This is a genomic window from Pseudomonas sp. SMV71, assembly GCF_052042015.1.
GTDB lineage: Bacteria > Pseudomonadota > Gammaproteobacteria > Pseudomonadales > Pseudomonadaceae > Aquipseudomonas.
The window spans coordinates 1-90,694 of the sequence record NZ_JBKGGU010000023.1 but is presented as its reverse complement, the minus strand read 5'-3'; the positions used below and the strand labels follow the sequence as shown (position 1 = coordinate 90,694).

86 protein-coding genes, 1 pseudogene and 1 riboswitch are annotated in these 90,694 nt (G+C 62.7%); of the genes and pseudogenes, 41 read left to right on the top strand and 46 right to left on the bottom strand.

Going from position 1 to position 90,694, the window contains the following annotated elements; translation table 11 throughout:
* Positions 1-177 precede the first annotated feature (177 nt).
* The 4 genes from ilvD to ACLEJQ_RS21610 all read right to left on the bottom strand — a co-directional run bounded on the left by ilvD (position 178) and on the right by ACLEJQ_RS21610 (position 5,710).
* Positions 178-2,019 carry a dihydroxy-acid dehydratase gene (ilvD, locus tag ACLEJQ_RS21625; RefSeq protein WP_440798263.1) on the bottom strand — a complete coding sequence of 614 codons (1,842 nt, stop codon included), beginning with the start codon at positions 2,017-2,019 and terminating at the stop codon, positions 178-180.
* Positions 2,020-2,278: 259 nt separating this feature from the next.
* The gene (locus tag ACLEJQ_RS21620; protein ID WP_440798261.1) at positions 2,279-3,484 is read right to left on the bottom strand and encodes an MFS transporter; all 1,206 of its coding nucleotides are present in this window, start codon (positions 3,482-3,484) and stop codon (positions 2,279-2,281) included.
* Between the two features lie 349 nt (positions 3,485-3,833).
* Positions 3,834-5,030: a class I SAM-dependent rRNA methyltransferase gene (locus ACLEJQ_RS21615; protein ID WP_440798259.1), complete on the bottom strand. Its 1,197-nt coding sequence runs from the start codon at positions 5,028-5,030 to the stop codon at positions 3,834-3,836.
* Between the two features lie 140 nt (positions 5,031-5,170).
* Positions 5,171-5,710, bottom strand: coding sequence for a type 1 glutamine amidotransferase domain-containing protein (locus tag ACLEJQ_RS21610; RefSeq protein WP_440798257.1), 540 nt, complete (start codon positions 5,708-5,710; stop codon positions 5,171-5,173).
* Positions 5,711-5,941: 231 nt separating this feature from the next.
* Here ACLEJQ_RS21610 and ACLEJQ_RS21605 point away from each other — a divergent pair, with 231 nt between their 5' ends.
* From ACLEJQ_RS21605 to ACLEJQ_RS21595, 3 genes are read left to right on the top strand one after another with little or no spacing between them, the layout of a single operon-like run.
* Entirely contained in the window at positions 5,942-6,757 is an 816-nt protein-coding gene (locus tag ACLEJQ_RS21605) for an HDOD domain-containing protein (protein ID WP_440798269.1), read from the top strand.
* Between the two features lie 29 nt (positions 6,758-6,786).
* Complete coding sequence (mutM, locus tag ACLEJQ_RS21600; protein ID WP_440798255.1) at positions 6,787-7,599, top strand: bifunctional DNA-formamidopyrimidine glycosylase/DNA-(apurinic or apyrimidinic site) lyase; 813 nt, start codon at positions 6,787-6,789, stop codon at positions 7,597-7,599.
* Between the two features lie 54 nt (positions 7,600-7,653).
* A complete protein-coding gene (locus ACLEJQ_RS21595; protein ID WP_440798253.1) occupies positions 7,654-7,974 on the top strand; it encodes a multidrug transporter in 321 nt (106 codons plus the stop codon).
* A gap of 160 nt (positions 7,975-8,134) precedes the next feature.
* Here ACLEJQ_RS21595 and ACLEJQ_RS21590 read toward each other — a convergent pair whose 3' ends face one another.
* The 5 genes from ACLEJQ_RS21590 to ACLEJQ_RS21570 form a co-directional block, all read right to left on the bottom strand.
* Complete coding sequence (locus tag ACLEJQ_RS21590) at positions 8,135-8,386, bottom strand: YfhL family 4Fe-4S dicluster ferredoxin (RefSeq protein WP_440798251.1); 252 nt, start codon at positions 8,384-8,386, stop codon at positions 8,135-8,137.
* 129 nt (positions 8,387-8,515) lie between these two features.
* Positions 8,516-8,995, bottom strand: coding sequence for a pantetheine-phosphate adenylyltransferase (gene coaD, locus ACLEJQ_RS21585; protein WP_040071510.1), 480 nt, complete (start codon positions 8,993-8,995; stop codon positions 8,516-8,518).
* Between the two features lie 115 nt (positions 8,996-9,110).
* Entirely contained in the window at positions 9,111-10,706 is a 1,596-nt protein-coding gene (locus ACLEJQ_RS21580; protein WP_440798249.1) for a GMC family oxidoreductase N-terminal domain-containing protein, read from the bottom strand.
* Between the two features lie 143 nt (positions 10,707-10,849).
* The gene (locus tag ACLEJQ_RS21575) at positions 10,850-11,395 is read right to left on the bottom strand and encodes a twin-arginine translocation pathway signal protein (protein ID WP_440798247.1); all 546 of its coding nucleotides are present in this window, start codon (positions 11,393-11,395) and stop codon (positions 10,850-10,852) included.
* 40 nt (positions 11,396-11,435) lie between these two features.
* Positions 11,436-12,866, bottom strand: coding sequence for a coniferyl aldehyde dehydrogenase (locus ACLEJQ_RS21570; RefSeq protein ID WP_440798245.1), 1,431 nt, complete (start codon positions 12,864-12,866; stop codon positions 11,436-11,438).
* Between the two features lie 137 nt (positions 12,867-13,003).
* Here ACLEJQ_RS21570 and ACLEJQ_RS21565 point away from each other — a divergent pair, with 137 nt between their 5' ends.
* Both ACLEJQ_RS21565 and ACLEJQ_RS21560 read left to right on the top strand, forming a co-directional pair.
* Complete coding sequence (locus tag ACLEJQ_RS21565) at positions 13,004-13,675, top strand: TetR/AcrR family transcriptional regulator (protein WP_440798267.1); 672 nt, start codon at positions 13,004-13,006, stop codon at positions 13,673-13,675.
* A 35-nt stretch (positions 13,676-13,710) separates the two neighbouring features.
* Positions 13,711-14,565 carry a sulfurtransferase gene (locus tag ACLEJQ_RS21560; protein ID WP_440798244.1) on the top strand — a complete coding sequence of 285 codons (855 nt, stop codon included), beginning with the start codon at positions 13,711-13,713 and terminating at the stop codon, positions 14,563-14,565.
* Between the two features lie 134 nt (positions 14,566-14,699).
* On the opposite strand, the gene ACLEJQ_RS21555 is transcribed toward ACLEJQ_RS21560, so the two are convergent.
* From ACLEJQ_RS21555 to ACLEJQ_RS21540, 4 genes are read right to left on the bottom strand one after another with little or no spacing between them, the layout of a single operon-like run.
* On the bottom strand, positions 14,700-15,701 hold the full coding sequence (locus ACLEJQ_RS21555) for a hydrolase (RefSeq protein WP_440798242.1): 1,002 nt from the start codon (positions 15,699-15,701) through the stop codon (positions 14,700-14,702).
* A gap of 28 nt (positions 15,702-15,729) precedes the next feature.
* Complete coding sequence (rsmD, locus tag ACLEJQ_RS21550; RefSeq protein ID WP_440798240.1) at positions 15,730-16,341, bottom strand: 16S rRNA (guanine(966)-N(2))-methyltransferase RsmD; 612 nt, start codon at positions 16,339-16,341, stop codon at positions 15,730-15,732.
* A complete protein-coding gene (locus ACLEJQ_RS21545) occupies positions 16,341-17,831 on the bottom strand; it encodes a M16 family metallopeptidase (RefSeq protein ID WP_440798238.1) in 1,491 nt (496 codons plus the stop codon). Before ACLEJQ_RS21545 ends, rsmD begins: the two co-directional genes overlap by 1 nt.
* Complete coding sequence (locus tag ACLEJQ_RS21540; RefSeq protein WP_440798236.1) at positions 17,824-19,179, bottom strand: M16 family metallopeptidase; 1,356 nt, start codon at positions 19,177-19,179, stop codon at positions 17,824-17,826. The genes ACLEJQ_RS21545 and ACLEJQ_RS21540 overlap by 8 nt, the downstream gene beginning before the upstream one ends.
* A 332-nt stretch (positions 19,180-19,511) precedes the next feature.
* Here ACLEJQ_RS21540 and ftsY point away from each other — a divergent pair, with 332 nt between their 5' ends.
* The 4 genes from ftsY (at position 19,512) to rpoH (ending at position 23,575) form a co-directional block, all read left to right on the top strand.
* Complete coding sequence (gene ftsY / locus ACLEJQ_RS21535) at positions 19,512-20,921, top strand: signal recognition particle-docking protein FtsY (RefSeq protein WP_440798234.1); 1,410 nt, start codon at positions 19,512-19,514, stop codon at positions 20,919-20,921.
* Positions 20,918-21,589, top strand: coding sequence for a cell division ATP-binding protein FtsE (ftsE, locus tag ACLEJQ_RS21530; RefSeq protein WP_440798232.1), 672 nt, complete (start codon positions 20,918-20,920; stop codon positions 21,587-21,589). The genes ftsY and ftsE overlap by 4 nt, the downstream gene beginning before the upstream one ends.
* A complete protein-coding gene (gene ftsX / locus ACLEJQ_RS21525) occupies positions 21,586-22,608 on the top strand; it encodes a permease-like cell division protein FtsX (protein ID WP_440798230.1) in 1,023 nt (340 codons plus the stop codon). Before ftsE ends, ftsX begins: the two co-directional genes overlap by 4 nt.
* A 112-nt stretch (positions 22,609-22,720) precedes the next feature.
* Complete coding sequence (rpoH, locus tag ACLEJQ_RS21520) at positions 22,721-23,575, top strand: RNA polymerase sigma factor RpoH (protein ID WP_440798228.1); 855 nt, start codon at positions 22,721-22,723, stop codon at positions 23,573-23,575.
* A gap of 200 nt (positions 23,576-23,775) precedes the next feature.
* On the opposite strand, the gene mtgA is transcribed toward rpoH, so the two are convergent.
* A complete protein-coding gene (mtgA, locus tag ACLEJQ_RS21515; RefSeq protein WP_440798226.1) occupies positions 23,776-24,498 on the bottom strand; it encodes a monofunctional biosynthetic peptidoglycan transglycosylase in 723 nt (240 codons plus the stop codon).
* A 73-nt stretch (positions 24,499-24,571) separates the two neighbouring features.
* Here mtgA and ACLEJQ_RS21510 point away from each other — a divergent pair, with 73 nt between their 5' ends.
* The 4 genes from ACLEJQ_RS21510 (at position 24,572) to trmB (ending at position 26,834) form a co-directional block, all read left to right on the top strand.
* On the top strand, positions 24,572-24,952 hold the full coding sequence (locus tag ACLEJQ_RS21510) for a DUF423 domain-containing protein (protein WP_440798224.1): 381 nt from the start codon (positions 24,572-24,574) through the stop codon (positions 24,950-24,952).
* Positions 24,953-25,049: 97 nt separating this feature from the next.
* Complete coding sequence (thiS, locus tag ACLEJQ_RS21505; protein ID WP_440798222.1) at positions 25,050-25,250, top strand: sulfur carrier protein ThiS; 201 nt, start codon at positions 25,050-25,052, stop codon at positions 25,248-25,250.
* Between the two features lie 54 nt (positions 25,251-25,304).
* On the top strand, positions 25,305-26,099 hold the full coding sequence (locus ACLEJQ_RS21500) for a thiazole synthase (protein ID WP_249877051.1): 795 nt from the start codon (positions 25,305-25,307) through the stop codon (positions 26,097-26,099).
* Positions 26,100-26,108: 9 nt separating this feature from the next.
* On the top strand, positions 26,109-26,834 hold the full coding sequence (gene trmB / locus ACLEJQ_RS21495; RefSeq protein WP_440798220.1) for a tRNA (guanosine(46)-N7)-methyltransferase TrmB: 726 nt from the start codon (positions 26,109-26,111) through the stop codon (positions 26,832-26,834).
* 128 nt (positions 26,835-26,962) lie between these two features.
* On the opposite strand, the gene ACLEJQ_RS21490 is transcribed toward trmB, so the two are convergent.
* The 9 genes from ACLEJQ_RS21490 to ACLEJQ_RS21450 form a co-directional block, all read right to left on the bottom strand.
* The gene (locus ACLEJQ_RS21490; protein ID WP_003177482.1) at positions 26,963-27,286 is read right to left on the bottom strand and encodes a DUF3392 domain-containing protein; all 324 of its coding nucleotides are present in this window, start codon (positions 27,284-27,286) and stop codon (positions 26,963-26,965) included.
* A gap of 18 nt (positions 27,287-27,304) precedes the next feature.
* Positions 27,305-28,504: a radical SAM family heme chaperone HemW gene (gene hemW, locus ACLEJQ_RS21485; RefSeq protein WP_440798217.1), complete on the bottom strand. Its 1,200-nt coding sequence runs from the start codon at positions 28,502-28,504 to the stop codon at positions 27,305-27,307.
* Complete coding sequence (rdgB, locus tag ACLEJQ_RS21480; protein WP_440798216.1) at positions 28,501-29,097, bottom strand: RdgB/HAM1 family non-canonical purine NTP pyrophosphatase; 597 nt, start codon at positions 29,095-29,097, stop codon at positions 28,501-28,503. Before rdgB ends, hemW begins: the two co-directional genes overlap by 4 nt.
* On the bottom strand, positions 29,094-29,528 hold the full coding sequence (locus ACLEJQ_RS21475) for a DUF4426 domain-containing protein (protein WP_440798214.1): 435 nt from the start codon (positions 29,526-29,528) through the stop codon (positions 29,094-29,096). The genes rdgB and ACLEJQ_RS21475 overlap by 4 nt, the downstream gene beginning before the upstream one ends.
* Before the next feature lie 25 nt (positions 29,529-29,553).
* Complete coding sequence (gene metW / locus ACLEJQ_RS21470) at positions 29,554-30,174, bottom strand: methionine biosynthesis protein MetW (RefSeq protein WP_440798212.1); 621 nt, start codon at positions 30,172-30,174, stop codon at positions 29,554-29,556.
* 7 nt (positions 30,175-30,181) lie between these two features.
* Positions 30,182-31,321, bottom strand: a complete 1,140-nt coding sequence (gene metX, locus ACLEJQ_RS21465) for a homoserine O-succinyltransferase MetX (RefSeq protein ID WP_440798210.1) — start codon at positions 31,319-31,321, stop codon at positions 30,182-30,184.
* A 136-nt stretch (positions 31,322-31,457) separates the two neighbouring features.
* Positions 31,458-32,048: a YggT family protein gene (locus ACLEJQ_RS21460; protein ID WP_440798208.1), complete on the bottom strand. Its 591-nt coding sequence runs from the start codon at positions 32,046-32,048 to the stop codon at positions 31,458-31,460.
* Between the two features lie 10 nt (positions 32,049-32,058).
* Positions 32,059-32,877: a pyrroline-5-carboxylate reductase gene (gene proC, locus ACLEJQ_RS21455; RefSeq protein ID WP_440798206.1), complete on the bottom strand. Its 819-nt coding sequence runs from the start codon at positions 32,875-32,877 to the stop codon at positions 32,059-32,061.
* A gap of 36 nt (positions 32,878-32,913) precedes the next feature.
* The gene (locus ACLEJQ_RS21450) at positions 32,914-33,603 is read right to left on the bottom strand and encodes a YggS family pyridoxal phosphate-dependent enzyme (RefSeq protein ID WP_440798204.1); all 690 of its coding nucleotides are present in this window, start codon (positions 33,601-33,603) and stop codon (positions 32,914-32,916) included.
* Between the two features lie 56 nt (positions 33,604-33,659).
* Here ACLEJQ_RS21450 and ACLEJQ_RS21445 point away from each other — a divergent pair, with 56 nt between their 5' ends.
* On the top strand, positions 33,660-34,694 hold the full coding sequence (locus ACLEJQ_RS21445) for a type IV pilus twitching motility protein PilT (protein ID WP_440798202.1): 1,035 nt from the start codon (positions 33,660-33,662) through the stop codon (positions 34,692-34,694).
* Between the two features lie 142 nt (positions 34,695-34,836).
* Here ACLEJQ_RS21445 and ACLEJQ_RS21440 read toward each other — a convergent pair whose 3' ends face one another.
* The gene (locus ACLEJQ_RS21440) at positions 34,837-35,448 is read right to left on the bottom strand and encodes a C40 family peptidase (protein WP_440798199.1); all 612 of its coding nucleotides are present in this window, start codon (positions 35,446-35,448) and stop codon (positions 34,837-34,839) included.
* Between the two features lie 249 nt (positions 35,449-35,697).
* Between ACLEJQ_RS21440 and ACLEJQ_RS21435 the strand changes: the two genes are divergently transcribed.
* The gene (locus ACLEJQ_RS21435) at positions 35,698-36,126 is read left to right on the top strand and encodes an NINE protein (protein ID WP_440798197.1); all 429 of its coding nucleotides are present in this window, start codon (positions 35,698-35,700) and stop codon (positions 36,124-36,126) included.
* A 130-nt stretch (positions 36,127-36,256) separates the two neighbouring features.
* Here ACLEJQ_RS21435 and ACLEJQ_RS21430 read toward each other — a convergent pair whose 3' ends face one another.
* From ACLEJQ_RS21430 to gshB, 7 genes are all read right to left on the bottom strand, one after another.
* Positions 36,257-37,528: a dihydroorotase gene (locus tag ACLEJQ_RS21430; RefSeq protein ID WP_440798195.1), complete on the bottom strand. Its 1,272-nt coding sequence runs from the start codon at positions 37,526-37,528 to the stop codon at positions 36,257-36,259.
* Complete coding sequence (locus ACLEJQ_RS21425) at positions 37,525-38,529, bottom strand: aspartate carbamoyltransferase catalytic subunit (protein WP_440798194.1); 1,005 nt, start codon at positions 38,527-38,529, stop codon at positions 37,525-37,527. Before ACLEJQ_RS21425 ends, ACLEJQ_RS21430 begins: the two co-directional genes overlap by 4 nt.
* A 24-nt stretch (positions 38,530-38,553) precedes the next feature.
* Positions 38,554-39,060, bottom strand: coding sequence for a bifunctional pyr operon transcriptional regulator/uracil phosphoribosyltransferase PyrR (pyrR, locus tag ACLEJQ_RS21420; protein WP_440798192.1), 507 nt, complete (start codon positions 39,058-39,060; stop codon positions 38,554-38,556).
* Between the two features lie 84 nt (positions 39,061-39,144).
* A complete protein-coding gene (gene ruvX / locus ACLEJQ_RS21415) occupies positions 39,145-39,582 on the bottom strand; it encodes a Holliday junction resolvase RuvX (protein ID WP_440798190.1) in 438 nt (145 codons plus the stop codon).
* A complete protein-coding gene (locus ACLEJQ_RS21410) occupies positions 39,582-40,151 on the bottom strand; it encodes a YqgE/AlgH family protein (protein WP_440798188.1) in 570 nt (189 codons plus the stop codon). Before ACLEJQ_RS21410 ends, ruvX begins: the two co-directional genes overlap by 1 nt.
* A gap of 226 nt (positions 40,152-40,377) precedes the next feature.
* On the bottom strand, positions 40,378-41,274 hold the full coding sequence (locus tag ACLEJQ_RS21405) for a TonB family protein (protein ID WP_440798186.1): 897 nt from the start codon (positions 41,272-41,274) through the stop codon (positions 40,378-40,380).
* A gap of 76 nt (positions 41,275-41,350) precedes the next feature.
* A complete protein-coding gene (gshB, locus tag ACLEJQ_RS21400; protein WP_440798184.1) occupies positions 41,351-42,304 on the bottom strand; it encodes a glutathione synthase in 954 nt (317 codons plus the stop codon).
* Between the two features lie 222 nt (positions 42,305-42,526).
* On the opposite strand from gshB, the gene ACLEJQ_RS21395 reads away from it, so the two are divergent.
* The 6 genes from ACLEJQ_RS21395 (at position 42,527) to ACLEJQ_RS21370 (ending at position 52,724) form a co-directional block, all read left to right on the top strand.
* The gene (locus tag ACLEJQ_RS21395) at positions 42,527-42,955 is read left to right on the top strand and encodes a response regulator (RefSeq protein WP_440798182.1); all 429 of its coding nucleotides are present in this window, start codon (positions 42,527-42,529) and stop codon (positions 42,953-42,955) included.
* 47 nt (positions 42,956-43,002) lie between these two features.
* On the top strand, positions 43,003-43,368 hold the full coding sequence (gene pilH / locus ACLEJQ_RS21390; protein ID WP_058544375.1) for a twitching motility response regulator PilH: 366 nt from the start codon (positions 43,003-43,005) through the stop codon (positions 43,366-43,368).
* Positions 43,369-43,378: 10 nt separating this feature from the next.
* Positions 43,379-43,918 (top strand): chemotaxis protein CheW, encoded by a 540-nt coding sequence (locus ACLEJQ_RS21385; protein WP_440798179.1) that lies wholly within the window; start codon positions 43,379-43,381, stop codon positions 43,916-43,918.
* Positions 43,919-44,075: 157 nt separating this feature from the next.
* Positions 44,076-46,133: a methyl-accepting chemotaxis protein gene (locus ACLEJQ_RS21380; protein WP_440798177.1), complete on the top strand. Its 2,058-nt coding sequence runs from the start codon at positions 44,076-44,078 to the stop codon at positions 46,131-46,133.
* A 200-nt stretch (positions 46,134-46,333) separates the two neighbouring features.
* The gene (locus ACLEJQ_RS21375) at positions 46,334-52,255 is read left to right on the top strand and encodes an Hpt domain-containing protein (protein WP_440798175.1); all 5,922 of its coding nucleotides are present in this window, start codon (positions 46,334-46,336) and stop codon (positions 52,253-52,255) included.
* Positions 52,248-52,724, top strand: coding sequence for a chemotaxis protein CheW (locus tag ACLEJQ_RS21370; protein ID WP_440798173.1), 477 nt, complete (start codon positions 52,248-52,250; stop codon positions 52,722-52,724). The genes ACLEJQ_RS21375 and ACLEJQ_RS21370 overlap by 8 nt, the downstream gene beginning before the upstream one ends.
* Positions 52,725-52,771: 47 nt before the next feature.
* Here the strand turns inward: ACLEJQ_RS21370 and ACLEJQ_RS21365 are convergent, their stop codons facing one another.
* Positions 52,772-53,248 (bottom strand): hypothetical protein, encoded by a 477-nt coding sequence (locus tag ACLEJQ_RS21365; RefSeq protein WP_440798171.1) that lies wholly within the window; start codon positions 53,246-53,248, stop codon positions 52,772-52,774.
* A gap of 324 nt (positions 53,249-53,572) precedes the next feature.
* Between ACLEJQ_RS21365 and mdcA the strand changes: the two genes are divergently transcribed.
* From mdcA to madM, 9 genes are all read left to right on the top strand, one after another.
* Complete coding sequence (gene mdcA / locus ACLEJQ_RS21360; protein WP_440798169.1) at positions 53,573-55,243, top strand: malonate decarboxylase subunit alpha; 1,671 nt, start codon at positions 53,573-53,575, stop codon at positions 55,241-55,243.
* Positions 55,244-56,119 (top strand): triphosphoribosyl-dephospho-CoA synthase, encoded by an 876-nt coding sequence (locus tag ACLEJQ_RS21355; protein WP_440798167.1) that lies wholly within the window; start codon positions 55,244-55,246, stop codon positions 56,117-56,119.
* On the top strand, positions 56,119-56,418 hold the full coding sequence (locus ACLEJQ_RS21350) for a malonate decarboxylase subunit delta (protein WP_245140353.1): 300 nt from the start codon (positions 56,119-56,121) through the stop codon (positions 56,416-56,418). The genes ACLEJQ_RS21355 and ACLEJQ_RS21350 overlap by 1 nt, the downstream gene beginning before the upstream one ends.
* Positions 56,411-57,262 (top strand): biotin-independent malonate decarboxylase subunit beta, encoded by an 852-nt coding sequence (locus ACLEJQ_RS21345; protein WP_440798165.1) that lies wholly within the window; start codon positions 56,411-56,413, stop codon positions 57,260-57,262. Before ACLEJQ_RS21350 ends, ACLEJQ_RS21345 begins: the two co-directional genes overlap by 8 nt.
* Positions 57,259-58,062, top strand: a complete 804-nt coding sequence (gene mdcE, locus ACLEJQ_RS21340; protein WP_440798163.1) for a biotin-independent malonate decarboxylase subunit gamma — start codon at positions 57,259-57,261, stop codon at positions 58,060-58,062. Before ACLEJQ_RS21345 ends, mdcE begins: the two co-directional genes overlap by 4 nt.
* Positions 58,056-58,679 (top strand): malonate decarboxylase holo-ACP synthase, encoded by a 624-nt coding sequence (locus ACLEJQ_RS21335; RefSeq protein WP_440798161.1) that lies wholly within the window; start codon positions 58,056-58,058, stop codon positions 58,677-58,679. Before mdcE ends, ACLEJQ_RS21335 begins: the two co-directional genes overlap by 7 nt.
* A complete protein-coding gene (gene mdcH, locus ACLEJQ_RS21330) occupies positions 58,676-59,596 on the top strand; it encodes a malonate decarboxylase subunit epsilon (RefSeq protein ID WP_440798159.1) in 921 nt (306 codons plus the stop codon). Before ACLEJQ_RS21335 ends, mdcH begins: the two co-directional genes overlap by 4 nt.
* Positions 59,597-59,662: 66 nt before the next feature.
* Positions 59,663-60,055: a malonate transporter subunit MadL gene (gene madL, locus ACLEJQ_RS21325; protein ID WP_440798157.1), complete on the top strand. Its 393-nt coding sequence runs from the start codon at positions 59,663-59,665 to the stop codon at positions 60,053-60,055.
* A 5-nt stretch (positions 60,056-60,060) separates the two neighbouring features.
* The gene (gene madM, locus ACLEJQ_RS21320) at positions 60,061-60,825 is read left to right on the top strand and encodes a malonate transporter subunit MadM (RefSeq protein WP_440798155.1); all 765 of its coding nucleotides are present in this window, start codon (positions 60,061-60,063) and stop codon (positions 60,823-60,825) included.
* Positions 60,826-60,976: 151 nt separating this feature from the next.
* On the opposite strand, the gene ACLEJQ_RS21315 is transcribed toward madM, so the two are convergent.
* Positions 60,977-61,891 carry a LysR family transcriptional regulator gene (locus ACLEJQ_RS21315; protein WP_440798153.1) on the bottom strand — a complete coding sequence of 305 codons (915 nt, stop codon included), beginning with the start codon at positions 61,889-61,891 and terminating at the stop codon, positions 60,977-60,979.
* A 219-nt stretch (positions 61,892-62,110) separates the two neighbouring features.
* Here ACLEJQ_RS21315 and trhA point away from each other — a divergent pair, with 219 nt between their 5' ends.
* A complete protein-coding gene (trhA, locus tag ACLEJQ_RS21310) occupies positions 62,111-62,728 on the top strand; it encodes a PAQR family membrane homeostasis protein TrhA (protein ID WP_440798151.1) in 618 nt (205 codons plus the stop codon).
* Positions 62,729-62,789: 61 nt separating this feature from the next.
* On the opposite strand, the gene ACLEJQ_RS21305 is transcribed toward trhA, so the two are convergent.
* Together ACLEJQ_RS21305 and ACLEJQ_RS21300 are read right to left on the bottom strand one after the other, a co-directional pair.
* Positions 62,790-63,509, bottom strand: a complete 720-nt coding sequence (locus ACLEJQ_RS21305; protein ID WP_440798149.1) for a 16S rRNA (uracil(1498)-N(3))-methyltransferase — start codon at positions 63,507-63,509, stop codon at positions 62,790-62,792.
* Positions 63,510-63,684: 175 nt separating this feature from the next.
* Positions 63,685-65,091 carry an adenosylmethionine--8-amino-7-oxononanoate transaminase gene (locus ACLEJQ_RS21300; protein WP_440798147.1) on the bottom strand — a complete coding sequence of 469 codons (1,407 nt, stop codon included), beginning with the start codon at positions 65,089-65,091 and terminating at the stop codon, positions 63,685-63,687.
* 246 nt (positions 65,092-65,337) lie between these two features.
* Here ACLEJQ_RS21300 and ACLEJQ_RS21295 point away from each other — a divergent pair, with 246 nt between their 5' ends.
* From ACLEJQ_RS21295 to ACLEJQ_RS21285, 3 genes are all read left to right on the top strand, one after another.
* Entirely contained in the window at positions 65,338-67,116 is a 1,779-nt protein-coding gene (locus tag ACLEJQ_RS21295) for a flavin monoamine oxidase family protein (protein ID WP_440798145.1), read from the top strand.
* Between the two features lie 309 nt (positions 67,117-67,425).
* Positions 67,426-67,977, top strand: a complete 552-nt coding sequence (locus ACLEJQ_RS21290) for a cytochrome b (protein ID WP_440798143.1) — start codon at positions 67,426-67,428, stop codon at positions 67,975-67,977.
* A gap of 32 nt (positions 67,978-68,009) precedes the next feature.
* Positions 68,010-68,606, top strand: coding sequence for a YceI family protein (locus tag ACLEJQ_RS21285; protein WP_440798141.1), 597 nt, complete (start codon positions 68,010-68,012; stop codon positions 68,604-68,606).
* Positions 68,607-68,874: 268 nt separating this feature from the next.
* Here the strand turns inward: ACLEJQ_RS21285 and ACLEJQ_RS21280 are convergent, their stop codons facing one another.
* The 4 genes and pseudogenes from ACLEJQ_RS21280 to ahcY all read right to left on the bottom strand — a co-directional run bounded on the left by ACLEJQ_RS21280 (position 68,875) and on the right by ahcY (position 74,402).
* Entirely contained in the window at positions 68,875-70,719 is a 1,845-nt protein-coding gene (locus tag ACLEJQ_RS21280; RefSeq protein WP_440798139.1) for a DEAD/DEAH box helicase, read from the bottom strand.
* Positions 70,720-70,951: 232 nt separating this feature from the next.
* Positions 70,952-71,762, bottom strand: a pseudogene (locus ACLEJQ_RS21275) (substrate-binding periplasmic protein); the annotation flags it as partial.
* Between the two features lie 190 nt (positions 71,763-71,952).
* The gene (metF, locus tag ACLEJQ_RS21270; protein ID WP_440798137.1) at positions 71,953-72,798 is read right to left on the bottom strand and encodes a methylenetetrahydrofolate reductase [NAD(P)H]; all 846 of its coding nucleotides are present in this window, start codon (positions 72,796-72,798) and stop codon (positions 71,953-71,955) included.
* A gap of 194 nt (positions 72,799-72,992) precedes the next feature.
* Positions 72,993-74,402 (bottom strand): adenosylhomocysteinase, encoded by a 1,410-nt coding sequence (gene ahcY, locus ACLEJQ_RS21265; RefSeq protein ID WP_440798135.1) that lies wholly within the window; start codon positions 74,400-74,402, stop codon positions 72,993-72,995.
* A 23-nt stretch (positions 74,403-74,425) separates the two neighbouring features.
* A riboswitch (S-adenosyl-L-homocysteine riboswitch) is annotated at positions 74,426-74,531 on the bottom strand.
* A 189-nt stretch (positions 74,532-74,720) separates the two neighbouring features.
* Here ahcY and ACLEJQ_RS21260 point away from each other — a divergent pair.
* Both ACLEJQ_RS21260 and ACLEJQ_RS21255 read left to right on the top strand, forming a co-directional pair.
* On the top strand, positions 74,721-75,125 hold the full coding sequence (locus ACLEJQ_RS21260; RefSeq protein ID WP_440798133.1) for an acyl-CoA thioesterase: 405 nt from the start codon (positions 74,721-74,723) through the stop codon (positions 75,123-75,125).
* A 202-nt stretch (positions 75,126-75,327) separates the two neighbouring features.
* Positions 75,328-76,209, top strand: a complete 882-nt coding sequence (locus ACLEJQ_RS21255; RefSeq protein ID WP_440798131.1) for a formate/nitrite transporter family protein — start codon at positions 75,328-75,330, stop codon at positions 76,207-76,209.
* A gap of 24 nt (positions 76,210-76,233) precedes the next feature.
* On the opposite strand, the gene ACLEJQ_RS21250 is transcribed toward ACLEJQ_RS21255, so the two are convergent.
* Positions 76,234-78,198 (bottom strand): patatin-like phospholipase family protein, encoded by a 1,965-nt coding sequence (locus tag ACLEJQ_RS21250; RefSeq protein WP_440798129.1) that lies wholly within the window; start codon positions 78,196-78,198, stop codon positions 76,234-76,236.
* 242 nt (positions 78,199-78,440) lie between these two features.
* Positions 78,441-79,601, bottom strand: coding sequence for an MFS transporter (locus ACLEJQ_RS21245; protein ID WP_440798128.1), 1,161 nt, complete (start codon positions 79,599-79,601; stop codon positions 78,441-78,443).
* A gap of 212 nt (positions 79,602-79,813) precedes the next feature.
* Here ACLEJQ_RS21245 and ACLEJQ_RS21240 point away from each other — a divergent pair, with 212 nt between their 5' ends.
* Both ACLEJQ_RS21240 and ACLEJQ_RS21235 read left to right on the top strand, forming a co-directional pair.
* Positions 79,814-80,647, top strand: a complete 834-nt coding sequence (locus ACLEJQ_RS21240) for an EamA family transporter (RefSeq protein ID WP_440798126.1) — start codon at positions 79,814-79,816, stop codon at positions 80,645-80,647.
* A gap of 51 nt (positions 80,648-80,698) precedes the next feature.
* Positions 80,699-81,082 (top strand): MAPEG family protein, encoded by a 384-nt coding sequence (locus tag ACLEJQ_RS21235; RefSeq protein WP_440798124.1) that lies wholly within the window; start codon positions 80,699-80,701, stop codon positions 81,080-81,082.
* Positions 81,083-81,154: 72 nt separating this feature from the next.
* Here the strand turns inward: ACLEJQ_RS21235 and mltA are convergent, their stop codons facing one another.
* Positions 81,155-82,351, bottom strand: a complete 1,197-nt coding sequence (gene mltA, locus ACLEJQ_RS21230) for a murein transglycosylase A (RefSeq protein WP_440798122.1) — start codon at positions 82,349-82,351, stop codon at positions 81,155-81,157.
* A 127-nt stretch (positions 82,352-82,478) separates the two neighbouring features.
* On the opposite strand from mltA, the gene ACLEJQ_RS21225 reads away from it, so the two are divergent.
* Complete coding sequence (locus ACLEJQ_RS21225) at positions 82,479-82,928, top strand: c-type cytochrome (protein WP_440798120.1); 450 nt, start codon at positions 82,479-82,481, stop codon at positions 82,926-82,928.
* Between the two features lie 66 nt (positions 82,929-82,994).
* On the opposite strand, the gene ACLEJQ_RS21220 is transcribed toward ACLEJQ_RS21225, so the two are convergent.
* On the bottom strand, positions 82,995-83,390 hold the full coding sequence (locus tag ACLEJQ_RS21220; RefSeq protein ID WP_440798118.1) for a DUF1090 domain-containing protein: 396 nt from the start codon (positions 83,388-83,390) through the stop codon (positions 82,995-82,997).
* 88 nt (positions 83,391-83,478) lie between these two features.
* Complete coding sequence (ligB, locus tag ACLEJQ_RS21215; protein WP_440798265.1) at positions 83,479-85,155, bottom strand: NAD-dependent DNA ligase LigB; 1,677 nt, start codon at positions 85,153-85,155, stop codon at positions 83,479-83,481.
* A 203-nt stretch (positions 85,156-85,358) separates the two neighbouring features.
* On the opposite strand from ligB, the gene ACLEJQ_RS21210 reads away from it, so the two are divergent.
* Positions 85,359-85,979 carry a LysE family translocator gene (locus tag ACLEJQ_RS21210; protein ID WP_440798116.1) on the top strand — a complete coding sequence of 207 codons (621 nt, stop codon included), beginning with the start codon at positions 85,359-85,361 and terminating at the stop codon, positions 85,977-85,979.
* A gap of 211 nt (positions 85,980-86,190) precedes the next feature.
* Here the strand turns inward: ACLEJQ_RS21210 and metK are convergent, their stop codons facing one another.
* Positions 86,191-87,381, bottom strand: a complete 1,191-nt coding sequence (gene metK, locus ACLEJQ_RS21205; protein WP_440798114.1) for a methionine adenosyltransferase — start codon at positions 87,379-87,381, stop codon at positions 86,191-86,193.
* Between the two features lie 19 nt (positions 87,382-87,400).
* A complete protein-coding gene (locus ACLEJQ_RS21200) occupies positions 87,401-88,396 on the bottom strand; it encodes an ArsR/SmtB family transcription factor (protein ID WP_440798112.1) in 996 nt (331 codons plus the stop codon).
* A gap of 272 nt (positions 88,397-88,668) precedes the next feature.
* On the opposite strand from ACLEJQ_RS21200, the gene tkt reads away from it, so the two are divergent.
* Positions 88,669-90,666, top strand: a complete 1,998-nt coding sequence (tkt, locus tag ACLEJQ_RS21195) for a transketolase (RefSeq protein WP_440798110.1) — start codon at positions 88,669-88,671, stop codon at positions 90,664-90,666.
* Positions 90,667-90,694: the final 28 nt, after the last annotated feature.

The window sequence follows — 90,694 nt, the reverse complement described above, 5'->3', positions numbered from 1 at the left end:
AACACCGAAAACCTGGCACACACCCGTGGCGAGGGAGCTTGCTCCCGCTGGCCTGCGCAGCCGGCCCAAGACCTTTGTGACTGCTGCGCAGCCGAGCGGGAGCAAGCTCCCTCGCCACGGAACAGACAAAAAAATGCCCCGCACTTGGCGGGGCATTTTTATCGTGGCGATGAACGCTTACAGCCCGTCCAGCAGCGCCTTGTTGCGCACCGCGCCCTTGTCGGCGCTGGTAGCGAGCAGGGCATAGGCCTTGAGCGCGGTAGTCACTTTACGGGGACGTACTTCCGCCGGCTTCCAGCCTTTGCTGTCCTGCACGACCCGACGTGCGGCCAGTTCTTCATCGCTGACCAACAGGTTGATCGAACGGTTCGGAATGTCGATCAGCACCTTGTCGCCGTCCTGCACCAGGCCGATGGCGCCACCGGCAGCCGCTTCGGGGGAAGCGTGGCCGATGGACAGCCCTGAGGTACCGCCGGAGAAACGACCGTCGGTGAGCAGGGCGCAGGCTTTGCCCAGGCCTTTGGATTTCAGGTACGAGGTGGGGTAGAGCATTTCCTGCATGCCCGGACCGCCTTTCGGGCCTTCGTAGCGAATGATCACGATATCGCCGGCCTTCACTTCGTCGGCGAGGATCCCACGCACTGCGCTGTCCTGGCTTTCGAAGATCTTGGCGTTGCCTTCGAATACATGGATCGACTCGTCGACACCTGCGGTTTTCACCACGCAGCCGTCCAGGGCGATGTTGCCGTACAGCACGGCGAGGCCACCTTCCTTGGAATAGGCATGTTCGACGCTGCGGATACAACCGTTTTCACGGTCGTCGTCCAGGGTTTCCCAACGGGTCGACTGGCTGAACGCGGTTTGCGTCGGAATACCCGCCGGGCCTGCCTTGAAGAAATGGTGCACGGCTTCGTCGGTGGTCTGGGTGATGTCCCACTTGGCAATGGCCTCGGCCATGCTTTTGCTGTGCACGGTCGGCAGGTCGGTGTGCAGCAGGCCACCACGGGCCAACGAACCGAGGATGCTGAAGATCCCGCCGGCGCGGTGCACGTCTTCCATGTGGTACTTCTGGATGTTCGGCGCGACCTTGCACAGTTGCGGCACGTTGCGGGACAGGCGGTCGATGTCGCGCAGGTCGAAATCGACCTCGGCTTCCTGGGCGGCGGCCAGCAAATGCAGGATGGTGTTGGTGGAACCGCCCATGGCGATGTCCAGGGTCATGGCGTTTTCGAACGCCTTGAAGTTGGCGATGTTGCGCGGCAACACCGACGCGTCGTTCTCACCGTAGTAGCGCTTGCACAGCTCGACGATGGTCCGGCCGGCCTGCAGGAACAGCTGCTCGCGGTCGCTGTGGGTGGCCAGGGTCGAGCCGTTGCCCGGCAGGGCCAGGCCAAGGGCCTCGGTCAGGCAGTTCATCGAGTTGGCGGTGAACATGCCGGAGCATGAACCGCAGGTCGGGCAGGCGCTGCGCTCGTACTCGGCGACCTTCTCGTCGGAGGCGCTGGAGTCGGCGGCGATCACCATGGCGTCCACCAGGTCGAGGCCGTGGCTGGCGAGCTTGGTCTTGCCAGCTTCCATCGGGCCGCCGGAGACGAAGATCACCGGAATGTTCAGGCGCAGGGCGGCCATGAGCATGCCGGGGGTGATCTTGTCGCAGTTGGAAATGCACACGATGGCGTCAGCGCAGTGGGCGTTGACCATGTATTCGACGGAGTCGGCGATGATCTCGCGGCTCGGCAGCGAATAGAGCATGCCGTCGTGGCCCATGGCGATGCCGTCGTCCACCGCGATGGTGTTGAACTCCTTGGCTACGCCGCCTGCGCGTTCGATTTCCCGGGCAACCAGCTGGCCCAGGTCCTTGAGGTGGACATGGCCCGGTACGAACTGGGTGAAGGAGTTGGCAATGGCGATGATCGGCTTCTTGAAGTCGTCATCCTTCATCCCCGTGGCGCGCCACAGTGCACGGGCGCCGGCCATGTTGCGACCGTGGGTGGATGTTTTCGAGCGGTAATCGGGCATGGAACACTCCGGGCGGCAAATCAGGTACTAGTCAGGGGAAGTGAGCTTCTGTCGACGTCTGGAACACTCTGGATGGGCGGTGTACCGGGAAGTGGCCGTTGACGGTGCAGGATCACTGCGCGCCTGGGCATGAGCTCATAAACCCGCCGGGGATGAATGGCGATGAATCCCGCGATTCTACACCGCTGACGCCAGGATGAAATGCTGCAAAGCGCTGATCGGATGCCGATGGCGCTTACGGGATGACGACTGGCAGGGTTCAGCCGGTCGACAGCGCGCCGTAGCGATGCCGGACCAGAGCATTGAGCATCAGCCCCAGGAAACCGAGCAGTATCAGGCAGAGGGCCAGCGTCATCTGCCTGTCCAGTGAAGTAAGACTGATCGCGGCACTGGTCAGCCCGCCAGCGATGAAGATCAGCACACTGCCGGCCGAAGCAGAGGTTCCGGCTCGTTCGGGGAATCTGTTCATGGCCTGGGTGTGGGCTGCTGCGCGGGCAATGGTGGTTCCGGCGGTGCACACGATCATGGGCAGCAACAGGGTGGTGACTGACAAACCCAGATAGGTGCATAGCCAGAACATCAGCGCACCCGCCGTCAGAATCAGGCTCAGGCCCGTGAAAATTTGTATTTGTGGGTCGATTCGGCTGCTGAGCAACGTCGCGGCCGCTCCACCGCCGATGTAAGCCATGCCATAGCCCAGCAGCGCCAGTGAAAAAGCCTCGGACGACAGGTGCAACTGGTCGATCAGAATCAGCGGCGAAATCACGATGAACGAGAAATGGCAGGAGAACGCCAGCGCGGACGTCAGCCAGTACGCCATGAAGGTGAAATCGCTGCATACCGTTCGGTAGGCCGCGATGAAGTCCGGGCGCCTGCGCTGGCTATCCGCTGGAGAAGGCTTGAGCAGAAAACAGGCGCTCATGAACGCACCGACAGCCAGGGCCATGAACACCAGGAAGCTGCCGCGCCAACCTATCCAGCTTTGCAACCCGGTGCCGGCCAGCGGCGAAACGGAAATGAAGACCCCGCCGCAGGTCACCAGGAAAATTCGCAGTCGCTGTTGTTCCCGGCATGTGAACAGATCCTGGATCAGCGCCTGGGACAGCACGAAGCAACCGCACCCCAGGGCCTGGACGACACGGAACAACAGAAAACCCTCAAAACTCTCGGCCAGTACGCAACCGGTTGCTCCAATGGCAGAAGCGCCAATCCCGACCAACAACAGGCTCTTGCGGCCCATGGCGTCGGAGAGCGGGCCGACCAGCAACTGCGAAAGGGCAATCCCCACCGCGAACAGGCTGACGGACAGGGCGATTTCGGACGATGGACGTCCGAAATGTTCGGACAGCGCAGGAAACGACGGCAGCACCACGTCGATTGGAAACACCCCGAGCAAAGTCAGCATCAGGAGCAGGCCGACCGTTGCGGGTTTTCGGGTGTTTGAGAACGCTCTGGTGTCAGCCATCGGTACCTGCCCTGGAGGAAATTCGGCGCTTGTACAGTCCCGATAAATGGGGCTGTCAGTGTTGAAACTTGAGCACTTACTGGCAAGGGGCGATTGAGTAGGAAGGCTCCGGTAATCACGTGGGAGAGGTCTTACAAGCCATCGACAATGACTTCATGGCTGCAAGACGGCCTGACAGCCGACCCGTTTCTTCAGGGATGCCCCTGTCCGATTGTGGGCGCGAGCCTGCACGCGAACGTCACGCCGCGGTACCGTTCGGCAGGCAAAAAAAATCGCAGCCCGGCTGCGATCAAGGTGTCATCGGTCATTACGCAACACCGGAGCCGCAGCTCCGGTTCCGCGCGGTCACTCAGCTATTAGGCAACAACCGGCAAGTAATGCTCTTGATGTAGCGCGTTTCAGCAATGGCCGGGTGCACCGGGTGGTCCGGGCCCTGGCCGCCGCGCTCGAGCAGTTGGATGTTGCGGTCCAGGTGGCGGGCGCTGGTCAGCAGGATGTTCTGCAGGTCGTCTTCGGGCAGGTGCATGGAGCACGAAGCGCTGACCAGAATGCCGTCCTTGCTGAGCAGGCGCATGGCTTGTTCGTTGAGTCGGCGATAGGCGCCTTCGCCATTCTTCAGGTCTTTCTTGCGCTTGATGAACGCCGGTGGGTCGGCGACGATCACGTCGAAGCGTTCTTCGCTGGCCTTGAGCTCCTTCAGGGCTTCGAACACGTCGCCTTCGACGCAGGTCAGTTTCTCGGCGAAGCCGTTCAGCGCCGCGTTACGCTCGACGCCGTCCAGGGCAAAGCCCGATGCGTCGACGCAGAACACTTCGCTGGCGCCGAAGGCGGCGGCTTGCACGCCCCAGCCACCGATGTAGCTGAACAGGTCCAGCACGCGTTTGCCCTTGGCATAAGGCGCCAGGCGCGCACGGTTCATGCGGTGGTCGTAGAACCAGCCGGTCTTCTGGCCTTCCATGACCGGTGCTTCGAACTTCACGCCGTTCTCTTCCAGGGCGACCCACTCTGGCACAACGCCGAACACGGTCTCGACGTAGCGCTCCAGGCCTTCGGCGTCGCGTGCGGCGGAGTCGTTCTTGAACAGGATGCCGCTGGGCTTGAGCACCTGGGTCAGGGCGGCGATCACGTCGTCCTTGTGGGCTTCCATGGTGGCGGAAGCGAGTTGCACCACCAGGATATCGCCGAAACGATCGACCACCAGGCCCGGCAACAGGTCGGAATCACCGTAGACCAACCGATAGAACGGCTTGTCGAACAACCGCTCGCGCAACGACAGCGCCACGTTCAAGCGATGCACCAGCAGGGATTTGTCCAGTGGCAACTTCACGTCGCGGGACAGCAGGCGTGCGCAGATCAGGTTGTTGGGGCTCATCGCGACGATGCCCAACGGCTTGCCGCCGGCGGCTTCGAGGATCGCCTGGTCGCCGGCCTTGAAGCCGTGCAACGGGGTCGCGGCTACGTCGATCTCGTTACTGTAGACCCACAGGTGACCGGCGCGCAGGCGACGGTCGGCATTGGCTTTGAGGCGCAGGCTGGGCAGGGACATGACGTCGCTCCGGAAAAAAGAGCGGGAGTATAGCGTGTTGAAGCGGGTCCGGGGCTTGCGCTGGACATGTGGCGAGGGAGCTTGCTCCCGCTGGGTGGCGCAGCCGCCCTATTTCGATCAAGCCCCCTTGCTACGATGAGTCAGGCAGACAACGCCCCGATCAACTCTCGATTGAACGCCGGGATGTCATCGGGCTGGCGACTGCTGATCAATGTACCGTCCTTGACCACTTCCTGGTCTACCCAATTGGCGCCCGCGTTGACCAAGTCGTCCTTGAGCGTCTTGTAACTGGTCATGGTCTTGCCCTTGACCAGCCCGGACGACACCAGCAGCCAGCCACCGTGGCAGATCACCGCGATGGGCTTGCTGGCCGCCTCGAAACCTTTGACCAGGCGCTGTGCGTCGGGGTCTATGCGGATGGTGTCGGAGTTCTGCACACCGCCGGGCAGCACCACGGCGTCGTACTGCTCGACATGGGCGGCCTTGAAGGTCAGGTCGATCTTGAAATCGTCGGCGGGTTTGTCATGGTTCCAGCCTTTGACCTGGCCTTCCTTGGCGGAAAGGATGTCCACCTGGGCTCCGGCCTGTTCCAATGCCTGTTTCGGGCCGGTCAGTTCGGCCTGTTCGAAACCGTCGGTCACCAGGATGGCGACACGCTTGTTGTTCAGCGAACCGGGCATGAAATTTCTCCTCAAGCTGATTGGATTGGCGGCCGACCTAAGCCTTACGCAGGTTTGATATCGGCCCTACTGAGTCCGAAGCCTGTGGCCGAACGAAAGTTCCGCCCATCTACCGGGCGGTGTATCGGATGCGTCATTCAGGGTTAGAATCGCCGCCTGTGCCCAGAGTATGTACTCATGTCCCAAGAGCTTTCCGCCGAACAGATCCAACAGTCCCTGCAAGGCATCAGCGTGCCGCCCCAGCCGCAGATCATGGTGGATCTGCAGATGGAGCAGTACATGCCGGATCCGGACCTGGAGACAATCGCCAAGCTGATCTCCCAGGATCCGGGCCTTTCGGGCGCGTTGCTCAAGATTGTCAACTCGCCGTATTACGGCCTGCGCAACAAGATCACCTCGATCCAGCGCGCGGTGAACCTGTTGGGGAGTCGTTCGATCATCAACCTGATCAACGCGCAATCGATCAAAGGCGAGCTGCACGACGATACCATCGTCACCCTCAACCGTTTCTGGGACACCGCCCAGGACGTGGCGATGACCTGCCTGACCCTGGCCAAGCGCGTCGGCCTGGAGAATGGCGACGAAGCCTATGCGCTGGGGCTGTTCCACGATTGCGGCGTGCCGTTGATGCTCAAGCAGTTCCCCGACTACATGAGCGTGCTGGAGGAGGCCTATGCCAGCGCCAGCGCGCAATGTCGGGTGGTGGACACCGAGAACCGGGTGTTCAATACCAATCATGCAGTGGTCGGTTACTACACGTCCAAGTCCTGGCGCCTGCCGGACCATGTCAGCCAGGCTATCGCCAATCACCACAACGCCCTCGCGGTCTTCAGCGACGAGTCTTCGCGTAACAACTGCCAGCTGAAGAACCTGCTGGCGATCCTCAAGATGTCGGAGAACATCTGTGCCTCCCACCGGGTACTGGGCAATCAGGCCGAAGACCACGAGTGGGAGTGTGTCGGACCGCTGGTGCTCGACTACATCGGATTGTCGGAATACGACTTCCAGACCCAGAAACAGGAAATCCGCGATCTCGCCACTCGCTGAGTACGAGCTTCGCCTGACTCGAGAGCCCCATGCCAGAACTGCCGGAAGTCGAAACCACTCGCCGCGGAATCGCGCCACACCTTGAAGGGCAGCGGGTCAGCCGCGTGCTGGTGCGTGATCGTCGGCTGCGCTGGCCGATTCCGGAAGACCTCGATGTGCGCCTCTCGGGCCAGCGCATCGTGCAGGTGGAGCGCCGGGCCAAGTACCTGTTGATCAACGCCGAGGTCGGCACGTTGATCAGTCACTTGGGCATGTCCGGCAACCTGCGGCTGGTGGAGGTCGGCATGCCGGCCGCCCGGCACGAGCATGTGGACATCGAACTGGAGTCCGGCCTGGCGCTGCGCTACACCGACCCGCGACGTTTCGGCGCGATGCTCTGGAGCCTCGATCCGCTCAATCACGAACTGTTGGTTCGCCTCGGGCCGGAGCCGCTGACCGATCTGTTCGACGGCGAGCGCTTGTTCCAGTTGTCCCGCGGCCGCTCCATGGCGGTCAAGCCGTTCATCATGGACAACGCGGTAGTGGTGGGTGTCGGCAACATCTACGCGACCGAAGCGCTGTTTGCCGCCGGCATCGACCCGCGCCGGGCGGCCGGGGGAATTTCCCGGGCGCGTTACCTCAAGCTGGCCATCGAGATCAAACGCATCCTCGCCCATGCCATCGAGCGCGGCGGCACCACCCTGCGCGATTTCATCGGCGGTGACGGCCAGCCTGGGTATTTCCAGCAGGAACTGTTCGTCTATGGCCGCGGTGGCCAGTTGTGCAAGGTCTGTGGCACGGGGCTGCGGGAAATCCGCCTGGGCCAGCGTGCGAGCGTCTGGTGTCCACGCTGCCAGAGCTGATTTGTCCTACGGTCTATAGTCAGTAGTCGTACTGCTTAACCGAAGGATCGCCCGATGAATGTGTTCCGACCTGTCGTTCTCACGCTGCTGCTGAGTGTCGCCGTGCCTGCCCTGGCCAACGGCGGCAGCGGCGACCCGCGCTACACCATCCAGAACCCGCCAGCCTATGCCATGCTCGGTGACCTGCTGATCGCCCGTCCACTGCTGCTCGCTGCCACCGTGATCGGCACCGGGGCGTTCGTGGTGTCGTTGCCTTTTACCGCGTTGGGCGGTGGGGTGGGGGATGCGGGGAAAGCCTTGGTCGTGGACCCGGCCAGGGCTACGTTCGTGCGGTGTCTGGGGTGTATTGGAGAGGGGTTTGAGCGGCGGGAGTGAGGGCAGTTGGTTTTGGGATATGGCTTATGGCCTCATCGCGAGCAGGCTCGCTCCCACAGGGGGTCTGCTGTGTTCACGCTATTTGTGCCACGTGCAGATCCCTTGTGGGAGCGAGCCTGCTCGCGATAGGGCCAGTACAGGCGCTACAGGACCTTCTGGCTCAACCCTTGCCCGTAATCCTGCGATATTTCTCCATCAACTGTTCTTCAGTCTCCGGATGGGCTTCGTCCAGCGGGATGCAATCCACCGGGCATACCTGCTGACACTGGGGTTCGTCGTAGTGGCCGACGCACTGGGTGCACAGGTTCGGGTCGATGACATAGATCTCTTCGCCCTGGGAAATGGCTTCGTTCGGGCACTCGGGTTCGCAGACGTCGCAATTGATGCAGTCGTCGGTGATGATCAGGGACATGCAGGCTCCTGCCGGGGCGTTAGCCCGGGCATCTTAAAAACGTATGCGCGCAATTGTGCCGCATTGGCGAGCGCAGTGCACGCGGGCGCGATGGACTGCCGTGCGGCGAGACGCAGCGCAGTCAGCGGGTCATTTCTTGAAGCGCAGGGTCAGCGCATCAGCCACGGCCGGGTGGACGAACTTGGTGATGTCACCACCCAGCGCCGCGATTTCCCGCACCAGGGTCGAAGAGATGAACGAGTAGCGCTCCGACGGCGTCAGGAACAGGCTTTCGACGTCCGGGGCCAACTGGCGGTTCATGTTGGCCAGCTGGAATTCGTACTCGAAGTCCGAGACCGCACGCAGGCCGCGCAGGAACACGTTGGCATTCTGCTCCTTGGCAAAATGCGCCAGCAGCGTCGAGAAACCGACCACTTCTACGTTCGGCAGGTGCTTGGTGACCTCGCGGGCCAGCTCCACGCGTTGCTCCAGCGGGAACAGCGGGTTTTTCTTCGGGCTGGCGGCGACGGCAATGATTACGTGGTCGAACAGGCGCGCGGCGCGTTCGACCAGATCGCCATGGCCCTTGGTAATCGGGTCGAAGGTACCTGGGTACAACACTCGGTTCATCGCGTCGTCCTGGCGGGAATCCGTTGGGGAGTCGGATGGTATCGCAGCCTGTCCGGTCGGCCAAGTCGGCTTTGGGACAAGAACGCACTATAGGCGCTGCGAATACTGCCGGCTGTCATGGGTTTCTCAGGCGTTCGGCTAGGGAAGTCGCCAGTTTCGCCGTCAAACCGTATACCGACAACTGCGGATTGGCACCAATGCTCGTGGGGAACAGCGAGCCGTCATGGATCGACAGATTGCCCAGTTGATGGTGGCGACCGAGGCTATCGGCGACCGCGGTCTGGCGATTCTCGCCCATGGCGCAACCGCCCATTACGTGGGCGCTGGCCAGGCGCGTGCGGTGCAAGGCCAGGTCCAGGCTGTCTATCAGCGTGCGGGCCTCGGCCAGGGTCTTCACGTAGCGGGCATCGCTGTGCACCGGCATGACCGCCTTCGCGCCGCCAGCGAACTGGATCTCGGCCATGCTGTGAAAGGCCCGGCGCAGGCCGTCCCGGATATAGGGCGAAACCGGATAGTCGAGCACGGGCGTACCGTCGCTGCGCAATTCGACGGTACCGCCGGGGCTGTCCGGATGAAAACCGTCGCGCAACAGTGCCAGCATGGCGTGGGTGTGGGGCAACTGGCCCATGTGCGCGGCGCTTTCGCTGCCGAACCCGCCCAGCAAGGTGGCGGCAAGGGCCGGATGCAGCGGCGGGACTTCGAGCTTGTAGGACATCCGGCCGGTGGGGCCGTCCTGCCACTGGAAATGGTCCGAATAGATCGATTGCGGGGCGCCGTAGAACGGGTTGATGACCTCGTCGAACTGCCCGGCCGAGGTGTTCACCAGGTGCAGAAAGGTGCGCTTGCCCAGGCGGCGGTGCGGGTCCGGCGCATCGGAGCGCAACAACAGGGCCGGGCTGTTGATGCCGCCGCCGGCCAGCACATAGTGCCGCGCCTTGACCGTGATGCGCCGCCCGTTCGGTGCCACGCAACGTTCGTCCATAGCCAGGCATTCCAGGCCGACCACGACGTCATTCTTGAGGATCAGGCGCTCGGCCCGCGCCAGATAAAGCAGCGCGCCGCCTTTATCCAGCGTGGCAGGAATGGTCGTGACCAGCATCGATTGCTTGGCGTTGGACGGGCAGCCGAGACCGCAATAACCCAGGTTCCAGCAACCGCGCACATTGCGCGGGATGACGTGCCAGCTGTAGCCCAGCTGTTCGCAGCCTTTGCGGATCACGTCGTTGTTGGCATTGGGTGGAATCAACCACGGCGCCACGCCCAGGCGTTGCTCCATTTGTTCGAACCAGGGCGCCATTTCGGCGGGGCTGTGCCCCTTGACCTGATGCTCGGCGGCCCAATGGTCGAGGGTCTGGTCCGGGGTGCGAAAGCTGGAGGTCCAGTTGATCAGCGTCGTGCCGCCCACCGCCCGGCCCTGAAGAATGGTGATGGCGCCGTCCTTGCTCATGCGTCCCAGGCCTTCCTGGTACAGGCTGGTGTAGGCCTGGTCCTCCAGCAGCTTGAAGTCGTGGCTGGTTTTGAGCGGGCCTTCCTCGATCAGCAACACCTTGTAGCCGGCCGCGCTGAGGATTTCCGCCGTGGTGCCACCGCCGGCACCGCTGCCGATGATTGCCACGTCGGCTTCCAGGTGCAGGTCCTGGGTCAGCCGGGCGCCGTTGTAGGTGGTCCAACCGCGGGCCAGGCCTTCGCGGAAGGGATCGGGTACGGGCATGTGGGGATTCTCTTGTTGTTATGGATTGGAATGCTTTCCCTGTGGGAGCGAGCTTGCTCGCGATGGCGTCGGGTCAGCAGTAATCAAGTGAGCTGACACACCGCTATCGCGAGCAAGCTCGCTCCCACAAAAGCACTTGGATTTCAAACCTTCGGCGGCCCCGGATACCCGCAATGCGCCCAGGCCTCGGCCCGGCTGTACCACGCCATCATCACCATCTGCAGCAGCGAGCCGTGGCCTTGTTGCAGCAGGTCCAGCGAACTGTTTTCCCAACGGTGGAGAAACTGGCGTATGTCTTCGGCGCTGGCGTTTTCCCACGAGCCCCAGACCCCGGTCAGAGGTCCACGGGTGATGCCGAGCGAGAGCACGTCGAACAGCTGGTGCGTGAGCTTGAGCATGGACGGGGACAGGTGCGCCAGGCCGTTGTCCAGGCTTTGTAAGGTGAGGTCCGTCGCGGCGTAGATATTCTCGACCGCCACCGCGCCATCCAGCATCACCGGGATGACGGCCCGTAGAAATGGCAGGTCGCTGTCACGCAAAACCGCCAGGCCATTGGCCGGATGGCTCGGCGAGCAGCCGCTCAGGCTGGCCCCCAACCCGACGGTTGCCAGGAAGGCGCTGGCGCCGAAGCTGAATTTCAGCAGGCCGCGCCGTGACAGGGCGGGTGTGTCGATCAGGCTTGGGTTCATTCTTGTTATTACCCGATTTATTGCCGGCAGGAACAACGCGTCAACGGACAAACAGCTTCTGGATCAACTTCTGCAAAGGCTTGCCGTACGGTGGGTATATCAGGCGGGCAGCGTTGAAGCGCTGCTTGGCCAGCACCGCCTTGGCCTTGCTGAAAGTCAGGAACCCCTCGTGCCCGTGGTAGTGCCCCATGCCCGACGGGCCGATACCGCCGAATGGCAAGTCGTCCTGGGCGACGTGCAACAGCGTGTCGTTCAGGCAGACGCCGCCGGAATGAGTCTCGTGGAGTACGCGATTCTGTTCGGCCTTGTCGTAGCCGAAGTAATAAAGTGCCAGGGGACGCGGTCGCCGATTGATGTAGGCAAATGCCTGGTCCAGATGCTCGTAGGGCACGATGGGCAGCAGCGGACCGAAGATTTCGTCCTGCATGACGGTCATTTCATCGTTGACATTGAGCAACAGGCTATGGGGCATGCGTCGCCCCTGGCCTTGCTCGAACAGCTCGATCAGCAGCGCGCCCTTGCTGGTGGCGTCGCCGATGTAACCGTTGAGCCGCGCCAGTTGTCTTTCGTTGATGATTGCGGTGTAGTCCGGGTTGTTCGCCAGGGTCGGATAGAACCCACGAACCGCCTCGCGATAGGCCTCGACGAATTCACCGACCCGGTTCTGCGGCACCAGCACATAGTCCGGGGCGACGCAGGTCTGCCCGGCGTTCAGGGTCTTGCCGAAGGCAATACGCTCGGCGGCGTCCTTGAGCGGGACATCTCCGGACACGATGGCCGGCGATTTTCCACCCAGTTCCAGGGTGACCGGGGTCAGGTTTTCGGCGGCGGCCCGCATGACATGCTTGCCGATGCTGGTGGCGCCGGTGAACAACAGGTGATCGAAGGGCAGCTTGGAAAATGCCATGCCGACCTCGGCTTCACCGAGTACCACGCAGACCAGGTCCTGGGGAAAGACTCGCGCCAGCAATTGCTTGAGCAGTTGCCCGGTGGCCGGGGTCGATTCGCTGAGTTTGAGCATCACCCGGTTACCTGCCGCCAGCGCGCCGACCAACGGCCCGATGGCCAGGAACAACGGATAGTTCCAGGGCACGATCACCCCGACCACCCCCAGCGGTTGATACACCACCTTGGCCGATGCCGGCTGGAAGGCCATGCCCACTTTACGCCGGGAGGGTTTCATCCAGCCCTTGAGGTGCCGGCTGGCGTAATGAATGCCATGCAGGCTGGGCATCAGCTCGGCCAGCAATGTTTCGTCGGCGCTGCGGTGGCTGAAATCCTGACTGATGGCGTCGATCAGGGCCTGGCGTTCATCGCTCAGTATTTCGCGCAAGGCCTTGAGCCACTGCCGGCGTTGTTCGACCGGCGGCAGTGGATGGGCGGCGTAGGCCTGGCGCTGCGCGTCAAAGAGCGCCCGCAATTCGTCCAGTTGCTGTTGGGATTGGTGCAGGAAAGCAACGTCGGCTGGCATGGCGGGCACCGGATATTATTAGAATGGGGTGTTTTTAGAGCTTGTACTCTAGAAAGTCAACGGCATCCTTGGGTTTTTCCTGTGACCGATAGGTCGTAAGATGCCGCTCAATGCCTTCGTCGATTAAAGCCCAAACCATGGCCCCACGAATAAAAACCAGCGAGCGCATCGTGCAGAACAGCCTGGAGCTGTTCAATCAGCAAGGCGAGCGCAGTGTCAGCACCAACCATATTGCCGCGCACATGGACATGTCGCCGGGTAACCTCTACTACCACTTCCCCAACAAGCAGGCGATCATCGCCGTGCTGTTCAGTGAGTACGAGAACCTGGTGGACAGCTTCCTGCGCCCACCTGTAGGGCGGGCGGCCACGGTGGAAGACAAGCGCTTCTATTTGCAGGAGCTGTTGTCGGCCATGTGGAGCTACCGTTTCCTGCATCGGGACCTGGAGCATCTGCTCGATAGCGACCCGGACCTGGCAGCCCGCTATCGGCGTTTCTCCCAGCGCTGCCTGATCCACGGGACCGCTATCTATGAGGGCTTCGTCGCCGCCGGCATCCTGAAGATGGATCGGGTCCAGATCGAGTCCCTGACCCTCAATGCCTGGATCATCCTCACTTCGTGGGTGCGGTTTCTGTGCACCACCCGGGAAAATTCCAGTCATCTGAGCGAGCAGGCGATCAAGCGCGGGGTGTATCAGGTCCTGGTGCTGGAGGCCGGCTTCGTCACCGACCAGGCCCGCGAAGCGGTGGATGCACTGTTCAAAGAGTTTTACGTCCCATTGGCCCAGACCCTGGAGGAAGGGCAGTAGGATCGATCCCTCGATTGGCGTCACAGGAGTTCACCATGCCCATTGCCCAACTCATCAGTCCTCAAGCCCTCGAACAGCGTCGGGCGCAGCCCGGGCTGGTTATTCTCGATTGCCGCTTTGCCCTGGAGGATCCGGATTACGGCCAGCGCAGCTATGCCGAAGGCCATATTGCCGGCGCGTCGTTCGCCGACCTCGAGCGGGACCTGAGCGGGCCGGTGACCAAAGGCGTGACCGGGCGTCATCCGCTGCCGGAGCCCGAAGCTCTGGTCGAGCGCCTCCAGGCCTGGGGTGTCGATAACGACAGCGACATCATGCTCTACGATGATGGCCCTGGTGCTTACGCGGCGCGGGCCTGGTGGCTGCTGGCCTGGCTGGGCAAGCGCGAGGGCGTGTTTATCCTCGACGGTGGCCTCAAGGCCTGGCATACCGCCGGCTTGCCATTGAGCCTCGATCCGCCGCAAGACCGTCGCGGCCGCTTCAGCGGTTCGCCGGATGCAACCTTGCTGCTCAGTGCCCAAGCGTTACAACAACGCCTGGGCCAGCCCGACATGACGCTGCTGGATGCCAGGGCGTTGCCGCGTTTCAAGGGTGAGGTCGAGCCGATCGATCCGGTGGCCGGACATATCCCCGGCGCGCAATGCGCAGCGTTCACCGACAACCTGGGCAGCGACGGCCGCTTCCTGCCAGCCGATCAGCTCAAGCAGCGCTTCGCCGAAAAGCTCGGCGGGCGGTCGCCGACCGAACTGGTGGCCTACTGTGGCTCGGGCGTGACGGCGTGTCATAACCTGTTCGCCTTGTGCCTGGCGGGATATCCGCTGGGCCGGTTGTACGCCGGTTCGTGGAGCGAGTGGATCAATGACCCGCAGCGGGGTGTGGCGAAGGGCGAATAGCGTTCAGTTCCGGGGCCGATGGATTTTGTGGCGAGGGAGCTTGCTCCCGTTGGGCTGCGAAGCGGCCCCACAAGAGCTTGGGAGCGCTGCGCACTCCAGCGGGAGCAAGCTCCCTCGCCATGGTAACGATGCGTTTATGCACCACGGCACAGGCTTGCCAGCCACTGTGGAATTCGTCGCTCCAGGTAATAGCCGGGGTTGCGCAAGGTTCCATCGACAAACCCCACATGCCCACCCCGTGGATGCAGCTCAAGTTGCGTCGAGGCCGATAGCTCGGCGGGCTCGGGCAGGCTGTGGGGAAACACGAACGGATCGTCGGCGGCCTGGATGACCAGGGTCGGGGTGGCGATCCTGCCCATGAAATAGCGGCTGGAGGCCTGGCGGTAATAATCTGCCGCATCCGAAAAACCATGCAACGGCGCGGTCACCCGGCCATCGAAATCCCAGAACGTGCGCATGTTTTCCAACGGACCCAGTGCCATCAAGGTCGCCAGCCCTTCATGGCGGCCGTCGTGCTGGAACTGGCGTTGCTTATTGCGCACGTAGGCCACCAGTTGCCGCATGAAATGCGCCTGGTAGAACCGCGAGAAGCCTTGTCCGATGCGATCGGCGCACTGGTCGAGGCGAAACGGCACCGAGACCGCCACGGCGCCCTGTAACCGGCTGTCGCTGCCGGTTTCCCCCAGATGCTTGAGCAACACGTTGCCACCCAGCGAATAGCCCACGGCGAACAACGGCGCCAAGGGGCGCAGGGCGCGGATATGGGTGATGGCGGCGGCCAGGTCCTCGCTGACGCCCGAGTGATAGCTGCGCGGCAACAGGTTCGGCTCCCCCGAACAGCCGCGCCAGTTCAGCGCGACACTCGCCCAGTCCTGGCGCCCGAGCGCTTGTTGCAGGCCGGCCACGTACGGCGAGTTGGAAGAGCCGGTCAGCCCATGGAGCACCAGCACCACGGGCGCCTTGGCGCTGTGGGGGCCATGCCAGTCGAGGTCGAGGAAGTCTCCGTCTTCCAGCCACAGGCGTTCGCGTTGTCGCTCGATGTGGGTGGTCTTGCGCCAAAGCGGGCCCCACAAGGTCTGCAAGTGCGGATTGCCCAGGCCCGGGGGCGGGACGAAACGTTCAGATGCGGCGGACATTCTTATTCTCGATGCACCGGCCAGTCGTTCAGCCAACGACGTCTGCCATGCGCTGCCACAACGCGTAATACACCCGTCCGGATTTCTGCTCGCGATGCAGGCGCCAATTGCCCGGCAAGCCAAGGGTGGACGGGGCGGTCTCGCTTTCAGTGTAGACCCAGGCATCCGCGGCCAGCCACTGCCGTTCCTCCAGCAGGGCGCATACGGTCGGCAACAGGTTCTGGTTGAACGGCGGGTCCAGGAACACCAGGTCGAAAGGGGTTGCCGGCTGGCTGTCCAGGTAGCGCAGCGCGTCAGCCGTGTGCACCTGGCCGACGGTGCAGCGCAAGGTACCGAGGTGTTCTTTCAGGCTGGAAACCGCCAGGCTGCTGGCGTCCAGCGCTTGGCCCATGGCCGCGCCACGGGATAGCGCTTCGAGGAACAGCGCGCCGCTGCCGGCGAACGGGTCGAGCACCCGTGCGCCTTCCACATAGGGTGCGAGCCAGTTGAACAGCGTTTCACGCACCCGATCCGGGGTCGGACGCAAGCCTGGGGCTTCGGGAAAGCTCAGGCGCCGGCTGCGCCATTCGCCACCGATGATGCGTAACTGGTTCACACCGTTGTGGACGGGTTTCTTGCTGGAATTCGATGGACGGGCCATTAGTGCTCCGGGACCCCGAGCGGTTGCTCGGCGGGTTTGTCAGTGGGGGCCGGCAGCGGCTTCTGTGGCACGGTCGGACCGGCGGTCACGATGACCATTTTATCGGTGCTCAGGTGTTTGTTCAGCGCAGCCTTGACTTGCTCGACCGTCAGCGCCTGGGATTGACGCATGAAATCTTCCAGGTAGCTCAGTGGCAGATCATAGAAACCCATGGCGCCAAGCTGGCCGACGATGTCAGCGTTGCTGGCGGTGGACAGCGGGAAGCTGCCCGCCAGTTCGCGCTTGGCGTCGTCCAGTTCCTTCTGGGTCGGGCCATTGGCGAGGTAATCGGCGAATACATCCTGCACCAGCTTCAGCGTGCCTTCGCTCATCTCGGCGCGGGTCTGCAGGTTGATCATGAACGGGCCACGGGCCTGCATCGGTGTAAAGCCGGAATACACGCCGTAGGTCAGGCCACGTTTTTCCCGCACCTCGGTCATCAGCCGGGTGCCGAAACCGCCACCGCCTAGGATCTGGTTGCCCAGGGAGACGGCGGCAAAGTCCGGGTCGTCCCGGTCGATGCCCAGCTGCGCGAGCATCAGGTTGGTCTGCTTGGATGGAAACTCGATGTGGTTGACGCTCGCCTTCGGTTCCACCGGAGGCGGGGTCTTCGCCAGGGCCGGGCCTTTGGGCAGTGCCGCGGACACCTGGCCGGCGACCGCTTCGGCCTCGGCACGGGACAAGTCTCCCACCAGTGCAATCACGGCGTTGCCAGCGGCGTAGGCCTTGGCGTGAAAAGCCCGGGCCTGGGCCAGGGTGATCGGCGGGATGCTTTGCGCGGTGCCGTCGCTGGAATGCGCGTAGGGGTGATCGCCATACAGGCGCTTCATCAGTTCCAGGCCCGCCAGTTTGCCAGGGTTCTGTTTCTGGTACTCGAAGCCGGCGAGCATCTGGTTCTTGATGCGGGCGAAGGAGTCGGCGGGGAAGGTCGGTTTGCCGACGACTTCAGCGAACAGCTTCAGCGCCGGCTCGCGCTTGTCCACCGCGCTGAGGCTGCGCAGGGACGCCACAGCCATGTCGCGGTAGGCGCCGTTGCCGAAGTCCGCGCCCAAGCTTTCGAAGCCTTCGGCAATCGCGCCGACGTCTTTGCCGGCCACGCCTTCGTTGAGCATGGCGTTGGTCAACAGCGCCAGGCCAGGGGCGTCGCCGTCCTGGCTGCTGCCGGCGGCGAAAGTCAGGCGCAGGTCGAACATCGGCAGCTCCCGGGCTTCGACGAACAGCACCTTGGCGCCTTCAGCGGTGGTCCAGGTCTGGACGTCGAGCTGACGATGGCCGGGGGCCTTGCCGTCCAGTTCCGCCAGCGATTGCAGCTTATTGCCGGACTTGGCGTTGTCCAGCGCCTGGCTCGCGGTGACACGGCTGGCGGGCGACAGATAGAAAGCCAGGGCGCAGGCCAGGGCGACGAACACCAGGCCGACCAGCAGCAGGCGCGATGATTTGCGCTCACTCATGAGCTTTCTCCTCGGGCAAAACGTGTGCAACGCTCAGACGCGAACGGGTGAAATACAGCTGGGCTGCCTTCTGGATATCTTGCGGGGTCACGCTTTGCAGATCGGCCAGTTCGGTGTCCATCAGCTTCCAGGACAGGCCGACGGTTTCCAGCTGACCGATAGCAGTGGCCTGGCTGGTGATCGAGTCACGCTCGTACACCAGGCCGGCGATGACCTGGGCGCGCACGCGTTCCAGCTCTTCGGCGGTCGGGGCGGTGTTCTTCAGTTGATCGAGCAAGCGCCACAGCCCGGCTTCGGCCTCGGCCATGGTTTTGTTTTTCTGGGTATTGGGCGCCGCCGACAAGGTGAACAGCGAATCGCCACGGGTATAGGCGTCGTAATTCGACGAGCCGCCGGACACCAGCTCTTCGCCGCGCTCCAGCTGGGTCGGGATGCGCCCGCTGTAGCCGCCGTCCAGCAAGGCGGAGATCAGCCGCAGGGCGTTGACCGAACGTTTGTCGGTGGCCGTGGCGATGCTCGGGACGTTGAAGGCCAGCATCAGGCTCGGCAGTTGGGTCTGTACATGCAGGGTGATCTGGCGCTGGCCGGGCTCGGCCAGCTCCAGCGGGATCTTCGCCGTCGGCACGTCGCGCCGGGGCACCGGGCCAAAATAGCGCTGGGCCAGGGCCTTGACCTCGTCAGGGGTGACGTCTCCGACCACCACCAGGGTCGCATTGTTCGGGGCGTACCAGGATTCGTACCAATGGCGCAGCTCGCCGACGGTCATCCGGTCCAGGTCGGCCATCCAGCCGATGGTAGGGGTGTGATAACCGCTCGCCGGGTAGGCCATGGCCTTGAAACGCTCGAAGGCCTTGGACATCGGCTTGTCGTCGGTGCGCATGCGGCGCTCTTCCTTGATCACCTCGATCTCGCGGCTGAACTCTTCCGGCGGCAGGCGCAGGCTGGCCATGCGGTCGGCTTCCAGTTCGAATGCCACGCCCAGACGGTCCCGGGCCAGCACCTGGTAATAGGCGGTGAAGTCGTCGCTGGTGAAAGCGTTCTCTTCGGCACCGAGGTCGCGCAGGATCAGCGAGGCTTCGCCTGGCCCGACCTTCTCGCTGCCCTTGAACATCATGTGTTCCAGGGCATGGGACAAACCGGTCTGGCCCGGTGTCTCGTAACTGGAGCCCACCTTGTACCAGACCTGGGACACCACCACCGGCGCCCGATGGTCCTCGCGCACCACGACCTTCAGGCCGTTGTCGAGGGTGAATTCATGGGTGGGTTGTGGGTCGGCAGCCAGGGCTGAGAAAGGCAGGCAGACTGTGCTGAGCAGCAGGCCTGCGGCGCGGCGGGCAAGAGCATTCATTCGTGTTTAAACCTGTTGGGTTGTCCGCCAGGTCTTAGCGTCGGCGGGCGAGAGGGTGCTAGGATAACGGTCCGTTTTACTGGCGGCCACGCTTATCAGGCCTTTTGTCGGTCGAAGACTTTGCACAAGCGTGGAGTTTGTTCGCTGATCACGGCGTTTTCGCCGATGATGCCCTGCCAGTCCTTCGAAAAAATTGACCATGAAATGTCTCGCAGACATTTCGACAATCTGTTGCGCGTGAACAAGCTGGATGAAACGCAGTCTGTTCAGCATTGAATTTTTATTACCGAGGCGCCCCGTGGCGCGTCGCTACCGTGAGATAGCCGTCCTCCATGTTTGGTTCCAACGACGACAAAAAGACCCCAGCCGCGGCTGGCGAGAAGAAAGGCCTGTTCGGATGGCTGCGCAAGAAGCCGCAGGAAACCGTCGTCGAGCAGCCGCCAGCGCTGACTGAGCCCGCCGTCGAGCCGGTCGACGAGCAAGCGACGCCCATCGTCCTGCCGTTGGCCGAGCCGGTGCTGCAACCGGTCGAACCTGAAGCCGAACCCGCGCCAGAGCCTGAGCCGGTGGCCGAACAGCCGCTGACGCCACCTGCCGGACAAACCCCCTGGCTGACCTTGCCGGTGGCGGAAGAGCCGGTGGCGTTTGTCGAGGACGCCCAAGCCCTGCACATCACCCCGCCAATTCCGGCGCCAACGCAGCCGGTTGAGGCTCCAATTGTCGCGCCAGTCGCCGTCGAGCCAGAGCCAGAACCGGCACCGGTCCAGGCATCGGCCGCGGTTGAGTCTCCGCGCGCCGTCGAGGAGAGCAAGGTCGGCTTCTTCGCCCGCCTCAAGCAAGGCCTGTCGAAGACCAGCGCCAGCATCGGCGAAGGCATGGCCAGCCTGTTCCTGGGCAAGAAAGTCATCGATGACGAATTGCTCGAAGACATCGAAACCCGCCTGTTGACCGCCGACGTCGGGGTCGAGGCGACTTCGGTGATCATCAAGAGCCTGACCCAGAAGGTCGCGCGCAAACAGCTGACCGATGCCGATGCACTGTACAAATCCCTCCAGGGCGAACTCGCCGGCTTGCTCAAGCCGGTGGAGCAGCCATTGGTGATTGCCTCGCAGAACAAGCCATTCGTGATTCTGGTGGTGGGCGTCAACGGCGCCGGCAAGACCACCACCATCGGCAAACTGGCGAAGAAGCTGCAGCTTGAAGGCAAGAAAGTCATGCTCGCCGCTGGCGACACCTTCCGAGCCGCTGCGGTGGAACAGCTGCAAGTGTGGGGGGAGCGCAACAAGATCCCGGTGATTGCCCAACACACCGGCGCCGACTCCGCTTCGGTGATCTTCGACGCCGTGCAGGCGGCCAAGGCCCGTGGCATCGATGTGCTGATCGCCGACACCGCCGGTCGCCTGCACACCAAAGACAACCTGATGGAAGAGTTGAAGAAGGTGCGCCGGGTGATCGGCAAGCTCGACGCCGATGCGCCCCACGAAGTGTTGTTGGTGCTGGACGCCGGCACCGGCCAGAACGCCATCAACCAGGCCAAGCAATTCAACCAGACCGTCGAACTTACGGGCCTGGCCCTGACCAAGCTCGACGGTACCGCCAAGGGCGGGGTGATCTTCGCCCTGGCCAAGCAATTCGGCCTGCCCATCCGCTACATCGGCGTGGGTGAAGGCATCGACGATCTGCGCACCTTTGAAGCCGAGCCCTTTGTCCAGGCGCTGTTTGCCGAGCGGGAGCACTCATGATTCGTTTCGAACAGGTCGGTAAACGCTATCCGAACGGTCACGTCGGCTTGCATGAGCTGAGCTTTCGAGTCCGTCGCGGCGAGTTTCTGTTCGTCACCGGCCATTCCGGCGCGGGTAAAAGCACGCTGCTGCGCCTGCTGCTGGCGATGGAGCGGCCCACTTCCGGCAAGCTGCTGTTGGCCGGCCAGGACCTGAGCACCATCAGCAATGCCCAGATCCCTTTTCTGCGGCGGCAGATCGGCGTGGTGTTCCAGAATCACCAGTTGCTGTTCGATCGCACTGTGTTCAATAACGTGGCGTTGCCGTTGCAGATCCTCGGGCTGTCCAAGGTCGAGATCAACAAGCGCGTGGATTCTGCCCTGGAGCGCGTGGCCCTGTCGGACAAGGCCGAGCTGTACCCCGGCGACCTGTCCACCGGCCAGCAACAGCGCGTCGGCATCGCCCGCGCCATCGTCCATCGTCCAGCGCTTCTGCTGGCGGATGAACCTACCGGTAACCTCGACCCACGCCTGGCGGCGGAGATCATGGGCGTATTCGAAGACATCAATCGTTTGGGCACCAGTGTGCTGATCGCCAGTCACGACCTGGCACTGATCGCACGCATGCGTCACCGCATGCTCACCTTGCAGCGCGGTCGATTGATTGGTGACGGGGAGGCCGGCGTATGAGCGCAACCCGCAGTTCTAAAGTCGCCGAGCGCGTGGCCCCGAAGGGCACCGACCCGCAGCCGCCGAAGAAAAAGCACGACGAAGATGATGGTCCGGATTTCGCCACGCTGCTACGCGCCTGGATCGAGAGCCATCGTGCCAGCCTGCTGGATAGCTTGCGCCGCCTGGGCAAGCAGCCCATCGGCAGCTTCTTCACCTGCATGGTCATGGCTGTGGCCCTGAGCCTGCCCATGGGTCTGTCATTACTGCTGAAAAACGTCGAGCGCCTGGGTGGTTCCTGGCAACGGGCGGCGCAGATTTCCCTGTACCTGCAACTGGACGCGTCCCCGGGCGAAGGTCAGGCGCTGCGCGAGCAGATCAAGGCCATGCCGGGCGTGGCCGATGCCGAATACATCGGCCGGGAGCAGGCGCTGGAAGAGTTCCAGCAGCAGTCCGGCCTGGGCGAAGCTCTCAAGGAGTTGCCGGAAAACCCGCTGCCGGGCGTGGTGTTGGTGACGCCGAAGGAGGTCGACAAGCCGACCCTTGAAGCATTAAGACAAAGACTTTCCGAATTGCCCAAGGTACAGCAGGCGCAACTTGATCTAGTCTGGGTCGAGCGTCTTGCGGCGATCCTCAAGCTTGGCGACCGGTTTGTCTTCGGTCTGACGGTGTTGCTGGTTTCTGCATTACTTTTGGTGATAGGCAATACCATTCGTCTTCATATTGAAAACCGCCGCACCGAGATAGAAGTGATTAAACTCGTCGGCGGCACGGACAGCTATGTGCGCAGGCCCTTCCTTTACATGGGCGCGCTGTATGGCTTCGGTGCCGGGATCCTGTCCTGGGGTGTTTTGGCGTTCGGCCTGGATTGGCTGAACGATGCAGTGGTGGGGTTGGCCGGTTTGTACGGCAGTGACTTCGCGTTGGCCGGTGTACCGGTCGCCGATGGGCTGTCGCTCTTGCTTGGCGCAGTGCTGTTGGGTTATATCGGTGCATGGATTGCGGTAGCACGCCACCTGCGTGAGCTTGCACCGAAATAGTGTTATTTGCGCGTATTGACCTTTCAGTTTTTGTGGGAACTTGTCCTACGGTTCCCGGTCAATTTTCGCAGTGCTGAACTGCACGAGTTATGTGAGTCGGAGGTTTTTTCGTATGACCACTTCTTTGCAACCTGCGTATGCTCTGGTCCCGGGTGCGAACCTGGAGGCCTATGTGCACACGGTGAACAGCATTCCATTGCTGACGCCCGAGCAGGAGCGTGAACTGGCCGAGAGTCTCTATTACCAGCAGGATCTTGAGGCGGCTCGGCAGATGGTGCTCGCCCACCTGCGTTTTGTCGTACACATCGCCCGCAGCTATTCCGGCTACGGGCTGGCCCAGGCCGACCTGATCCAGGAAGGCAACGTCGGCCTGATGAAGGCAGTCAAGCGTTTCAACCCGGAAATGGGCGTACGCCTGGTGTCGTTTGCCGTGCACTGGATCAAGGCGGAAATCCACGAGTTCATCCTGCGCAACTGGCGCATCGTGAAAGTCGCGACCACCAAGGCCCAGCGCAAGCTGTTCTTCAACCTGCGCAGCCAGAAGAAACGCCTGGCCTGGCTGAACAACGAGGAAGTCCATCGCGTGGCCGAGAGCCTGGGTGTGGAGCCTCGGGAAGTGCGCGAGATGGAAAGCCGCCTGACCGGCCATGACATGGCCTTCGACCCGGCCGCCGAAGCGGACGACGACAGCGCCTTCCAATCGCCGGCCAATTACCTGGAAGACCACCGGTACGACCCGGCGCGTCAACTGGAAGATGCCGATTGGAGCGACAACTCCAACACCAACCTGCACGAAGCGTTGGAAGTGCTGGACGAACGCAGCCGCGACATCCTCTACCAGCGTTGGCTGGCCGAGGAAAAAGCCACGCTGCACGACCTGGCGCAGAAGTACAACGTATCGGCCGAGCGGATTCGTCAGCTTGAGAAAAGCGCGATGAACAAGCTCAAGGTGTCGATCGCGGCCTGACCTGTGCAACGGCTACAAAAAAACGCCCCGATCAGTGATGGTCGGGGCGTTTTTATTTCAGGCCCAAGACAGGTCCCTGTGGGAGCGAGCCTGCTCGCGATGGCGGTGTATCAGTCAACTTATTGATAGCTGACAGTGCGCCATCGCGAGCAGGCTCGCTCCCACAAGAGATCTCCCACAGGGGGGCTGTGGTGTTGCGGCTACTGGGCCCAGGGCGCGCGCCGCGCGTTATTGAGCTCCAGCAAGTAACTGTCACCCCCCAACTGGCTCATCTGCTGACGAATCCAGCTAGCCCGCCGTAGCACATAAGGGCTTGGCCGGCCGGCGCTCCATTTACGGGGGTTGGGCAACACGGCGGCCAGCAGGCTGGCCTGCTGGCGGGACAAAGCGTTGGCGCCGACGCGGAAATGATGCCGCGCCGCTGCTTCGGCGCCGAATACGCCGTTGTCCCACTCGACGCTGTTGAGGTACACCTCAAGAATCCGTTGCTTGGGCCAGAACACCTCGATCAACGCGGTAAACCAGGCTTCCAGGCCTTTGCGCAGCCAACTGCGACCCGACCATAGGAACAGATTCTTCGACACTTGCTGGCTCAGGGTGCTGGCGCCGCGAATCGAACCGCCGCGCTCGTTATGGGCGAATGCCGCCTGGATCGCACCGATGTCGAAGCCCCAGTGCTCGGGGAATTTCTGGTCTTCGCCAGCGATCACCGCGACCTTGAGATTGTCGGAAATCTCCTCCCAAGGCTGCCAGCTGCGTTGCAGGTCGATTGGCTCACCGCTGAACCAGGACTGAACCTTGCGCTCGATCATCAGCGCCGTGAACGGCGGCGGGACCACGCGAAACAACAGTACGAGCACAACGCTGCCAACGGCGAACCAGAGCAGGGCTTTGAGGAGTCGTCGAAATAATGAACGCAGCATAGAGATGGCTTGGCCGAACCGGTCGAGCGGGCCATTATACAGACCCTGCCCACCGAGTCTGACTGGAGTTCTCATGCTGCGTAGTTTTCTGATGCTGGCGGCTTTTTTCGGCTTCACCGGCGTGGCACTCGGAGCCTTTGCCGCCCACGGCTTGAAAAACCGCCTGAGCGCCGATTACCTGGCCATCTTCCACACCGGCGTGACCTATCAACTGGTGCACACCCTGGCGCTGCTGGGCGTCGCACTGCTGGCCACGCACATCCCCGGACGCATCGTCACCTGGGCCGGGATTTCATTCGTGATCGGGATTGTGCTGTTCTCCGGCAGCCTCTATCTGCTGACCCTCACCGGCATCAGCAAACTCGGCATCATCACCCCGTTCGGCGGCGTTGCGTTCCTGATCGGCTGGCTGTGCCTGGGGCTAGCGGCTTGGCGCCTGCAACTTGCCGCTTGAAGCTTGTCCCTTGTAGCTCTCCCTGACCAAGGGACTTGGGTCGCCCAGACTGATCGGGCTAGAATGCCAGCCCCTAAAAATGATGACGGCATCCGGCATGCGCATTCAGTTGAACGGCGAACCCCTTGACCTGCCCGACGGTGAAACCGTCGCGGCCCTGCTGACCCGTCTGGAACTGGCCGGACGTCGCGTCGCGGTGGAACTCAATCTGGATATCGTCCCGCGCAGCCAGCACGCCGACACCACGCTGAACGACGGTGACAGCGTCGAGGTGGTCCACGCCATCGGCGGCGGTTGATCACCGCGGCTTCGCAGTATTTCGCAAGAACCTCACCCCTACAGAGGATTTCCCATGAGCATCGTTCGTAGCGACAAGCCTTTCGTCCTGGCCGGTCGTACCTACCAGTCGCGCTTGCTGGTAGGTACCGGAAAATATCGCGACATGGAAGAGACCCGCCTGGCCATCGAGGCCTCGGGCGCCGAAATCGTGACCGTTGCCGTGCGCCGGACCAACATCGGCCAGAACCCGGGCGAACCGAACCTGCTGGATATCCTCCCGCCGGATCGCTACACCATCCTGCCCAACACCGCCGGTTGCTTCGACGCCGTCGAGGCCGTGCGCACCTGCCGCCTGGCCCGTGAGCTGCTCGATGGCCACAACCTGGTGAAGCTGGAAGTGCTGGCGGACCAGAAAACCTTGTTCCCCAACGTGATCGAAACCCTCAAGGCCGCCGAAACCCTGGTCAAGGAAGGCTTCGACGTGATGGTGTACACCAGCGACGATCCGATCATCGCCCGGCAACTGGCGGAAATCGGCTGCATCGCAGTGATGCCGCTGGCCGGCCTGATCGGCACCGGCCTGGGGATCTGCAACCCGTACAACCTGCAGATCATCCTCGAAGAAGCCAAGATCCCGGTGCTGGTGGATGCCGGTGTCGGCACCGCCTCCGACGCCACCATCGCCATGGAGCTGGGCTGCGAAGCGGTGCTGATGAACTCCGCCATCGCCCATGCCCAGCAACCGATCCTGATGGCCGAAGCCATGAAGCACGCCATTGTCGCCGGGCGCCTGGCGTACCTCGCCGGCCGCATGCCGAAAAAACTTTACGCCAGCGCCTCCTCGCCGCTGGATGGTCTGATCAAGTAAGAGCCATTGATGACTGAATCGAACGACACGCCTGTCCTGCCGGAAGAAGGCGAAGAGCGCCAACACCGCCGCATCAAGAGTTTCGTGATGCGCGCCGGGCGTATGACCGAAGGCCAGCAGCGCGGCCTGGAACAGGGCGCACCGCTGTTCGTCCTGCCGCTGGCCGACGCGCCGGTGGATTTCGACCAGGTGTTCGGCCGCTCGGCCCCGCGCTCGCTGGAAATCGGCTTCGGCATGGGCCACTCGCTGCTGGAAATGGCCGCTGCCTCACCGGAGCAGGATTTCATTGGCGTGGAAGTGCACCGGCCTGGTGTCGGTGCGCTGCTCAACGGCGTGCTCACCCAGGGGCTGACCAACCTGCGGGTCTACGATTGCGATGCCATCGAGGTGCTCAACCGCTGCGTCGCCGACAACAGCCTCGACCGGCTGATGCTGTTTTTCCCCGATCCGTGGCACAAGAGCCGTCATCACAAGCGCCGTATCGTCCAGGCTTCGTTCGCTGAGTTGGTGCGCAGCAAATTGAAAGTCGGCGGTGTGCTGCACATGGCCACCGATTGGGAGCCCTATGCCGAATACATGCTGGAAGTGATGAACGTCGCGCCGGGTTACCGCAACCTGGCCGAAGACGGTCAATACGTCCCGCGTCCGGCCGAGCGGCCGATCACCAAGTTCGAGCGTCGTGGTGAGCGACTGGGGCATGGGGTCTGGGATTTGAAATTCGAGAAGCAGTCCTAAGCCACACGCAGTTCAATGTGGGAGCGGGCTTGCTCGCGAATGCGGTGTATCAGACACATTAATGTCGACTGATACACCGCATTCGCGAGCAAGCCCGCTCCCACAGTCGTTTTGGGGCGGTGCGAAGGTCAGCGCCGATCCGCCACCACGCCGATCAACACCAGCACCACCAACAGCACCGGCGCCAGGCTGTAGTTGTTGAACTGGCTCAGCCCTCGCACCACCCATGGCGTGGCGTAGATCAGGGCGGCACCGCTGCCGATCATGCACAGCAGGGCGATCAACGGGACGCGCAACGCGCCGGCGATGCTGCCCAGGCGTTGTTCGACCCAGCCCTTTATATCGGCACCAAACAGCACCAGCAGGCAACCGACCAGTGCCAGGGAGATTTCCGACAGGTTGCTGCGGCTCCAGCGGGACACGGTGGCCAGCAGGTCGAGTACCAGATCCATTCGATTTCCTTGTGTTGATCAGCTCAGAAATTTCTGCAGCAAGTCATTGAGAAACAGTTGTCCGCGCTCGGTGGCCGCCAGACGTGACGGTTCGACCTGCAACAACCCGCTTTGTTCGGCCTCGCGCCGGCCTTCGGCCAGGCTTTGCAAGGTCAGGCCGGTACGCTGCGGATACAGTTGCGCGTCCACGCCCTGGGTCAGGCGCAGGGCGTTCATCAGGAACTCGAACGGCAGCTCTTCGTTGCCCAGGGTTTTCTCGCCGGCCAGGAAGCGTTTGGCCGGATTGAGATAGTCCTTGGGCAGGCGGGTCTTCCAGGTGCGTACGATGCGCCCGTCCGGATGGCTGAGCTTGCCATGGGCGCCGGCGCCGATACCGATGAAGTCGCCGAAGCTCCAGTAGTTGAGGTTGTGCCGTGCCGCCCGCCCGGGCTGGGCGTAGGCCGAGACTTCGTACTGGGCGTAGCCGTGCTCGGCCAGCAGCGCTTGCCCGGCTTCCTGGATATCCCACAGCGTGTCGTCTTCTGGCAGCGTCGGCGGCTGGTTCCAGAACACCGTGTTCGGCTCCAGCGTCAGTTGGTACCAGGACAAATGCGTTGGCTTCAGGGCGATGGCCTGGCGCAAGTCGCTCAGGGCATCGTCCAGGGATTGATCGGGCAGGCCGTGCATCAGGTCGAGGTTGAAGTTGTCGAACCCGGCCTGACGGGCCATGTCGGCGGCGCGCACGGCTTCGTCACCGTTGTGGATCCGCCCCAGGGCTTCGAGCTTGGCTTGCTGGAAGCTCTGCACGCCGATGGACAGCCGATTGATCCCCAACGCCCGGTAAGCGACGAATTTCTCCTGCTCGAAGGTGCCGGGATTGGCCTCCAGGGTGATCTCGATGTCATGGGCGAACGGGATTCGCGCCTCGACCCCCTTGAGCAACCGTCCCAGGGCCTGGGCACTGAACAGGCTCGGCGTACCGCCGCCGAAAAAGATCGAGCTCAGCTCGCGACCGTAGACCGCGTGCAAGTCCTGGTCGAGGTCGGCCAACAAGGCATCGACGTACTCTTCTTCCGGCAGTTGCGGGCTGGCGGCGTGGGAGTTGAAATCGCAATACGGGCATTTGCGCACGCACCACGGAATGTGAATGTACAACGCCAGGGGCGGTAGCACCGGCAGCGGCGCCCGAGACGTTTGTGCACCGCCATGGATCAGCGGTGCGGGGCGCTCATCGCTCATGCAAGATCCAGGCGTTGGCGCAGCAGGGCCATGGCGCGGGCGCGGTGGCTCAACTGGTTTTTCTCCACCGGGCCGAGTTCGGCGCTGGAGCAGTTGCGCTCCGGCACCCAGAACAGCGGGTCGTAGCCAAAGCCGTGCTCGCCGCTGGCCTCGGTGAGAATCCGCCCGTGCCACAAGCCTTCGCAGAGAATCGGCAGCGGATCGTCGGCATGGCGAACCAGCGCCAGCACGCAGACGAACTGCGCGCCGCGCTCGGCTTCAGGCACATCCTTGAGGGCTTCGAGCAGCTTGGCATTGTTTGCAGCATCACCCTTGCCATCGGCATAGCGCGCCGAATAGATACCCGGCGCACCGCCGAGAAAATCCACCGCCAGCCCGGAATCGTCGGCCAGCGCCGGCAGGCCGGAGATGCGTGCGGCGTTGCGCGCCTTGAGGATCGCGTTCTCGACGAACGACAGGCCGGTTTCTTCAGGTTCCACGTGGCTGAATTCGCCGATCGAGCGCAACTGCACCGACCCGCCGAGCATGGCCTGGAGTTCCTTGAGTTTGCCGGCGTTGTGGCTGGCGAGTACGAGTTGGGTGAGGTTCATCATTCGCCGGGGAACAGTTCCTGGTTGAAATTGAGAGTGTTAATCTTGTCGCCGGTCTGCACCTTGATTTCAAAGGTGCGGGTTTCCTGCTGGTCCACCGGATACTGGGCGATGTAGTAGATCGCCCCTTGCTCGATGACCTGGCGGAACGTCAGCGGGACCGCCTTGCTGGTCAGGTCCTTGATGGTGCCGCTGACCTGGGCCATCAGGGGTTTGCCGTCCTTGACCAGCGATACGTTGATCACGCCCTGGTGCTTGCTGCGTACCAGCTCGACGGCCTTGGCGATCTCCGGCGTCAGGAAGGTCGAGTTGAACGTGTTGTAGTGCACGGTGACGTCGCCGAACACTTCCTTGCGGTCGCTCTTGATGATATCGGCAGCCATGGCGCCGATGCTCAGGCACGCACTGATGAGAAACAAACCTAGACGTTTCATGATGTCCTCCTGATCAGGCCCGGTGTCACACTGCGACCTGGTATTGGGCAAGGCCTGGGCTGCTGACCCGATAGATGCCGATCTCACCTAACAGATTAGGCCAAAGCTTGCTGGCCCATCCGTGGCGATGCTGCTGGTCCACCGCCAGGCGATCGATGACCGTGGCCCTGCGTTCGCGGCACAGTTCCTCGAAATCCTCGAAGGTGCAGAAGTGGATGTTCGGCGTGTTGTACCAGGTGTAGGGCAGGAACTCCGACACCGGCATGCGGCCCTTGCTCGCCAGGTACCAGCGGCAGCGCCAATGGCCGAAGTTGGGAAAGGTGATGATGCATTGGCGTCCGACCCGCAGCATTTCGTCGAGGATCCTGTCCGGGTAGTGCACCGCCTGCAGGGCCTGGGTCATGACCACGATGTCGAAGCTGTTGCTGGCAAAGTTGCCCAGGCCCTTGTCCAGGTCCTGCTCGATGACGTTGATGCCCTTGGCGATGCACTCGGCAATGTTGTCCGGGTCGTTTTCCAGGCCGTAGCCGCTGACTTGCTTGTGGTCGCGCAGCCAGGTCAGCAGTTCGCCATTGCCGCAGCCCAGGTCGAGCACGCGGCTGCCGGCGGGGATCCATTCCTGGATGATTTCCAGATCGGCTCTCATGGCGTCCTCACAGCGTAATACGGTTCATGTAGTTGCCGAACGCCTGCAGGTAGCGCGGGATCGGCATCAGAAAGGCATCGTGGCCCTGGGGTGCGTCGATTTCTAGGTAGCAGACATCCTTGCGCGCGGCCATCAGTGCGTCCACCAGCTCCCGGGAGCGGGCCGGGGAGAAACGCCAGTCGGTGGTGAATGACATCACGCAGAACCTGGCCGTGGCGCCGGCGAAGGTTTTCGCCAGGTCATCGTCGAAGTTCGCCGCCGGATCGAAGTAGTCCAGGGCCTTGGTCATCAGCAGGTAGGTGTTGGCGTCGAAGCGCCCGGAAAACTCCTCGCCCTGATAACGCAGATAGCTTTCCACCTGGAACTCGACACTGTGGAAGTCGTAGTTGAGCTTTTCGCTCTTGAGGCCGCGGCCGAATTTCTCGCCCATGGAATCGTCGGACAGGTAGGTGATGTGCCCGACCATGCGCGCCAGCATGAGCCCACGCTTGGGAATCACGCCGTGTTCCTGGAACGAGCCGCCATGGAACTCCGGGTCGGTAAGGATCGCCTGGCGTGCCACTTCGTTGAAGGCGATGTTCTGCGCCGACAGCTTGGGAGCCGAGGCGATTGCCAGGCAATGGCGCACGCGGTCCGGGTAGGTGATGGTCCATTGCAGGGCCTGCATGCCGCCCAGGCTGCCGCCGATCACAGCGGCCCATTGGTGGATGCCGAGACGGTCGGCCAGGCGCGCCTGGCTGTTGACCCAGTCTTCCACGGTGAGCACCGGGAAGTCGGCGCCGAAGGGCTTGCCGGTGTCCGGGTTGAGGCTGCTGGGCCCGGTGGAGCCGTTGCAGCCGCCGAGGTTGTTCAGGCTGACCACGAAGAACCGGTTGGTGTCGATCGGCTTGCCGGGGCCGATGCAACTGTCCCACCAGCCGGGCTTGCGCTCGTCGGCGCTGTGGTAACCGGCGGCGTGATGGTGTCCCGACAGGGCGTGGCAAATCAGCACGGCATTGCTCGCCGTGGCGTTCAGGGTGCCGTAGGTTTCGTAGATCAGGTCATAGGCTGGCAACGAACGACCGCAGGCCAGGGCCAGGGGCTCGCTGAAATGCGCCACTTGCGGCGTCACCAGACCAACGGAATCGGGGGGAAAGGCAGCTGGCATCGACCCTGCTCTCGTTGAAATGAGGCGTAAGTCTAAAGACCGCTGGGGTTAGCGGCAAGCAAAGGGCGGCGCTGATTGTCCGCCGCTTTACCCGTGGCGAGGGAGCAAGCTCCCTCGCCACGGGATGTGCGCCTGGTCAGATCAGGACGCGCAGGATCTCCGGCATCATCGTCACCGCCGCCAGGTTGTTGATCACCAGCATGTCGAGCAGCTTGAGTACCAGGAATGCCAGGATCGGCGAAATATCCAGGCCGCCGAGGTTCGGCACGATGCGGCGGAACGGCGCCAGGGCCGGCTCGCAGATCTGGTTCACCAGCTCGGCGCCCGGATTGTGGCTGCCCGGGGCGACCCACGACAGGATCACGCTGATGATCAGGGCGAAGAAGAAAATCTTCAGGAACAGCGCGGTCACGCCGATGATCGACCAGATCAGCAGTTGCAGCGGGTTGCCCGTGGTGCCGTAGGTCAGCAACAGGGTCAGGGCCATCAGGGCCATTTGCACCAGGATCGCCAGGATCAGTGACGACATGTCCAGGCCGAACAGGCTCGGGATGATCCGGCGCAGCGGCTTGAGCAGGGGCTGGGTGGCCTTGACGACGAATTGGCACAGCGGGTTGTAGAAGTTGGCGCGCACCAGTTGCAGCACGAAGCGCATCAGCACGATCAGCAGATACAGGCTGCCGAGGGTTTGCAGGACATAGACCGCTGCGGTGTTCAATCCAATCATGAATGGCTCCTTATTGGCCCAGTTGTTCGGCCATTTCGGCCGAGCGGTGCGCGGCGGCGCCGAGTGCTTTTTCTACCAGGGCTTCGAAGCCCCCGGCCTGGAACGATTTGATGGCGGCCTCGGTGGTGCCGGCCGGCGAGGTTACGCGGCGGCGCAATTCGGCGGCATCGACATCGCTGGAGACCACCATGTGTGCCGCGCCGAGGGCGGTCTGCGCAGTCAGCCGGGCGGCAATCTCCCGTGGCAGGCCGAGCTTTTCACCCGCAGCGGTCATGGCTTCGACCAAGAGGAAGAAGTAAGCAGGGCCCGAGCCGGAGACGGCGGTGACGGCGTCCAATTGTTGTTCGGTTTCCAGCCACAACGCCAGGCCTACCGCCGATAGCAGTTGTTCGGCCTGTTGGCGCTGTTGGGCGCTGACTTGCGCCGTCGCGAACAGGCCGCTGACGCCCTGGCGCAGCAGCGCCGGGGTGTTGGGCATGCAGCGCACGATCGGCTGCTCGCCGAGCCAGTTGCTCATGCTGGCGCAGGTGATCCCGGCGGCAATCGACACCACCAGCTGCTCGGGCTTGAGGCTCGGGCGCAGCGCCTGGCACACCGACTTCATCGCTTGTGGCTTGACCGCCAGCACGATGACATCCGCGCCGTCGATGGCCCGGACGTTATCGGCGAAGGTTTCGATGCCGTGCTCGGCACTCACTCGGGCGCGGGTCTCGTCACCCGGATCGCTGGCGCGGATCTGCGTGGCGTCCAGGCCCTTGGCCCGCAGGCCACCGATCAGGCTGGCGGCCATGTTGCCGGCGCCGATGAAGGCAATACGCGTGTTGCTCATGACAGGTCCTTGATTAGAGAGATGAGTCGGCATGGCTTAAGGCTGCTTGCTGTAGTCACGGGCACCGAACAGGGCCGTACCGATGCGCACCCAGGTAGCGCCCTGGGCGATGGCGGATTCGAGGTCGTGGCTCATGCCCATGGACAGCGTGTCCAGCGGCAGTGCCAGGCTGGCTTGCAGGTGCTGGACCTTCGCGAAAGCGGCGTCCTGGGCGGCCCGGTCTTCGGTTGGCTCGGGAATCGCCATCAGCCCCCGAAGCTTCAGGCGCGGCAAGGCGCTGATGGCGTCGGCGAGGGCGGGCAGGTCCGCCGGGGTGCAGCCGGACTTGCTGGCTTCGCCGCTGACATTGACCTGGATGCAGATGTTCAGCGGCGGCAAGCCTTCCGGGCGTTGCTCGGACAGGCGTTGGGCAATTTTCAAGCGGTCCACGGAATGCACCCAATCGAAATGTTCAGCAATAGCGCGGGTCTTGTTAGATTGAATGGGGCCGATGAAGTGCCAGTTCAAGGGCAGGTCGCTGAGTTCGGCCTGCTTGCTCAGGGCTTCTTGCAGGTAGTTCTCGCCGAAGTCCCGCAGGCCAGCGGCATAGGCTTCACGCAGGGCCTCGGCGGGCTTGGTCTTGCTCACCGCCAGCAACTGCACGCCATGAGCGGGACGTCGGGCGGCCTGCTCCGAGGCACGGATCCGTGAAACTACCAGGGCGATGTTGTCTGCTATCGTGGACATAAAGAAGCGCCAGCGGGTCTGAGGTTCGCGGCATTCTACTGGAATTGGGGAGCGCTATGGATATCACTGAACTGCTGGCGTTCAGCGCCAAACAGGGGGCCTCGGACCTGCATTTGTCCGCCGGGCTGCCGCCGATGATCCGCGTGGATGGCGATGTACGCCGGATCAACCTGCCGGCGCTGGATCACAAGCAGGTGCATGAGTTGATCTACGACATCATGAACGACCGGCAACGAGTCGATTACGAAAAGTTTCTGGAAACCGACTTTTCCTTCGAAGTGCCGGGCCTGGCCCGATTCCGGGTCAACGCGTTCAATCAGAATCGCGGCGCGGGTGCGGTGTTCCGCACCATTCCGTCAAAAGTCCTGACCATGGATGACCTGGGCATGGGCGAGGTGTTTCGCAAAATCACCGAGGCGCCTCGCGGGCTGGTGCTGGTGACCGGGCCGACCGGCTCAGGCAAGTCCACCACCCTGGCGGCGATGATCGACTACCTCAACAGTCACAAACACCACCACATCCTCACCATCGAAGACCCCATCGAATTCGTCCACGAACCGCGCAAGTGCCTGATCAACCAGCGCGAGGTGCACCGTGATACCCAGAGCTTTTCCACCGCGCTGCGCTCGGCCCTGCGCGAAGACCCGGATGTGATCCTGGTGGGGGAGATGCGTGACCTGGAAACCATCCGCCTGGCGCTGACCGCCGCGGAAACCGGGCACCTGGTGTTCGGCACCCTGCACACCACGTCGGCGGCCAAGACCATCGATCGGGTAGTGGACGTGTTTCCCGGCGATGAGAAATCCATGGTTCGCTCGATGCTGTCAGAGTCTTTGCAGGCGGTGATTTCCCAGACGTTGATCAAGAAAATCGGCGGCGGGCGCGTTGCCGCCCATGAGATCATGTTGGGCACCTCGGCGATTCGTAACCTGATCCGCGAAGACAAGATCGCCCAGATGTACTCGTCGATCCAGACCGGCGGTTCGCTGGGGATGCAAACGCTGGACATGTGCCTGAAAGAGTTGGTGACCAAGGGCCTGATCAGCCGCGAACACGCGCGGGAGCGGGCGCGTACGCCGGATAATTTCTAAAGAGGCCGGCGCGGATCCCTGTGGCGAGGGAGCTTGCTCCCGCTGGGCCGCGAAGCGGCCCCAAAATTGACGGGGCCACGTAAGTCTCAAGTCTAATCAGGGGCCAGCGGGAGCAAGCTCCCTCGCCACGATGGATCTCGGATCAGCGCTGGACGACCCGCATCCCGCCCGGTTCTTTGGGCAGCACCCGCTTGGCAACCACGTAGTGGCTGTCCCAGTACGGTTTGTTCAAGGTGTCGATGGTCACCGACTTGCCACGGCGTGGGGCGTGGATGAAGCGGTCGTTGCCCAGGTAGATGGCCACGTGGTTGACCCGGCGGCTCTTGAGCTTGAAGAAAATCAGGTCGCCGGGCTTGAGATCCTTGCGCTCGACCTTCTCGCCATGACCGGCCGCCATGGCATTGGAGGTGCGCGGCAGGTCGAAGGTGGCGTCGTTGAAAGCGTATTTCACCAGCCCGCTGCAATCGAAGCCTTTACTTGGGCTGCTGCCGCCCCAACGATAAGGCGTGCCGAGCACGTTCACGGCGCGACTCAACACGTTGCTGCTCGCTTTGGTCGCCATCGGCGGGACCAGTTTGCTGTTCGCGGTGCTCACACGTTGGACGCTTTGCCTGTTCTTGCTCGAAGGAGCAGAAACATGGGATTTAGGGGTATAGCCGTTGACGCTGGGAAGACGTTGCTCACGATTGGTGGCGTGGGCGGCCAGTGGCAATAATAGGCAAATGGTTAGCCATGTCTTGAAAAATGGACGCATTAGGCAGGGCTCGTATAGGTTAGCGCGCAACTTTATAACAGCTTTTTTTGCCGTTCCGTGGCCGTTTGTCGATTCGAAGCCCAGCGTAAAAGCCGCAAAAACACGGCAAATCAGCCCGGTTGTCCGACAAAACCCCTATGGAACGGGGCTTTCGCCGACTCATGTTGCCTAGGACCGCTTGTCGGCGCGACACGTAAAAGTCACAAAAGGTCCGAACAAATTTATCTATCGAGGCAAAAGAGGTCATTCATGAACAGCTATCAACCGGGCGCAACCCATGACACTCATAGCAAGGTGATTGGGTATCTGCTGTGGATTTTCGGCTTCACCGGTGCCCATCGCTTCTACTACGGCAAGCCGGTGACGGGCACGATCTGGTTCTTCACCTTCGGACTGCTGGGCATCGGCTGGCTGATCGACCTGTTTCTGATCCCGGCCATGGACCGCGAAGCCGATTTACGTTTCACCCCAGGCCCCATCGAGTACAGCGTGGCGTGGATCCTGCTGACCTTTCTCGGCGTCTTCGGCGTGCACCGCATGTATCAGGGCAAATGGCTCAGCGGCATCCTCTACCTGCTGACTGGCGGGGTGTTTTTCCTGGGGGTGCTGTATGACTTCTGGACGCTGAATGACCAGGTCTCGATTCGCAATGCGCAGAAGCGGGGGGCTTTTCAGTAAGGTGAGAGGTCGAGTTGCCTGCAATCGCGAGCAGGCTCGCTCCCACATTGGATCTGAGATGTCCACAAATCATGTGTCCACCGCAGATCCCTGTGGGAGCGAGCCTGCTCGCGATAGGCGCGACACGGTATCACGCCTGGTGAGTAACCCGCCCATCCATCAAGGTATAACGCACCACACCCGGCAGGCTCTGGCCGAGGAACGGGCAGTTGTCACCCTTGGACCGCCAGGCTTCGCCAGCTACGGTTGATCCCGACGGGTCGAACAGCACCAGGTCCGCCGACGCGCCCACGGCCAGTTTGCCGGCCGGCAATTGCAACGCCTTGGCCGGGCCGCTGCTCAGGCGTGCCAGCAAGGTGGGCAGGTCCAGCAGGCCATCTTCCACCAGGGTCAGGGCCAGCGGCAGCAGCAATTCGACGCTGCTGATACCCGGCTCGGTGGCGCCGAACGGCGCCAGCTTGGCATCGCGTTCGTGGGGTTGGTGATGGCTGGAGATGGCCGAGATGACCCCCGACTTCACCGCTTCGCGCAGGCCGTCGCGGTCGGCGCGGGTGCGCAGCGGCGGCTGGACGTGATAGACGCTGTTGAAATCGATCAGCGCTTCGTCGGTCAGCAGCAGTTGGTACAGCGCCACGTCAGCGGTGACCGGCAGGCCACGGGCCTGGGCCTGGGCGATCAGCGCGGCGCCGCGGGCGCTGGTCAGCTGGCTGAAGTGCGCACGCACGCCGCTTTGCTCCACCAGCAACAAGTCACGGGCCAGGGCCACGGTCTCGGCGGTTTCCGGAATGCCCGGCAGGCCGAGGAAGCTGGCGGTCGGGCCTTCGTGGGCCAGGCCACCTTCGGCCAGGTCGTGATCCTGGGAATTGAAGATCACGGTCAGGCCGAAGGTCGTCGCGTATTCCAGGGCGCGGCACAAGGTGCGCGTGTTGCGGAAATTGTTCAGGCCGTTGCCGAATGCCACGCAGCCGGCGTCGCGCAGGGCGATGAGTTCGGCCAGCTGCTCGCCGTCCAGGCCTTTGCTCAACGCGCCAATCGGGAAAACCTTGGTGTTGCCGGCTTCGCGGGCGCGGTCGAGGATCAGTTCGGCCACGGCCGAGGTGTCCAGCACCGGTCTGGTCTGCGGCGGGCAGCACAGGCTGGTGACGCCACCGGCTGCGGCGGCGCGGGTTTCGCTGACGATGCTGCCTTTGCGGCTGTAGCCCGGCTCGCGCAGGGCGACGTTCAGGTCCACCAGGCCGGGGGCGGCCACCAGGCCCTGGGCGTCGAGGGTCTCGACCGCCGCGAAGCCGCTTGGGGCGGTGCCGAGGGCGGCGATCTTGCAGGCATCGATATGAATATCGGTCACTTGATCCAGGCCGCTGGCCGGATCGATCACGCGTGCGCCGAGAATGCTGAGCTTCACTGGGCGTTCTCCTGGTCGAATTGGCGCTGGGCCGTTTGCCCGCTCATGGCCATGGACAGCACCGCCATGCGGACGGCGATGCCGTAGGTCACCTGGTTGAGGATCACCGAGTGCGGCCCGTCGGCCACCGCCGACTCGATTTCCACGCCACGGTTGATCGGGCCCGGGTGCATGACGATGGCGTCCGGCTTGGCCCCGGCCAGGCGGGCGGTGGTCAGGCCGAACAAACGGTAGAACTCGCCTTCGCTGGGCAGCAGGCCGCCGGTCATGCGTTCGCGTTGCAGGCGCAGCATGATCACCACGTCGACATCCTTGAGGCCTTCGGTCATGTCGGTGTAGACCTTCACGCCGTACTGCTCGACGCCGATGGGCAGCAAGGTCTTCGGCGCGATCACGCGGATGTCCGGGCAGCCGAGGGTCTTGAGGGCCAGCATGTTCGAGCGGGCCACCCGCGAGTGCAGGATATCGCCGACGATCGCCACCGAGAGGTTCTCGAAGCCGCCTTTGTGTCGGCGGATGGTCAGCATGTCCAGCATGCCCTGGGTCGGATGGGCGTGCCGGCCATCGCCGCCGTTGATGATCGCCACCTGCGGGCAGACGTGCTCGGCAATGAAATGCGCCGCACCGGAATCGCCGTGGCGCACGACGAACATGTCGGCGGCCATGGCTTCGAGGTTGCGCAGGGTGTCGAGCAGGGTTTCACCCTTGCTCGCCGAGGATGTGGACACGTTGAGGGTGATCACGTCCGCCGACAGTCGCTGGGCCGCCAGTTCGAAGGTGGTGCGGGTGCGGGTGGAGTTTTCGAAGAACACGTTGCACACGGTCTTGCCGCGCAGCAGCGGGACCTTCTTCACCGCTCGGGCGCCGACTTCGAGGAACGAGTCGGCAGTGTCGAGGATTTCCGTCAGCAGCTCGCGGCGCAGGCCGTCGAGGGACAGGAAGTGCCGCAGCTGGCCCTGATCGTTGAGCTGCAGCGGGCGCTTGGTTTCGAGAGGCGTCATCGCGATGGACTCTTACAAGGGCAGTTAATGGGCAAGGTCTTGCAGTTCGAGTTGCAGCGGCGAAGGCCCGGAGAGCTTGACCCGCTCGTGGGCGGCCAGCGTCAGCGTCGCACCGACCACGTTCGGGCGGATCGGCAACTCGGCGGCGTCCAGGTCCAGCAGGCACACCAGCGTCACGCTGGCCGGGCGACCGTAGTCGAACAGTTCGTTCATGGCGGCGCGGATGGTCCGGCCACTCATCAGCACGTCGTCGATCAGCACCAGGTGTTGGCCTTCGATCTCGAACGGCAGCGCCGAGGGACGTACTTGCGGGTGCAGGCCGTTCTGGCTGAAGTCGTCGCGATAGAACGACACGTCCAGGGTGCCCAGCGGCGCCTGGCTGCCCAGTGTGTCGAGCAAGGCCTGGGCGACCCAGACGCCACCGGTGCGAATGCCGATGTAGCGGGGCTCGCTGATGCCGCGGTGTTCCAGGTGGGCCGTGAGACGGATCGCCATCTGGCTGATCAGTTCGGCAGGATTGGGCAGGCTCATGCTGGCTCCTTCAGATGTCCGCGCCGGTGATCGATGGCGCGGTTTGTCGCTAAAAGAAAGCGCCTCGCGGCGCTTTGTAGATAATCAGCTTTCGAACAGGGCGCTGTTCTCGTCCAGCCAGCCTTGCAACAGCAGGGCGGCGGCAATGGCGTCCACCGGGTTGTCACGGTAGCTGCCTTTCTGTCCGCCGCGCACCAGGCGCTCGCCCTTGGCCTCGAAGGTGGTGAGGCGCTCGTCGTGGGTATAGAAAGGCAGGTTGAAACGGCCATTGAGCCGGCGGGCGAATTTTTCGGCGCGTACACACATCTCGCTGGGCGTGCCGTCCATGTTCAACGGTAGGCCGACCACCACGGCGTCGGGTTTCCATTCCTTGATCAGCGCTTCGACCTGGTTCCAGTCCGGCACGCCGTTCTGTGCCTTCAGAGTGCACAGCTCCCGGGCCTGGCCGGTCACGACCTGGCCGACCGCTACGCCGATCTGTTTGGTGCCGTAATCGAAGCCCAGCAGCAAGCGCAGGGCCATCAGGCGTGTCCCGCCTGGCTGGTGAGCAGGCTGAGGTTGACCCCCAGCCGGCTGGCCGCCGCTTCCAGGCGCAATTCACTGCTGGTGTTGAACAGGATATCGGCGTCGAACGGGCAGGTCAGCCAGGCGTTGTCGGCCAGTTCGGCTTCCAGCTGCCCGGGTTCCCAGCCGGCGTAGCCGAGGGCGATCAGGCTTTTCTGCGGGCCGACACCATCGGCAATCGCGAACAGCACGTCCTGGGAGGTGGACAGCGACACCCCGTTCAGGTCCACCGTGGCCTGATAGGTCGGCCCCGACGGATGGAGCACGAAGCCGCGGTCGGTCTGCACCGGGCCACCGATGAAAATCGGCACGTGCTGGCACAAAGGCGGCGGTTCGATCTCGGGCCGCAACTGCTCGAGAATGTCCGCCAGGTTCAGCTCCTGCGGGCGATTGATCACCAGCCCCATGGCCCCATTGGCCGTGTGCTCGACGATATAGGTCAAGGTGTGGGCAAAGTTCGGATCGGCCATGTGCGGCATGGCGATCAGGAAGTGATGCTTGAGGTAGGTGGGGCTGAGGTTTTTCATAGGCGCTAGTGTGGCGGCGCAGGGCCGAACTGACAAGCTGGGGATGTGCAGGAAATACCCGAGGCTGATACAGATCCCGTGTGGGAGCGAGCCTGCTCGCGATAGCCATTGATCATCCAACATAGATGTTGACTGACAGACCGCTATCGCGAGCAAGCTCGCTCCCACAGGGGATCTGCGGGGGGCACAAATGCCTGAGCCATACAAAACCTGTGGAAGCGGTGTGTCAGTTACTGGACAGCCGATCGCCCCGGGCGAATTTCCAGGTGCGGATGATTTCCAGTCGGTCGATGTCCGACAGGTCGCCGGTAAACGGCGCGAACGGCGCCGCCAGGCGTACGATGCGCTGGGCGGCCTGGTCCAGCAGCGGCTGGCCGGAGGATTCGAGCACCAGCACTTCATACAGCGAGCCGTCGCGATTGATCGAGACCATCAGTCGCAAATTGCCGTAGATCTGTTTGCGCCGGGCTTCGTCGGGATAGTTCAGGTTGCCGATGCGCTCGACCTTCTTGCGCCATTCGTCTTTGTACCAAGCGCCTTTGTCGCGCATGGTCGAGGCGGCGCTCAGGCGGTGGATCCGCGGGCGTTTGGCGTACAACTGCTGCTCCTGGGCCAGTTCGGCTTCCAGGCTGGCGATGTCGCTGGACAACTGGGAGCTGTCGAAGGTCGGCGCGGGTGCCTTGGGCTTGGGGTCGGGCTTGACCTCTTCCTTGACCGGGGCTTTTTTCGGCTTCGGCGCCACGGTGGTCACGGCTGCCTTGGGCGCCGTTTCCTGGACTTCGGGCTTGGCCGCCGGTGGTGGGGTGACTTTCTGCACCGTGTTGTCCTGGAATGGCGCAACCTCGGTGGTCTTGGGGATCGCCTTCTTTTCCAGGGTGCCGCTGCCTTGCTGGTTTTCCTGGGCCAGGAAATCCGCCTTGGTCGGCTTGGTCTCGCTCTTGAAGGTCGCCAGGGTGATTTCCAGGGTCCGGCTGATCTGCTTGGGCTCGACCGTGGCAAAACCGACGCCCAGCAGCAGGGCCAGGTGGATCAGCGCCGCCAGGAACAGGGTAAAACCGAGGCGATCGGCCGGGCGCACGCCACGATGGGCGAGCTCTTGGGGCAGATCGGACGGGAGGGTCATGACAAGGAAACCAACATCGCATTTTTTTCAGGCCGGGCATGATAACGCAATGTCGGTTTCCTTCATCAGATCCAGATCAACGCGCCTTGAGCTTCTGATCGATGGCATCCATCAGCAGGCCGCCGATGTCGGTGCCGAAGGCGTTGTCGATCTCGCGGATGCAGGTCGGGCTGGTAACGTTGATCTCGGTCAGGTGCTCGCCGATCACGTCCAGGCCGACGAACAACAGGCCTTTCTCGCGCAGGGTCGGGCCGACCTGGGCGGCGATCCAGCGGTCTTTTTCGGTCAGCGGACGCGCTTCGCCACGGCCGCCGGCCGCCAGGTTGCCGCGGGTTTCGCCGGCCGCGGGAATGCGCGCCAAGCAATAATCCACCGGTTCGCCGTCGATCATCAGGATGCGCTTGTCGCCATCGACGATGGCTGGCAGGTAGCCCTGGATCATGATCTGTTGCTGGCCGTGCAAGGTCAGGGTTTCGAGGATGACCGACAGGTTAGGATGCCCGGCGGTGTGGCGGAAGATCGAAGAGCCACCCATGCCATCCAGTGGTTTGAGGATCACGTCGCCGTGATGGTCGGCGAATTCACGCAGCACGTCCGGGCGACGGCTGACGATGGTCGGCGGCGTGCATTGAGGGAACAACGTGGCGAACAGTTTTTCGTTGCAGTCGCGCAGGCTCTGGGGCTTGTTGACCACCAGCACACCGGCGCTTTCGGCCTGTTCCAGCAAGTAGGTGGAGTAGACGAACTCCATGTCGAACGGCGGATCCTTGCGCATCAGGATCACGTCCAGGTCGCTCAGCAGCGTGTCGTTCTCGGCGCCCAGCTCGAACCATTTCTCGGGGTTGGCGAAGACTTTCAGCGGCTTCATCCGCGCCCGGGCCTGGCCTTCGGCCTGGTAAAGGTCGCGCTGCTCCATGTAGAACAATTCCCAGCCGCGCTTCTGAGCGGCCAGCAGCATGGCCAGCGAGCTATCCTTTTTGTAGGAAATGCTGGCGATAGGGTCCATGACAATGCCGACGCGTACGCTCATGGCTTGGTTCCTCGAAAGTTTGATGGGCACGACTGCCGCGAAAAAGTGGCGTCAGAGTGGCGCCCGGACGATTGGCGGTCAAGGAAAAACCACCGCACCGCCCGGCCATGGATCGGCGATAAAGACTGTGCTAAAAAGGCTGCCATGTGACGCGCGGGCCTTGAACATCAAGGGCTTGCGCGGTCGTTGACTCTCAAGCGTTAAAAACCGGCCGCAGTGACAATGGCAGAGCATCTTTCGCAGCAGCAATCCAGCGCCTTGAAGGTCATGGTCATCGACGACTCGAAGACCATCCGCCGCACCGCCGAAACCCTGTTGCGCAACGTCGGCTGCGAGGTGATCACGGCCATCGACGGCTTCGATGCCCTGGCCAAGATCGCCGATCATCATCCGGGGATTATCTTCGTCGACATCATGATGCCGCGCCTGGACGGTTACCAGACCTGTGCCCTGATCAAGAACAACAGTGCGTTCAAGGCCACGCCGGTGATCATGCTGTCGTCCCGTGACGGCTTGTTCGACAAGGCCAAGGGGCGCATCGTCGGCTCCGATCAGTTTTTGACCAAACCGTTCAGCAAGGAAGAACTGCTGGGAGCGATACAGGCCCATGTCCCGGGCTTTGCCGCTGTCCAGCCGCACCAGGCACATTAATGACACTCGGCCAACGGGCCTGGGGTCGACAAAAAATGGGGAACACCATGGCACGTATTCTGATCGTCGATGACTCGCCGACCGAGATGTATAAACTCACCGGCATGCTGGAAAAACACGGCCATCAGGTCCTGAAGGCCGAAAATGGCGCCGATGGCGTGGCCCTGGCCCGCCAGGAAAAACCCGACGCGGTGCTGATGGACATCGTCATGCCCGGCCTCAATGGGTTCCAGGCCACGCGCCAGTTGACCAAGGACCCGGACACCGGCCACATCCCGGTGATCATCATCACCACCAAGGACCAGGACACCGACAAGGTCTGGGGCACGCGCCAGGGTGCCAAGGATTACCTGACCAAGCCGGTGGACGAAGAAACCCTGATCGCGACCCTGAACAAAGTACTGGCGGGTTGACCGCGCGGCCATGAGCCAGTCCCTGACCGCATTCGAACTGCTGTTGCAGATCGACCGGCGCTGTCGGTTGCTGGGGGCGGACCTGCCGTCCCAGCCAGCCCATCGCGCCAGTTGGAGCGGCATCGGCTTTCGCCTGGGCGAGCACTGGTATGTAGCGCCCATGGGGGAAGTCAGCGAAGTGCTGCACGAACCGCGCTACACCCAGTTGCCCGGCGTCAAGGCGTGGGTGCGCGGTGTCGCTAATCTGCGCGGGCGGCTGTTGCCGTTGATGGATCTGTGCGGTTTCTTCGGCCATGAGCTGTCGACCGTGCGCAAGCAGCGACGGGTGCTGGTGGTCGATCACGACGAAATGTTCACCGGGTTGCTGGTGGATGAAGTCCTCGGATTGCAACATTTCCCCCAGGAGAGCCTCGAACCGACCTTGATGGATGATCTCGACGGCCCGGAGTCGGCCTTCGTCAAGGGACGGTTTCGCAGCGAGCGCGAGTGGCAGGTGTTCAGCCCGTTCGCCCTGACACGCTCGCCGGGGTTCATGGATGTGGCGATTTGACCAGATGCAGCACTGTTCCCTGTGGGAGCGAGCTTGCTCGCGATAGCGGTGCCGCAGCTTGTATCAATGTTGACTGTGCCGCCGCCATCGCGAGCAAGCTCGCTCCCACATTGGGATGGTGGTGGGTTGGGGTTTTGGGCAGTACAGGCGAGAACCGATGATCAAAGCAAAAACAGGCAAGCCACTGGAAGCGACGCGCAGTCGTTCGCAGATCATCGTGCTGTTCGTCGCGCTGATTGTCTTCATCGTGCTGCTGTTCGCCAATTTCGCTTACCTCAATACCCAGTCCAACTACGACAAGCAGTACATTGGCCACGCCGGGGAATTGCGGGTGCTGTCCCAGCGCATCGCCAAGAATGCCACCGAGGCGGCCGCCGGCAAGCCTGCGGCGTTCAAGTTGCTCAGCGACGCGCGTAATGATTTCGCCCAGCGCTGGAGCTACCTGAAGCAGGGCGACCCGGTGACCGGCCTGCCACCGGCCCCCGCCACGTTACGTCCGCAGATGCGCGCCGTGCAGTTGGACTGGGAGCGCCTGCTCAAGAACACCGATGCCATCCTCTCCAGCGAGCAGACCGTGCTCTCGTTGCACCAGGTGGCGGCAACCCTGGCCGAAACCGTGCCGCAATTGCAGGTCGAGTACGAGAAAGTCGTCGAGATCCTGCTGCAACGGGGCGCGCCCGCGTCCCAAGTGGCCATGGCCCAGCGTCAGTCGCTGCTGGCCGAGCGGATTCTTGGCGCGGTGAACACCGTGTTGGCAGGGGACGAAAACGCCAGCCAGGCTGCCGACACCTTCGGTCGCGACGCGGCGCGTTTCGGCCAGGTACTCAACGGCATGCTGCAAGGCGACCCGGCGCTGAAGATCTCCCAGGTCCAGGACCGCGACGCCCGGGCACGCCTGAGCGAAATCAGCGAGCTGTTCGAGTTCGTCTCGGGCTCGGTGGACGAAATCCTGGAAACCTCTCCGGAACTGTTCAAGGTCCGTGAATCGGCGGGCAACATCTTCAATCTGTCGCAGACCCTGCTGGACGAAGCCTCGCACCTGGCGACCGCGTTCGAGAACCTGGCCGGTGGGCGCTCCGTCAATAGCATCGGCGGTTATGTACTGGGCCTGCTGGCGCTGATGTCGATCATCCTGATCGGCCTGGTAATGGTGCGCGAAACCAATCGCCAACTGCGCGAGACGGCGGAGAAGAACGAGCGCAACCAGAACGCGATCATGCGACTGCTGGACGAAATCGCCGACCTCGCCGATGGCGACCTGACAGTCACCGCTTCGGTCACCGAAGACTTCACCGGCACCATCGCCGACTCCATCAACTATTCGGTGGACCAGCTGCGCGACCTGGTGGCGACCATCAACCTCACCGCCGGCCAGGTGGCCGCTGCGGTGCAGGAAACCCAGGCCACGGCCATGCACCTGGCCCAGGCTTCCGAGCACCAGGCCCAGCAAATCTCCGAAGCTTCGACTTCAATCAATGAAATGGCCCAGTCCATCGACCAGGTATCAGCCAATGCCGCCGAGTCGTCGGCGGTGGCCGAACGCTCGGTGGAGATCGCCAACAAGGGCAACGAGGTGGTGCACAACACCATTCACGGCATGGACAACATTCGCGAACAGATCCAGGACACCGCCAAGCGCATCAAGCGCCTGGGTGAGTCGTCCCAGGAAATCGGCGACATTGTCAGCCTGATCGACGACATCGCCGACCAGACCAACATCCTGGCGCTCAACGCGGCGATCCAGGCGTCCATGGCTGGCGATGCCGGGCGCGGCTTCGCGGTGGTGGCCGATGAAGTGCAACGCCTGGCGGAGCGTTCATCGGCGGCGACCCGCCAGATCGAGACCCTGGTGCGGGCGATCCAGGCCGACACCAACGAAGCGGTTATTTCCATGGAACAGACCACCACCGAAGTGGTGCGCGGCGCACGGCTGGCACAGGATGCCGGGGTGGCGCTGGAGGAAATCGAAGGCGTGTCCAAGACCCTGGCGGCGTTGATCCAGAGCATTTCCAACGCAGCGCAGCAACAGACCACCTCGGCCGGACAGATTTCCCTGACCATGAACGTGATCCAACAGATCACCAGCCAGACCTCGTCCGGCTCCACCGCCACCGCCGAAAGCATCGGTAACCTGGCGAAGATGGCCAGCCAGCTGCGTCGGTCGGTGTCGGGGTTCACCTTGCCGGCGGGGCCTGTGGATGAGGAAAAGCGGTGATGGGGCTGTTGAGAAATGAAGTGCCTGTGGCGATGGAGCTTTTGTGGCGAGGGAGCTTGCTCCCGCTGGGGCGGTCCGACGTTTCGGGCGTAACCGCCGTAGAGATTTTGTGAGCGCTTCGCGCTCAAGCGGGAGCAAGCTCCCTCGCCACAAGGAGTCTCGTCAGTATCTCAGGCGTATGACGATGGTTTGGAGTGGTTATGGGTGATCGGCACGATTACGTAGCCCTGGAGTGGATCAAGGGCGAGATTGCCGAAACGCTGAAGCAGGCCCACCTGGCCCTCAATCGCCTGGTGGACGATCCGCAGGCGTCGGATGCTCTTGGGCAATGCCTGGCCTGCATTCACCAGGTGCATGGCGGCCTGCAAATGGTCGAATTCTATGGCGCTGCGTTGTTGGCCGAGGAAATGGAGCAGCTGTGCGCCGCCCTGCAAGACAACCGTGTCACCCACCGCGACGAAGCCATCAGTCTGTTGAGCCAGGCCCTGGGCCAGTTGCCGATCTACCTGGAGCGCATACAAGGCGCGCGCCGCGACCTGCCACTGGTGGTCTTGCCGTTGATCAATGATCTGCGCAGCGCCCGGGGCGAGGGCCTGCTGTCGGAGACCAGCCTGTTCAGCCCGGAACTGCCGCAAGTCGCCCCCTTGAGCCGCGAAGCGTTGGAGCATCTGGCACCACCGGACCTGCCGAATACCTTGCGCAAACTGCGCCAGACCCTGCAAGTGGCGCTGGTGGGCCTGCTGCGCGAACAGGACGATGCCACCCATCTCGGTTACCTGGCCAAAGTCTTCCATCGCCTCGAAGGGCTGTGCGCCGGGGCGCCGCTCAACGCGTTATGGCAGGTGGCTTCGGCACTGGTGGAAGGCATGCGCGACGGGCGCATTGCCAATAGCCCGGCGTTGCGCAGCCTGTTCAAGGAGACCGACAAGGAACTCAAGCGCCTGTCGGAGCAGGGCATGCCCGGCATCAATCAGCCGGCGCCGCCCCACCTGCTCAAGAGCTTGTTGTTCTATATTGCCAAGGCCGAACATCCCAGCGGGCAGATGCAGATCATGAAAGAACGCTACTCACTGGACGACGCGCTGCCCGACAGCGCCATGGTCGACGAAGAACGTGCGCGCCTGGCCGGGCCCGACCGCGACGCCATGCGTTCGGTGCTCGCCGCGCTCTGTGAAGAGCTGGTGCGGGTCAAGGAACGCCTGGACCTGTTCGTGCGCAGTGATCGCCAGCACGCCGCCGAGCTGGACAGCCTGCTGGCGCCCTTGCGGCAAATTGCCGATACCCTGGCGGTGCTCGGCTTCGGCCAGCCGCGCAAGGTCATCATCGATCAGTTGGCGGTGGTGCTGAGCCTCGCCCAGGGCCAGCGCGAGCCCGATGACGCGACCCTCATGGACGTTGCCGGCGCCTTGCTCTATGTCGAGGCGACCCTGGCCGGCATGGTCGGCACCGTCGAGCCGGACAGCCGCGAAGACGCCCGGTTGCCCACCACCGACCTGACCCAGATCCACCAGATCGTCATCAAGGAGGCCCACACCTGCCTGCAACAGGCCAAGGACATGATCGTCGACTACATCGACGCCGACTGGAACAGTGAGCAGTTGCAGTCCTTGCCGGCCTTGCTGACCCAGGTGCGCGGCGCGCTGGCGATGATCCCCCTGAGCCGCGCCGCCGGCCTGGTGGAGGCTTGCAACGGGTTTATCCGCGATCATCTGTTGCTGGAGCAGGCCCAGCCCGGTTGGGAAGAGCTTGACCACCTGGCCGATGTGATCACGGGCCTGGAGTATTACCTGGAGCGTTTGAGCGAGGATCCGCAAACCCCCGGCGAACCCTTGCTGGACGGGGTCGAACACAGCCTGGCGGCCCTTGGCTATTTCCCTGACGAGGCGCGGGTGCCGGTGCTCGATGATGTGTTGAGCCCCAACGAGGCCCAGGTCATGCAGGATTTGCAGGAACTGGATGATCCCCAGACGGTGCAGTCCCTGGCCCAGGTGCTGAGCAACCCGGTCTTGGCGGTCAACCCGCCGGCCAGGGGCACGCCGGGCAGCCTGTTGCCGCCGCCCGTGGATGAGCATCCGGTGGACGACGAGCTGCGTGAGGTCTTTCTGGAGGAAACCGAAGAAGTGCTCGGTGTCCTTCATGAGTACTTGCCGCGCTGGCGTGCGCATCCCGACGACCATGCTGCCCTGGGCGAGGTGCGTCGGGCCTTTCACACCCTCAAGGGAAGCGGCCGGATGGTTCGGGCGTTGGTGTTGGGAGAGCTGGCCTGGGCCGTTGAGAACCTGCTCAACCGGGTGCTGGAGCACAGCGTCGCGCCGGGGGCTGCGGTACTGAAGTTGATCGAGGACACGCTGCAGTTGTTGCCGGTGCTGGTGGCTGAGTTCGCTGACAATCGCCAGCGCCAGCGCGAGGACGTCGACCGCCTGGCCGCCCGCGCCCATGCCCTGGCCAAGGGCGACGATGAGCCCGATGAAGACCAGCGGGACGTGGCTGCCCTCGATCCGCTGTTGCTGAAGATTTTCGACACCGAAGCCCAGGGCCACCTCGCAATCGTCAATCGCTTCCTCGACCAGGCTGCCGAGCAGTTGCCGTTGCAGGCCAGCGACGAATTGCAGCGCGCCTTGCACACCCTCAAGGGCAGCGCTTCCATGGCCGGTGTGCTGCCGATCGCCGAGCTGGCCGGCGCCATGGACGAACTCGCCCGGGAATACCGTGCGCACCTGATCGCCCTGGATCTGGACGAAGTCGAGCTGTTGCTGGAGGCCGAAGGCTTGCTGCGGCGAGGCCTGCGCCAGTTACACACCGAACCGCTAGCGCCGATCGCCGGAGCCGCCGATCTGGTCCGGCGCGCCCAGGCGCTGTTGGCCGAACGCCTGCAAGCAACGCCCGGTGCATCGGACACCGGGGCGCGGGCCAAGCGTGATCCGCAGTTGATCAACAACTTCCTCGCCCAGGGCATGGACATCCTGCTGGACGCCGAGAACCTGCTGCAGCGCTGGCAGCAGCACCCCGGCGACGGCCAGGAACTGAGCGCGCTGCTGGATGAACTGACCACTCTTGGCGAAGGCGCGCATCTGGCCGACCTGCACCCGGTGGACGAACTCTGCGAAGCCTTGCTCGACCTCTATGGCGCGGTGGAGGAAAGCAGCCTGGCGGTCAGCGATGGGTTTTTCCAGGAGGCGCAGCGCGCCCATGAAGCGTTGATCGATATGCTTGATGAGCTGGCGGCCGGGCAGCATGTGCATCCGCAACCGGAACGGGTACAGGCCCTGCGCAGTTTGCTGGAGGCCGGCCTCGACCCCTCGGCGACCGGCCTGATCCGCAGCGACGGCAGCCGAACCCTGAGCATTCGCGAGCTGGGTAGCGCGACGGCTGAGCTGGACCACGGCGCTCACGTTGACGGCGATGTGGATGACGACATCGTCTCGATCTTCATCGAGGAGGCCCAGGACATCCTCGAAAGCGCCGCCCAGGCCCTGCAACGCTGGCTGGCCGACCCGGAAAACGCCGCGCCGCTGTCGTCGCTGCAACGTGACCTGCACACCCTCAAGGGCGGGGCACGGATGGCGGACATCCGTTCGATCAGCGATCTGGCCCAGGAATTGGAAAATCTCTACGAAGGCCTGGTGGACCGTCGCTACAGCCACAGCGAGGAACTGGAACAACTGCTCAATGGCAGCCACGAGCGCCTCGATCTGTTGCTCGGGCAGTTGCAACAGGGCCAGCCACTGGGTGATCCGGTTGCGCTGATCGACGCCCTGCGCCGGTTTCGCCAGGACAAGCCGAACGCCATCGAAACCACCGGTACGCAGACGGGCGATGCGGCCGGTCATGACCCCGAGCTGCTGGAGATCTTTCTCGAAGAAGGCTTCGATATTCTCGACAGTTCTGCGGCGGCCTTGCAGCGCTGGCAGGCCGAGCCTTCGAACCGCCAGGCGGTGGAAACCTTGTTGCGCGATCTGCACACACTCAAGGGCGGTGCGCGGATGGTGGAAATCGCGCCCATCGGCGATCTGGCCCATGAACTGGAAAACCTTTACGAAGGCCTGGCGGCGGGGCTGCTTCAGCCTACGGCGGCGCTGTTCACCCTGGTGCAAAGCAGCCATGATCGCCTGGCGCAGATGCTCGATGCGGTGCGGGCCGGGCTATCGTGTCCGCCGGCAGACCGGTTGATTGCGCAGATCCAGGCGGTCAACCATCCGCAGGACAATGCGGTTGCCGCCCCCGTCCCCGCTCCGGAACCGACCCCGGTTCCTGTCTCTGTTCCGGCCAAGCCGGAGCCGGGACCGTCGAGCGATGGCGCGGACATGGTCAAGGTCTCCGCTGAACTGCTCGATGACCTGGTGAACCTGGCCGGGGAAACCTCGATCTTCCGTGGCCGGATCGAACAGCAGGTCAACGACGCGCGCGTGGCCCTGCACGAGATGGAAACCACCATCGAGCGCATGCGCGATCAATTGCGCCGCCTGGACACCGAGACCCAGGGGCGGATTCTCAGCCGCCAGCAGGTGGAAGCCGAACGCCTGGGTTATGAGGAATTCGACCCGCTGGAGATGGACCGTCATTCCCAGTTGCAGCAGTTGTCCCGAGCGCTGTTCGAATCCGCCTCGGACCTGCTTGATCTCAAGGAAACCCTGGACCGCAGCAATCACGACGCCGAAAACCTGTTGCAGCAGCAAGGGCGGATCAACACCGAACTCCAGGAAGGCCTGATGCGTACGCGCATGGTGCCGTTCGAGCGCATGCTGCCGCGCCTCAAGCGTATTGTCCGCCAGGTGGCGCAGGAACTGGGCAAGGATGTCGAATTCGTGGTGGGCAATGCCGAAGGCGAGATGGATCGCAACGTACTGGAGCGCATGGCCGCGCCCCTGGAGCACATGCTGCGTAACGCGGTGGACCACGGCCTGGAGCCGGCCGACGTGCGTATCGCCGCAGGCAAACCGGCGCGCGGGCGCATCAGCCTGGACTTGTCCCGGGAAGGCGGCGACATCATTTTCGACATCCGTGACGACGGCGCCGGCGTGCCACTGGAGGCGGTGCGGCGCAAGGCGATCAAACGCGGCCTGCTGGCGCCGGACAGCGACATCAGTGATCGCGACGTGCTGCAATTCATCCTGCAACCTGGGTTCTCCACCGCCGAGAAGATCACCCAGATTTCCGGACGCGGCGTCGGCATGGACGTTGTCCACGAAGAAGTGCGGCAACTGGGCGGCAGCATGATCATCGATTCCACGCCGGGGCAGGGCGTGCATTTCCGCATTCGCCTGCCCTTCACCGTGGCGGTCAACCGGGCGTTGATGGTGCAGTGTCATGAAGACCAGTACGCGATCCCGCTCAACACCATCGAAAGCATTGTCCGGGTGCTGCCCGCCGAACTCGACGGTTATTACCAAGGCGATCCGCCGACTTATACCTACGCCGGACAGCGCTATGAACTCTGCTACCTGGGCGAGCTGCTGAAAACCGGCGCTCGCCCGAAATTGCTGGGCCAGAGCCAGCCGCTGCCGGTGTTGCTGATGCAGTGCAACGAGCGGCATATCGCGGTGCAGGTGGACGCCACTGCCGGCACCCGCGAGATCGTGGTCAAGAGCCTCGGCCCGCAGTTCTCGGCGGTCCAGGGCCTGTCCGGAGCGACCATCCTCGGCGACGGGCGGGTGGTGCTGATCCTCGATCTGCTGGCGCCGATTCGCGCCTTGCCGCACCAGGTCCCGCGCCGCCCGGCGTCGGCGCAAAGCGAGGGCGAGCACCAGCGGCCATTGCTGGTATTGGTGGTGGACGACTCGGTGACGGTGCGCAAGGTCACCAGCCGCCTGCTGGAACGCCATGGCATGCACGTACTTACCGCCAAGGACGGTGTGGACGCCATGGCGCTGCTGGCCGAGCATGCCCCGGACCTGATGCTGTTGGACATCGAAATGCCGCGCATGGACGGCTTCGAAGTGGCGACGCAAGTGCGCAACGACCCACGCCTGGCGCACCTGCCGATCATCATGATCACCTCGCGCACCGGCCAGAAACACCGCGACCGCGCGATGGCCATTGGCGTCAACGACTACCTGGGCAAGCCGTACCAGGAATCGGTGCTGCTCGACAGCATCGCCCACTGGAGCAAGACCCATGCATGACCTGAACCCGCGCACCAGCCACCTCACCGGGCTGCTGTTGCCTCTGGCCGACCGTCATCTGATCCTGCCCAACGTGGCCGTGGCCGAGCTGATCGACTACCAGAGCAGCGCTTTCGATCTAGACACCCCACCGTGGTTTCTGGGCTGGGTGAGCTGGCGCGAACGACAGATCCCGCTGCTGAGCTTCGAGTCAGCCTGCGGCCAGAAAACCGTGATCGGCGAGCGCGCCCGCATCGTCGTGCTCAACGCCCTGGGCGGGCGCCCGGAACTGCGGTTCATTGCGCTGCTGGTGCAAGGTATCCCACGCTCCTGCAAGCTCGACGCCCAACTGAGCTACGTCGACGTGCCGCTGTGCGGGCTGGAACAGGCGGCGGTGCAAGTGGGGGAACATGTGGCGAAAGTGCCGGATCTGCTGGCGCTGGAGGAACTGGTGATGGCCGCCGGGTTGGCTGAATATCAAAGACCCTGAGCCTTCTCCCAGCCAACGGGGCTGGTTTCGCTGCTTCTGGGGGGGACTTACGCCGGAATCATCTCGAGGCGGATGTCGGCGAACTCCAGTCCAAAGGTCTTGCCCATCTCTGCGGCCCAAACGCCTATCTGAAGCTCATGGGATCGAGCAAACCAGTTGGATACCGGGCCGTCCACGTCCACCCATTCGCCGACGCAGGATCGCGGATGCACCCGCATGGTCACCCAGCCGCTGTGAGTGCTCTCGGTGATCAGGAAGGCGAAGCCGAGCTCCCCCGGCTGCTCCTTGATGCGATAACGGAACGTCAGATGAAAATGCTCGTACGCCAGCCCGGGGTCTTTGAATTCGAACTGCTTGTAAAGACCCGGAAGAAACCTGTTTTTATCGCTGGCAATCATCTCGCCCGCCCAGAAAATGTTCCGGCCGTGTTCGTCGGCTTCCAGTCGTGCATCGATTGCGCCATCACCGTCGATCCATCCGTTACGGTCTCGAGCATCGAAAGTCGTGTGATCCACATAACTCATGGTGTCCTCCAAATCTTGATGGAATTACAGCCGCATCGACCTTTCCACCGCCGGGCAAGGACAACGTCCCTAAAACATTAAGCACGTCGGATTCAGCGAGGGCTACTGTCAGAACCAACAGGTCGACTGAACTGGCCCGCCGACTAAAAATACCCGTAAGTCAGTTGCCAGTTCGTGAATTTCTATTTAAGGAAATCGAACCCATGCCACAAAAGGCGTGCTCGACCATTACTCCAAACGTAACGATCCGGCATCGAGCTTGATTGATGCCCCCCCATGACGCTCCTAAGGTAAGCCCCACGACAGCGAACCCGTGGAGTGGTCATGACAACAACAATATCCCCCGACTCGCGCTGGACGCGGCGGCGCAGCGAGAAGCAGCGGCGGCTCGAACTGGTGAAGGGGCTTGCCGACGGTGTGGTGCTGCCCACCGACAGGATCGTCGCGGCGCTGGAGGCGTTGATCCTGCCGGGTGACCGCGTGGTGCTGGAGGGCAATAACCAGAAGCAGGCGGATTTCCTCTCGCGCTCCCTGGTGAAAGCCGATCCGTCGAAGCTCCACGACTTGCACATGATCATGCCCAGCGTCGGCCGTTCCGAGCATCTGGACCTGTTTGAACGCGGCATCGCCCGCAAGCTGGATTTTTCCTTCGCCGGCACCCAGAGCCTGCGCATCAGCCAGTTGCTCGAAGACGGCCTGCTGGAAGTCGGGGCGATCCACACCTACATCGAACTCTATGCGCGGCTGGTGGTGGACCTGATCCCCAACGTGGTGCTTTCCGCCGGGTTCATGGCCGACCGCGCCGGCAATATCTACACCGGCCCGAGCACCGAGGACACCCCGGCGTTGATCGAGCCGGCGGCCTTCAGCGATGGCATCGTCATTGTCCAGGTCAACCAACTGGTGGACGACGTCAGTGACTTGCCGCGAGTGGACATCCCGGCGTCCTGGGTGGATTTCGTGGTGGTGGCCGACAAGCCGTTCTACATCGAGCCGCTATTCACCCGCGACCCCCGGCATATCAAGCCAGTACACGTACTGATGGCGATGATGGCGATCCGTGGGATCTACGAAAAACACAACGTCCAGTCTCTCAATCACGGCATCGGATTCAACACCGCCGCTATTGAGTTGATTCTGCCGACCTACGGCGAATCCCTGGGCCTGAAGGGCAAGATCTGCCGCAACTGGACGCTCAATCCGCACCCGACCCTGATCCCGGCCATCGAAAGCGGCTGGGTCGACAGCGTGCATTGCTTCGGCACCGAACTGGGCATGGAGCACTACATCGCCGCCCGGCCCGACGTGTTCTTCACCGGGCATGACGGCTCGCTGCGCTCCAACCGGATGGTCTGCCAATTGGCCGGTCAGTACGCCGTGGACCTGTTCATCGGCGCCACGTTGCAGGTAGACGGCGATGGTCATTCTTCCACCGTCACCCGTGGTCGTCTGGCCGGATTCGGTGGCGCACCGAACATGGGCCATGATCCACGCGGTCGCCGCCACGGCACGTCAGCCTGGCTCGACATGCGCCACGGCGATGGCGAGGCTCCTTTGCTGGAGCGTGGCAAGAAACTGGTGGTGCAGATGGTCGAGACCTTCCAGGAGGGCGGCAAGCCAACCTTCGTCGAGACGCTCGACGCGGTGGACGTGGCGAAGAAAGCCGGAATGCCCCTGGCGCCGATCATGATCTACGGCGACGACGTCACCCACCTGCTTACCGAAGAAGGCATCGCCTACTTGTACAAGGCCCGTTCGCTGGAGGAGCGTCAGGCGATGATTGCGGCCGTGGCCGGGGTCACTGCCATCGGCCTGCGGCACAACCCCAAGGACACCGCGCGGATGCGCCGCGAAGGCTTGATCGCCTTGCCCGAAGACCTCGGCATCCGTCGCACCGACGCCACTCGCGAGTTGCTCGCGGCCAGGAGCGTGGCCGATCTGGTGGAGTGGTCCGGTGGCCTCTACAACCCGCCCGCCAAGTTCAGGAGCTGGTAAATGCACGCACTCAACTGGCAACCCAAAGCGCTATCGCTGTCCGAGCGCCTGGCGGACCTGACGGTCGACGCGCTGATCGACGAAGCCGACCTGTCACCCAAACCGGCCCTGGTGGACCGTCGTGGCAGCGGTGCCCATACCGATCTCCACCTGGGGCTGATGCATGCTTCGGCGCTGTCGCTGTGGCCGGCGTTCAAGGAAATGGCCGAGGCCGCCATCGATTACGCTGACATCGGCCTGCCGTTGCGCGAAGCCCTTGGACGGATCGGCCGTGAAGGCGAAGCCGCGATGCTCGCCACCACCGGCGGGGTGAACACCCACCGCGGCGCGATCTGGGCCTTGGGCCTGCTGGTCGCCGCCGCGGCGCTGGAACCTAAATCCAGCGCCGCTGGCGCAGTCACTTTGCGCGCCGCCCGCCTGGCCTTGCTCGACGACCGCTACGCACCAAAACCCATGAGCCATGGCGCCCAGGTTGCCCAGCGCTACGGTGTGCGCGGCGCCCGTGAAGAAGCCCAGCTGGCGTTCCCGGCCGTGACCGGCCTGGGCCTGCCGCAACTCAAGCGCAGCCGTGCGGCGGGGGCCGGAGAGCAGAACGCCCGGCTCGATGCGTTGCTGGCGATCATGACCACCCTGGCTGACACCTGCGTGCTGTATCGCGCCGGCGAAGCGGGTTTGCAAGCCATGCAACAAGGCGCCAGAGCCGTGCTCGATGCCGGTGGTAGTGCAAGTCTGGGCGGTCGTCGCCAACTGCACGCGCTGGACCAACAATTGATTGCTTTGAACGCCTCGCCCGGCGGTGCGGCCGACCTGCTCGCCGCCTGCCTGCTGCTCGACCGGATCGAGCGCGGCGATGGCCTCTGCCCAGGAGTGTGCTGATGCAAACCTTATCCTTTGAATTTCCCGCCGGGCAGCCGCCACGGGGCCGGGCGCTGGTGGGCTGTGTCGGTTCCGGCGACCTGGAAGTGCTGATCGAACCGGGCCTGGCCGGCAAGTTGACCATCCAGGTGCAAACCTCGGTCAACGGCAGCGAGCAGCGCTGGCAACATCTTTTTTCGCGCATGTTCGACGGCCAGGTGCCGCCGGCGCTGTCCATCGATATCCATGATTTTGGCGCCACGCCTGGCGTGGTGCGTCTGCGCCTGGAGCAAGGCTTCGAGGAGATCGGCCATGACTGACAGCGCCGCATTATTGAACAAGCACAGCTTCATCGAGCTGGGCGCCCGGCAACGCGCCAAGGCGTTGCTGGACGATGGCACGTTCCGCGAGTTGCTCGACCCGTTCCAGCGGGTCATGTCGCCCTGGCTGTTGCGCCAGGGCGTGGTGCCGCAGAGCGATGACGGCGTGGTGATCGCCAAGGGCAGCCTCGACGGTTTGCCGGTGGTCCTCGCCGCCATCGAAGGTGCTTTCCAGGGCGGCAGCCTGGGCGAGGTCGGCGGGGCGAAGATTGCCGGCGCCCTGGAACTGGCCGCCGAAGACAACCGTAACGGCATCCCGACCCGGGCCGTGTTGCTGCTGGAAACCGGTGGCGTGCGCTTGCAGGAAGCCAACCTGGGGCTGGCAGCGATTGCCGAGATCCATTCGGCGATTGTCGACCTGCGCCAGTACCAACCGGTAGTCGGGGTGGTGGCCGGCAGTGTCGGCTGTTTCGGCGGCATGTCTATCGCCGCCGGGCTGTGCAGCTACTTGCTGGTGACCCAGGAGGCACGGCTCGGCCTGAACGGCCCGCAAGTCATCGAGCAGGAAGCCGGGCTCGACGAATACGACTCCCGCGACCGGCCCTTCATCTGGAGTCTGACCGGCGGCGAGCAGCGTTTTGCCAGCGGTTTGGTGGACCGTTATGTGGCCGATGACGTGGCGCGGATCCGCCAGGAGGTCAGCCAGTTGCTGCATCAGGGTGTGCCGTCCGTGCACCGCAGTGGCCAGCCCGAGTGGTTCCTGCAACGCCTGGCTCAGTTGGACACCGACGTGCAAATCGAACCGGCAGCGGTTCGCCAGTTGTATCAGGGAGAACGTCCATGAGTGCTTATTCATTGCGCGGCTTGCGCTGGTTCGAAGCCCTGAGCGGCAACGCCCTGCCGATCCAAGGATTGCCCGCGTCGTTGAAGGTCGCCGATGTCCGATTGGGCGAACAACAGGTACGGTTGCTGGCGGTGGTGGCCGATCCTGACAACCGCTTCCCGCGGGCTCGCAACGGCGAAGTCGGCTTGCTGGAAGGCTGGGGCCTGGCAAAAGCAGTGGGTGACGCCATTGCCGCCGACCGCGATGCGCCGAGCAAACGACCCTTGATCGCTATCGTTGATGTGCCGAGCCAGGCGTATGGCCGGCGTGAAGAAGCCCTGGGCATCCATCAGGCGCTGGCCGGCGCGGCGGGCAGCTACGCCCGCGCTCGATTGGCCGGGCATCCGGTGATCGGCCTGCTGGTGGGCAAGGCGATGTCCGGTGCATTCCTTGCCCACGGCTATCAGGCCAACCGGCTGATTGCACTGCGCGATCCGGGGGTGATGGTCCACGCCATGGGCAAGGCGTCGGCGGCGCGGGTGACCTTGCGCAGCGTCGAAGAACTTGAGGCGCTGGCCGCCAGCGTGCCGCCGATGGCGTATGACATCGACAGTTTTGCCAGCCTGGGCTTGTTGTGGGAAACCCTGTCGGTCGAGCAGATCGAGCAACCGCTGGCGAGTGACCTGGCGCGGGTGATCGATTGCCTGCAACAGGCGATCAACGACGTTCTAGGAGCACCGCGAGACTTGAGAAGCCGTCTGGGCGCGTCTCACCGAGCGGCCTCCAGCACCGTTCGCCAGTTGCTGAGGGCGCAGTGGTGAATCATTTCCTGGCCCATGACCTGCTCTGGGGGATGACCCCGGAGCGGTTGCCGGCGGATGCGCCGCAGTGGGTGGGCGAATCCCTGGGCCTCGGGCAACCGGTGGTTGTGCGGCGGGCGGTGGTGGCGCCGGGGCAGATTGCGGTGGGCGTGCGTGGGCGATTCCGGGAACAACGCTACGCCACGTCGATGCCGTTGTCTGCCGTCGTGCGGCGGATGCGCCCGGAAGACTTGTGTCACGTCGCCTTTCGCCGCGACGTGCCGGCGCTGCTAGCGCTGTCACGCCTGCGTCCGCTGCTCGATAGTTGCGGCTGGATCTGGGGCGTCAGCGGCAGCGCCGGCTTCGAACTCGCCAGTGGCATTAGGGCATTGCATGACCGCAGTGACCTGGACCTGATCCTGCGTACGCCGCAGCCGTTGGATCGCGCTCAGGCCAGGGAACTGCTGGCGCAACTGGACGATTCGGTATGTTCCGTGGACATGCAGTTGCAGACGCCATTCGGCGCCGTCGCCCTGCGCGAGTGGGCAGGCGTGTCACAGCGGGTCTTGCTCAAGGATGATGTCCAGGCCCGGTTGGTGAAGGATCCCTGGCAGCCGTCGCTGGAGTGCGTCGCATGAGCAGCCTCTTGGTGTTCCCCGGCCAAGGGGCGCAACGGCCCGGCATGCTCCATGACCTGTCGCTTCAGGTACTGGACCAGGCAAGTGATGTGCTTGGCGAAGACGTCCGGCAACTGGACAGTGTCGCAGCGCTGCATTCGACCCGCGCCGTACAGTTGTGCCTGTTGATTGCCGGCGTGGCGGCGTCCCGTCGCCTGCTGGAACAGGCGCCTGCGCCGGACTACGTGGCGGGGCTGTCCATCGGTGCGTATCCGGCGGCGGTCGTCGCCGGTGCCCTGGGATTCGAAGACGCGTTGCGGCTGGTCAGCCTGCGGGGCGAACTGATGCAGCAGGCCTATCCGAAAGGCTATGGCATGACTGCAATCATCGGCTTGGATCTTGCTTCAGTCGAAGCGTTACTGGCCCAGGTACATAGCGACACGACACCGGTCTACCTGGCCAACATCAATGCCGATAACCAGGTGGTCATCGCCGGCAGCGACGAGGCCATGGGGCTGGTTGCCAGCAGGGCCCGAAGCCAGGGCGCCGCCAAGGCGTGCCGGTTGGCGGTGAGCGTTCCCTCCCATTGCCCGTTGCTGGAGGCCCCGGCGCGGTCGTTGGCGGCAACCTTTGCCGACGTGACATTGAAGACCCCGGCCCTGGGCTATCTCAGCGGTAGTCGTGCACGGCCGGTGATCAAGACCGAGGCCTTGCGCGACGACCTAGCCTTCAACATGTGCCGGGTCGTCGATTGGCGCGGCACGGTGCAAAGCGCCTACGAGCGAGGCGTGCGGCTCCAGATCGAACTGCCGCCCGGTGCGGTGTTGACCGGGCTGGCACGCCGGGTGTTCGAGCAAGGTACGGTCATTGCCTTCGACGGCGCCCGGCTCGATACCCTGCAAGCGCTATTGCGTGAGGAGGGAAGCCGCCAACCCTAGACCACCGACTCAGGCTGCGAAATACAAGAACAACAATTTCGACGATGCATTTTGAGGACTATGACAATGATTATTTACGGTGTGGCGTTTTTGGCCTTTTGTACCCTGGTGGGTATTTTCATCGGTGAGCTGCTGGGCAAATTGATCGGCGTGCCGGCCAACGTCGGTGGCGTCGGCATCGCGATGCTGCTGTTGATCGGCCTGGGCAGTTACCTGGCCAAGCGCGGGCTGTTCAAGGGTAAATCCGAAGCCGGCGTGGAGTTCTGGAGCGCCATCTACATCCCCATCGTGGTGGCGATGGCGGCGCAGCAGAATGTCTATGGAGCGCTCAAGGGCGGGCCGATGGCGATCCTGGCCGGAACCCTTGCGGTGGTGGTTGCCTTTGCGTTGGTGCCGGTGCTGGTGCGCATTGGCAACAAAGGTCCCCAGGCCGATGTTTCCGTCAAGACGGTCGGGTGATTGCCATGTACGAATCCATGATGAAAGTCATCACCGGCTACGGCCTGATCAGCGGTTTCGCCATTGTCGGCATCACCATGTGGGTGTCCTACTGGATCAGCGATACGTTCACCAGAGGTCGCCTGCACGGATCGGCCATCGCCATTCTGCTGGGGCTGGTGCTCTCGTACATTGGCGGGGCAATGACTGGCGGGCAGAAGGGCGTGGTGGACATCCCGCTGTTGTCCGGGATTGGCCTATTGGGCGGTGCCATGCTGCGGGACTTCGCCATCGTCGCCACGGCGTTCGGCGTCAGTGTCGAGGAGCTCAAGCGCGCCGGTTTCGTGGGGGTGCTGGCCTTGTTCGTCGGCGTCGGTACGTCATTCATCGCTGGCGTTGGCGTGGCGATGGCCTTCGGTTATACCGATTCGGTGAGCCTGACCACGATCGGTGCCGGGGCAGTGACCTACATTGTCGGGCCGGTGACCGGTGCGGCGATTGGGGCCACGTCCGAAGTGATGGCCCTGTCCATTGCCGCCGGGTTGATCAAAGCGATCCTGGTGATGGTGGCGACGCCGTTCGTGGCGCCATTGATTGGCCTTGATAATCCCCGTAGCGCGGTAATCTTCGGAGGTTTGATGGGAACCTCCAGCGGCGTAGCCGGAGGCCTGGCGGCAACGGATCCGAAGCTGGTGCCGTATGGTTGCCTGACAGCGGCGTTCTATACGGCGCTCGGATGCCTGCTAGGGCCTTCGCTGTTGTTTCTGATCATGCGGGGATTGATGGGGTAGGGTTTCGAGCCTCATTGAAAAGACTGGCGCCATCGCGAGCAGGCTCGCTCCCACAGGAGGTTGGTGTCGTACTCGGCTGATGAGTATGGCCGATCCAATGTGGGAGCAAGCCCGCTCCGGGCGGCGGTCCGACGATGAAGGCACCACGGTCTCAAACCTGGCGATTGGCATACATCCGGCACTCGGCCAGCAGCGCCAGCAGATTCGGGTCGCGCTCCTTGGCCTTGAGGAACACCACGCCGATGTGCTGCTGCAACCGGTATTTTTCCTGCAACGGGATCAGCTTCACCCGGTTCTCATACACCGCCGCGATCCGCCCCGGCAGCAATGCGTAACCCACCCCGGAGCTGACCATGCTCAGCAGGGTGAAGATGTCGTTGACCTGCATTGCCACCTTCGGTTCGAACCCCGCCTGCTTGAACACCCGGATCCCGTCCTGGTGCGTGGCGAAGCCCTGGGTCAAGGTGATGAACGTCTCGTCGCGCACCTCAGCCAGGTCGACTTCGTTTCGTTGGGCGAAAGGTGAGTCGGCCGGGGTGGCGAGGAAGATGTCATCGGAAAACAACGCGATGTGCTCGCAGTCCGGGTCGTTGACGCTGTCGTCCAAGGACACCAGGATCGCGTCCACTTCCATGTTCTTGAGCTTGTAGAGCAGGTCGATGTTCGAACCCATGATCAGGTCGATGTTGAGTTCGCTGCGACGGATCTTCAGGCCCATGATCAGCTGCGGCACGGTCTTGACCGTCAGCGAGTACAGCGAGCCAAGCTTGAAGCGCTCCGCGGAAAAACCGGCGGCCTCGCGGGTCAGGCGTACGCTTTCGACCACGTCATGGATAAGTTTCTGCGCCCGCTCCTCCAGCACATAGGCGCTTTCCAGCGGCGTCAGGTTACGGCCCTCGTGCTTGAACAACGGACAACGCAAGGCACTTTCCAGGGAGTGAATCGCCCGGTGCACGCTGACATTGCTGGTCTGCAACTCGGTCGCCGCCCGCGCCAGGTTCCCGGTGCGCATGAAGGCCAGGAACACCTCCAGTTTCTTCAGGGTCAATTCTTCGTCGATCAGCATGGGGCTGGCTCTTGGTCGTATCGCTTGATTGTGCCTCAATAGCCCGTGGGAGCAAGGCTTGCCCGCGATAGCGATGTTTCAGTCGATGGAGATATTGGCTGTGAGGCCGCCATCGCGAGCAAGCTTTGCTCCCATAGGTGGACGCGCCGCAAGCCATTGCACTTTTGCGCCGCAGGCCTGAGTCTTGGCGGCTGGCTCGATATGGAGGATCAGGATTCGATGTATCACGGGGAACGACTCAACGCCTGGACCCATTTGGTCGGGGCGATCGCGGCGTTTATCGGTGGGGTGTGGCTGGTGGTGATGGCCGGGCTGACCGGCGACCCCTGGAAGATCGTCAGCGTGGCGATCTACGGGTTCACCTTGCTGGTGCTGTACAGCGCTTCGACGGTTTACCACAGCGTGCGCGGGCGCCGCAAAGCGATCATGCAGAAGGTCGATCACTTTTCGATCTACCTATTGATCGCCGGGAGCTACACGCCGTTTTGCCTGGTGACCTTGCGCGGGCCGTGGGGCTGGAGTCTGTTCGGGATTGTCTGGGGGCTGGCGCTGATCGGGATCCTGCAGGAGATCAAGCCGCGATCCGAAGCACGCATCCTGTCGATCGTGATCTACGCCGTGATGGGCTGGATCGTGCTGGTGGCAGTCAAGCCATTGCTGGCGGCCCTGGGCAGCGCCGGGTTTGCCTGGCTGGCCTCGGGCGGCGTGTTGTACACCGTGGGCATCATCTTCTTCGCCCTCGACAACCGCCTGCGCCATGCCCATGGCATCTGGCATCTGTTCGTGATCGCTGGCAGCCTGCTGCACTTTGTGGCGATTGTGCTGTATGTACTCTGAACACCGCTAAACCCGTGTGGGAGCGAGCCTGCTCGCTCCCACACGGGATAACCACCCGATTTTAGAAATCCCCCCACAACTGCTGCGCCACCGCCAGGGCCACCACCGGCGCGGTTTCGGTGCGCAGCACGCGAGGGCCGAGGCGGGCGGCGTGGTAGCCGGCGGACTTGGCCTGTTCGACCTCGGCCTCCGACAAACCGCCCTCGGGGCCGATCAGGAAGGCCAACATCTGTGGCCTGGCATGGCTGACCAGCGGCTCGGCCACCGGGTGCAGCACCAGCTTCAGCCCGGCCTCGGTCTGCTTCAGCCAGTCGGCCAGCAGCAGCGGCGGATGGATCACCGGCACGGTCGAGCGCCCGCATTGCTCGCAAGCGCTGATCGCCACTTGGCGCCAGTGCAGCAGGCGTTTGTCGGCCCGTTCATCCTTGAGGCGCACTTCGCAGCGTTCGCTGAAAATCGGCGTGATCTCGTTCACCCCCAGTTCCGTGGCCTTCTGGATCGCCCAGTCCATCCGCTCACCCCGGGACAGCCCCTGACCAAGGTGAATGTGCAGCGGCGATTGCGGTTGTCCGTCGAACTGCTCGTTCAGTTGAACCCGCACCTGCTTCTTGCCGACTTCGGCCAGCACACCCAGGAATTCCTGACCCGAACCGTCGAACACCTGCACCGCGTCCCCTTCGGCCATGCGCAACACCCGGCTGATGTAATGGGCCTGGGCCTCGGGCAACTCGTGTTCGCCGAGGCTCAGCGGGGTGTCGATGAAGAAGCGGGACAGTCTCATGTTGGTTCTCTGTTGAATCGGGGGATGGCATTGTTATTTTGATCGAGCGCTTTTGTGGCGAGGGAGCTTGCTCCCGCTGGGCTGCGAAGCGGCCCCATTTCTTGCGATTGCTGCGCACTGGTGCGCCAGCCCGGTCGAGCGGGAGCAAGCTCCCTCGCCACAGGGAAACCTGTGGTCAGCCCGGATCGCGATAACCCGGATGAAAGTCCTTCGGCACCGCCACGCTGACCTTGTCCCGGATCGCAATGTCGATGCCTTCGCTGGCGACTTCGGCCAGGAAGTCGATCTGCTCGGGGGTGATGACATACGGTGGCAGGAAATACACCACGCTGCCCAGCGGCCGCAGCAACGCGCCACGCTCCAGCGCATGCTGGAACACCGTCAGGCCGCGTCGCTCCTGCCAGGGATAGGCGGTCTTGCTGGCTTTGTCCTTGACCATCTCGATCGCCAGCACCATGCCGGTCTGGCGCACTTCGGCCACGTTCGGATGATCGGCCAGGTGCGCGGTGGCGTTCGCCATGTGCTGGGCCAAAGCCTGGTTGTTCTGGATGACGTTGTCTTCTTCGAAGATATCCAGCGTCGCCAGGGCTGCCGCGCAGGCCAGCGGGTTACCGGTGTAGCTGTGGGAATGCAGGAAGGCGCGCAGGGTCGGGTAGTCGTCGTAGAAGGCGCTGTAGACCTCGTCGGTGGTCAGGCACGCCGCCAGCGGCAAGTAGCCGCCGGTCAGGGCCTTGGACAGGCACAGGAAATCCGGGGTGATCCCGACCTGCTCGCAGGCGAACATCGTCCCGGTGCGCCCGAAACCGACGGCGATTTCGTCGTGGATCAGGTGCACGCCGTAGCGGTCGCAGGCCTCGCGCAGTAACTTGAGATAGACCGGGTGATACATGCGCATGCCGCCGGCGCCCTGGATCAGCGGTTCGACGATCACCGCCGCGACGCTGTCGTGGTGCTCGGCGAGCGTCTGCTCCATGGCAGCGAACATCGTGCGCGAATGCTCTTCCCAGCTCACCCCTTCGGGCCGGTGGTAACAATCGGGGCTCGGCACCTTGAGGGTGTCCAGCAGCAGCGCCTTGTAGGTCTCGGTGAACAGCGGCACATCACCCACCGACATCGCCGCGATGGTTTCGCCGTGGTAGCTGTTGCTCAGGGTGACGAAGCGCTTCTTGTTAGAGCAGCCACGGTTGGCCCAGTAATGGAAGCTCATCTTCATTGCCACTTCGATGCACGATGAGCCGTTATCGGCGTAGAAGCACCGGGTCAGGCCTTCGGGTGTCATCTGCACCAGGCGTTCGGACAGTTCGATCACGGGCTGATGGCTGAAGCCGGCGAGGATCACATGCTCCAGTTGGTCGACCTGATCCTTGATCCGCTGGTTGATGCGCGGGTTGGCGTGGCCGAACACATTGACCCACCAGGAGCTGACGGCGTCGAGGTAGCGCTTGCCTTCGAAGTCTTCCAGCCACACGCCTTCGCCGCGCTTGATCGGGATCAGCGGCAGCTGTTCGTGGTCTTTCATCTGGGTGCAGGGATGCCACAGCACCGCGAGGTCTCGTTGCATCCACTGGTTATTCAGGCCCATGTACAGTCTCCTCGAGGTGGCTCGCGGCGGGCGCGGGCAAAACAATCGCGCAAGCCTATGCAATGCCGGCCCAGGGGACAACCCATTGTGTCGATCACGCTACTTTGGAGCAGGCGATAGACGTCGCTGGCGGCGTTTTGATGGCTGACGTATTCTTCGCCGTTCCTGGGCCGACTGGCTCGAAAAACCGCGGGCCGACTGGCTCGAAACCGAAATTTCCTACGCTTTAAAACCGGAGTTCCCTGAATGTCTGCTGGTTGGCTGCGCGCCTGTGCGCTGGTGATGATAGGGCTGTTCAGCGTTTCGGCGCTGGCCAAGGACAAACAACCGACGGCGATTGTCATCGGTGGCGGGCTGGCGGGCCTCACGGCGGCCTATGAATTGCAGAACAAGGGCTGGGCGGTGACGTTGCTGGAAGCCAAGCAGGACCTGGGCGGACGCTCGGGCATGGCCACCAGCGAATGGATCGGCAATGAAAAGACTCAGCCGGTGCTCAACAAATATGTCTCGACCTTCAAGCTGAGCACCACCCCGGCCCCGGAATTCGTGCGCACCCCCAGCTACCTGATCGACGGCACCTACTTCACCGCCGCCGACCTGGCGACCAAGCAACCCGCCACGGCCGAGGCTCTCAAGCGCTACGAAACCACCCTGGACGACCTGGCGCGTTCCATTGACGATCCGCTGAATCCGGCCGCCACCAGCACCTTGCATTCACTGGACCAGATCACCGTGTCCAACTGGCTCGACCGTTTGCAGTTACCGGCCACCGCGCGGCAGCTGGTGAACCAGGAAATCCGTACCCGTTTTGACGAACCGTCGCGCCTGTCGCTGTTGTATTTCGCCCAGCAGAGCCGGGTCTATCGTGGTGTGTCCGACCGTGACCTGCGGGCCTCGCGCCTGCTGGGCGGCAGCCCGGTGCTGGCCCAGGCGTTCGTCAAACAGTTGAAAACCATCAAAACCAACTCGCCGGTCTCTGCGATCTCTCAGGACAAGGACGGCGTGACCGTCAAGGTCGGCAGCGTCGGCTACCAGGCGGACTACGTCGTGCTGGCGGTGCCGTTGCGCGCCCTGAACAAGATCCAGCTGACCCCGGCCCTGGATGCCCAGCACCAGGGCGCGATCAAGGGCACCAACTACGGCTGGCGCGACCAGATCATGCTCAAGTTCAAGACCCCGGTCTGGGACAGCAAGGCGCGCATGTCCGGTGAGATCTACAGCAACACCGGGCTGGGCATGATGTGGATCGAGCCGGCCCTGAAGGGCGGCGCCAACGTGGTCATCAACCTTTCCGGCGATAACGCCCGGGTGATGCAGGCGTTCGGCGACAAACAGATGGTCGACCAGGTCCTCATCCGCCTGCACGCTTTCTATCCACAGGCCCGTGGTGCCTTTACCGGGTATGAGATTCGTCGCTACAGCACCGATCCGTCCATGGGCGGCTCGTACCTGGCCTTTGGCCCGGGCCAGATCAGCAAATACTGGCGGCTGTGGGAAAAACCGTTGCAGCGCGTAGCCTTTGCCGGCGAACACACCGACAGCCTGTATCCAGGCACCCTGGAAGGCGCATTGCGCAGCGGTCAACGGGCAGCCAGCCAGGTTGAAGACCTGGCGGCCGGCAAATCCTTCGAGCCTGCCAAGGTTGCCCCGGCGGCGACCGCAGCAGCGGCCGGTGCGGTGGCGGCGAAGAAGGGCAACTTCTTCAGCAACCTGTTCGGTGGCTCCGATGACGAGAAGAAGCCAGAACCGGTCAAGGCCCCGGAGCCGGTAGCGCCACCGCCGGCACCTGCTCCAGCACCTGCGCCAGCCCTGGCACCGGTAGAGCCGCCGAAACCTGCGGCGCCGGTGAAAGCTGAACCTGCCAAGAAGGCGGCGGCTAAACCTGCGGCTAAAAAAGCCGCGGCCAAGCCCGAGGCGAAAAAAGCCGCGGCCAAGGCCCCGGTGAAAAAGGCTGAACCGGCGAAGAAGCCCGCGGCCAAGCCGGCTGCAACGACACCGGCAGCGACTGAGACCAAGGCTCAGTAAGGCGAGTCAATAAAAAACGCGGCGAGTCAGCCGCGTTTTTTATTGCCTGTGCGAACGCCATCGCGAGCAAGCTCGCTCCCACAGGGACCGCGTTCGGCCAGTCACCACGGGCCATTGTGGGAGCGAGCCTGCTCGCGATGAGGCCGTCCCGGTCAAACTGATATCACAGCCTGTTTTCCCGTTAATCTTTCCTTAACCGACCCCAACCAAACTGATGATCGTATTTCTCGATATTTCAAAGCGAAATTTTCCGCTTTAATTCGATAGATAAGCGGCTATCTTGATCGCAGTTTTTACAGGATATGAGCAATGCAGCTACGCAACTCTTCTTCTCGCTATGGCTGGGTCAGCATCGTCTTGCACTGGGGCGTAGCGCTGGCGGTGTACGGGCTGTTCGCGCTGGGCCTGTGGATGGTTGGCCTGGACTACTACAGCACCTGGCGCAAAGACGCGCCGGACTTGCACAAGAGCATCGGCCTGGTGTTGCTGGCGGTCATGTTGCTGCGGGTGATCTGGCGCTTGGTCAGCCCACCGCCGCCGACCCTGCAAACCTATGGTCGCCTGACCCGCGTCAGCGCCAAGCTCGGCCATAGTGCCCTGTATCTCGGGTTGTTCGCCGTGATGATTGCCGGTTACCTGATTTCCACCGCAGACGGTGTCGGGATCCCGGTGTTTGGCCTGTTTGAAGTCCCCGCGCTGGTGTCCGGACTGCCTGACCAGGCAGACGTGGCCGGCGAGATTCACCTGTACCTGGCCTGGGCGCTGGTCATTTTTTCCGGCCTCCATGCGTTGGCAGCATTGAAACACCACTTTATCGACCGTGACGCGACCCTCAAGCGCACGCTGGGGCGCCAAGCCTGATGTTCAACCTCGACTCCAAAGGAATAGAAAACATGTTGAAAAAGACGCTCGCCGCCCTGGCAATCGGTTCCGCCCTGCTGTCCGCCGGCCAGGCCATGGCTGCCGATTACGTGGTCGACAAGGAAGGTCAGCACGCCTTCGTCGACTTCAAGATCAGCCACCTGGGCTACAGCTACATCACCGGTACCTTCAAGGACATCGACGGCAAGTTCAGTTTCGACGCCGCCAAGCCGGAAGACAGCAAGATCGAATTCAATGTCCGTACTGCCAGCGTGTTCACCAACCACGCCGAGCGCGACAAGCACATCGCCAGCGCCGACTTCCTGAACGCGGGCAAATTTGCCGACGCCAAGTTCGTTTCCACCAGCGTCAAGTCCACCGGCAAGAACGCCGATGGCAAGGAAACGGCCGACGTCACTGGCGACCTGACCCTGCTGGGCGTGACCAAGCCGGTCGTGGTCAAGGCTACCTTCCTGGGCGAAGGCAAGGATCCATGGGGCGGCTACCGTGCCGGTTTCGAAGGCACCACCACCATCAAGCGTTCCGACTTCGGCAAGCAGAAAGACCTGGGCCCATCGTCCGATGCGGTCGAGCTGTACGTTTCGTTTGAAGGTGTCAAAGCGAAGTAACCTTCGCGCCTGATAAAAAAACGCCCCTGGCCTTGCGGTCAGGGGCGTTTTTTTATTGCCGTATGAAACTGTTGCATGCGACCCAACCCCCTGTGGGAGCGAGCTTGCTCGCGATAGCGGTGGTTCAGCCAACAGAGATGTTCACCCATGCGGCCTCATCGCGAGCAAGCTCGCTCCCACAGGAATTTGGTCCCATAGAGTTTGGGTGCTTCAACAAAAATGCCCCTTGATCGCGAGACCAAGGGGCATTTTCCATTCACGGGAAAACTCAGCGATTGCGGGTCAGCAACGCCGGTTTCTCGCCTCGCGGACGGCTTGGCAGTTGATCCAGTTGCTCAGGCGTCGGGAAACGATCGGCTTTCGATTCCTTGTGCATGATCTTCGGCTGGTTGCTGCGCGGGTTCTGCACGGCGGGTTCCTGGCGAGACTGGTCGTCACGGGCCGGGCGGCGAGGGCGGTCTTCGCGACGGGCCTGGCCGTCACGGGGCGCGCCGTTGCGTGGGCCGCTGCGTTTGCCCGGTGGAGTACCGGTGGACGAGCCGTTGCTGTTGCGAGGGCCGTTCTGACGACCTTGCGACTGACCGCTACGCTGGCCGCCCGCGCCTTGTGCCGGGGCACCTGGACGACGACCGCGGCCTTGAGGCGGTTTCTGCTGTGGCACGTAGTCGACGCGGTTGCCGAAGTTGTCGATATCGTCGTCCAGGAATTCATCCGGGGCACGATCGGCGGCGGCGCGAGGGATCTGGCGCTGAGGCTCACGGGCCGGCGTGCCTTCGCGGGGCTTGTGCTCGCGAGCCGGGCGTTCGCCACGGCTGCCGGCGGGTTTTTCCTTGCCCTTGTCCTTGCCTTTGTCCTTGCGACCGCCGCCACCGCCGTTCGGGCCGTCGCCACGCGGGCCACGGGCGTTGCGCGGGTTGCGCACGTCCGGACGCTCGCGCACTTCAGGCTTCTCGGCCTCGATGGTGCTGGCATCGAAGCCCATCAGGTCGCCGTCAGGGATCTTCTGCTTGGTCATGCGCTCGATGCTTTTGAGCAGCTTTTCCTCGTCCGGGGCGACCAGCGAGATCGCTTCACCCGAACGACCGGCCCGACCGGTACGGCCGATGCGGTGCACGTAGTCTTCATCGACGTTCGGCAGCTCGAAGTTGACCACGTGGGGCAACTGATCGATGTCCAGCCCGCGGGCGGCGATATCCGTGGCAACCAGGATCCGCACTTCGCCGGCCTTGAAGTCGGCCAGGGCCTTGGTGCGTGCGTTCTGGCTCTTGTTGCCATGGATCGCCACGGCCGGCAGGCCATGCTTGTCCAGGTATTCGGCCAGGCGATTGGCGCCGTGCTTGGTGCGGGTGAACACCAGCACCTGTTCCCAGGCGCCGGTGGTGATCAGGTGCGCCAGCAGGGCGCGCTTGTGGCTGGCTGGCAGGCGGAACACACGCTGTTCGATACGCTCGACCGTGGTGTTCGGCGGCGTGACTTCGATGCGTTCCGGGTTGTGCAACAGCTTGCCGGCCAGGTCGGTGATGTCCTTGGAGAACGTCGCCGAAAACAGCAGGTTCTGGCGCTTGGCGGGCAGGCGGGAGAGGACCTTCTTCACGTCATGGACGAAGCCCATGTCGAGCATGCGGTCGGCTTCGTCCAGCACGAGGATTTCCACGTGGGACAGATCGACGCTGCCCTGGCCGGCCAGGTCCAGCAAGCGGCCGGGACAGGCGACCAGGACGTCGACGCCGCGGGCCATGGCCTGGACCTGGGGATTCATGCCGACGCCGCCGAAGATGCAGGCACTGACGAACTTCAGGTCGCGAGCGTAGATCTTGAAGCTCTCGTGGACCTGGGCCGCCAGTTCGCGGGTCGGGGTCAGGACCAGTACGCGCGGTTGGCGCGGACCGTGACGCTGGGATTTGTCCGGGTGACCGTTGGGAAACAACCGCTCCAGGATCGGGAGGGCGAAACCGCCGGTTTTACCAGTACCTGTCTGTGCGGCGACCATCAGATCGCGACCTTGCAACACGGCGGGAATGGCCCGCTGTTGCACCGGGGTAGGCTCGGTGTAGCCGGCGGCTTCGATGGCGCCGACTAAAGCCTCGGAGAGACCGAGGGAAGCAAAGGACATGAGTAATCCTGTTTTAGTGAGGGCCTGGCCCAATGGGATAGTCTTGCCTGGCGCGAATGACGTTCAATGAAAAAGACGTCATCCCGTCCGGTCCTGCCGGGTCTCAAAGGCTCTTGCGGACAAGGCTCGCGCGGGCTTGAAGCTGCGCTGTAGCGGTGTCCGGAGACCTTTTGCAAGACCGGGCGTCCGGGCGTGAGCCTGGCGGGAAGGCGCGAGTATAACAGAGCAAACGCCGTGCGCCGCGTTCCTGCTGCTCAACGGTTTATTTGTGGGATGGCCGGACCTGGCGCTGCGACCCCGGCGAGGGGGCCGGCACCGTAGCGGGCGCTCAGTTCGGCATAGGCCGGTTCGCGCTTGAACCGCTTGAGTTCGGCGGCGAAACGTTGCACCAGCAAATCCATCCCGGCCTTGCGGCGCACCGCCAGGTACTGGCTTTGGCGGCTGACCACGACTGGGTTTTCGGTGATCTGGTCACCCAGTTTCATTTGCTCGAGCATGTATCGGCCGACCCTGCGATCGGTGATCAGCAGGTCGATCCGGCCCAATTGCAGCTTGCCGAAGTTGGCTTCGTGCGTCGGCGCCGTTTCCCGCTTGAAATGGCTGGCTTCGCTGAAGGCCTGGCTGTAGAGATAGCCGGGCGAAGTGCCGATAGTCAGGCCGCCCAGCTCATCGAGCGAGCGAAACGGATGGGGTCGGGCGTTGGCGTAGAACATCACAAATTCCACATCCGAGAGAGGTTCGCTGGGGTAAAGCAGCATCGCATCGCGCTCACTGCTCTGGAAAATGTCCAGCGCACCGTCCGCCAGTCCCTGTTCCAACATCGCCAGGCAACGCTTCCATGGCAAAAACTGCCATTCCACATCGATGCCCAGGCGCTTGAACACAATGGCAGTGGTTTCGTAGTCCAATCCCTGGGCCTTGCCGTTCTCTTCAAAGACGTAGGGCGCCCAGGGTTCGGTGACAATCCGCAACTTTTCAGCCCGGGCAACCATGCTCAGGCACAAGAGAAGAAGGGCGGTCAGTAAGTGGGCAATGACGGGCATGGCCTGAGGTTACGCTGAGAGCCCATCAAATAGCTAGAGCGCTCTGGCCTGTACCTTGGTGGCCTGTTGCATGCCATCGGTGTTCGCGGTGCAGTCGGGCCTATTGGCCTGTCATGGTCCACTCCCGGCCTCCTGGCGAAATGAAAAAAGGCCCTGGTTTTCGCCAGGGCCCTTTATTCGCATCACGCTATCAGCGCGGCAGCTTGAGGTTGTTCCACACCGCCAGGCTCGGTTCGGCCTGGTTGAGGGTGTAGAAGTGCAATCCCGGTGCACCGCCTTGCAGCAGGCGCTCACACATCTGCGTGATGACTTGCTCGCCGAAGCTCTGGATGCTGGCGGTGTCGTCGCCATAGGCTTCCAGCTGCTTGCGGACCCAGCGCGGGATCTCTGCGCCGCAGGCGTCGGAGAAACGCGCCAGCTTGCTGTAGTTGGTGATCGGCATGATCCCCGGCACCACTGGGATGTCGACGCCCAGCTTGCGCACGCGCTCGACAAAGTAAAAGTAGCTGTCGGCGTTGAAGAAATACTGGGTGATCGCGCTGTTGGCGCCAGCGTTGGCTTTGCGGACGAAGTTGCGCAGGTCGTCTTCGAAATTGCGCGCCTGGGGGTGCATCTCCGGATAAGCCGCCACTTCGATGTGGAAATGCTCGCCGGTTTCCTCACGAATGAAACTCACCAGGTCGTTGGCATGGCGCAACTCACCGCTGGCCATGCCCATGCCCGAGGGCAGGTCACCGCGCAGGGCCACGATCCGCTTGATGCCCGCAGCCTTGTACTGGGTCAACAGGTTGCGCAGATCAGCCTTGCTGTCGCCCACGCAGGAAAGGTGCGGGGCGGCCGGGATTTTCACTTCGCTCTCAAGTTGCAACACGGTGTTGATCGTGCGGTCACGGGTCGAACCACCGGCGCCATAAGTGCAGGAGAAGAAGTCAGGGTTGTAGCTCGCCAACTGACGGGCAGTGGCGATCAGTTTTTCATGCCCAGCATCGGTCTTCGTCGGGAAGAACTCGAAACTGTAGCGACGATCTTGGGACATGGTCGGAGCTCCCAGCTGCGAGCTACAAGCTAAAAGCTACAAGAGAGCGGTGCGCCGAGTTCTTGTGCTTAAGCTTGCAGTTTGCGGCTGCGTAATAGCGATGAAGAAGTAAGCCCCAAGCCCCAAGCCTCAAACCACAAGTAAAAATAAGCTGCTTTTACTTGTAGCTTGAAGCTCAAAGCTTGCAGCTGCCATCAGTACCGATAAGCGTGCGGCTTGAACGGGCCTTCGACAGTCACGCCGATGTAGTCAGCCTGTTGCTTGGTCAGCTTGGTGACCACGCCGCCGAAACCGCGGACCATTTCCAGGGCCACTTCTTCGTCGAGTTTCTTGGGCAGTACTTCTACGGTCAGGCGCTCGGCTTTCTGGGCCGGCGACAGGTCGGCGTATTTCTGGCCGAACAGGAAGATCTGCGCCAGGACCTGGTTGGCGAACGAACCGTCCATGATGCGGCTCGGGTGGCCGGTGGCGTTGCCCAGGTTGACCAGGCGGCCTTCGGCCAGCAGGATCAGGTAGTCGTCGTTCTGTGGGTCGAAGCTGCCGGCGCCGGTGCGGTGCACTTTGTGGACCTGCGGCTTCACTTCTTCCCATGCCCAGTTCTTGCGCATGAAAGCGGTGTCGATTTCATTGTCGAAGTGACCGATGTTGCAGACCACGGCGCGCTTCTTCAGGGCCTTGAGCATGTTGGCGTCGCAGACGTTGACGTTGCCGGTGGTGGTCACGATCAGGTCGATCTTGCCCAGCAAAGCCTTGTCGATGCTGGCTTCGGTGCCGTCGTTGTTACCGTCGATGAACGGCGAGACCAGTTCGAAACCGTCCATGCAGGCCTGCATGGCACAGATCGGGTCGACTTCGGAAACCTTGACGATCATGCCTTCCTGGCGCAGGGACTGGGCCGAGCCTTTGCCCACGTCACCGTAGCCGATCACCAGTGCCTGCTTGCCCGACAACAGGTGGTCGGTGCCGCGCTTGATGGCGTCGTTCAGGCTGTGACGGCAGCCGTACTTGTTGTCGTTCTTGCTCTTGGTGACCGAGTCGTTGACGTTGATGGCCGGAATCATCAGCTCGCCCTTGGCCAGCATGTCCAGCAGACGGTGCACGCCGGTGGTGGTCTCTTCGGTGACGCCGTGGACCTTGTCCAGTACTGCGGCATATTTCTTGTGCAGCAGCTCGGTCAGGTCGCCGCCGTCGTCGAGGATCATGTTGGCGTCCCATGGCTGGCCATCCTTGAGGATGGTCTGCTCCAGGCACCACTCGTACTCTTGCTCGGTCTCGCCTTTCCAGGCGAATACCGGGATACCGGCGGCGGCAATGGCGGCAGCGGCCTGGTCCTGGGTGGAGAAGATATTGCACGACGACCAGCGCACTTCGGCACCCAGGGCAACCAGGGTTTCGATCAGCACGGCGGTCTGGATGGTCATGTGGATGCAGCCGAGGATTTTAGCGCCCTTGAGCGGCTGTTCACCGGCGTACTTGCGACGCAGACCCATCAGGGCCGGCATTTCGGATTCGGCGATGATGATCTCGCGACGGCCCCAGGCGGCCAGGGACATGTCGGCGACTTTGTAATCGGTAAAATCTGCAGGCGTGATGACAGCGCTCATGAAGAGCCTCCATTCGTAATGTATGCGAATGGGCGCCGTTGTGCGTTTAGTGTCCATGCGGGTAGCCCGTACGAACAACGCCCCATCCGAGCCTGACAGGTCGAGCCTGCTGCAGCGCCCCTCGGACAGGTGGCGGGAACGGTCCAAGCGTGGACCGGCTAAAGCGGGGGCGATTATAACGGGCCCGGCCGATCTTCCAAAGGGTTTCTGTCGGCAAATCGAAATTGCCGATGATCGTTATAGGAGCCGCGACGTAGAGCCTGACCGGCCGGTCTGCCATGATGCGGCTATTCATCGGCCAGACACTCAGGAGTGAACATGAATTTCCACACCCGCAAATGGGTCAAGCCCGAAGACCTCAACCCCAACGGCACGCTGTTCGGCGGCAGCCTGTTGCGCTGGATCGACGAAGAAGCGGCGATCTACGCCATCGTCCAGCTGGGCAACCAGCGCGTGGTCACCAAGTACATCTCGGAGATCAACTTCGTCAGCGCCTCGCGCCAGGGCGATATCATCGAGCTGGGGATCACTGCCACTGAATTTGGCCGCACCTCTATCACCCTGACCTGCGAGGTGCGCAACAAAATCACCCGCAAGAGCATCCTGACCGTGGAGAAAATGGTCTTCGTCAACCTCGGCGAAGATGGCCTGCCGGCGCCCCATGGCCGGACCGAGATCAAATACGTCAAGGACCAGTTCCAGGATGACATTGCCAACGAGTGAGCTCGGCGGTGCGCCCATCGCGAGCAGGCTCGCTCCCACAGGGTTTCGCGTCGTGTTCATATCCTTTGAACGTCGCTAGTCTTTTGTGGGAGCGAGCCTGCTCGCGATAAGGCCCTCAAGGTTGCACCACATTGCCTGCCTCACTGAACAGCTGCGAACGCCGCGTGTCGTAGATTCATCACGACCTCGCTACGGGCGCTTTATGGACACTCACAAAGACGGCAAGACCCCTGACCTGTCTCCGCAGGAAAAGCACGAAGTCGACCGCAACCAGCCGCCCCGGGCCGCGGTGCTGCATGAAATCATCCGCACCCAGGGTGACCAGGAACTGGAGCGCAGTATTACCGCACTCTGGTGGTCGGCCCTGGCGGCGGGGTTGACCATGGGCCTGTCCCTGATGGCGATGGGACTGCTCAACTCCCGGTTGCCGGACCACGAAGGCTTCAAGGTGATCGCCAGTTTCGGCTACTGTGCGGGCTTTCTCGCGGTGATCCTTGCCCGCCAGCAATTGTTCACCGAGAACACCCTGACCGCCGTGCTGCCGGTCATGAGCAAGCCCACGCTGAGTAATTTCGGTCGTTTGTTGCGGCTCTGGAGCGTGGTGCTGTTGGGCAACCTGTGCGGCACCTTGCTGGTGGCTTACGTGATGCTGCACCTGCCGATCTTCGACCAGCGCACCGACCTGGCCTTCCTGGAGATCGGCCGCAAGGTCATGGAAAACGACACCGGCCAGATGTTCGCCAAGGGCATCATTTCCGGCTGGATGATCGCGACCATGGTCTGGATGATCCCGTCCATGGAGAGCGCCAAGATGTGGACCATCATTCTGATCACCTACCTGATGGCGCTCGGCGACTTCACCCACATTGTCGTGGGTTCGGCGGAGGTGTCCTACCTGGTGTTCGCCGGCGAGCTGGCCTGGAAGGATTTCTGGCTGGTGTTCGCCGGACCGACGCTGGCCGGCAATATTGTCGGTGGCAGCTTTATCTTTGCCTTGCTCAGCCACGCGCAGATTCGAAGCGAGGAAGGGCCGCCCAAGGCCAATCGTGCGAGTGGGGCTGAGCGGCGTGTTGATTCGCAATAGGCGGGACGCTGTTGGCAAGCTCCTTCAGATCGGCGTACGGGGTTTTATCAGCCTTTTTTTCAACTCGTCGATGGTGGTTGAGCTGAATGGAGTCAGGCCTGTAAGGCGTGATTTATAGTTTGCTATGAGGCGTATGAGCGCCTTGTTGAAGTCCGTTTCGTTCTGCACCTGCGACAGTTCCCTGAGGGCGCCGGCGATAAGGTCCAGGTTCTTCTGGGGCTGGCCGCCCAGATAACGTGAGGGATAGAGCACATATTCAATGACGTTATCGATGCGGGCAGCGAGGTCATGGCGTCGCATCTCCTCAATGGCGCGACTCGTGACTATGGAGGCGACGTCGGATGCACCCTCATCCCAAAGAACTGCGGCCTGCAACAACTGCATGAAATCCGGGTCGTTGCCATGATTGAGGCTTTTCGCCAACCACTCCAGCTTGTCGGGTTGGTCCGCGAGGTCGTCCAGCGCCGAAATGGCGTGGAGCAGTGCCGGGTTTGGCTCAAGCTTGTTGGACATTTCGTTGGCAGCCCTGATCGCGTCTTTCAGATTCGCCAGTGCTCGCCCGGCCTCTCGCCTGAAGTGACTCACTTGGGCATAGGTTTCTCTGCCTTCCGGCTCTGTTTGCAATTGCGAGAACTGGTCGTTGTTCAACGCCAGCAGGGCGGCTTGCGCTGAGGGGAAATGGAAGACCAGTTGTTCGGCGTTGCGTTTGTTCAAATGGTCCACAGTCTTCTTGCGCAACGCTTCCTGAAGCTCGTTTTTGACTTCCTTACTCATCGGGAAGTTGATTGTCCCTTTGAACGTGCCACTGTAATCGCCACTCTTGACCTTCATTGGGACGACAATCGTTTTATCCTTGAAAGGTTTGAGTCGTTCTTCAAGTCGTGCTCCGTCCGCTGTAAAAGATGTCCCCAGAATTTTGTCGACCAAGGTCGATGGTCCCGTACCGTGCTTTTTCGTTTCTCCGGGTTCGGACTCGAATACGAGGATCAACTGCTCGGTGTCCGCATCCGGAATCGGGCTCATCCTGACAGTAGGGCGGTCGAGACCGTGTATCGGTGTGTTCTGCTTGACGCCGCCGTCGACGAATTTGGTGATTTCCTCGACACCGTCGTTGCTGCCTTCTTGTTTTCTCAGTTGGAACGGCAACCCTTGCTGGGTCGGTTTGCTGAAGACTATCGGCAGGGCCGCAGAGATGAGCGCCGCCTCGGCAATATCCATTTCGGGAGTAAGTTCTGCGCAGAAAACCACCCGTTGCGCGCCGTCCTCGTACATGGCGGTGCCGGCGATTTCCAGCGCCTTGATTTGTTTAATTTCCTCGCTCAGCACCTTCAGGTCGCCAAACGTGACGTATTGGTTGTTGCGCACGTTGGCGATAGCGCGTTGCGCGTCTTCGCTAAGCTCGGTTTGTTGTTCGCAGCAATCCAAAAGGGCCGCGCAGGATTCCTGTCTGATCAGTTCCTTCAGCTTCGTGCCTTCGGAGCCCAGGCGTGGCAGCAAATCGCAGAGTAGTTGCACGAAGGGGAGGGCCTTCATATTTACGCCCATCCTCGACCATTCCTGCTGCTCAGCAGAGACGTCGGCCTTTGCACTATCGAGCAATGAGATAAGCGGGATGTCGTCGGAAATCCTGTCGAAGCCCTTATGATTCATGCCGCTGGCCAGTAAGGCGGCTGAAATGGCCCCGGCCGAGACGCCGCAAATCAGGCGGATAGCTTCTAATACGTCCATGGCTTCGAGCGCCGCGATGGCGCCGGAGTAAGCGGCGCCTTTGACGCCTCCGCCACTCAGGTTCAAGCAATGGATTGGCGGGTGATCCATCAGGAGCCTGGCGCTACCGTCGGCATATTCAATGATCGTTATCGACTGTGCCGTTGCGTTGCTTACCAATACGCGTTCATTTTCGGGGGGCGTCGTGCTGGCGACCTCATTCGATGGCTCGGTAGGGTTCGAGCGAGGGGTAATGGAGTGTTGTATCGAAGGTAAAGGCATTCAGGTTCTTTCCTTGGACCCGGGATAGGGGGGCCGAACTTTAAACAAAACCTGAAGGCGTTTTGCCCGATGACTCAATTGGAAAAATAACCGCCGTTTGCCAGCACGCCCCGGCGGTTTCAGTCAAAGGGCTCTGGAGCGGTGCTTTCAGCCGGTAGGTAAAACCACCTGCGCGTACCGGAATATTTTCCTACTGAATACGCAGCCCATTCGCTCACGGGTGGGGTCAATTTCTTCGGCCGTCAAACAGCGACCGCTGCCAGGCGCCGCTGTCGATAAATAAAGAACAACGCCGTCAATGTCGTCAGGCCGCCGACCAGGGCGCCGGTCCATGGCAGGTCCGCCAGATCCGCGCCGCTGGCGACTACCAGGCCGCCGATCCACGCGCCCGCGGCGTTGCCGAGGTTGAATGCGCTCTGGTTCAGGGTCGAGCCGAGGTTCGGCGCTTCATGGGCCTGGTCGATGATCAGCAGTTGCAGGATCGGGCACAGGGCGAAGGCGAAGATGCCCCACAGCACCAGGGTGATCGCCGCCGCAATTACCGATTGACTGGTCTGGCTGAACGCGGCCAGCACCAGCACCACGGCCAGGGTCATGCCCACCAGCGACGGCAACAGGCGCCGGTCGGCCAGGCGGCCGCCAAGGAAACTGCCCGCCGTCAGGCCGACCCCGAACAACAGCAGCATCACCGTGACGCCGTGGGGGCTGACGCCGGTGATGTCCTGCAGGATCGGTGCGATGTAGGTGAACACGCTGAACAGGCTGGTGGAAGCCAGCACGCTCATGCCCAGGGCCAGGAGCACGTTGGCCTTGCCCAGGACCTTGAACTCGCTGGCCAGATTGGCCTTCTCCATGGGGATTTCCCTGGGCAGCCAGACCCATTGGGCGGCAGCTGCGATGACGCCGATGACCGCCACCGCCCAGAACGTTGCGCGCCAGCCGGCGTATTGGCCCAGGGCCGTGCCCAACGGCACGCCGAGCACGTTCGCCAGGGTCAGGCCGGTGAACATCATGGCAATCGCCTGGGCCCGTTTGTTCGGCGCCACCAGCCCGGCCGCCACCACCGAACCGATACCGAAAAACGCTCCGTGGCACAGCGCGGTAATGACCCGGGCGGCCATCAGCGTGGCGTAGTTCGGCGCCAGCGCGCAGAGCACATTGCCGAGGATGAACATCAAGGTCATGCCCAGCAATGTGGCCTTGCGCGGCATGTTGGCGGTGCCGATGGCGAGGATTGGCGCGCCGAACACCACACCCAGGGCATAACCGGTGATCAGCAGCCCGGCCTGGGGAATGCTCACCGCCAGGTCGCGGGCGACATCGGGCAATAGCCCCATGATGACGAATTCAGTCGTGCCGATGCCGAAAGCGGCGACGGCCAAAGCAAGCAAGGCGAGTGGCATGCGCAAGGTCTCTGTCTGTAGTCTTGACGCTCTGATCAGGCATACGCAGCCGGGCTGCTCCGTTTCGAACGATACGGGGCACCAGCAAGATTATTGGAATTGGAGTATGCGCAACTGAATGCGGCGTGGTGGCTGGCAGTATAAACAGCTGTCGAAGGATCGCGAATCAATTCATCGCCCACTGATCGATGGGGCAGGGAAAGGAGTGTGCCGTGCTTGCGACGGCCTTGGTGTTAGTGGCGGCGCTGTTGCATGCGGCGTGGAATACGCTGATCAAGTTCAGCGGCGAGCGCTTGCTGGTGGTGGCGTGCATGGACAGCGTCGCGTTGCTGTTCGCTGTGTCGGCCCTGGGGTTGGTGGCATTGCCCCCGCTGGAGATCTGGCCGTGGATCCTGGCCTCGGCGGCCTTCGAGCTGCTTTATCGCTATCTGCTCATCCAGGCGTATCGGGTCGGTGACCTGGGGCTGGTGTATCCGCTGATGCGCGGCTTGTCGCCGCTGGTGGTGCTGACACTGACGCTGATCTTTGGCGGTGAGGCGCTGACGGTCCAGCAGGTGATCGGCATCCTGTTGATTCCGTTCGGCATGCTTTGCCTGTTGTGGCAGGGCGGCGGCGGAGAGCGACTGCCCTGGTCGATGTTGCCGGTGGTGGCGCTGATCGGTCTGTGTATCGGCTGCTACACCTTCATCGACGGACATGCCCTGCGCCGCTGGTCGCACCCGCTGGATTACCTGGTCTGGCTGACCCTGCTCAGTGCCTGGCCGTTCCCGCTGCTGGCGATGGTCGCCAAACGCCCGGCATTCGTGGGGTTCTGGCGTGAGCAGTGGCGGTTGGGGGTGGCGGTCGGGTTCTGCGTATTGTTCAGCTACGCTCTGGTGTTATGGGCCATGCAACTGGGGTCGATCGCCGAAGCGGCGGCGCTGCGGGAAATCAGCGTGATCTTGGTGGTGTTGTTCGGCATGCGCTACCTGAAAGAACCTTTTGGCCGTCCGCGGCTCTTAGCTTGCGGGCTGGTGCTGGCAGGCATGTTGGTGATGAAGTTCTGAGCCGCACCGCCGATTCCCCGATTTTCCTCAAACCGAAGAAGGAACTGCGTCATGACGGTTGCCCTGTGGTGTATTTTGATTGCCTTCGTACTGCCTTATCTGTGCATCGTCATCGCCAAGGTCGGCGGTAGATTCCGGTTGCAGGACAACCACGACCCGCGGGACTTCCTGGAAAGCCTCGATGGCGCGCCCCGGCGAGCCTATGCCGCGCAGTTGAACAGCTATGAAATCAATCCGGCCTTCGCCGCCGCAGTCATCGTCGCGCACCTGGCCGGCAACGCCGAGCTTGTGACCATCAACGTATTGGCAGTGCTGTTCATCACCAGCCGCTTGCTTTACATCATCTGCTACCTGGCGGACTGGGCGCTCCTGCGTTCGCTGGTGTGGTTGGTGGGGGTGGGGCTGGTGGCGAGTTTCTTTTTTGTTTCGATCTGAGCCTGGCTGTCGAATTTCGGTACCTGTACTGGCCTCATCGTCGGATCGCCGCCCGGAACAGCCAACCCGATTCTAGCGGTTGGCTGTCACCGCATTCGCCACCTGCGGCACTTGTGGCAGTGCCATGCCTTTGGGCCAGAGCATCCAGATCTGGCCCTGCTGCTTCATGTCCCCGGCCAGTTGTCCTGCCTCCTCGCCGGTGCCCCAGAACAGATCCGCACGCACTTCACCGGTGATTGCGCCGCCGGTGTCCTGGGCGGCGACGGGCCGGTTCACGGCGCTGCCGTCGGGGCGGGTCGTGGACAGCCACAGCAGGCTGCCCAGCGGAATCACCTTGCGATCCACCGCCACGCTGTAGCCGGCGGTCAGTGGCACGTTCAGCGAACCTCGCGGGCCTTCGTTACTGTCAGGGTTACGGTTGAAAAACACGTAGCTGGGGTTGCTGCCCAGCAACTCGGGTATCCGGTTCGGGTTGGCCTTGGCCCAGGCACTGATGGTGCCCATGGTCACGTCTTCCTTCGCAAGTTGCCCTTGTTCGACCAGCCAGCGACCGATGGGCCGGTAGGGGTGGCCGTTCTGGTCGGCATAGGCGATGCGGAGCTGGCGGCCGTCATCGAGGCGGATGCGGCCCGAGCCCTGGATCTGCAAGAACTGCAGATTCATAGGATCGGTCAGCCAGGCAATGACCGGTGCTTTCACACCCTTGGTTTCGATGGTGGCGGCATCGTCGTACGGCTTGAGCACCCGGCCTTCGAGCCGGCCACGCAGGCGCTTGCCCTTGAGCTCGGGATAAATGCTGTCCAGCGACACGATGATCATGTCCTCCGGCACCCCGTACACCGGGATATTCGCAGTGGCAGTCCGGGTCAGGCTGCCGGGGTAGACCGGTTCGTAGTAGCCGGTGATCAGGCCGTTGGGGCTGTTATCCGCCGAGCGCAGCCCATAGACGTCGAGGTTCTGTTTCAGGAAGGCGCGTACGTCCCGGGCCGTCTGCGGCACATTCGCCGCAGCCGCGCAGGTCGGGCCCCAGTTCGGGTCGGCCTTGAGCCGGTTACAGGCGCTGCGCCAGGAGCCGAAACCGGCCAGCAGGTCTTCATCGGATACCGCCGGCAGGGCCTCCCATGGCGCGCTGACGTAGGTCGCCAGGGCATGGGTCTTGGGCTCTTTGGGCGCTTCGACCTGTTCGCCACGATTGCAACCTGCCAGTAGCGCGAGTAGCGGTAGGGTCAGTGCCAGGCCTTTGTGCCAGGTTTTGAAGCGGCTGTTCATGAAGATTTTCCTTGCAGTCCTCCGAGCGCTTTATCAGCTGCTCGAACAACCCGTATTGTTGAGAGGGTCATTGGTGTTTGCCAATGACCCGAGGATACTAGCCGTCGTTTCCTGTCCCGAGGCCAAGATGTTTGTACAACGATTTTCCGTGGCCGTGCTGGCCTGCCTGATGTTATCCGCCTGTGGCGGCGTCGATCCCAATTCGCCCCTGGGGCAGCGCAAGGCAATTTTCAAGCAGATGCTCAAGACCGGCGAAGAGCTGGGCGGCATGCTGCGTGGCCGTGTTCCGTTCGACGGTGCGCGATTCGCCGAGGGCGCGGTACAACTCGATCAACTGTCCCACGAACCGTGGAAGCATTTTCCCCAGGTGCGCGAGCAGGACCATACCAGCGCCCGCGATGACGTCTGGCAGAAACAGGCGCGTTTCCAGGAACTGGCCCGCAACCTTGAAATGGCCACTGGAGAGCTGGTGGTCGCCAGCCGGATCCAACCCTACCAAGCCAGCAACCTGGGGCCGGCGGTGCAGAAGGTCGAAGACGCGTGCAGCGCCTGCCATAAGGAATTTCGCGATCATTGAATAAAAGCAGCTGCAAGTTTCCAGCGGCAAGCGGCAGGGGTGGGCCTTGAGCTTGCCGCTTGCTGCTTATTTATCCAATTCATCCACCGCTTCCTGCAGCTCCTTGCGGGAGGTCGCCAGCTTGTCCTTGCGTTTGTTGATCCGCTCGGCGTCGCCTTTCTTCATGGCTTTTTCCAGGTCGGCCTGGCGCCGACTGACCTCATGCTTGGCTTCGAGCACTTTGTTTTCACGCTCTTTGCGCAAGGATGCGTCGGTGCAGTGGGTGGTGACCTCGTTCAGCGCGGTCTCCAGGCCCGCTTGCTGATCCGGGTTGCCGCGGGACTTGGCCAGCTCGATCTGATTGATGATGCCTTGGCGCTTGGCCGCGCAGCCGGTGAGCTCAGGGGTTTGCTCATCCGCCAGCAAAGGGGCGGCCATGACGCTGCAGATGACCAGCAGGGCAACGGGTGACAGGAAATTCATAGCAACTCCGTAAGTATCGCGAGCGGTCGGTTCAGATGCGCTGTTGGAGCGCATTCTGGCCCCTTGGGTTCAACCGCTGGGGTCTGGATTAGAAACCATCGACCCCAACGGTGCGTAATACCTGACTCAAGGCCAACACCTGCGGGTCGCGAAAAAAAGCGCTCAGTTGCGCCGCACGCCCCGCCCCGATGCCGGCTTCGGCTTGCCATTGTTCGGCATCGCGCCCAGCCAGCACCTGCCACGGCCCCTCCAGACGGGCCTCGCCGACAGGCGGCAGACCCAGCGCCTTGAGCCATTGCGCAAATGGACGCTCTCGGGCGGCTTGCAGGCTGGTGAGCAGGCGGGCGCTACTGTGTTCGCCAAAGCCGGCAATGGTAGCAAGCTCGGCGGCATCGAGGGTCAACCAATCCAGCAACCCGTCGATTCGCCCGGCGGCCAGGAGCTTTTCCCAGGTGCCTGGGCCGACGTGGGGCAGGGCGAGGCCGTGCTTGCCGCTGAGCCAGCTCAGGCGGGCCAGAAACTGGCTTTCGCAGCCCGGTGTCGGTTGCCAGCAACTCAACGGGTGGTGGTCGGCCTGCCTCGGGACGCGGATGTCCTGTCGCACGGTGTTGCGCAACACGACACTGTCGAGGCGCGGGATGGTCAACCCGGCCAGACTGATGGCGACCCGGTCGCCGGGACGGATGTCCATTTCTTCCCAGCGTTCGAGGGAACTGACGCTTACCCGGCGGATGCGCCGGTCGTCGAGCATGACCGGTTCAAGCTCCAGTACCGGGGTGATTCGTCCGGTACGTCCGATCTTGAATTGCACCTTGCGTACCTCTGCCAGAGCCTGGGCGTAGGGATATTTCCAGGCCACGCTCCAGAATGGCGCCCGGGCCTGCCAGCGATCGGCGGGTGGGCGGCGGCTCTGGCGCAGGACGATCCCATCGCTGGCGAATGGCAGCGGCGTCCTGTACCAATGGTCACGCCAGCGCTCGGCATCGGCGAGGTTCTGGACGGGTTGGTTGTAGTTGAGCGCATCCGCGAAACCCAGCTCACTCAACACCGTCATCCGCTCGGCCAGGGTGTCCGGCCCTTCAGGCCAATCCCATACAAACAGGCCGATGCCTGCCGCCTCTTGCGCCGTCAGGTTATGTCGCGCCATCAGCCCTGCCACGGTTCCTCGGGCGTTGAGGCCGCCACTGCTGGCTTGCACATGCTCGCTCAGGCGCCAATACAACTCGCCTTGAATGCGCAGATCCATGGGACGGCGCAGTCGTTGGGGAATGGCGTCGATCAGCAGCGCAGCCCGGGTCCAATCGTGGCCGTGGACGCCGTCGCCACGGCTGATGGCTTGATGCAAGTGTCCCTCGCGGTAAACCAGGCTGACCGCCACGCCATCGATTTTCGGCTGGGCCCAGACGTCTTGCCGGCCGCGTAGCCAGGCCTCGACGGCGTTGGCATCCTTGAGCTTGTCCAGCCCCGTATGAACCACCGGGTGTGGGATTTTCCCGCGAGCCGTACGCAGCGGGTCGACTGGCGCCGGCAGGTTGAAGCAGTCACGCCACCGGCTCAGTTGGGTGCGGGACTGGTCGTACAGTTCATCGGCCACCAGCGATCGACCGAGACGGTGATAACTGTCGTCCCAGGTATCGACCTGCTGTTGCAGGGCAGCGATTTGTGCCTCGGCGCGCTCAGCGGGCCAGTCGGGGCAGGGTGTCGCGATGGCGGGCGGGCAGATGAACAAAAGACAGGCAAATAAGAACGACAACGCTGGCATCAAAGGCATCCTTGCGGCGGGTGTCCTTGAAGGCTAGCCACTGTCGCCGAAGCTGCGCGACCGGAGCGTTTCCGGATTTTGCCGGTGATGATGGCGCCGTCGCGGCGGTACAGTGCGAGGCGAATTAGCCGTGCAACTGTGCCTTGAACGCCTCATTGCCTGGCGCAGAATGAGCCTTCGATTCGTCCCTGCCTGGAATCTGCCCGATGGACCTGACGACACTCGCTGTTTTCATTCCGGCCTGCTTTGCGCTGAACATGGCGCCGGGGCCGAATAACCTGCTATCCATCAGCAACGCCTCGCGTTATGGATTCGTGCGGGCTAGCGGCGGCGGTATCGGTCGACTGGTGGCCTTCGCAATCATGATCGCCCTGGCGGCTGTGGGCCTGACGGCGGTGCTGCATACCTCGGAGCTGCTGTTCCTGGGAATCAAGCTCGTCGGGGCGGGTTATCTGTTTTATCTGGCCGTGCAGTTGTGGCGGGCCACGCCCGAGTCGGGGGGCGCCGCCGCGGTCGCGACGGCGAACATGAGCAGCCTGGCACGCCAGGAGTTTCTGGTGGCGATCGGCAATCCCAAAGCAATCCTGTTGTTCACGGCCTTCCTGCCGCAGTTTGTCGACCGTGCGGGCGTCGTCACGCAGCAGTTTGCGGTACTCGGTGGGTTGTTCCTGGCGCTTGAGTGCATCGCCATTGCGTTGTACTGCTACATGGGAATCCACGCACGGCGGTTGTTTGCCCGACCGAGTGGCAAGCGCTTGTTCAATCGGATGTGTGCTGGGTTGCTGGCGAGTGCGGCTTCGTTTTTGTTGGTGGCTCGCCGGTCTTGAGTCCGATGCAAGCTCCTGTGGCGAGGGAGCTTGCTCCCGCTGGGGCGCGAAGCGCCCCCCGATGTAACATTCAGGGATATTGGATCTGCGGCGCGCTCTATTGGGGTTGCTGCGCAACCCAGCGGGAGCAAGTTCCTTCTCCACAGGGTTATGTTTGGCATGAAAAAGCCCCTGGCGACGCGGTCGGCAGGGGCTTTTCTGAAGGCGGGTATTACAGGCCGGCTGCGGCGCGCAGGGCGTCGGCGCGGTCGGTTTTTTCCCAGGTGAAGGTGGTGAAGGTGTCGCCATCGACCGTCTTGGTTTGCGGCGTGCGGCCGAAGTGGCCGTAGGCTGCGGTCTCCTGGTACATCGGGTGCAGCAGGTCGAGTATGGTGGTGATGGCGTATGGGCGCAGGTCGAACACTTCACGTACCAGCTGGATGATCTTGTCGTCGCCGATCTTGCCGGTGCCGAACGTATTGAGCGAGATCGACGTAGGCTGGGCGACGCCGATGGCGTAGGAAACCTGGATCTCGCAACGCTCGGCCAGGCCGGCGGCCACGATGTTCTTGGCCACGTAGCGACCGGCGTAGGCGGCCGAACGGTCGACCTTCGACGGATCCTTGCCGGAGAACGCGCCGCCGCCGTGACGGGCCATGCCGCCGTAGCTGTCGACGATGATCTTGCGGCCGGTCAGGCCGCAGTCGCCGACCGGACCACCGATGATGAAGTTGCCGGTCGGGTTGATGTGGAACTGGGTGTCCTTGGACAGCAGCTCGGCAGGCAGGACATGCTTGACGATCAGCTCCATCACGCCTTCGCGCAGGTCCTTGTAGGACACTTCAGGGTTGTGCTGGGTCGACAGCACGATGGCGTCGATACCCACTACCTTGCCATTTTCATAACGGCAGGTGACCTGGGACTTGGCGTCCGGACGCAGCCACGGCAGCAGGCCGGATTTGCGGGCTTCGGCCTGACGCTGGACCAACTGGTGGGAAAAGGTGATCGGGGCCGGCATCAATACGTCGGTTTCGTTGCTGGCGTAGCCGAACATCAGGCCCTGGTCGCCGGCGCCCTGGTCTTCCGGCTTGCTGCGGTCAACGCCTTGGGCGATGTCCACCGATTGCTTGCCGATAATGTTCATCACGCCGCAGGTGGCGCCGTCGAAGCCGACGTCGGAACTGTTGTAGCCGATACCCAGGATCACGTCACGGACGATCTGTTCCAGGTCGACCCAGGCCGAGGTGGTGACTTCGCCGGCGATGATCGCCACGCCCGTTTTCACCAGAGTCTCGCACGCCACGCGGGCGAACTTGTCTTCAGCAATGATGGCGTCCAGCACCGCGTCAGAAATCTGGTCGGCGATTTTGTCCGGATGCCCTTCAGACACGGACTCGGAGGTGAAAAGGGAGTATTCGCTCATCTCGATGTTTTCCTACAAGTTACCGTTGGTGAGTGTCGCCAGTGGGCCGCTGAAAGTGGCGAACCTGGATCTGGAAACCATTGCGTAAGCCTACATAAAGGCTTTCCCCGGGCACGAGGCCCGCAGCGGTGGCCCAACGGGCCAGGTCGTCCTGTTCAAACCCCAGCCAGAGATCTCCGCAGGCCCCCCTGGCCCAGCTCTGATTGTGGCTGCATAACTCTGTCACCAGCAGGCTGCCGCCCGGTTTCAGCAGCTCGGCCAAGTGCCTGAGGGCATCGGCCGGCGCGGCGAAATGGTGCAGCACCATGTTCAATACAACGCAGTCGGCCTGCAGGCTCACGCCGTTCAAGGCATCGGCCAGTTGCAGGCGAACGTTAGACAGTGTTTCCCGCTCACATACCTGACGCGCCAGTTCGAGCATGGCCGGGCTGTTGTCCAGCGCCGTCACCTGGCTGAAGCGCCGCGCCAGCTCCGGCAGAAAAGCCCCGTCACCGGGGCCGACTTCGATTGCCGTGGCCGTCCGCTCGAAGCTGAGCTTGTCGAGCAGGGCCAGGATGCTTTCACGGTATTGCGGCAAGCCGGCGATCAGGTCCTGCTGGGCGCGAAACTTCTCGGCCACCCGGGCGAAAAAATCCTGACTGGCGGCGGCCCGCTGCCGGTGGACCTGGGCGATACGCGCCTGCACATCAGTCGGAAGTTGCAACGCGTCCACTTCTTCGAGCAGCGCGGCATGCAGCTTTCCGCCCAACAGCTCGGTGTGGGGCAGGGCGCGACGGTAGAAGATTGCATTGCCTTCGCGGCGGGTCGCCACCAGGTCGGCCTGGGCCAGGACCTTGAGATGGTGGCTCATTCCGGACTGACCGATATCGAAAATCTGCGCCAGCTCCAGCACGCCGAACGAGTCGTTGGCCAAGGCGCGCAAAACATTCAGGCGCAACGGATCGCCGCCGGCCTTGCAAAGGGCCGCCAGCTCGTCGCAATCGTCATGGCGAATGGAAGGCGCGTGCAAATTCATAGGTCGGCAGTCTAGAGAGGGGGGCAACTCATCGCAAGGTCAATATCAAAATGTTTTGATATTGGTGGATAAATGGCACTTCCCATCCTGTGCTTGACTCTACAAGCCATCAGCGGAAAGGTTTCACCTGGCGAATGCACCCTTATCAGCCGGAAAAACGCCCAAGGATGACTATCTGTCATTGCCCCGGGGCGGGTGGCTGAGGGAAAATGCTCGCCTTTTTTCAGTTTCGTTTTATTCATTCTCGATTCAATTCCCGCAGGAGATCAGCGATGCCCAGCCGTCGTGAGCGAGCCAATGCCATTCGTGCCCTCAGCATGGATGCCGTGCAGAAAGCCAACAGCGGCCACCCCGGTGCCCCGATGGGTATGGCGGATATCGCCGAGGTGCTTTGGCGCGATTACCTCAAGCACAGCCCGAGCAACCCCTTGTTCGCTGACCGTGACCGCTTCGTGCTGTCCAACGGCCACGGTTCGATGTTGATCTACTCGCTGCTGCACCTGACCGGCTACGACCTGTCGATCGATGACCTGAAGAACTTCCGCCAGTTGCACAGCCGCACCCCGGGCCACCCGGAATACGGTTACACCCCGGGCGTGGAAACCACCACCGGCCCACTGGGCCAGGGCCTGGCCAATGCCGTGGGCTTTGCCCTCGCGGAAAAAGTCCTGGCGGCGCAGTTCAACCGTCCAGGCCATGACATCGTCGACCACCACACCTACGTGTTCCTGGGTGATGGCTGCATGATGGAAGGTATTTCCCACGAAGTGGCTTCTCTGGCCGGCACCCTGGGCCTGAACAAACTGATCGCGTTCTATGACGACAACGGCATCTCCATCGACGGTGAAGTCGAAGGCTGGTTCACCGACGACACGCCCAAGCGGTTCGAGGCCTATAACTGGCTGGTGATCCGCAACGTTGACGGCCACGATCCGGAAGAGATCAAGACCGCCATCGAGACCGCTCGCAAAAGCGCCCAGCCGACCCTGATCTGCTGCAAGACCACCATCGGTTTCGGTTCGCCGAACAAGCAAGGCAAGGAAGACTGCCACGGCGCGCCACTGGGCGCCGAGGAAATCGCCCTGACCCGCGCGGCCTTGAAGTGGAACCACGGCCCGTTCGAAATCCCGGCCGACATCTACGCCGAATGGGACGCCAAGGAAAAAGGTCGTGCGCTCGAAGCCGACTGGGACCAGCGTTTCGCAGCCTACTCGGCCAAATTCCCCGAGCAGGCCAACGAACTGGTGCGTCGCCTCAGTGGTGAGTTGCCGGCCGATTTCGCTGAAAAAGCCTCGGCGTACATCGCCGAAGTCGCGGCCAAGGGCGAAACCATCGCCAGCCGCAAGGCCAGCCAGAACACCTTGAACGCGTTCGGCCCGCTGCTGCCGGAACTGCTGGGCGGTTCGGCCGACCTGGCCGGTTCCAACCTGACCCTGTGGAAAGGTTGCAAGGGCGTGAGCGCAGAAGACGCCAGCGGCAACTACATGTACTACGGCGTTCGCGAGTTCGGCATGAGCGCGATCATGAACGGCGTCGCGCTGCATGGCGGCCTGGTGCCTTACGGCGCGACGTTCCTGATGTTCATGGAATATGCCCGCAACGCCGTGCGCATGTCGGCCCTGATGAAAAAACGCGTGCTCTACGTGTTCACCCACGACTCCATCGGCCTGGGCGAAGACGGCCCGACTCACCAGCCGATCGAGCAACTGGCGAGCCTGCGTTGCACGCCGAACCTGGACACCTGGCGCCCATGCGATGCCGTGGAATCGGCAGTGGCCTGGAAGTATGCGATCGAGCGCAACGACGGCCCATCGGCGTTGATCTTCTCGCGCCAGAACCTGCAGCACCAGGAGCGCAGCGCCGAGCAGATCGGCGACATCAGCCGTGGCGGCTACGTGCTCAAGGACTGCATCGGCGAGCCTGAGTTGATCCTGATCGCCACCGGTTCGGAAGTCGGCCTGGCCGTGCAGGCCTACGACAAGCTGACCGCGCAGGGCCGCAACGTGCGTGTGGTTTCCATGCCGTGCACCAGCGTGTTCGACGCCCAGGACGCCGGCTACAAGCAGACCGTATTGCCCTTGCAGGTCAGCGCCCGGATCGCCATCGAAGCCGCTCACGCCGACTACTGGTACAAGTACGTGGGCCTGGAGGGCCGCGTGATCGGCATGACCACCTACGGCGAATCGGCGCCTGCGTCGGCGCTGTTCGAGGAGTTCGGCTTCACCCTGGACAATATCCTGGGTCAGGCTGAAGAGTTGCTGGAAGACTGATCGAAGTTGCGTCGCCCGGGCTGACGTC

Excerpts from the sequence above, each read along its gene's own strand:
- ilvD (WP_440798263.1), bottom strand. The coding sequence starts at position 2,019 with ATGCCCGATTACCGCTCGAAAACATCCACCCACGGTCGCAACATGGCC.
- ACLEJQ_RS21620 (WP_440798261.1), bottom strand. The coding sequence starts at position 3,484 with ATGGCTGACACCAGAGCGTTCTCAAACACCCGAAAACCCGCAACGGTC.
- ACLEJQ_RS21615 (WP_440798259.1), bottom strand. The coding sequence starts at position 5,030 with ATGTCCCTGCCCAGCCTGCGCCTCAAAGCCAATGCCGACCGTCGCCTG.
- ACLEJQ_RS21610 (WP_440798257.1), bottom strand. The coding sequence starts at position 5,710 with ATGCCCGGTTCGCTGAACAACAAGCGTGTCGCCATCCTGGTGACCGAC.
- mutM (WP_440798255.1), top strand. The coding sequence starts at position 6,787 with ATGCCAGAACTGCCGGAAGTCGAAACCACTCGCCGCGGAATCGCGCCA.
- ACLEJQ_RS21595 (WP_440798253.1), top strand. The coding sequence starts at position 7,654 with ATGAATGTGTTCCGACCTGTCGTTCTCACGCTGCTGCTGAGTGTCGCC.
- ACLEJQ_RS21590 (WP_440798251.1), bottom strand. The coding sequence starts at position 8,386 with ATGTCCCTGATCATCACCGACGACTGCATCAATTGCGACGTCTGCGAA.
- coaD (WP_040071510.1), bottom strand. The coding sequence starts at position 8,995 with ATGAACCGAGTGTTGTACCCAGGTACCTTCGACCCGATTACCAAGGGC.
- ACLEJQ_RS21580 (WP_440798249.1), bottom strand. The coding sequence starts at position 10,706 with ATGCCCGTACCCGATCCCTTCCGCGAAGGCCTGGCCCGCGGTTGGACC.
- ACLEJQ_RS21575 (WP_440798247.1), bottom strand. The coding sequence starts at position 11,395 with ATGAACCCAAGCCTGATCGACACACCCGCCCTGTCACGGCGCGGCCTG.
- ACLEJQ_RS21570 (WP_440798245.1), bottom strand. The coding sequence starts at position 12,866 with ATGCCAGCCGACGTTGCTTTCCTGCACCAATCCCAACAGCAACTGGAC.
- ACLEJQ_RS21565 (WP_440798267.1), top strand. The coding sequence starts at position 13,004 with ATGGCCCCACGAATAAAAACCAGCGAGCGCATCGTGCAGAACAGCCTG.
- ACLEJQ_RS21560 (WP_440798244.1), top strand. The coding sequence starts at position 13,711 with ATGCCCATTGCCCAACTCATCAGTCCTCAAGCCCTCGAACAGCGTCGG.
- ACLEJQ_RS21555 (WP_440798242.1), bottom strand. The coding sequence starts at position 15,701 with ATGTCCGCCGCATCTGAACGTTTCGTCCCGCCCCCGGGCCTGGGCAAT.
- rsmD (WP_440798240.1), bottom strand. The coding sequence starts at position 16,341 with ATGGCCCGTCCATCGAATTCCAGCAAGAAACCCGTCCACAACGGTGTG.
- ACLEJQ_RS21545 (WP_440798238.1), bottom strand. The coding sequence starts at position 17,831 with ATGAGTGAGCGCAAATCATCGCGCCTGCTGCTGGTCGGCCTGGTGTTC.
- ACLEJQ_RS21540 (WP_440798236.1), bottom strand. The coding sequence starts at position 19,179 with ATGAATGCTCTTGCCCGCCGCGCCGCAGGCCTGCTGCTCAGCACAGTC.
- ftsY (WP_440798234.1), top strand. The coding sequence starts at position 19,512 with ATGTTTGGTTCCAACGACGACAAAAAGACCCCAGCCGCGGCTGGCGAG.
- ftsE (WP_440798232.1), top strand. The coding sequence starts at position 20,918 with ATGATTCGTTTCGAACAGGTCGGTAAACGCTATCCGAACGGTCACGTC.
- ftsX (WP_440798230.1), top strand. The coding sequence starts at position 21,586 with ATGAGCGCAACCCGCAGTTCTAAAGTCGCCGAGCGCGTGGCCCCGAAG.
- rpoH (WP_440798228.1), top strand. The coding sequence starts at position 22,721 with ATGACCACTTCTTTGCAACCTGCGTATGCTCTGGTCCCGGGTGCGAAC.
- mtgA (WP_440798226.1), bottom strand. The coding sequence starts at position 24,498 with ATGCTGCGTTCATTATTTCGACGACTCCTCAAAGCCCTGCTCTGGTTC.
- ACLEJQ_RS21510 (WP_440798224.1), top strand. The coding sequence starts at position 24,572 with ATGCTGCGTAGTTTTCTGATGCTGGCGGCTTTTTTCGGCTTCACCGGC.
- thiS (WP_440798222.1), top strand. The coding sequence starts at position 25,050 with ATGCGCATTCAGTTGAACGGCGAACCCCTTGACCTGCCCGACGGTGAA.
- ACLEJQ_RS21500 (WP_249877051.1), top strand. The coding sequence starts at position 25,305 with ATGAGCATCGTTCGTAGCGACAAGCCTTTCGTCCTGGCCGGTCGTACC.
- trmB (WP_440798220.1), top strand. The coding sequence starts at position 26,109 with ATGACTGAATCGAACGACACGCCTGTCCTGCCGGAAGAAGGCGAAGAG.
- ACLEJQ_RS21490 (WP_003177482.1), bottom strand. The coding sequence starts at position 27,286 with ATGGATCTGGTACTCGACCTGCTGGCCACCGTGTCCCGCTGGAGCCGC.
- hemW (WP_440798217.1), bottom strand. The coding sequence starts at position 28,504 with ATGAGCGATGAGCGCCCCGCACCGCTGATCCATGGCGGTGCACAAACG.
- rdgB (WP_440798216.1), bottom strand. The coding sequence starts at position 29,097 with ATGATGAACCTCACCCAACTCGTACTCGCCAGCCACAACGCCGGCAAA.
- ACLEJQ_RS21475 (WP_440798214.1), bottom strand. The coding sequence starts at position 29,528 with ATGAAACGTCTAGGTTTGTTTCTCATCAGTGCGTGCCTGAGCATCGGC.
- metW (WP_440798212.1), bottom strand. The coding sequence starts at position 30,174 with ATGAGAGCCGATCTGGAAATCATCCAGGAATGGATCCCCGCCGGCAGC.
- metX (WP_440798210.1), bottom strand. The coding sequence starts at position 31,321 with ATGCCAGCTGCCTTTCCCCCCGATTCCGTTGGTCTGGTGACGCCGCAA.
- ACLEJQ_RS21460 (WP_440798208.1), bottom strand. The coding sequence starts at position 32,048 with ATGATTGGATTGAACACCGCAGCGGTCTATGTCCTGCAAACCCTCGGC.
- proC (WP_440798206.1), bottom strand. The coding sequence starts at position 32,877 with ATGAGCAACACGCGTATTGCCTTCATCGGCGCCGGCAACATGGCCGCC.
- ACLEJQ_RS21450 (WP_440798204.1), bottom strand. The coding sequence starts at position 33,603 with ATGTCCACGATAGCAGACAACATCGCCCTGGTAGTTTCACGGATCCGT.
- ACLEJQ_RS21445 (WP_440798202.1), top strand. The coding sequence starts at position 33,660 with ATGGATATCACTGAACTGCTGGCGTTCAGCGCCAAACAGGGGGCCTCG.
- ACLEJQ_RS21440 (WP_440798199.1), bottom strand. The coding sequence starts at position 35,448 with ATGCGTCCATTTTTCAAGACATGGCTAACCATTTGCCTATTATTGCCA.
- ACLEJQ_RS21435 (WP_440798197.1), top strand. The coding sequence starts at position 35,698 with ATGAACAGCTATCAACCGGGCGCAACCCATGACACTCATAGCAAGGTG.
- ACLEJQ_RS21425 (WP_440798194.1), bottom strand. The coding sequence starts at position 38,529 with ATGACGCCTCTCGAAACCAAGCGCCCGCTGCAGCTCAACGATCAGGGC.
- pyrR (WP_440798192.1), bottom strand. The coding sequence starts at position 39,060 with ATGAGCCTGCCCAATCCTGCCGAACTGATCAGCCAGATGGCGATCCGT.
- ruvX (WP_440798190.1), bottom strand. The coding sequence starts at position 39,582 with ATGGCCCTGCGCTTGCTGCTGGGCTTCGATTACGGCACCAAACAGATC.
- ACLEJQ_RS21410 (WP_440798188.1), bottom strand. The coding sequence starts at position 40,151 with ATGAAAAACCTCAGCCCCACCTACCTCAAGCATCACTTCCTGATCGCC.
- ACLEJQ_RS21405 (WP_440798186.1), bottom strand. The coding sequence starts at position 41,274 with ATGACCCTCCCGTCCGATCTGCCCCAAGAGCTCGCCCATCGTGGCGTG.
- gshB (WP_440798184.1), bottom strand. The coding sequence starts at position 42,304 with ATGAGCGTACGCGTCGGCATTGTCATGGACCCTATCGCCAGCATTTCC.
- ACLEJQ_RS21395 (WP_440798182.1), top strand. The coding sequence starts at position 42,527 with ATGGCAGAGCATCTTTCGCAGCAGCAATCCAGCGCCTTGAAGGTCATG.
- pilH (WP_058544375.1), top strand. The coding sequence starts at position 43,003 with ATGGCACGTATTCTGATCGTCGATGACTCGCCGACCGAGATGTATAAA.
- ACLEJQ_RS21385 (WP_440798179.1), top strand. The coding sequence starts at position 43,379 with ATGAGCCAGTCCCTGACCGCATTCGAACTGCTGTTGCAGATCGACCGG.
- ACLEJQ_RS21380 (WP_440798177.1), top strand. The coding sequence starts at position 44,076 with ATGATCAAAGCAAAAACAGGCAAGCCACTGGAAGCGACGCGCAGTCGT.
- ACLEJQ_RS21375 (WP_440798175.1), top strand. The coding sequence starts at position 46,334 with ATGGGTGATCGGCACGATTACGTAGCCCTGGAGTGGATCAAGGGCGAG.
- ACLEJQ_RS21370 (WP_440798173.1), top strand. The coding sequence starts at position 52,248 with ATGCATGACCTGAACCCGCGCACCAGCCACCTCACCGGGCTGCTGTTG.
- ACLEJQ_RS21365 (WP_440798171.1), bottom strand. The coding sequence starts at position 53,248 with ATGAGTTATGTGGATCACACGACTTTCGATGCTCGAGACCGTAACGGA.
- mdcA (WP_440798169.1), top strand. The coding sequence starts at position 53,573 with ATGACAACAACAATATCCCCCGACTCGCGCTGGACGCGGCGGCGCAGC.
- ACLEJQ_RS21355 (WP_440798167.1), top strand. The coding sequence starts at position 55,244 with ATGCACGCACTCAACTGGCAACCCAAAGCGCTATCGCTGTCCGAGCGC.
- ACLEJQ_RS21350 (WP_245140353.1), top strand. The coding sequence starts at position 56,119 with ATGCAAACCTTATCCTTTGAATTTCCCGCCGGGCAGCCGCCACGGGGC.
- ACLEJQ_RS21345 (WP_440798165.1), top strand. The coding sequence starts at position 56,411 with ATGACTGACAGCGCCGCATTATTGAACAAGCACAGCTTCATCGAGCTG.
- mdcE (WP_440798163.1), top strand. The coding sequence starts at position 57,259 with ATGAGTGCTTATTCATTGCGCGGCTTGCGCTGGTTCGAAGCCCTGAGC.
- mdcH (WP_440798159.1), top strand. The coding sequence starts at position 58,676 with ATGAGCAGCCTCTTGGTGTTCCCCGGCCAAGGGGCGCAACGGCCCGGC.
- madL (WP_440798157.1), top strand. The coding sequence starts at position 59,663 with ATGATTATTTACGGTGTGGCGTTTTTGGCCTTTTGTACCCTGGTGGGT.
- madM (WP_440798155.1), top strand. The coding sequence starts at position 60,061 with ATGTACGAATCCATGATGAAAGTCATCACCGGCTACGGCCTGATCAGC.
- ACLEJQ_RS21315 (WP_440798153.1), bottom strand. The coding sequence starts at position 61,891 with ATGCTGATCGACGAAGAATTGACCCTGAAGAAACTGGAGGTGTTCCTG.
- trhA (WP_440798151.1), top strand. The coding sequence starts at position 62,111 with ATGTATCACGGGGAACGACTCAACGCCTGGACCCATTTGGTCGGGGCG.
- ACLEJQ_RS21305 (WP_440798149.1), bottom strand. The coding sequence starts at position 63,509 with ATGAGACTGTCCCGCTTCTTCATCGACACCCCGCTGAGCCTCGGCGAA.
- ACLEJQ_RS21300 (WP_440798147.1), bottom strand. The coding sequence starts at position 65,091 with ATGGGCCTGAATAACCAGTGGATGCAACGAGACCTCGCGGTGCTGTGG.
- ACLEJQ_RS21295 (WP_440798145.1), top strand. The coding sequence starts at position 65,338 with ATGTCTGCTGGTTGGCTGCGCGCCTGTGCGCTGGTGATGATAGGGCTG.
- ACLEJQ_RS21290 (WP_440798143.1), top strand. The coding sequence starts at position 67,426 with ATGCAGCTACGCAACTCTTCTTCTCGCTATGGCTGGGTCAGCATCGTC.
- ACLEJQ_RS21285 (WP_440798141.1), top strand. The coding sequence starts at position 68,010 with ATGTTGAAAAAGACGCTCGCCGCCCTGGCAATCGGTTCCGCCCTGCTG.
- ACLEJQ_RS21280 (WP_440798139.1), bottom strand. The coding sequence starts at position 70,719 with ATGTCCTTTGCTTCCCTCGGTCTCTCCGAGGCTTTAGTCGGCGCCATC.
- metF (WP_440798137.1), bottom strand. The coding sequence starts at position 72,798 with ATGTCCCAAGATCGTCGCTACAGTTTCGAGTTCTTCCCGACGAAGACC.
- ahcY (WP_440798135.1), bottom strand. The coding sequence starts at position 74,402 with ATGAGCGCTGTCATCACGCCTGCAGATTTTACCGATTACAAAGTCGCC.
- ACLEJQ_RS21260 (WP_440798133.1), top strand. The coding sequence starts at position 74,721 with ATGAATTTCCACACCCGCAAATGGGTCAAGCCCGAAGACCTCAACCCC.
- ACLEJQ_RS21255 (WP_440798131.1), top strand. The coding sequence starts at position 75,328 with ATGGACACTCACAAAGACGGCAAGACCCCTGACCTGTCTCCGCAGGAA.
- ACLEJQ_RS21250 (WP_440798129.1), bottom strand. The coding sequence starts at position 78,198 with ATGCCTTTACCTTCGATACAACACTCCATTACCCCTCGCTCGAACCCT.
- ACLEJQ_RS21245 (WP_440798128.1), bottom strand. The coding sequence starts at position 79,601 with ATGCCACTCGCCTTGCTTGCTTTGGCCGTCGCCGCTTTCGGCATCGGC.
- ACLEJQ_RS21235 (WP_440798124.1), top strand. The coding sequence starts at position 80,699 with ATGACGGTTGCCCTGTGGTGTATTTTGATTGCCTTCGTACTGCCTTAT.
- mltA (WP_440798122.1), bottom strand. The coding sequence starts at position 82,351 with ATGAACAGCCGCTTCAAAACCTGGCACAAAGGCCTGGCACTGACCCTA.
- ACLEJQ_RS21225 (WP_440798120.1), top strand. The coding sequence starts at position 82,479 with ATGTTTGTACAACGATTTTCCGTGGCCGTGCTGGCCTGCCTGATGTTA.
- ACLEJQ_RS21220 (WP_440798118.1), bottom strand. The coding sequence starts at position 83,390 with ATGAATTTCCTGTCACCCGTTGCCCTGCTGGTCATCTGCAGCGTCATG.
- ACLEJQ_RS21210 (WP_440798116.1), top strand. The coding sequence starts at position 85,359 with ATGGACCTGACGACACTCGCTGTTTTCATTCCGGCCTGCTTTGCGCTG.
- metK (WP_440798114.1), bottom strand. The coding sequence starts at position 87,381 with ATGAGCGAATACTCCCTTTTCACCTCCGAGTCCGTGTCTGAAGGGCAT.
- ACLEJQ_RS21200 (WP_440798112.1), bottom strand. The coding sequence starts at position 88,396 with ATGAATTTGCACGCGCCTTCCATTCGCCATGACGATTGCGACGAGCTG.
- tkt (WP_440798110.1), top strand. The coding sequence starts at position 88,669 with ATGCCCAGCCGTCGTGAGCGAGCCAATGCCATTCGTGCCCTCAGCATG.